The organism is Achromobacter sp. 77 (assembly GCF_020541125.1).
Lineage (GTDB): Bacteria > Pseudomonadota > Gammaproteobacteria > Burkholderiales > Burkholderiaceae_B > Achromobacter > Achromobacter mucicolens.
Map to the genome: position 1 here is coordinate 3051712 of NZ_CP059848.1, position 112379 is coordinate 3164090.

104 protein-coding genes (2 of these 104 only partly in view) are annotated in these 112379 nt (G+C 66.7%); 45 read left to right on the forward strand and 59 right to left on the reverse strand.

The annotated features are described in order from the left end of the window. From H4P35_RS14095 to H4P35_RS14105, 3 genes are all read left to right on the forward strand, one after another. Nucleotides 1-382, forward strand: partial view of a sulfite oxidase gene (locus tag H4P35_RS14095; RefSeq protein WP_226845990.1) — the final stretch only. Its footprint begins 872 nt before the window's first position; only the last 382 of its 1254 coding nucleotides appear in the window; its start codon lies beyond the left edge, outside the window; its stop codon occupies nucleotides 380-382. A gap of 14 nt (nucleotides 383-396) precedes the next feature. Then, a complete protein-coding gene (locus H4P35_RS14100; RefSeq protein ID WP_226845992.1) occupies nucleotides 397-771 on the forward strand; it encodes a cytochrome c in 375 nt (124 codons plus the stop codon). Between the two features lie 90 nt (nucleotides 772-861). Next, nucleotides 862-1518: a hypothetical protein gene (locus H4P35_RS14105; RefSeq protein WP_226845994.1), complete on the forward strand. Its 657-nt coding sequence runs from the start codon at nucleotides 862-864 to the stop codon at nucleotides 1516-1518. Nucleotides 1519-1524: 6 nt separating this feature from the next. Here the strand turns inward: H4P35_RS14105 and H4P35_RS14110 are convergent, their stop codons facing one another. From H4P35_RS14110 to H4P35_RS14120, 3 genes are read right to left on the reverse strand one after another with little or no spacing between them, the layout of a single operon-like run. Then, nucleotides 1525-1854, reverse strand: a complete 330-nt coding sequence (locus H4P35_RS14110; RefSeq protein WP_226845996.1) for a YciI family protein — start codon at nucleotides 1852-1854, stop codon at nucleotides 1525-1527. Between the two features lie 59 nt (nucleotides 1855-1913). After that, nucleotides 1914-2465 (reverse strand): sugar O-acetyltransferase, encoded by a 552-nt coding sequence (locus H4P35_RS14115; protein WP_226845998.1) that lies wholly within the window; start codon nucleotides 2463-2465, stop codon nucleotides 1914-1916. Between the two features lie 49 nt (nucleotides 2466-2514). Next, nucleotides 2515-3657: a citrate synthase family protein gene (locus tag H4P35_RS14120; protein ID WP_226846000.1), complete on the reverse strand. Its 1143-nt coding sequence runs from the start codon at nucleotides 3655-3657 to the stop codon at nucleotides 2515-2517. A 129-nt stretch (nucleotides 3658-3786) separates the two neighbouring features. Here H4P35_RS14120 and H4P35_RS14125 point away from each other — a divergent pair, with 129 nt between their 5' ends. The 5 genes from H4P35_RS14125 to H4P35_RS14145 all read left to right on the forward strand — a co-directional run bounded on the left by H4P35_RS14125 (nucleotide 3787) and on the right by H4P35_RS14145 (nucleotide 8819). Further along, nucleotides 3787-4740 (forward strand): 2-hydroxyacid dehydrogenase, encoded by a 954-nt coding sequence (locus tag H4P35_RS14125; protein ID WP_142055081.1) that lies wholly within the window; start codon nucleotides 3787-3789, stop codon nucleotides 4738-4740. A 27-nt stretch (nucleotides 4741-4767) separates the two neighbouring features. Next, complete coding sequence (locus tag H4P35_RS14130; RefSeq protein ID WP_226846002.1) at nucleotides 4768-5466, forward strand: fumarylacetoacetate hydrolase family protein; 699 nt, start codon at nucleotides 4768-4770, stop codon at nucleotides 5464-5466. Between the two features lie 60 nt (nucleotides 5467-5526). Further along, the gene (locus H4P35_RS14135) at nucleotides 5527-6291 is read left to right on the forward strand and encodes an SDR family oxidoreductase (protein WP_062841421.1); all 765 of its coding nucleotides are present in this window, start codon (nucleotides 5527-5529) and stop codon (nucleotides 6289-6291) included. A 93-nt stretch (nucleotides 6292-6384) separates the two neighbouring features. Further along, nucleotides 6385-7359: a tripartite tricarboxylate transporter substrate binding protein gene (locus H4P35_RS14140; RefSeq protein ID WP_142055075.1), complete on the forward strand. Its 975-nt coding sequence runs from the start codon at nucleotides 6385-6387 to the stop codon at nucleotides 7357-7359. Between the two features lie 536 nt (nucleotides 7360-7895). Further along, nucleotides 7896-8819, forward strand: coding sequence for a hypothetical protein (locus tag H4P35_RS14145; RefSeq protein WP_370638980.1), 924 nt, complete (start codon nucleotides 7896-7898; stop codon nucleotides 8817-8819). An 18-nt stretch (nucleotides 8820-8837) separates the two neighbouring features. On the opposite strand, the gene H4P35_RS14150 is transcribed toward H4P35_RS14145, so the two are convergent. The 4 genes from H4P35_RS14150 to proP all read right to left on the reverse strand — a co-directional run bounded on the left by H4P35_RS14150 (nucleotide 8838) and on the right by proP (nucleotide 13357). Then, nucleotides 8838-10010 carry a diguanylate cyclase gene (locus tag H4P35_RS14150; RefSeq protein ID WP_226846011.1) on the reverse strand — a complete coding sequence of 391 codons (1173 nt, stop codon included), beginning with the start codon at nucleotides 10008-10010 and terminating at the stop codon, nucleotides 8838-8840. 223 nt (nucleotides 10011-10233) lie between these two features. Beyond that, entirely contained in the window at nucleotides 10234-10713 is a 480-nt protein-coding gene (locus H4P35_RS14155; RefSeq protein ID WP_056318482.1) for a VOC family protein, read from the reverse strand. 181 nt (nucleotides 10714-10894) lie between these two features. Then, nucleotides 10895-11773, reverse strand: a complete 879-nt coding sequence (locus tag H4P35_RS14160) for a PhzF family phenazine biosynthesis protein (RefSeq protein WP_226846012.1) — start codon at nucleotides 11771-11773, stop codon at nucleotides 10895-10897. Between the two features lie 51 nt (nucleotides 11774-11824). After that, the gene (proP, locus tag H4P35_RS14165) at nucleotides 11825-13357 is read right to left on the reverse strand and encodes a glycine betaine/L-proline transporter ProP (protein ID WP_226846013.1); all 1533 of its coding nucleotides are present in this window, start codon (nucleotides 13355-13357) and stop codon (nucleotides 11825-11827) included. Between the two features lie 133 nt (nucleotides 13358-13490). Between proP and H4P35_RS14170 the strand changes: the two genes are divergently transcribed. Further along, nucleotides 13491-13949, forward strand: a complete 459-nt coding sequence (locus H4P35_RS14170; RefSeq protein ID WP_226846014.1) for a MaoC family dehydratase — start codon at nucleotides 13491-13493, stop codon at nucleotides 13947-13949. 20 nt (nucleotides 13950-13969) lie between these two features. Here H4P35_RS14170 and H4P35_RS14175 read toward each other — a convergent pair whose 3' ends face one another. After that, the gene (locus H4P35_RS14175; RefSeq protein ID WP_217617654.1) at nucleotides 13970-14374 is read right to left on the reverse strand and encodes a RidA family protein; all 405 of its coding nucleotides are present in this window, start codon (nucleotides 14372-14374) and stop codon (nucleotides 13970-13972) included. A gap of 141 nt (nucleotides 14375-14515) precedes the next feature. Between H4P35_RS14175 and H4P35_RS14180 the strand changes: the two genes are divergently transcribed. Beyond that, complete coding sequence (locus H4P35_RS14180; RefSeq protein ID WP_226846015.1) at nucleotides 14516-15433, forward strand: LysR family transcriptional regulator; 918 nt, start codon at nucleotides 14516-14518, stop codon at nucleotides 15431-15433. Between the two features lie 27 nt (nucleotides 15434-15460). On the opposite strand, the gene H4P35_RS14185 is transcribed toward H4P35_RS14180, so the two are convergent. Continuing rightward, nucleotides 15461-16345: a LysR family transcriptional regulator gene (locus H4P35_RS14185; protein WP_226846016.1), complete on the reverse strand. Its 885-nt coding sequence runs from the start codon at nucleotides 16343-16345 to the stop codon at nucleotides 15461-15463. A gap of 158 nt (nucleotides 16346-16503) precedes the next feature. Here H4P35_RS14185 and H4P35_RS14190 point away from each other — a divergent pair, with 158 nt between their 5' ends. Together H4P35_RS14190 and H4P35_RS14195 are read left to right on the forward strand one after the other, a co-directional pair. Continuing rightward, entirely contained in the window at nucleotides 16504-17490 is a 987-nt protein-coding gene (locus H4P35_RS14190) for a tripartite tricarboxylate transporter substrate binding protein (protein ID WP_175155570.1), read from the forward strand. 69 nt (nucleotides 17491-17559) lie between these two features. Further along, nucleotides 17560-17892: a cupin domain-containing protein gene (locus H4P35_RS14195; protein WP_152384562.1), complete on the forward strand. Its 333-nt coding sequence runs from the start codon at nucleotides 17560-17562 to the stop codon at nucleotides 17890-17892. 51 nt (nucleotides 17893-17943) lie between these two features. Here the strand turns inward: H4P35_RS14195 and H4P35_RS14200 are convergent, their stop codons facing one another. The 4 genes from H4P35_RS14200 to H4P35_RS14215 form a co-directional block, all read right to left on the reverse strand. After that, entirely contained in the window at nucleotides 17944-18510 is a 567-nt protein-coding gene (locus tag H4P35_RS14200; protein ID WP_226846017.1) for a type 1 glutamine amidotransferase domain-containing protein, read from the reverse strand. A gap of 76 nt (nucleotides 18511-18586) precedes the next feature. Beyond that, on the reverse strand, nucleotides 18587-19900 hold the full coding sequence (locus H4P35_RS14205; protein WP_226846018.1) for a sorbosone dehydrogenase family protein: 1314 nt from the start codon (nucleotides 19898-19900) through the stop codon (nucleotides 18587-18589). Then, entirely contained in the window at nucleotides 19897-20325 is a 429-nt protein-coding gene (locus H4P35_RS14210; protein WP_226846019.1) for a DUF2231 domain-containing protein, read from the reverse strand. Before H4P35_RS14210 ends, H4P35_RS14205 begins: the two co-directional genes overlap by 4 nt. A gap of 89 nt (nucleotides 20326-20414) precedes the next feature. Next, nucleotides 20415-21122: an acetoacetate decarboxylase family protein gene (locus tag H4P35_RS14215; RefSeq protein WP_175155574.1), complete on the reverse strand. Its 708-nt coding sequence runs from the start codon at nucleotides 21120-21122 to the stop codon at nucleotides 20415-20417. A gap of 142 nt (nucleotides 21123-21264) precedes the next feature. On the opposite strand from H4P35_RS14215, the gene H4P35_RS14220 reads away from it, so the two are divergent. The 3 genes from H4P35_RS14220 to H4P35_RS14230 all read left to right on the forward strand — a co-directional run bounded on the left by H4P35_RS14220 (nucleotide 21265) and on the right by H4P35_RS14230 (nucleotide 25419). After that, nucleotides 21265-21669, forward strand: coding sequence for a DUF2946 family protein (locus H4P35_RS14220; protein WP_226846020.1), 405 nt, complete (start codon nucleotides 21265-21267; stop codon nucleotides 21667-21669). Between the two features lie 102 nt (nucleotides 21670-21771). Beyond that, nucleotides 21772-23883 (forward strand): TonB-dependent receptor, encoded by a 2112-nt coding sequence (locus H4P35_RS14225; protein ID WP_370638924.1) that lies wholly within the window; start codon nucleotides 21772-21774, stop codon nucleotides 23881-23883. Between the two features lie 12 nt (nucleotides 23884-23895). After that, nucleotides 23896-25419 carry a PepSY domain-containing protein gene (locus H4P35_RS14230; protein WP_226846021.1) on the forward strand — a complete coding sequence of 508 codons (1524 nt, stop codon included), beginning with the start codon at nucleotides 23896-23898 and terminating at the stop codon, nucleotides 25417-25419. A gap of 69 nt (nucleotides 25420-25488) precedes the next feature. On the opposite strand, the gene H4P35_RS14235 is transcribed toward H4P35_RS14230, so the two are convergent. The 4 genes from H4P35_RS14235 to H4P35_RS14250 all read right to left on the reverse strand — a co-directional run bounded on the left by H4P35_RS14235 (nucleotide 25489) and on the right by H4P35_RS14250 (nucleotide 27321). Further along, nucleotides 25489-25686 carry a hypothetical protein gene (locus H4P35_RS14235; protein ID WP_226846022.1) on the reverse strand — a complete coding sequence of 66 codons (198 nt, stop codon included), beginning with the start codon at nucleotides 25684-25686 and terminating at the stop codon, nucleotides 25489-25491. Beyond that, entirely contained in the window at nucleotides 25683-25943 is a 261-nt protein-coding gene (locus H4P35_RS14240) for a hypothetical protein (RefSeq protein WP_226846023.1), read from the reverse strand. Before H4P35_RS14240 ends, H4P35_RS14235 begins: the two co-directional genes overlap by 4 nt. 104 nt (nucleotides 25944-26047) lie before the next feature. Continuing rightward, nucleotides 26048-26896, reverse strand: a complete 849-nt coding sequence (locus tag H4P35_RS14245) for a c-type cytochrome (protein ID WP_226846024.1) — start codon at nucleotides 26894-26896, stop codon at nucleotides 26048-26050. Next, nucleotides 26893-27321, reverse strand: coding sequence for a cytochrome c family protein (locus H4P35_RS14250; RefSeq protein ID WP_226846025.1), 429 nt, complete (start codon nucleotides 27319-27321; stop codon nucleotides 26893-26895). Before H4P35_RS14250 ends, H4P35_RS14245 begins: the two co-directional genes overlap by 4 nt. A gap of 189 nt (nucleotides 27322-27510) precedes the next feature. Here H4P35_RS14250 and H4P35_RS14255 point away from each other — a divergent pair, with 189 nt between their 5' ends. From H4P35_RS14255 to H4P35_RS14265, 3 genes are read left to right on the forward strand one after another with little or no spacing between them, the layout of a single operon-like run. Continuing rightward, nucleotides 27511-28467: a cytochrome c oxidase subunit II gene (locus tag H4P35_RS14255; protein ID WP_226846026.1), complete on the forward strand. Its 957-nt coding sequence runs from the start codon at nucleotides 27511-27513 to the stop codon at nucleotides 28465-28467. Further along, entirely contained in the window at nucleotides 28464-30998 is a 2535-nt protein-coding gene (locus tag H4P35_RS14260) for a cbb3-type cytochrome c oxidase subunit I (RefSeq protein WP_226846027.1), read from the forward strand. Before H4P35_RS14255 ends, H4P35_RS14260 begins: the two co-directional genes overlap by 4 nt. Before the next feature lie 2 nt (nucleotides 30999-31000). Continuing rightward, entirely contained in the window at nucleotides 31001-31342 is a 342-nt protein-coding gene (locus H4P35_RS14265; protein WP_152384575.1) for a hypothetical protein, read from the forward strand. Nucleotides 31343-31373: 31 nt separating this feature from the next. On the opposite strand, the gene H4P35_RS14270 is transcribed toward H4P35_RS14265, so the two are convergent. Next, complete coding sequence (locus H4P35_RS14270) at nucleotides 31374-32327, reverse strand: cation diffusion facilitator family transporter (protein WP_056318405.1); 954 nt, start codon at nucleotides 32325-32327, stop codon at nucleotides 31374-31376. Nucleotides 32328-32497: 170 nt separating this feature from the next. Here H4P35_RS14270 and H4P35_RS14275 point away from each other — a divergent pair, with 170 nt between their 5' ends. Next, the gene (locus tag H4P35_RS14275; RefSeq protein ID WP_226846028.1) at nucleotides 32498-33094 is read left to right on the forward strand and encodes an NAD(P)H-dependent oxidoreductase; all 597 of its coding nucleotides are present in this window, start codon (nucleotides 32498-32500) and stop codon (nucleotides 33092-33094) included. A gap of 23 nt (nucleotides 33095-33117) precedes the next feature. Continuing rightward, entirely contained in the window at nucleotides 33118-33723 is a 606-nt protein-coding gene (locus H4P35_RS14280) for a TetR/AcrR family transcriptional regulator (RefSeq protein WP_226846029.1), read from the forward strand. Nucleotides 33724-33738: 15 nt separating this feature from the next. Here H4P35_RS14280 and H4P35_RS14285 read toward each other — a convergent pair whose 3' ends face one another. From H4P35_RS14285 to araD, 5 genes are all read right to left on the reverse strand, one after another. Continuing rightward, nucleotides 33739-34551 (reverse strand): class I SAM-dependent methyltransferase, encoded by an 813-nt coding sequence (locus H4P35_RS14285; RefSeq protein ID WP_180098645.1) that lies wholly within the window; start codon nucleotides 34549-34551, stop codon nucleotides 33739-33741. 41 nt (nucleotides 34552-34592) lie between these two features. After that, complete coding sequence (locus H4P35_RS14290; RefSeq protein WP_226846030.1) at nucleotides 34593-35285, reverse strand: HAD-IA family hydrolase; 693 nt, start codon at nucleotides 35283-35285, stop codon at nucleotides 34593-34595. Nucleotides 35286-35378: 93 nt separating this feature from the next. After that, nucleotides 35379-36368: a tripartite tricarboxylate transporter substrate binding protein gene (locus H4P35_RS14295; protein WP_226846031.1), complete on the reverse strand. Its 990-nt coding sequence runs from the start codon at nucleotides 36366-36368 to the stop codon at nucleotides 35379-35381. A 65-nt stretch (nucleotides 36369-36433) separates the two neighbouring features. Beyond that, complete coding sequence (locus H4P35_RS14300) at nucleotides 36434-37144, reverse strand: ribonuclease activity regulator RraA (protein WP_062841452.1); 711 nt, start codon at nucleotides 37142-37144, stop codon at nucleotides 36434-36436. Between the two features lie 52 nt (nucleotides 37145-37196). Continuing rightward, the gene (araD, locus tag H4P35_RS14305) at nucleotides 37197-38930 is read right to left on the reverse strand and encodes an L-arabinonate dehydratase (protein ID WP_056318391.1); all 1734 of its coding nucleotides are present in this window, start codon (nucleotides 38928-38930) and stop codon (nucleotides 37197-37199) included. 140 nt (nucleotides 38931-39070) lie between these two features. Here araD and H4P35_RS14310 point away from each other — a divergent pair, with 140 nt between their 5' ends. After that, a complete protein-coding gene (locus H4P35_RS14310; protein WP_142055024.1) occupies nucleotides 39071-39760 on the forward strand; it encodes a GntR family transcriptional regulator in 690 nt (229 codons plus the stop codon). 27 nt (nucleotides 39761-39787) lie between these two features. On the opposite strand, the gene H4P35_RS14315 is transcribed toward H4P35_RS14310, so the two are convergent. Further along, nucleotides 39788-41206 (reverse strand): hypothetical protein, encoded by a 1419-nt coding sequence (locus tag H4P35_RS14315; RefSeq protein ID WP_180098644.1) that lies wholly within the window; start codon nucleotides 41204-41206, stop codon nucleotides 39788-39790. 148 nt (nucleotides 41207-41354) lie between these two features. Here H4P35_RS14315 and H4P35_RS14320 point away from each other — a divergent pair, with 148 nt between their 5' ends. Further along, the gene (locus H4P35_RS14320) at nucleotides 41355-41816 is read left to right on the forward strand and encodes a surface-adhesin E family protein (RefSeq protein WP_226846032.1); all 462 of its coding nucleotides are present in this window, start codon (nucleotides 41355-41357) and stop codon (nucleotides 41814-41816) included. A 29-nt stretch (nucleotides 41817-41845) separates the two neighbouring features. On the opposite strand, the gene H4P35_RS14325 is transcribed toward H4P35_RS14320, so the two are convergent. Together H4P35_RS14325 and H4P35_RS14330 are read right to left on the reverse strand one after the other, a co-directional pair. Continuing rightward, nucleotides 41846-43141, reverse strand: a complete 1296-nt coding sequence (locus tag H4P35_RS14325) for an O-acetylhomoserine aminocarboxypropyltransferase/cysteine synthase family protein (protein ID WP_128828269.1) — start codon at nucleotides 43139-43141, stop codon at nucleotides 41846-41848. A 36-nt stretch (nucleotides 43142-43177) separates the two neighbouring features. After that, complete coding sequence (locus H4P35_RS14330; RefSeq protein WP_226846033.1) at nucleotides 43178-44317, reverse strand: aminotransferase class V-fold PLP-dependent enzyme; 1140 nt, start codon at nucleotides 44315-44317, stop codon at nucleotides 43178-43180. A 168-nt stretch (nucleotides 44318-44485) separates the two neighbouring features. Here H4P35_RS14330 and H4P35_RS14335 point away from each other — a divergent pair, with 168 nt between their 5' ends. Both H4P35_RS14335 and H4P35_RS14340 read left to right on the forward strand, forming a co-directional pair. Next, nucleotides 44486-45508, forward strand: coding sequence for an amino acid ABC transporter substrate-binding protein (locus H4P35_RS14335; RefSeq protein WP_226846034.1), 1023 nt, complete (start codon nucleotides 44486-44488; stop codon nucleotides 45506-45508). A 146-nt stretch (nucleotides 45509-45654) separates the two neighbouring features. Then, nucleotides 45655-47826, forward strand: coding sequence for an ABC transporter permease subunit (locus H4P35_RS14340; RefSeq protein ID WP_226846035.1), 2172 nt, complete (start codon nucleotides 45655-45657; stop codon nucleotides 47824-47826). Nucleotides 47827-47838: 12 nt separating this feature from the next. Here the strand turns inward: H4P35_RS14340 and H4P35_RS14345 are convergent, their stop codons facing one another. The 15 genes from H4P35_RS14345 to H4P35_RS14415 form a co-directional block, all read right to left on the reverse strand. Continuing rightward, nucleotides 47839-48303: an SCP2 domain-containing protein gene (locus H4P35_RS14345; RefSeq protein WP_226846036.1), complete on the reverse strand. Its 465-nt coding sequence runs from the start codon at nucleotides 48301-48303 to the stop codon at nucleotides 47839-47841. Beyond that, nucleotides 48300-49193 carry a U32 family peptidase gene (locus tag H4P35_RS14350; protein ID WP_226849472.1) on the reverse strand — a complete coding sequence of 298 codons (894 nt, stop codon included), beginning with the start codon at nucleotides 49191-49193 and terminating at the stop codon, nucleotides 48300-48302. The genes H4P35_RS14345 and H4P35_RS14350 overlap by 4 nt, the downstream gene beginning before the upstream one ends. Continuing rightward, the gene (locus H4P35_RS14355; protein ID WP_226846037.1) at nucleotides 49190-50206 is read right to left on the reverse strand and encodes a peptidase U32 family protein; all 1017 of its coding nucleotides are present in this window, start codon (nucleotides 50204-50206) and stop codon (nucleotides 49190-49192) included. The genes H4P35_RS14350 and H4P35_RS14355 overlap by 4 nt, the downstream gene beginning before the upstream one ends. Nucleotides 50207-50289: 83 nt before the next feature. After that, the gene (locus H4P35_RS14360; RefSeq protein ID WP_056318368.1) at nucleotides 50290-50952 is read right to left on the reverse strand and encodes a response regulator transcription factor; all 663 of its coding nucleotides are present in this window, start codon (nucleotides 50950-50952) and stop codon (nucleotides 50290-50292) included. A 14-nt stretch (nucleotides 50953-50966) separates the two neighbouring features. Continuing rightward, a complete protein-coding gene (locus H4P35_RS14365; protein ID WP_226846038.1) occupies nucleotides 50967-52904 on the reverse strand; it encodes a type IV pili methyl-accepting chemotaxis transducer N-terminal domain-containing protein in 1938 nt (645 codons plus the stop codon). Between the two features lie 92 nt (nucleotides 52905-52996). Beyond that, the gene (gene mobB / locus H4P35_RS14370) at nucleotides 52997-53494 is read right to left on the reverse strand and encodes a molybdopterin-guanine dinucleotide biosynthesis protein B (RefSeq protein ID WP_226846039.1); all 498 of its coding nucleotides are present in this window, start codon (nucleotides 53492-53494) and stop codon (nucleotides 52997-52999) included. Continuing rightward, a complete protein-coding gene (locus tag H4P35_RS14375) occupies nucleotides 53491-54156 on the reverse strand; it encodes a carbonic anhydrase (protein WP_056318361.1) in 666 nt (221 codons plus the stop codon). The genes mobB and H4P35_RS14375 overlap by 4 nt, the downstream gene beginning before the upstream one ends. Before the next feature lies 1 nt (nucleotide 54157). After that, entirely contained in the window at nucleotides 54158-55156 is a 999-nt protein-coding gene (moaA, locus tag H4P35_RS14380) for a GTP 3',8-cyclase MoaA (protein ID WP_226846040.1), read from the reverse strand. Next, on the reverse strand, nucleotides 55153-55914 hold the full coding sequence (locus H4P35_RS14385) for a peptidylprolyl isomerase (protein ID WP_226846041.1): 762 nt from the start codon (nucleotides 55912-55914) through the stop codon (nucleotides 55153-55155). The genes moaA and H4P35_RS14385 overlap by 4 nt, the downstream gene beginning before the upstream one ends. 22 nt (nucleotides 55915-55936) lie before the next feature. Beyond that, nucleotides 55937-56620 (reverse strand): respiratory nitrate reductase subunit gamma, encoded by a 684-nt coding sequence (gene narI, locus H4P35_RS14390; RefSeq protein WP_226846042.1) that lies wholly within the window; start codon nucleotides 56618-56620, stop codon nucleotides 55937-55939. An 18-nt stretch (nucleotides 56621-56638) separates the two neighbouring features. After that, the gene (narJ, locus tag H4P35_RS14395; protein ID WP_056318347.1) at nucleotides 56639-57286 is read right to left on the reverse strand and encodes a nitrate reductase molybdenum cofactor assembly chaperone; all 648 of its coding nucleotides are present in this window, start codon (nucleotides 57284-57286) and stop codon (nucleotides 56639-56641) included. Nucleotides 57287-57301: 15 nt separating this feature from the next. Then, nucleotides 57302-58867, reverse strand: coding sequence for a nitrate reductase subunit beta (gene narH / locus H4P35_RS14400; protein ID WP_226846043.1), 1566 nt, complete (start codon nucleotides 58865-58867; stop codon nucleotides 57302-57304). Beyond that, nucleotides 58864-62607: a nitrate reductase subunit alpha gene (locus H4P35_RS14405; RefSeq protein ID WP_226846044.1), complete on the reverse strand. Its 3744-nt coding sequence runs from the start codon at nucleotides 62605-62607 to the stop codon at nucleotides 58864-58866. Before H4P35_RS14405 ends, narH begins: the two co-directional genes overlap by 4 nt. Nucleotides 62608-62824: 217 nt before the next feature. Beyond that, nucleotides 62825-64210, reverse strand: a complete 1386-nt coding sequence (locus tag H4P35_RS14410) for a NarK family nitrate/nitrite MFS transporter (protein ID WP_056318339.1) — start codon at nucleotides 64208-64210, stop codon at nucleotides 62825-62827. Between the two features lie 26 nt (nucleotides 64211-64236). Next, the gene (locus H4P35_RS14415; RefSeq protein ID WP_056318336.1) at nucleotides 64237-65496 is read right to left on the reverse strand and encodes a nitrate/nitrite transporter; all 1260 of its coding nucleotides are present in this window, start codon (nucleotides 65494-65496) and stop codon (nucleotides 64237-64239) included. Nucleotides 65497-65738: 242 nt separating this feature from the next. Here H4P35_RS14415 and H4P35_RS14420 point away from each other — a divergent pair, with 242 nt between their 5' ends. Further along, complete coding sequence (locus H4P35_RS14420; protein ID WP_226846045.1) at nucleotides 65739-66989, forward strand: NnrS family protein; 1251 nt, start codon at nucleotides 65739-65741, stop codon at nucleotides 66987-66989. A 42-nt stretch (nucleotides 66990-67031) separates the two neighbouring features. Here the strand turns inward: H4P35_RS14420 and H4P35_RS14425 are convergent, their stop codons facing one another. Continuing rightward, nucleotides 67032-67988, reverse strand: a complete 957-nt coding sequence (locus H4P35_RS14425; protein WP_180098635.1) for a molecular chaperone DnaJ — start codon at nucleotides 67986-67988, stop codon at nucleotides 67032-67034. Nucleotides 67989-68141: 153 nt separating this feature from the next. Between H4P35_RS14425 and H4P35_RS14430 the strand changes: the two genes are divergently transcribed. The 7 genes from H4P35_RS14430 to H4P35_RS14460 all read left to right on the forward strand — a co-directional run bounded on the left by H4P35_RS14430 (nucleotide 68142) and on the right by H4P35_RS14460 (nucleotide 80003). Further along, on the forward strand, nucleotides 68142-69329 hold the full coding sequence (locus H4P35_RS14430) for an efflux RND transporter periplasmic adaptor subunit (protein ID WP_226846046.1): 1188 nt from the start codon (nucleotides 68142-68144) through the stop codon (nucleotides 69327-69329). After that, a complete protein-coding gene (locus H4P35_RS14435; RefSeq protein WP_226846047.1) occupies nucleotides 69326-72406 on the forward strand; it encodes a multidrug efflux RND transporter permease subunit in 3081 nt (1026 codons plus the stop codon). The genes H4P35_RS14430 and H4P35_RS14435 overlap by 4 nt, the downstream gene beginning before the upstream one ends. After that, nucleotides 72403-75468 carry an efflux RND transporter permease subunit gene (locus tag H4P35_RS14440; protein ID WP_226846048.1) on the forward strand — a complete coding sequence of 1022 codons (3066 nt, stop codon included), beginning with the start codon at nucleotides 72403-72405 and terminating at the stop codon, nucleotides 75466-75468. Before H4P35_RS14435 ends, H4P35_RS14440 begins: the two co-directional genes overlap by 4 nt. A 259-nt stretch (nucleotides 75469-75727) precedes the next feature. After that, a complete protein-coding gene (locus H4P35_RS14445; protein ID WP_226846049.1) occupies nucleotides 75728-77287 on the forward strand; it encodes an efflux transporter outer membrane subunit in 1560 nt (519 codons plus the stop codon). Continuing rightward, the gene (locus H4P35_RS14450; RefSeq protein ID WP_226846050.1) at nucleotides 77280-78443 is read left to right on the forward strand and encodes an HlyD family secretion protein; all 1164 of its coding nucleotides are present in this window, start codon (nucleotides 77280-77282) and stop codon (nucleotides 78441-78443) included. Before H4P35_RS14445 ends, H4P35_RS14450 begins: the two co-directional genes overlap by 8 nt. Then, nucleotides 78433-79509, forward strand: coding sequence for a DUF2955 domain-containing protein (locus H4P35_RS14455; RefSeq protein WP_226846051.1), 1077 nt, complete (start codon nucleotides 78433-78435; stop codon nucleotides 79507-79509). The genes H4P35_RS14450 and H4P35_RS14455 overlap by 11 nt, the downstream gene beginning before the upstream one ends. A gap of 11 nt (nucleotides 79510-79520) precedes the next feature. Beyond that, entirely contained in the window at nucleotides 79521-80003 is a 483-nt protein-coding gene (locus tag H4P35_RS14460; protein WP_226846052.1) for a transporter suffix domain-containing protein, read from the forward strand. 1 nt (nucleotide 80004) lies between these two features. Here the strand turns inward: H4P35_RS14460 and H4P35_RS14465 are convergent, their stop codons facing one another. Further along, nucleotides 80005-80931: a LysR family transcriptional regulator gene (locus H4P35_RS14465; protein WP_152384600.1), complete on the reverse strand. Its 927-nt coding sequence runs from the start codon at nucleotides 80929-80931 to the stop codon at nucleotides 80005-80007. 114 nt (nucleotides 80932-81045) lie between these two features. Here H4P35_RS14465 and H4P35_RS14470 point away from each other — a divergent pair, with 114 nt between their 5' ends. Together H4P35_RS14470 and H4P35_RS14475 are read left to right on the forward strand one after the other, a co-directional pair. Further along, the gene (locus H4P35_RS14470; protein WP_226846053.1) at nucleotides 81046-82467 is read left to right on the forward strand and encodes a M20 family metallopeptidase; all 1422 of its coding nucleotides are present in this window, start codon (nucleotides 81046-81048) and stop codon (nucleotides 82465-82467) included. A 17-nt stretch (nucleotides 82468-82484) separates the two neighbouring features. Further along, complete coding sequence (locus H4P35_RS14475) at nucleotides 82485-83468, forward strand: tripartite tricarboxylate transporter substrate binding protein (protein WP_056318309.1); 984 nt, start codon at nucleotides 82485-82487, stop codon at nucleotides 83466-83468. 51 nt (nucleotides 83469-83519) lie between these two features. Here the strand turns inward: H4P35_RS14475 and H4P35_RS14480 are convergent, their stop codons facing one another. From H4P35_RS14480 to H4P35_RS14490, 3 genes are all read right to left on the reverse strand, one after another. Then, entirely contained in the window at nucleotides 83520-84041 is a 522-nt protein-coding gene (locus tag H4P35_RS14480; RefSeq protein WP_226846054.1) for a YSC84-related protein, read from the reverse strand. Between the two features lie 176 nt (nucleotides 84042-84217). Beyond that, nucleotides 84218-86593 (reverse strand): catalase, encoded by a 2376-nt coding sequence (locus H4P35_RS14485; RefSeq protein WP_226846055.1) that lies wholly within the window; start codon nucleotides 86591-86593, stop codon nucleotides 84218-84220. Between the two features lie 12 nt (nucleotides 86594-86605). Further along, nucleotides 86606-87220: a hypothetical protein gene (locus tag H4P35_RS14490; RefSeq protein ID WP_152384605.1), complete on the reverse strand. Its 615-nt coding sequence runs from the start codon at nucleotides 87218-87220 to the stop codon at nucleotides 86606-86608. Nucleotides 87221-87526: 306 nt separating this feature from the next. Between H4P35_RS14490 and H4P35_RS14495 the strand changes: the two genes are divergently transcribed. The 4 genes from H4P35_RS14495 to H4P35_RS14510 all read left to right on the forward strand — a co-directional run bounded on the left by H4P35_RS14495 (nucleotide 87527) and on the right by H4P35_RS14510 (nucleotide 91102). Next, nucleotides 87527-87877: a DUF3325 domain-containing protein gene (locus H4P35_RS14495; RefSeq protein ID WP_056318298.1), complete on the forward strand. Its 351-nt coding sequence runs from the start codon at nucleotides 87527-87529 to the stop codon at nucleotides 87875-87877. Nucleotides 87878-88038: 161 nt separating this feature from the next. Next, entirely contained in the window at nucleotides 88039-90033 is a 1995-nt protein-coding gene (locus tag H4P35_RS14500) for a ribonucleoside triphosphate reductase (protein WP_056318295.1), read from the forward strand. Between the two features lie 93 nt (nucleotides 90034-90126). Continuing rightward, nucleotides 90127-90309 (forward strand): anaerobic ribonucleoside-triphosphate reductase, encoded by a 183-nt coding sequence (gene nrdD, locus H4P35_RS14505; RefSeq protein WP_152384607.1) that lies wholly within the window; start codon nucleotides 90127-90129, stop codon nucleotides 90307-90309. Beyond that, entirely contained in the window at nucleotides 90275-91102 is an 828-nt protein-coding gene (locus H4P35_RS14510) for an anaerobic ribonucleoside-triphosphate reductase activating protein (protein ID WP_062840971.1), read from the forward strand. Before nrdD ends, H4P35_RS14510 begins: the two co-directional genes overlap by 35 nt. On the opposite strand, the gene H4P35_RS14515 is transcribed toward H4P35_RS14510, so the two are convergent. After that, complete coding sequence (locus H4P35_RS14515) at nucleotides 91093-92511, reverse strand: PLP-dependent aminotransferase family protein (RefSeq protein WP_180098623.1); 1419 nt, start codon at nucleotides 92509-92511, stop codon at nucleotides 91093-91095. The genes H4P35_RS14510 and H4P35_RS14515 overlap by 10 nt on opposite strands. 131 nt (nucleotides 92512-92642) lie before the next feature. Between H4P35_RS14515 and H4P35_RS14520 the strand changes: the two genes are divergently transcribed. The 4 genes from H4P35_RS14520 to H4P35_RS14535 all read left to right on the forward strand — a co-directional run bounded on the left by H4P35_RS14520 (nucleotide 92643) and on the right by H4P35_RS14535 (nucleotide 97192). Then, nucleotides 92643-93932 (forward strand): hydroxymethylglutaryl-CoA reductase, degradative, encoded by a 1290-nt coding sequence (locus H4P35_RS14520; protein ID WP_226849473.1) that lies wholly within the window; start codon nucleotides 92643-92645, stop codon nucleotides 93930-93932. Between the two features lie 71 nt (nucleotides 93933-94003). Continuing rightward, nucleotides 94004-94528: a hypothetical protein gene (locus H4P35_RS14525; RefSeq protein WP_226846056.1), complete on the forward strand. Its 525-nt coding sequence runs from the start codon at nucleotides 94004-94006 to the stop codon at nucleotides 94526-94528. Further along, nucleotides 94525-95913 (forward strand): tripartite tricarboxylate transporter permease, encoded by a 1389-nt coding sequence (locus H4P35_RS14530; protein ID WP_226846057.1) that lies wholly within the window; start codon nucleotides 94525-94527, stop codon nucleotides 95911-95913. The genes H4P35_RS14525 and H4P35_RS14530 overlap by 4 nt, the downstream gene beginning before the upstream one ends. Before the next feature lie 121 nt (nucleotides 95914-96034). Further along, entirely contained in the window at nucleotides 96035-97192 is a 1158-nt protein-coding gene (locus tag H4P35_RS14535) for a nitronate monooxygenase family protein (protein WP_056318276.1), read from the forward strand. 14 nt (nucleotides 97193-97206) lie between these two features. Here H4P35_RS14535 and H4P35_RS14540 read toward each other — a convergent pair whose 3' ends face one another. Further along, nucleotides 97207-97875 carry an HAD family phosphatase gene (locus H4P35_RS14540; RefSeq protein WP_179689259.1) on the reverse strand — a complete coding sequence of 223 codons (669 nt, stop codon included), beginning with the start codon at nucleotides 97873-97875 and terminating at the stop codon, nucleotides 97207-97209. 126 nt (nucleotides 97876-98001) lie between these two features. After that, a complete protein-coding gene (locus H4P35_RS14545) occupies nucleotides 98002-99198 on the reverse strand; it encodes a CynX/NimT family MFS transporter (protein WP_226846058.1) in 1197 nt (398 codons plus the stop codon). Nucleotides 99199-99311: 113 nt separating this feature from the next. Here H4P35_RS14545 and H4P35_RS14550 point away from each other — a divergent pair, with 113 nt between their 5' ends. Next, entirely contained in the window at nucleotides 99312-100223 is a 912-nt protein-coding gene (locus H4P35_RS14550; protein WP_226846059.1) for a LysR family transcriptional regulator, read from the forward strand. Here H4P35_RS14550 and H4P35_RS14555 read toward each other — a convergent pair. Continuing rightward, nucleotides 100214-101014, reverse strand: coding sequence for a DUF169 domain-containing protein (locus H4P35_RS14555; protein WP_175155613.1), 801 nt, complete (start codon nucleotides 101012-101014; stop codon nucleotides 100214-100216). The two genes, H4P35_RS14550 and H4P35_RS14555, sit on opposite strands and share 10 nt — an antisense overlap. Nucleotides 101015-101092: 78 nt before the next feature. After that, nucleotides 101093-102010: a LysR substrate-binding domain-containing protein gene (locus H4P35_RS14560; protein ID WP_180098618.1), complete on the reverse strand. Its 918-nt coding sequence runs from the start codon at nucleotides 102008-102010 to the stop codon at nucleotides 101093-101095. A 102-nt stretch (nucleotides 102011-102112) separates the two neighbouring features. Here H4P35_RS14560 and H4P35_RS14565 point away from each other — a divergent pair, with 102 nt between their 5' ends. Continuing rightward, nucleotides 102113-102862 carry an SDR family oxidoreductase gene (locus H4P35_RS14565; protein WP_226846060.1) on the forward strand — a complete coding sequence of 250 codons (750 nt, stop codon included), beginning with the start codon at nucleotides 102113-102115 and terminating at the stop codon, nucleotides 102860-102862. 59 nt (nucleotides 102863-102921) lie between these two features. Here H4P35_RS14565 and H4P35_RS14570 read toward each other — a convergent pair whose 3' ends face one another. Beyond that, nucleotides 102922-103755 carry a DNA alkylation repair protein gene (locus H4P35_RS14570; RefSeq protein ID WP_218948882.1) on the reverse strand — a complete coding sequence of 278 codons (834 nt, stop codon included), beginning with the start codon at nucleotides 103753-103755 and terminating at the stop codon, nucleotides 102922-102924. After that, entirely contained in the window at nucleotides 103752-104264 is a 513-nt protein-coding gene (locus H4P35_RS14575) for a MarR family winged helix-turn-helix transcriptional regulator (RefSeq protein WP_226846061.1), read from the reverse strand. Before H4P35_RS14575 ends, H4P35_RS14570 begins: the two co-directional genes overlap by 4 nt. Before the next feature lie 220 nt (nucleotides 104265-104484). On the opposite strand from H4P35_RS14575, the gene H4P35_RS14580 reads away from it, so the two are divergent. Then, on the forward strand, nucleotides 104485-104973 hold the full coding sequence (locus tag H4P35_RS14580) for a DUF6882 domain-containing protein (RefSeq protein ID WP_226846062.1): 489 nt from the start codon (nucleotides 104485-104487) through the stop codon (nucleotides 104971-104973). A gap of 31 nt (nucleotides 104974-105004) precedes the next feature. On the opposite strand, the gene H4P35_RS14585 is transcribed toward H4P35_RS14580, so the two are convergent. The 6 genes from H4P35_RS14585 to H4P35_RS14610 all read right to left on the reverse strand — a co-directional run. Continuing rightward, a complete protein-coding gene (locus tag H4P35_RS14585; protein WP_180098614.1) occupies nucleotides 105005-106993 on the reverse strand; it encodes a TRAP transporter large permease subunit in 1989 nt (662 codons plus the stop codon). Further along, the gene (locus tag H4P35_RS14590; protein ID WP_175155616.1) at nucleotides 106990-107613 is read right to left on the reverse strand and encodes a TRAP transporter small permease subunit; all 624 of its coding nucleotides are present in this window, start codon (nucleotides 107611-107613) and stop codon (nucleotides 106990-106992) included. Before H4P35_RS14590 ends, H4P35_RS14585 begins: the two co-directional genes overlap by 4 nt. Nucleotides 107614-107740: 127 nt before the next feature. Next, nucleotides 107741-108868: a TRAP transporter substrate-binding protein gene (locus H4P35_RS14595; RefSeq protein WP_226846063.1), complete on the reverse strand. Its 1128-nt coding sequence runs from the start codon at nucleotides 108866-108868 to the stop codon at nucleotides 107741-107743. Nucleotides 108869-109168: 300 nt separating this feature from the next. Next, entirely contained in the window at nucleotides 109169-110692 is a 1524-nt protein-coding gene (locus H4P35_RS14600) for an amidase (RefSeq protein WP_226846064.1), read from the reverse strand. Nucleotides 110693-110704: 12 nt separating this feature from the next. Further along, on the reverse strand, nucleotides 110705-111685 hold the full coding sequence (locus H4P35_RS14605) for a tripartite tricarboxylate transporter substrate binding protein (RefSeq protein ID WP_175155617.1): 981 nt from the start codon (nucleotides 111683-111685) through the stop codon (nucleotides 110705-110707). Between the two features lie 48 nt (nucleotides 111686-111733). Beyond that, nucleotides 111734-112379, reverse strand: the final stretch of a protein-coding gene (locus tag H4P35_RS14610) for a D-serine ammonia-lyase (RefSeq protein ID WP_226846065.1). Its footprint extends 701 nt past the window's final position; the window shows 646 of its 1347 coding nt (coding positions 702-1347); its start codon lies off the right edge, out of view; it ends in the stop codon at nucleotides 111734-111736.

The following is a 112379-nucleotide window of genomic DNA, read 5'->3' on the forward strand; positions in this document are numbered from 1 at the left end:
CAGTCCCGATCAACCGTCGGTCTGGGCCATGGAACCCAAATCCTGGATCAACGCGCCGGGCGCAAACGGCCAGCCGGTGAAAGCCGGGCGGGTGGTGGTGCGCGGCGTGGCCTTTGGCGGCATGCATGCGGTCAAGCGCGTGGACGTGTCGATCGACGGCGGCAAGACCTGGCAACAGGCCGCGTTGATCGGACCGGATCTTGGCAAGTACGCCTGGCGCCAGTTCGCGCTGCCGGTGGAACTGTCCGCCGGCCAGCACATGCTGGTCAGCCGCGTCGAAGACACGGAAGGCAATGTGCAGGTCGAAAACCGGTTCGAAAACGCGCCGGGCTATATCAACAGCAGTTGGCGCGACCACGGTCTGGCCATCAACGTGTCCTGATCGAGGCAGCATCGATGCACAACAGTCAAGTCATGCAGCATGCAGCAACCCGCTGCCCGATCGGGTGGCGGGCTTCCTTTGCGCTCGCGGCAGGTGTCTGGTTGCTGACGGGCGCGCAGGCGTGGGCGGCCGAACCGCCCAATGCCGAAGCGGGCCGGGCTTTGTTCCTGAAGGCGACCACCCCGGCCTGTGCCGTCTGTCACACGCTGGCCGACGCCGGCGCGGCAGGCACCATCGGTCCCAACCTGGACGAGCTCAAGCCCGATGCCAACCGCGTCACGCAGGCCGTGCGCAACGGCATCGGCGTGATGCCGGCCTTCGATGCCTTGAGCGATGAGCAGGTGCAGGCGTTGGCGAAGTACGTGTCGGGCGTGACCGGGGCACAGTAACCGGCCCGTGCATCGCGGACAGCGTCATCGTGGTAGGCTTTCCGCCAGCCGGATTGCCTACCCATCCTCATGTTCACGACGACACGCACCATGACGCTCAGATCGCTCGCCCTGCTGCTTTCCGCGGCGGCCCTGACCCCGGCGCTTCATGCGCAACCGGCTGGCCACGGCGCCGCCTGGACGCCGACAGTCCCGACGGCATGCCGCTTTTCGGGCTGGACCACCAACGACAAGCCCGCGATCCCGGTGCGCGCGGCAGCCTCCTACGGCGCCAGGCAGTTGGGCGCGCTGCCGACCACGCGCGGCGACAGTCCCGACCCCGATGTGGATCTTTACAGCGTTACCTTCGACGTGACCGAGGCGCGCGACGGCTGGCTCAGGATTCGCAACGCCAGCGACGCCATGAGCGGCAGCGACCGCCACCCGCCTCGCCCCGTCTATCAAGGCGAAGGCTGGATAGCCGCCGCGGACGCGCAGGTCGGCATCCAATCGGCGCGCGGATACGCGCGCCCCGACGCCGCCAGCGAACGGCTGCTCGACTTGGGCGGCGACTGGCTGACCGAACGCGCCACCTTGCGCGGCATCGTGGCGTGTGAGGGCGAATGGCTGCTGCTGGATTTCGAGATGCGCAACAGCGCCACGTTCGAACGGCTGGCCGACAAGGACCGCACGCGCGGTCGCGCGTGGTTTCGCGGCGTGTGCGCATCGTCCGAGACCACCTGCGACATGCGCTCGGTCGACGGGTAATCCGCGCTACCGGCGCTCAAGCGGCCAGACTTCCACCACGCCGTGCGCCACGGCGCAGGGCGTGCGGGTCACCTTTTCGATGGCCTCGGCCATATCGGCCGCTTCGATGACGGCAAAACCGGCAATCGGCAGCGGCGCATTCATGAACGGCCCCTTCGCCGTCACCACACCGGACGCGTCCGGATTGCGCACCTGAACCGGCGTGCCCGCGATCCCCATCAGCACCCCCGCATGCTGCAATGCTGCGTCGTGCGCATGCGCAGCCTCGCGCACGGACACAGGGGTGCTGTCGTAGCCCGCCTGATCGCCGTAGCCGATTGTGATGAACATGGGCATGGTCTTCTCCTTGAGATTGGCGCCGCGCCTTGTGGCGAGACGCGTGGCGTGCTCATGCGCTATCCCCGCAGCCGCGCCGGATTGCCAACCACCTTTGCACCCGCGGGCACATCCCGCGTCACCACGCTGCCCGCGCCGATGATCGCATCGTCCCCCACCGTCACACCGGGCAGGATGATCGCCCCGCCGCCGATCCACACCTGCCTGCCGATGTGCACGGGCCGCCCGAACTCCAGCATCGCGCGCCGCTGCTCGGGGTCGTGCGGGTGGTCTGCCGTGTAGATCTGCACGGCCGGGCCGATTTGCGTGCCTTCGCCGATGGTGACCTGCACGACGTCCAGGATCACGCAATTGAAGTTCATGAAGACGTTCGCGCCCAGCGAAATGTTGTAGCCGTAGTCGCAATGAAACGGCGGGCGGATCAGCGCGCCCTCGCCGACACTGGCCAGGCGCTCGCAAAGCAGCGCATGCCATTGTTCGGGCGGCTCGCCCAGCAGCGCGTTATACCGCTGCATCCAGGCGCTGGCGGCCAGCTGGTCCGCCTGGATCTCGGCGTCGGCGGCCGTGTACAGCTCTCCGGCCAACATCCTCTCTTTCTGCGTGCGTGTCATGGCAGTCTCCTGTCCGGTACGTTGCAGCATACCGAACATTGCCGTGCCGCTACGCCGTTTGCGGCAAAACCCCGACGTAACGGCCGCGCGGCCGGATGACCTGCGCAACGCTGAGTTGTTCCAGACCGTGCGCCAGAAGGCCAATGCTGCGCGCCGTGGCGAACAGCCCGAATGCCGCATCGTCCGGCAGGCCGCAATGCGCCGCCAGCGCGGCCAGGGCGACGTCGATGTTGGGATGCAGACCCGTCAGTTGCGTGGCCTTGCCAATGAAGCGCGTGATGACCTCGGCCGGTTCGAAGCGCGCCAGCAACGCGGCTGCGCGCGGGTCTCCGTCGGGATACAGGTGATGGCCAAACCCCGCCAGCGGCAGGCCCGTGGACAGGTAATGCGCGATCACGTGGTCCTCGCCCTGGCGCGCCACGTCATCGAACAGCGCCTTGACGCGGCCGGACGCGTCGCCGTGCAGCGGCCCGGACAAGGTGGTGAGGCCGGACAGCAGGCACGCCGGCAGCGACGCGCCCGTGGACGCCGCGATGCGCGTGGCGAATGCCGAACTGGTCAGTTCGTGGTCCACCAGCAGGACCATGGCGGTGCGCAAAAGCTCAGCGGATTGCGGCGATAGCTTCCACGCCTGCGCAAAACGCAGGTGCAGCGGGCGCTTGCCGTGCTGCGCGCCAAATGCATTGGCCAGTTGGCCGACGAGGCTCTGGCACTCGGTGTGCAGCACGCGTGTCATGCGACCGCGGGTGGAATGCCCGGTGGCGGCTAGCGCGGCCAGCGACGTGAAGGCCGCGACCCGGCCGGGCGAGGACACGCGCACCGCGCACGAAAAGTCTGCCAGCTGATCGGAATTCCACAGCAATTGGGCCACCTCCTCCAGGCTGGCCGACGCGGCCAGCGCGACGGCATCCTGCCCGCGGTAGTACAGGCGTTGCCGGTGAAAGGTGGAAATGGCCGTGGGAATGCTGGGCTCGGCGCCGAAAAGCGTGTTGGTCGCCAGGGTTTCGTGCTTGCGGCCCGCCTGCTTGCGCTTGGCCAGCCCGGCAACGTCTTCGGCGCGGTACAGGCTGCGGCGCGTATCTGCCGGATCGGGCATGACTTCCAGCTTGCCGCGGCTGACGTAGGCGTAGATGGTTTGCGGCCGCACGCCAAGCTGGCTGCACGCTTCGGCCATCGATATCCAGGTGCCCATGATCTTCTGTAGCAAAGTTTATATGTTGATTTTATAGATCAATATTGCTTTACAAATCAATCATTAAATACCATGGGATCCATGTTCAACGCGGACCCGCAGCCGGTCCCCCAACAGAGCCGAACCGACATGAAGCCCCAGGTCCTGCAACTCAATCCCATCCTGATCCCGGCGGTCAACGACGAGCTGGCCTCGCGGTATCAGGTGCACAAGTTCTTCGAGATTCCGGATCAGGCGGCCTGGCTGCGCGAGCACGGCGCCGGCATCGAGGCCGTCATCACCGGCGGCCACACCGGCATCTCGCGGGCCATGCTGGAACAGCTGCCGGGCGTGAAGGTAGTGGCGGTCAATGGCGTGGGCACCGACGCAGTGGACCTGGCCTATTGCCGCGGCCGCGGCCTGCCGGTCACCGCCACGCTGGGCGCGCTGACCGAGGACGTGGCCGACCTGGCGATCGGCCTCTTGATCGCCGCCTGCCGCAACCTGTGCGCGGGTGACCGTTTTGTGCGGGAAGGCCTGTGGGAACAATTCCCCTCGCCCAGCGCCATCCCGCTCGCGCGCCGCTTCAGCGGCATGCGCGTCGGCATTGTCGGCATGGGCCGTGTGGGCCGCGCCGTCGCCACGCGCGCCGCGGCCTTCGGATGCCAGATCCGCTACACCGACTTGCGCGCCATGGACGACCTGCCGCATGAATTCGTGCCCGACCTGATCGAACTGGCGCGCAGCTCCGATGCGCTGGTGCTGAGCGCCGCGGCCGACAAGGCCGAGGGCATCGTCAACGCCAAGGTGCTGGATGCGCTGGGCCCGCGCGGCTTCCTGGTCAACGTAGCGCGCGGGCGTCTGGTCAACGAGGCGGACCTGACCGAGGCGCTGGTGGCCGGGCGCATTGCGGGTGCGGGGCTGGACGTCTTTGTCGATGAACCCCGCGTGCCGGCGGCCCTGCGCCAGTCGGATCGCACCACGCTGCAGGCGCATCGCGCCAGCGCCACCTGGGAGACGCGCGCCGCGATGGGCCAGATGGTGCTGGACAGCATCGCGCAGGCCTTGGCCGGCGAACGTCCGTCGATGAGCCTGACGACCTGAGCCGCAAGGCACGCATTGAGAACTGTCATGACGGACCTGGTCTTTCCCGCGCTTGCACCCACCCTGCTTCCGATCGCCGGCAGCGCGGCCCGCTTTCCGGTCGCGCGCGTCTTCTGCATCGGACGCAACTATCGCTGGCTGCCCGACGAGCCGCGTCCCACCGACATGCCGGCGTGGTTCATGAAGCCTGCCAGCGCGGTGTTTCCGGCCAGCGGCGCGTTGCCTTATCCCGCGGACACGGCGGACTTCTGCCACGAGATCGAACTGGTCGTGGCGATTGGCCGCGGCGGAAAGGACATCGAACCCAAGGACGTCGAAGCGCGGCACATCTGGGGCTATGCGGCAGGGCTGGACATGACCCGGCGAGACGCGCAGCAGCAGGCCAAGCGCGCGGGCGGCCCGTGGGAACCGGCCAAGGCCTTCGATCATTCCGCGCCCTGCACGCCGATCGTGCCGGCCACCGTGTGCGGCCATCCTCGCCAAGGCGCGGTGTGGCTGACGGTCAATGGGCAAGACCGCCAGCGCGCCGACTTGTCCGGCCTGCTGTGGTCCGTGCCCGAGCTGGTGGCGATGCTGTCGCGGTCGGTAACGCTGGCGCCCGGCGATCTCGTCTACACCGGCACGCCTGCGGGCGTTGGCCCGTTAACGCCTGGCGACGTCGTCAGCGCGGGTGTGGCCGATATCGGGGCTTTGACCATGACCGTTGCCCGCCCTCGCGCCGCCTGACGGCTCACGCCGATTCCTTCCATCACCCATCGCTATTCCATCCGCCCCAGGAGTCACGCTTTGAACGAAAGCACCACCCAAAAGATTGCGCTGGTCACCGGCGCCGGCAGCGGCGTCGGCCGCGTCACCGCCGTCGCGCTGCTGGACGACGGCTGGACCGTCGTGCTGGCCGGCCGGCGCGCAGACCCTTTGCAGAGCCTGCAGGCCGAGGCCACCGCACGCGGCCAGACTGCGCTGGCCGTGCCCACCGACGTTACCCGCCCTGAAAGCGTCGAAGCCCTGTTCAACACCATTGAAAGCCGCTTCGGCCGGCTGGACCTGCTGTTCAACAACGCCGGCGTCAACGCCCCCGCCGTGCCCATGGACGAACTGCCGCTGGAAAAGTGGTTCAACGCCATCAACACCAATGTGACGGGCGTCTACCTTTGCGCGCGCGCGGCTTTCGGGTTGATGCGACGCCAGTCGCCGCAGGGCGGCCGCATCATCAACAACGGGTCGATCTCCGCGCATACTCCCCGCCCCTTCACCGCGCCCTACACCGCCAGCAAGCATGCGGTGACGGGCCTGACCAAGTCGCTGGCACTGGATGGCCGCGCCTTCAACATCGTGGCCGGGCAGATCGACATCGGCAACGCGATGACGGAACTGTCCGAACGCATGACGCGCGGCGTGCTGCAAGCCAATGGCACGGTCGCGCCCGAGCCCATGATGGACGCCGTGCACGTTGCAAAGGCGGTACGCCACATGGCGTCGCTGCCGCTGGACGCCAACGTCCTGACCATGACCGTCATGGCCAGCGCCATGCCCTTTACCGGGCGCGGCTAAGGCCCTGACTGCGCCCCCAACCCGCGCCCCGGATGCAGCACGCCAGGGCGCTTCACAGAGTTGACAGAAGTTGACCACCCCGAGGAGACAAGCATGACCTTCACCACGCTGGCCAAGACCCTGGCCTTTTCGGCAGTCCTTGCCGCCGTGCCCGGCCTGGCCGCGGCGCAGAGCTATCCCGCCCGTCCCATCAGCATCATCGTGCCCGCGCCGCCGGGCGGCGGCATCGACATGATTGCGCGCGTCGTCGGCGAAAAGCTGTCGCAGTCGCTGGGCCAGCCCGTCATCGTCGACAACCGGCCGGGCGCCTCCAACAACCTGGGCACCGCGCTGCTCGCCAACGCCAAGCCCGATGGCTACACCATCGGCATCGTGGGCGGCAGCCACAACATCAACAAGTACCTCTTCAAGAACCTGGGCTGGGATCCGCAAAAGAGCTTCGAGCCGATCGTCTACACCCACGAAATTCCGCTGGTGTTCGCGGTCTATCCGAAAATCCCGCCCAAGACGCTGCCCGAACTCGTGGACTGGATGAAGGCGCATCCCGATGACGCCAAGGTCGCCACGTCTGGCCGCGGCAGCGCGCAGGAAATGGCGGCCGAAATGTTCCGCATGGTCAGCGGCGCGCCCATGCTGCTGATCCCGTACAAGGGATCGTCCGCCGCGCACCCCGATCTGCTCGCGGGCCGCACTGTCCTGTACATCGACACGCTGAGCGCGATGCAGGAGCAGGTCAAGGCCGGCAACGTGCGCGCGGTTGCCGTGTCCACCGCGAATCGTACCAAGGCGCTGCCGGACGTGCCGACCGCGCAGGAACAGGGGTTGAAGGGCTACGACGCCAACACCAACGGCGGCTTCCTTGCGCCAGCGGGCACGCCCAAGGAGATCGTCGCCAAGCTCAACGCCGAGATCAACGCGGTGCTCAAGCAGCCGGCCGTGCGCGCCAAGCTGGAAGCCGCGGGCATCGAAGTCCAGGGCGGCACGCCGCAGGAATACGCGGCGGTGATCCAGTCGGACCTGGACAAGTGGGGCAAGGTCGTTAAAGAGGCGAAGATCGAGGCCGAGTGACCTTTGACCGGCATGCAAGAGACTGCGGCGCCGCCGCAGCCTCTTGCACGCGCGTGGCGCGATCCGATGGAGCCCGGATCGCGCTACGTCGCCTTTCCGGTAACCCTGAGTATTGCCAAGGTAACAGGGCGTTAAGGGCCTTTTACCCCTGCCCGCCGCGTCCCTTCCGTCGCGAATCCCCCGAAATTGCTGGGCATCCGCACGCCCGCGCCCGCCGTGGCCGCGGGCGCCGGCGGCATGCGCCGCCCTCTATGCCGCGCAAGAGTTGCCTTGACACCCTTCTCGCCCCCCTTCTATGGTCGAGCCCGCCGGTCGATTTGGCACTATTAATTCCCCATGCAGCCCGTCTTGCGGCGCCCACCGGCACCGCGACCCGATGGCGCGCCGGCGGCGACCGGCGATGGCTGCATATCGCGATAGAGAGAGAGAAGAAGGACATGGCGTCTACACGCAAGTCGGAAGGAAAGGGTTTGCGGACGGGCAACGCGGCAGCGGCCGCCCTCCTGGTGGCGGCGATCACTGCCGCATTCGCGGCGATGAGCCCGACGCCTGGGAACGCAGCGCAAGAGAAGGCCGCAGCACCGGCTGCCGGAGCGCCGGCCGCCGGAGCGCCGGCCGCCGCACTATCCGCTGCCTCGGCATCGGCTGCCGCGGAACCGGCTAACCCCGCCTCGGCCACGTCCGCGCCTTCCGCTGCCGCCAGCGCGCAGGCCGCCCTGCCTGACGCCGCATCGGTCCTCTACGCGATCCACCAGGTCGACAGCAAGGGCGCCGACTCCGCAGACGTGGCTAACGGCAGCGTGGCCACCTATTGGTTCGGCCACGCCTTCGAAATGGATGGCACGCCGTACTACTCCGGCTTCGTGTGGGAAACCGCCGAACGCTATGGCAAGCCGGGAGAGGACGATGTGGGTCCGATGACGACGGTGAACCTTGCCGAGGCGACCTTCACCCGCGATCCCGCATCGCCTTCAAGCCCCTGGAAGTTCCGTGGCATGGAACCGACCATCGGCGAGTTCGGTGCGTACGAGCGGCCGCCGGAAGTCGACACGCGGCGCAAGCCGCGGGAATACCGCACGGCAGCCGGCAAGCTGCTGCTGGCGGTGCCCACCGAGACGTTCGACAACGGCATCACGATCAGCGGCTACACGCTGCTCGTCTTCACGCCGCCGGAAAAGCGCCAGGATGAGGCCAAGGACAAGGTGTGGGCGTATGCGGGCGAGGTGATTGCAGGCGAGGACAACGGTCCGGCCTGTGCGGACGGCGACGTCATGCCGTGTACGCGCAGCGAGGGTGAACTGGTCTTTAGCGCCACCGGCACCGCTGACCTGCCGCGCTTGACCGTGCAGTTCTCCGGCAACACCATCTCCGGCCCGGGCAAGACCCGCAAGCTGGGTCCGGCCGACGCCGTCATCTACACCTACGACGCAACGCGCAAGGCCTACGTGGCGCAGCAATGACCCCAGGGGCCCTGCCGGTCAAGCCGTGACCGGCGCGGGCTCGCCCGCCAGTTCCAGCCGGTTGCCGCCCATTTTCTTGGCCCGGTAGAGCGCCTGGTCCGCGATGGCCAGCGCGTCCATGATGGTGGGCGTGTCGCCCTCGAAGCGGGCCAACCCGATGCTTACTGTCGCGGCAATGCCGATGCCGTCCATCCGGTTCGAGACGGTGACCGCGAAACGCTCGGCCATGGCCTTGCCCAACGTGTGGGCGCCCTTCGCGTCATCCCCCCAGAGCAGCGCGGCAAATTCCTCGCCGCCGATGCGCGCAAGAATGGTGTCGTCACCGAGGACCTCGCGCGCGGTTTCGGCAAATGATTTCAGCACCTGATCGCCCGCCTGATGTCCATAGCGGTCATTGACGGACTTGAAGTGATCCAGGTCGAATGCCAGCACCGCCACCGTGCCCCGCCCTTCCTTGCCGTTCAGGATGCGCGCGCCTTGTTCGACGAACCAGCGCCGGTTTCCCAGCCGCGTCAGGTAATCGGTCTGCGATTCCATCAGCAGCTGGCTGTGAGTTTCGTCGCGGATGAGCTTGAGCAGCATCATCGGCAGCACCACGGAATACAGCACGCCTTCATAGATGGTGAGCTTGCCGGCCAGCGCCAGAACCTGGCCGCCAGACTCGGTCGCGAACCACGGCAGGACAAGCGCACGTGCTGCATATACGGCGGTATGCACCCCGGCAACCGCAACCACGATGTACCGCGAGCGCCGTGGCTTGAGCGCCTGGCAGCGCAACAGCTCCCAGGCCGTCAGTCCGCTGACGAGCGCAATCGGCACCGAGCTTACGTGCGTCCACATGACGTCCAGCCAGCGCACGCCGCCGATCACCCAGGTCAGCCCCATCCCGACCAGCACAAAGACCGAGATGCGCACATATCGCCGTCCGCTCAGCGCGGCAACGCCATTGAGCACCAGCAGGTAGCCACCCAGGATGACCAGATTACTGATCGCCGCGCCGCTGACACCAGGCAGGTCGCGGCGATACAGCGCTGCCGCGCAGCCGACAGCCAGCGTGGCGAATCCAGTTGCCAGGATGCGCAGTTCCTTGCTGCGTTTGGGATTGGCCCGCTGCTCCCAGAACATCAGGCCGGCGCTGACAAGCAGTGTTCCGACTGCCAACAGGTAAAGAGTGAGAAGATCGACGTACATCTCGAAAGTCAGGAGATTTCGCCGAAATATCGCGGCGGCTGCGGGATTTTACGGGGCTTTCCCACGCGTGCAACATCCTTACCGGGGCCTGTCATCCGACCCCGGATTTTTGTTCTATCGACAGGTCATTCTTGCTGATACGGCCCCCAAAACCGGAGATTCCAATCCACGGAACTGGCCCGGCGTTTCACCGCGCGCGCTGCCCGCTCTGCAAACCGCGGCATCATCCCCGGCGCGCGGCTTCGATGGTCGCAATGTCGATCTTCTTCATCGTCATCATCGCCTCGAATGCACGCTTGGCAGCTGCCTGGTCAAGATCCGTGACTGCCGCGAGCAGCGCCCGGGGCGTGATCTGCCAGGACACGCCCCATTTGTCCTTGCACCAGCCGCAATCGCTCTCCTGGCCGCCATTCGAGACGATCGCGTCCCACAGGCGGTCGGTTTCGGCCTGATCGTCGGTCGCGACCTGAAAGGAAAACGATTCGTTGTGCTGAAATGCGTCGCCGCCATTGAGCCCCACACAGGGAATGCCCATGACGGTGAAGTTGACCATCAGGATGTCGTCCTGCTGACCCGACGGGTAGTCGCCGGGCGCGCGATGGACGGCGCCCACCTCGCTGTCCGGAAACGTCCGGGCGTAAAAATTCGCCGCGTCGAGCGCGTCGCCGTCGTACCACAGGCAAATCGTGTTTTTGCTGGCCATCTTGCTCCTCCTTGGCAGGAAAGTGATGCGCTCAACCCTTGCTGCAATGCGCGACGTTCAAGCATAGTGCACGCCGCGCCAGCCGAAAACCGGGCACGGATCGCGCCTGAGCCGTCCGCGCCTGCGCCGGCCGCCTGAGCCGGCCGCCCCCACGCCGGCCGCCCCGCATGCCGGCGCACGTTCACACTGCAATGCGGCCGTCGATGCACGTCACGGATTGCCCGCCTACGCGAATGGCCCCGTCCGCACCAAACGCGATGTTCAGCCTGCCCGACCGCCCCACCGCCGCGCCCTGCGTGCTGAGGTATTCCGTCCCGAACTGCTGCACTTGCCCCGCATCGCGGATGAACGCCGCCACCGATCCGTTGCCGCTCCCGCACACCGGGTCTTCGTTTGCGCCCAGGCTGGGCGCAAAGGCGCGCACTTCGATGGCGCTTTCCGCGCCTTCGCCGTACGCCCCATACACCACGATGCCGGCGGCCTGGTTGCGGCGGTCGAACTCGGCCATGCGGGAGAAGTCCGGGCGCAGCGTCAGTACGGCCTGCGCGCTGGGCAACTGTGCGATCGTCCACACCGGGCCCACATTGACAAGCTTGGGCGCGGGATCGTGCAGCACCGCCGAACCCAATATCCCTTCCATCTCATCGACAAGGTCTGCGCCGAGCTCGGTCAACTGGGCCACGGGAAGCGTGAAGGCAATACGCGGACTGCCGCCGGTGATCTCGGTGACCGACAGGTCGATCAGGCCCGCGGCGCATTCCTGCACCAGCCTGCCGCCGCGCGCCTGGACGATGCCAGCTTCCAGCAGCGCGTGCGCCGTTCCCAGCGTGGGATGCCCCGCAAAGGGCAGCTCGGCCTGCGGGGTGAAGATCCGGACTAGATAGTCAGCGCCGGACTGCGTTGGCGGCAGCACAAAGGTGGTTTCCGACAGATTCGTCCAGTTGGCGATACGCCGCATCTGCTCGTCGGTCATGCCCTGCGCCAGCAGCACCACCGCGACGGGATTACCGCGATAGGGTTCGCTGGTAAATACATCCACCTGCTTGAATGGCACGCTCATGACTTGCTCCTTAACATGAAGCGCCGCCCGGACAAGGCCGGGCGGCAGCTCTCATTCAATACCCGGATGCCTGTCCGCCAGCCGTTGGCGGCGCACACGCAGCGCATCCAGCTTTTCTTCCAGTGCCGCGATCTCGGCATCCACGTCCTGCACACTTTGTTCAATGTGCTCGTACGCCTGCTGCAACAGCACCTTGGCTTCCTTGCGGCTGGAAGCGGTCGGTGTCTCGCCGCGCAGCGGCCGGTTGGCGGTCTCGGGCAGGAAGAACGAGGTGATCAGCCCGATGAGCGACGCCGCCATCAGGTAGTACGCCGGCATCATCAGGTTGTCGGTCTCTTCGACCAGCCACGCGGCCACGGTGGGCGTAAGCCCGGCGAAGATGATGGCCACATTGAACGAACTGGCCAATGCGCTATAGCGGATGCGCGTGGGGAACAGCGCCGGCAGCGTGGAGGCCATGATTCCGATCAGGCAGTTCAGGAAAATGGCGATCAGCAGCAGTCCCAGGAAGATCAGCGCGGTGTTGTCGCTGCCGATCAGGAAGAACGACGGGATCGCGGTGACCAGGAGCCCCAGGCTGCCGACCAGCAGAAACGGCTTGCGCCCGACCTTGTCGCTGACGAAACCCACCACCGGCTGCACGAACAGCATGCCCACCATCACCACGACGATGATGAGCACCCCGTGGCCTTCGGTGTAGCCCAGGCTGCCCGACAGGTACGTCGGCATATAGGTCAGCAGCATGTAATAGGTGATGTTGGTCACCAGCACCATGCCGATGCTGACCAGCAAGGCGCGGCGGTATTTGGCGAAGATCTCGCGGAACGACACCGACGGCTTTTCCTGCACGGCGTCGCGATCTTCCTTTTCCATCCGTTCGAGCTGCTGCGTGAAGGCCGGGGTTTCTTCGGCCGCATGCCGCAGATACAAGCCCAACAGGCCCAGCGGCCCCGCCACGAAGAACGGAATGCGCCAGCCCCAGTCCAGAAACGTCTGCTCGCCCAGCATGGTCTGCAACAGCACGACCATGCCCGCACCCACGACAAAACCGGCTATCGAGCCGAAGTCCAGCCAGCTGCCCAGGAAACCCCGCTGCCTGTCCGGCGCGTACTCCGCCACGAAAACCGCCGCGCCGGTATATTCGCCCCCGACGGAGAAGCCCTGCGCCAGCTTGCACAGCAGCAGCAGGATCGGCGCCCACAGGCCGATCGTGGCGTATGCGGGGATGAGGCCAATGCAGAACGTGCTGATGGCCATGATGATGATGGTGAGCGACAGCACCTTCTGGCGCCCGAAGCGATCGCCCATGATGCCGAAGAACACGCCTCCCAAGGGTCGCACCAGAAACGGCACGGAAAACGTGCCGAGCGCGGCGATCGTTTGTACGGCGGGCGAAGCGTCCGGGAAGAACACCTTGCCCAGTGCGAACGCCACGAAGCCGTAGACGCCAAAGTCAAACCATTCCATTGCATTGCCAAGCGCCGCCGCCGTGACGGCTTTCTTGAGCTTGGTGTTGTCAATGACGGTGATGTCGCCGATCTCCAGCGGACGGACCTCTTGCGACAACGAGGGGGTTTCTGCCATGGTGCGGCATCCATAAAACGAGACATGCCGATTATGGACCCGATTTCGGCGCCGGTCATCGCCCGCTGCATTGCGCAAGGCGCGAACGCGCGCCCATAATGCCCCACCCACCAGATACTCGCCGGAGCCATCGATGCCACAGACCCCCAAGCCGCCGCTGATCTACCTGGAAGACCTGTCCGTCGGTGACGTCTTCGTCAGCAAGACCCATGCCTTGGACGCCGAGCAGATCGTCAGCTTTGCCTCGCAGTTCGACCCGCAACCCTTTCATCTGGATCCGGAGGCGGCGCAAGACACGCTGTTCCAGGGCCTGGCGGCCAGTGGCTGGCATACGGCGGCGCTGACCATGAAGCTGCTGGTCGAGAGTTTTCCCGTGGCGCGCGGGGTCATTGGCGCAGGCGCCGAACTGGCGTGGCCGCTGCCCACCCGGCCGGACGATGTGGTCAAAGTGACGAGCACCGTGATCAGCATCACGCCATCGCGCTCTAAGCCCGATCGCGCCATCGTGGTCGTGGAATCGATCACATCGAATCAGCGCGACGAGGCGCTGCAGAAGCTGACGAGCAAGGTCGTCGTCTTCCGCAAGCCTTGATAAGCCGCAGCGCCGCCCGATCAAGCCGCCGCGGCGTCGGGCACTTTGGCGATGACCTTGATCTCGAACTGGAATCCGTACAGCCAGGTGACGCCCACCGCCGTAATGTTCGGATACGGCGCCTCGCCCCAGAATTCGGGCACCACTTCCCACATGGTTTCGAACTGCGACTGCGGATCGACCATGAAGACCGTCACGTCGACGACGTCGTCAAACGTCGCACCCGCCGCGTGCAGGATGGCGTTCAGATTCCGGAAGGCCATCCGCACCTGCTCGCGCAGGTCGGGCTCCGGCGACCCGTCGTCATGGCTGCCGACCTGGCCGGACACGAACAGAAAGCCGTTGGAGCGAACCGCCGGCGAGTAACGGTTGCGCTCGTAGAGCGCATGGCGATTGGGAGGAAAAACAACGTCGCGTTTGGTCATGGGGTTCTCCTGGTGGTGGGCTGTCCGACAGCCCGCGTTGACATGGGCAAACTGTAAAAGCGCCTGTCCCGCTGATAAACGGTCAACTGCATCCATCACTATTTGTAGAATCCAAACAATCCCAATTCTCTTCGAGCAGCCATGGACAGATTCGACGCAATGACCGCGTTTGCGCGCGTGGTGGAAACCGGCAGCTTCACCAAGGCCGCCGAAACCCTGCACATGAGCAAGACGAGCGTGACGCAGCTGGTCCAGCAGCTTGAGGCGCGCCTGCGGGTGCGCCTGTTGAACCGCACCACGCGCAAGGTCAATGTCACGGCCGATGGCGCCGCGTACTACGAGCGCGTGAGCAAGCTGCTGGCCGACATGGACGATGCCGAGACCAGCCTGTCCAGCGCCGCGGAAGCGCCACGCGGCCGGCTGCGCGTGGACGTGCCCAGTCCGCTGGCGCGCATGGTGCTTGTGCCCGCCTTGCCGGACTTTCACGCGCGCTATCCCGACATCCAGCTCGACATGGGCGTCAGCGGTCGCATCGTCGACCTGATCGGCGAAAACATCGATTGCGTCGTGCGGGGCGGCGAGCTGACAGACCAGTCCCTGATGGCCCGCCGCGTTGGCGACCTGCAACTGGGCGTCTACGCGGCGCCCTCGTACCTGAAGCTGGCCGGCAAGCCCGCGCACCCGCGCGAGCTTGAAGACACGCACCACCGCATCGTGGGTTTTCTGTGGCAACGCACCGGGCGCGCGCTGCCTTACGCCATGCGTCGCGGCAAGGAGGTCGTCAATGTGCACGGCCGCTACGTGCTGGCGGTGGACGACGGCAATGCCTACCTGGCGGCGGGGCTTGCCGGCATGGGCGTGATGTGGCTGCCGGACTACATGTCCGCGCCGCACCTGGCCAAAGGCGAGCTGGTCCCGGTCTTCGAGGACTGGAGGCTGGACCCGATGCCGATGTACGTGGCGTTCCCGCCCAACCGCCACGTCAGCGCCAAGCTGCGCGCCTTCATCGACTGGATCGTCGAGGTGGTGGGCGCGTATTCGCCCGCGGGCCGCGCCTAGCGCGAAGCCACTACCGCGCGGCCGCGCCTATTTCCTGGCAAGCTCCCCCGCCAGTTCCAGCGCCCGCGCCAGAAACGCCGACGCATCGTCCTTGCGGTAGCTGACGATCACGGGCGACACGAAGGCATCGGCCTCGATGCGCACGTGGGCCACATCCTGGCGCTGCAGGCGCTGCACGGAGGCGGGCACCACGGTCACCCCCAAGCCCGCCGCGACCAGCCCGATCGCGGTCTGCAGTTCGTTGGCCTCTTGCACCACCTGGAGCGAGTAGCCGGCCGCGCGAAACAGGCCCAGCACATGATCCGCGTAGTTCGGGCGCGGACGCGCCGGAAACAGTACGAAAGGCTCGCGCGCCAGACGGCTGACGGCGACGCTGCCCTGGCCGGCCAGCGGATGATGCAAGGGCACCGCGGCCATCAGCGGCTCGGTCATCAGCACGCGCCGCTCGATCGCGGGGTCATCCAGCAGGATGCGGCCAATGCCCAGATCGATGCGCCCCGCCTTCAGCGCCTCGAGCTGCGGCAACGTGTTCATTTCCATCAGGCCCACTTCGACCCGCTCATCCGCGCCGCGCAGCAGCCGGATCAATTCCGGCACGAAACCGTAAAGCGTCGACGGCACGAAGCCGATGCCGAACCAGCGCCGCTCGGTCTGGCCCAACCGGCGCGTGCCTTCCAGCACTTCGTCCAGACGGGCGGTCAGCAGGCGCGATTGCTCCAGCAGGAAACGGCCCGCCTCGGTCAGGCGCAGCGCCCGCGTGGTCCGTTCGAACAGCTGCACGCCCAGCTCTTCCTCCAGCTGCTTGATCTGGCGGCTGAGCGGCGGCTGCGCAATGTGCAGCCGCGAGGCTGCCAGCGTGAAACTGCCTGCGTCGGCCACCGCCTGGAAGTACCGCAAATGCCTGAGTTCCATGCCGATTAAGACCCTGGAGGTATGAATTGAAACCCATATAGTCTTGGACACTTGAAAAAAAGGCAAGCGATACTGCGCCATCGGGCAGGCACTGTCGATCAGAGTATTAATCGCGCGCGAGCCTCGCCACCAATAAATCAAGCGTCACGGAGACAACCATGCGCATGCGCCATGTATTCAGACCCTTTGCCCGCGCATTGCTGGCCGCCTCACTGCTGGCCGGCGCAACCGCCGCGCAGGCCGATGCCTATCCGGATCACCCGGTGAAGTGGATCGTGCCCTTCCCGCCCGGCGGCGCGATGGACAGCATCGCGCGCACGCTGGGCGAATCGATGGGCAAGCAGCTGAACACGTCCTTCATCGTCGAGAACCGCGCCGGCGCGGGCGGCAACATTGGCGCGGCGGCCGTGGCGCGCGCCAAGCCCGACGGCTACACCATCCTGATCGTCGCCAACGGCATGGCCGTCAACCCGGCGCTATACCAGGACCTGAACTACGACCCCATCAAGGACTTCGCGCCCATCTCGCTGCTGGCGGTCGTGCCCAATGTGCTGGTCACCAATCCGGCGCGTACCGGCGCGACCAGCGTCGCGGACGTGATCGCAAAGGCCAAGGCGCAGCCCAAGCACTACACATACGCCTCCGCGGGCGTTGGCACCTCCATTCACCTGGCCGGTGAGATGTTCGTGTCGATGACCGGGGTGGACATGCTGCACGTTCCTTACAAGGGCAGCGGCCCCGCCGTTGCCGACCTGCTGGGCGGCCAGGTCGATTACATGTTCGACAGCATCACGTCCGCCAAGCCCCACATCGCGAGCGGCAAGCTGCGCGCGCTGGGCGTCACCACCACCAAGCGGTCGGCCGCCCTGCCCGACGTGCCGACGATGCAGGAAGCCGGCGTGCCGGGCTATGAGCTGATGCCCTGGTTTGCCGCGTTTGCGCCCGCCGGCACGCCGCCGGAAGCGGTAGCCAAGCTGAATGACGCCATGCGCGCCGCGCTGGCCGATCCCAAGGTGAAGGCGACGCTGGATTCGATCGGCGCCGAGCCGATCGGCAGCACGCCGGACGCGCTGCGCGACCATCTGGCCAAGGAAACGGCGCAGTGGAAGGATCTGGTCAAGGAACGCGGCATCAAGATCAATTGACTGCAGGCCGCGGCGCCGCCGTGGGGATGGGGTATCGTTGACAGCTCCCCTCCCTGCGAAGGATGCATCATGGCCCTCAAACATGCGGATCCCGGGCAAGTCATCGATCTCAAGCCCTACGGGGCCGCGCTAGCGCAAAAGCAGTCGATCGCGCTTTTCAAGTCCGAAGACCTAGAGGTCATGCGCCTGGTGCTGCTCGCCGGCAAGACCATGGCCTCGCATGACGTCGCCGGCGAGATCACCCTGCAGTGCCTGGAGGGCAGCATCGAGGTCACCGCCGAAGGCGCCACGCAAGTCCTCTACCCCGGCCACCTGATGTACCTGCCGGGCCGCGCGCCGCACGCGCTGTTCGCGCTGGAAAACGCGTCGGTGCTGGTGACCGTGGCGCTCAAGCGCGCGTAGCGCATGCGGCCGGGGTGCCGAGCTCCCCGGCTTGGCTCGATGCGCCCGGCCCTACTTCGCCGCGCGCCCCTTGACCGCCTTGCCCAGCACCTGAACGAAGGCGTCATTGAACGCGGGAATATCGTCCGGCTTGCGGCTGGACACCAGCACGCCGTCCACGACAACTTCCTCATCCACCCACTGGACGCCCGCATTGCGCAGGTCATCCTGCAGCGACGGCCAACTGGTCATCCTGCGCCCCTTGACCACCCCGGCCGAAATCAGCAGCCATGCGCCGTGGCAAATGACGGCCACCGGCTTGCCCGCATCCATGCAGGCGCGCACCAGTTCCTGGGCCTTGGGCTGCATCCGGATCTCGTCGGCATTGACCACACCGCCGGGCAGCATCAGGGCATCAAAGACGTCCGGCTCGGACGCAGCCTGCAGAAACGTGAGATCCACGGGGAACTTGTCGCCGGGCTTGTCGTGGTGCATGCCCTGGATCGGGTCAGTGCGCGCCGATACCACCACGGTGCGGGCGCCTTCTTCGTGCAGACGGTCGCGCGGCCCCGTGAGTTCGACCTGCTCGAATCCGTCGACGGCCAGAATCGCGATGTTGATGTCTTGAAGTGTTGCCATGTTTGCTCCTGTGCGGGGCATGCGAATACTGCGGCGCAGCGCAACGCGCACGCTCGGCAGGCCCAATAAATAAGATTTAAGGCCGCGCCGCTGCGACCGGCTTGGGCGCCTCTGCGGGCGTGATGCGCCAGATCGTGTTCGACAGGTCGTCGGCCACGATGAGCGCGCCCTTCGGATCGACCGTCACGCCCACCGGACGGCCGCGCGTCGTGCCGTCGTCGTCGCGAAAGCCGGCGACGAAATCCACGGGAGGACCGGACGGGCGCCCATCCGTGAACGGCACGAAGACCACCTTGTAGCCCACCGGATCGGCGCGATTCCAGCTGCCGTGCTCGCCGACGAATACGCCATTGGCAAACCGGTCGCCCATCGTCGCGGTCGAGAAGTCCACGCCCAGCGCCGCCACGTGCGAACCCAGGCTGTAATCCGGCGCGATGGCCGATGCGACCTTCGCGGGGTCCTGCGGCCGCACACGTTCGTCCACGTTCTTGCCCCAATAGCTGTAGGGCCAGCCGTAGAACGCGCCTTCCTTGACGGTCGTGAGGTAGTCGGGCACCAGGTCCGGGCCCAGCTCGTCGCGCTCGTTGACCACGGCCCACAACTGACCCGTATCCGGCTGAATCGTGAGCGCGGTCGGATTGCGCAGGCCCGTGGCATAGGTCTTGTATTCGCCCGTGCTGGCGTTGATGCGCCAGACGCGCGCCCGATCCACTTCCGCCGTCATGCCGCGTTCGGTGATATTGCTGTTCGAGCCGATGCCCACGTACAAATACTGCCCGTCGGCGCTTGCCGTCAGCGCCTTGGTCCAGTGGTGGTTGATCTCGGCGGGCAGCGGCGTGACCGTTTCCGGCGGTCCGCTCGCCTTGGTCTGCCCCGGTTCATAGGCGAACCGCACCAGCGCGTCCTGGTTGGCCACGTACAGCTGATTGCCGACGAGGGCCAGACCGTACGGCGCGTTAAGGTTTTCCGCAAAGACGGAGGCCTCGTAAGTGCCATCGCCCTTGGTGTCGCGCAGCAGCGTCAGCCGGTTGCCGCCCTTCACCGGACTGGTGCCCCGGGCCTTGATGATGCCCGCGATCACGTCCTTGGGTTTGAGGTCGGGGGCACTGCCGCCCCGGCCCTCGGCGACCAGAATGTCGCCATTGGGCAGCACAAGCGTCTGACGCGGAATCTTCAGGTCCGTGGCGATGGCCGAGATCTTGTAGCCCTCGGGCACCGTCGGCACCTTGTCGCCCCATTTGGCGGGCTTGGCGATCACCATGTCCGGCAACAGCCCCCGTTCGGGTTTGGGCAGGTCGGGCGACGGTCCATACTGGCCTGCGGTCTGCGCGCCGCACACGCCTGCAATCACCAGCATCGAAACGCCGGCAAGCAATCTCGTCTTCTTCATAGCGGCCCCCGGATGTGCGGCGTGCGAAAGCCCAGCCAGAGGGCAACGAGGGCCAGCACCGCGCCCACGACAGACAGGATCAAGCCGTTGGGCATGCTGGCCCACGCGTCGCGCGCATGAATAAACGCATTGAACAGCCCCACCAGCCAGGCTGCCAGCAGCACCACGGCATAGGGAACTACACCGCGCGCCCGCTGCGTGACCCTGAACAGGTCGACGATGGCAAACAGCAGCGCCACCGCCCCAAATATCAGCCCGCCAACGAGCAGCCAGGACGCGAAATTATTCCATTGGATGTGAAAAGTCTGCGCATACGCCGCGTCTGCGAGCGCCGCGCCAAGAAACAACGGGAACATCCCGGCAAGGAACACCGCAGGGAAGCGGCGCACGGTAAGGGCATACCGGTTTTCGATGAGTGTGGTCACGGGAATCGCCTCGTGGGTTGCGGGCACAACCTGCTGCCCGTGGTGGGCGGCGCAGCAAGTGGCATGCCTATAACGCCTTCCGGAGGGTGCTACACGCCGAACTGGACGGATAGATCCCCCAGCCACGCGCTGGCCATCGGTTGGCGCCCTGCCAGAAAGCGCAGCGGCCCATCAGGCGCGATGCGCCAACTTGCGGACCCGAAGCGCGCCATGCCCCGCAGAGCGCAACGTGTGCGGATCAGTCCCGCTTTGCCACCTTGAACCGTCCACACGGCAAGGCGCAACGGCACCGCGAGGCGCAGGCCTGGCCGAAATTCAACGCTTGCGACGGCCGTCCCGCCGGTCGCCATGGACGCCTGCTCTTCGGCGACTAAAGACGCGTACGTTCCATCTGCCGGCAATGGCACGAAGTGGCCCATCTGTTTCGGAATGCCCCACAACTGCCTACCGCCCGCCGCAGCCGCCTCGTCGTCGACCCAGATCGGACCCACGGTGCACGCCGGCGCCAGCAGCCCCGCGTGCCGCACTGCCGTAGCGAAGAGCAACTCGTTGTAGGCCAGCGTGCCGCCCGATTCGTAGGCCGTCCAGACCGTGGCGCAAATGGCGTGGCGTCCCAGAGTGACCAGGCGCGCATCGCCGGGAGGAAGCATGGGCAGGTCGGCAAGCGGCACACGCCACATGCTGAGGAGTGCATGGCCGCTCAGTTTCCACGGCGCCTGCGGATACGAAGATGGCGAATCCGTGGGCATTGCGTCGTCCGCCAAGCCCTGCGTCATGCCGCTCGAAGGAGGCATCATGCTGGCAATCTCCTGTTCGGAAGCGATGGTGCAAAGACAACACCGCGCACGTTGCACTCGATCTTAAACGTCCCTGCGACAGAACGCCGCACACGATTCCATTCCGTCAGAATGCGTGAAGTTCTGTAATAGAATCCCGCCCATGCCTACTCACCGGGACTCTGCGCAAAAGCCCCGCGGCCTGCCTTGGCGGTTTCTCGTCTGCCTGGCAATGGCCGCTTTCGTGCTGCGCGCCCTGATCCCGAGCGGCTTCATGGCGGCGCCGTCCACGACGTCGCTGATGCTCTCGTTGTGCGAAGCCGGTGGCGCGATCAGCGTGACCTTCGACCTGCCGGCAGAGCCGAAGTCCAAGCATGCGGCAAGCGATGCCTGCGCCTTCGGCGCGCTGGCGGCGCATGCGATTCTGCCGGAGACGGGTCTTGCGCCCGTGCTGACGGCGCAAGCGGCGTACGCCGCCCCAGAAACTCCCGTCCACAGCGCGGCGCCGCCCCTGCCCGCGCTGGGGCCGCCCCTCGGTTCACGCGCCCCGCCTTCCCTGTCTTCCTGATCCGCCGCGCCCGCGCCTAGCGCCGGGCCCGGCCGCGCCTTGCCGACCGGCTTTTCCGCGGTCGGCAGATTTTGTCGAAGACATCGAAGAAGAGGGATCCTCTTGACCATCGCTCGTTCGCACGCGTGCCTCGGCACGTCCCTGCTCCTGGCCGCTTTCAACGCCGCCGCCCAAACCTCCCCCGCCACCCTCGCCCCTATCACCGTGATGGGCGGCGCCGAAACCGCCCTGACGACCGAAGCCTCCACGGGCTCCAATCTGGGCCTGACGCCCATGCAGACGCCGGCCAGCGTCGACATCATTTCGCGGGAACAGATCGAGTCCCGCGGCGATGCCAGCGTGATCGAGGCCATCACCCGCGCGCCGGGCTTTTCGGCCGCGCCCCATCCGGGCAACGGCAACAGCGCCTTGTCGGTGCGCGGCTTTACCGACAGCACGTCGGTCATGCGCCTGTACGACGGGCTGCGCCAGTACGGCGGCGTCGGCCTGACGTTTCCGTTCGATACGTGGTCGGTCGAGCGCATCGAGGTGCTGCGCGGGCCCGCGTCCGTAATCTATGGCGACGGCGCGATCGGCGGCGTCGTCAACGTGATCCCCAAGCGTCCGACGCGCGGGCCCATCCAGAACGAGGTGCAGGCCACCATCGGCACGCAGGACACGGCGCGGCTGGGCCTGGGCAGCGGCGGCGCGCTCAGCGATACGTTGTCGTATCGCCTGGACGTCAGCGGCAACTACACGGACGGCTACGTGGACCGGGGCCAGGCGGGCGATGCCACGTTCTCCGGCGCGCTGCGCTGGGACGCGACGCCGGACCTGAACATGACGCTCAGCTACGCCTACGGCTACCAGCGCCCGATGCGGTATTTCGGCACGCCGCTCATCAACGGCGAGCAGGACGACGCCGTGCGCAAGCAGAACTACAACGTGTCCGACAGCTTCATGCGCTTTCGCGATCAGTGGACGCAACTGGACACGGTCTGGACGCCCAACGACGCGACCACGGTGCGAGCTCGCCTGTACCACGTGCAAAGCGACCGCGACTGGCGCAATGCCGAGCGGTACGTGTACAACCCGGCAACCCGCCTGATCGACCGCTCGGACAACACGCAGATCACGCACGACCAGACCCAGACCGGCCTGACGACCAGCGCGGTGTTCAAGGGCCAACTGGCCGGCCTGGACAACACGGTGTCCGTGGGCTTTGACGTCAACCACGCCACCTTCAAGCACATCAACAACACGTACACCGGCAGTTCGGGCCCCGTGGATCCCTATGATCCGGCACATGGCCACTACCAGAGCAACGTGCCGTTCATCCCGCGCTATCGCAACGAGGCCGACCAGTTTGCGCTCTTCGTGGAAGACCGCCTCGCGCTGACGAGCAAGTGGTCCCTCATCGGCGGCCTGCGCTACGACCATGCGAAAGTGACGCGCGACGATCTGGTCACCGGCCAACGCGCCCTGTCCAGTACGTATGCCGACGTGGGTTGGCGCGTGGGCACCGTGTACGACCTGACGCCGGATCTGGCCATCTACGCACAGTATGCGGAAGCGGCCGATCCGGTCAGCGGCCTGTTGATGCTCAGCCCGGCCAACGCGGGGTTCGACATGTCGCGCGGCAAGCAGATCGAAATCGGCTTGAAGCAGAATTTCCTGGACGGCCGCGGCGAGTGGACGCTGGCGGCCTACGAGATCCGCAAGACAAACCTGTTGTCGCGCGACGCCGATGATCCCAGCCTTCGGGTGCAGGTGGGCGAGCAATCGTCTCGGGGGCTGGAGGCATCGCTGTCGCTGGCGCTGGCGCCCGGCTGGACGATCGACGCCAACGCCACCGTGCTGCGGGCCAAATACGACGACTTCTCCGAGTCCGTCGGCGGCGCGGCCGTGTCGCGCGCGGGCAATGTGCCGCCCAACGTGCCGCAACGCCTGGCAAACCTGTGGCTGAGCTGGAACTTCCAACCGGGCTGGACGGCAATGGGCGGGCTGCGGTATGTGGGCAAGCGCTATGCGGACAGCGCCAACACCGTCGAGTTGCCGTCCTATACGACCACCGACCTCGCGCTGCGCTGGGACGTCAACAAGGACACCGCCATCACGGCCCGGGGTTTCAACGTCTTTGACCGCGCGTACTTCACCACCGCGTACTACACCAATACGCAGTGGTTCTACGGGCCTAGCCGCCGGTTCGAGCTGACGTTGAACCACCGGTTCTAAGGGGCGCCGACCATGGATGCCAAGGCGCGCCTGCGCAGGCTGACCTACCTGGCTCACCGCTGGCTGGGCGTGGCCGGCTGCCTGCTGATGTTTGGGTGGTTTCTCAGCGGGATTGTCATGCTGTATGTCGGCTACCCGAAGCTGACGCCTCACGAGCGTTTCGCCAGCCTGCCCGTGCTGACAGTGGACGCTTACCGTATGCCCGACGCGGCGCAGGCCGCGCCCGGCCCCGCCGTGCTGACGTCGGTGCGCGGCGAGGCGACGTTCATCCTGCCGACCCCGGATGGTCCGCGCGCATGGTCCGCGTCGACAGGCAATCCTGGCGGGACGGTGACGGCGGACATGGCGGTGGCCGCCGCCCGCGCGTTCTGGCCGGCGGGCACCGCGCGCCATGCGGGCCTGGTGGAGGAGGACCGCTGGACGCATTCGCACGGGCTGGACCGCCATCGCCCGCTGCATAAAGTGAGCATGTCGGGGGACGCGGACGGCACGCTGTATGTCTCATCGGCGACAGGCGAAGTCGTCCTGGATGCGCCCCTTGCGCAGCAACGCTGGAACTACGTGGGCGCGTGGCTGCATTGGCTGTACATGGCACGCGACCGGTCCGTGGATCCGGTCTGGAGCTGGACAGTGATCGTGCTGTCTGCCCTATGCACCGTGCTGGCGATCAGCGGCGCGGTGGTCGGCGTGTGGCGCTGGCGCTTTCGCGGGCGCTACAAATCCGGCGCACGCACGCCGTACCGCGAGGCCTGGATGCGCTGGCACCACATCGCGGGCCTCGTCTTCAGCGCGTTCGTGTGCACGTGGATCTTCAGCGGCCTCATGTCGATGAATCCCGGCGGGATTTTCTCCGCGCCCCACGCAGGGCCCGACAGGCGAGCCATGACGGGCGTGCAGGCAGGCACGGCGGTAGGCACGGCGGTAGGCACGGCGGTAAGCACGGCAAGCATGGCGCCGTTGCCGGTGCTGCAAGCGCTGCATGACGCGGGCTTTCAAGCTGTCCAGCTCGAATGGCGGTGGATGGCCGGGCACCCCTACGTGCTGGCGCGCGACGCATCGGCCGACAGCCGGATCATCCGCCGGCAGGACAACGCGCTCATCGTGCAGGCGGACTGGCAGCCGCAAGCCGTCATCGATGCCGCCCGCGCGCTGTTTCCCGACGCGGCAATGCAGGCACAGGTGCTTGACCACTACGATGCGTACTACTACGCCCGCCACGCCGAAGCCATGAACGGCGGCGCGCCGCGTGGCCTGCCCGTGCTGCAATTGGACTTCGATAACGCAGCGGGGGATCGCGTCTACGTGGACCTGCGCACCGGCGAACCGGAGCTCAGCCTGTCGCGCGCGCAGCGCGCCGGACGCTGGCTCTTTTACTTCCTGCACAGCTGGGACACGCCCGCCTTGTTGAATGCCGGCGTGGGCCGCGACGTGGCAATCATTCTATTGAGCCTGGGCGGCCTGGCCATCTGCGCCACCGGCACCTTGCTGGGCGCGCGGCGGCTGAGAAACACGCTCCGTGGGAGCGGCGCGCGCTGACCTCACGGCCCGACCCGGCGGCCATGTGCAAGCGAAGCGGCCAGACGGGCGATTTTGACGCGCCGTGCGTCAATCCGAATGCGGCTGCGGCGGGGTGTCCATCGTCGCGTCGACCTCGGAGATCGTCTGGCCGGGATATGCGGCACGCGCCGCGGCCGCGGCGGCATCGCGCGTCGGATAAGCGCCCGCATCCTCCTGGACGCCCAGCAACGCAATACCCCGGAAGCCCCAATGACCATCCGCGCGTTGAAAGACTTCGACGATCATTGCGGTTCCTCTTCGCCGCTGGGCGCGGGACGATTGCCGCTCCCGCCGGTCGGCGCCCCGCTGCGCGCCTCGGCTTCCTCCTGGGCAACGGCCTGATCGAAGCCCGGCTGGTCATGGCTGCGCGCGCTCGGCGGATGGTCGATATCGGGCACGCGTTCCGGGGTGGTGGCGGGACCGGACGGGCGCAGCGCGCCCGCGTTGACATCGGGCTGGCCCGGAATGGATTCACGAGCGCTGCCGGATTTGGATTGAGTCATGGACGGCTCCTGTGCATCAAGGGTGGTGAAAGGGCGAGCAAGTGCCGTTCCTGACCGGCATGCGGCGACGGTCTGCGCGAGCAGCCCGCCCCCGGGCCGGCCGCTCAAGGCCCGCCGGGCAACGTGCGTAGAAACGCGGCAATGTCTCGGGCATCCTGTTCGCTGACCCCGAGGTCGGGCATCGCCGTGCCGGGCTTGACGGCGGCGGGGTCGCGCAACCAGCGCTCCATGTTTTCGGGTGTGTTGGGCAGGACACCCGCGATATACGCCCGCTCGCCCATCTGATCCAGCGCCGGTCCCACGTAGTTCCATGCCCCCGGCACGCCCGGAATCGCGTGACACGTGACGCAAAGGTACTGCTGAAGCGCGATGCGGCCCGCCATGGCGTCTGCCTCCCGGACCGGGGGCTGGGCCGATGCACGCGGCGCGGCGACCGCTTGTGCCGCGCCGTCCCGCTGGTAGTCCTGGGCAGACATCGCGGGCAAGACGCGCAAGAATGCCACCACGTCCCAGATCTCGTCGTCGGTCAGCCGGTACTGCCACGCCGGCATGCCGGTCATCTTGATGCCTTGGCGGGTCAGCCAGAAGATCTCTGCCGCGGTACGGGTGCGTGCAGACGCCACCAGCGCGGCGGGCGCCGGATTCAAGCCCAGCGCGTACGGTTGCGGCGCCACGCCGGGCCCGCCGTGGCACTGGGCGCAATTGGCGCGATAAAGGCGCGAACCATTCTGGATGCGCACGGGCACGTCGAGATCGGGCGCCGTGATGTCCGCTGATCGCATCTTCACGGCCCGCGTCAGCGCGACGTCCAGCAGATGATGCACCGGCGTGGTGTGCGGCGACGTTGCGGTCACGTCGTACCCGCCGAAATACACCACCGCGCCGCCCAGCACACCCGCGGTGGCGGCAGCGCCCGCTATCGTCAGGGCGGCGGTTCGCTTCCAACGCTTCATGGCGCCCTCGCGTCGCCGCGGTCGGCATCCCGCAGCAGATAGGCTGCGATCGCTTCAGCGTCCGCCTGGCGCAAGCCCGTGTCGGGCATGGCCGTCCTGGGATTGACGGCGGGCGGGTCCATCAACCAGCGCACCATGTTCTGTGGGGTGTTGGGCAACAGCCCGGCAATGTAAGCCTGCCGCGCCATGTCGCCCAGCGGCGGGCCAACGCGAGACGCCGGGCCGCTGACGCCCGGCACGGTATGACACGCCGTGCAGCCGCGTTCGGCGATCAGCCGCCGCCCCCTGTCGGCATCGGCCCCGCCCAGCCGCCCGTCCGCCGCACCCGGGGAAAAGAGCGGCGCCTGCCCATCCTGACAGGCAACCAGCGCAAGACTTGCCAGCAACGTGGGCAAGAGGCGGTTGGGTCGGGCAATCCGGCGCAAGGCGGTCTCCTGATTCGCGCGGAACCACGCTGAACGCGCACCCGCCAGCAACCCGCGTGCCCACTGCGCACGTACACGGGAATGGAACGTGCTGATGGCGCCCATCGCGGGGCCGACGGCATCCCACCCGCTGGGCCACCGCCGCGCCGGATCGCCGGCTCGCGGCGGGGGATCATCCACCACCAGAACATGGCGAAACTCCTTCTCATCCTGATCGCCGGATTGCCGACCACCGCATGGGCGCAGCCCAGCGGTGAGGACGCCGCGCGGATCGCCGACATCGGCCGGGTGCTTTACGTGGGCGCGACGGCGATCTTCGTGGGGGTGGCCGCACTGATCGCGCTGTCGATGTTTGGCCCGGCGCCCCTGCGCCACAGGCTTTCGCGGCCCGCCCTTATCGTGGGCGCGGGCATCGTGTTTCCGGTCGTGGCGCTGACCGCGTTGCTGGTCTACGTGTTGACGCCATCACCGACCGCGGCACGCGAGGCCGCGTACGCCGCGCGCATCGAGGTGACGGGTGAGCTGTGGTGGTGGCGCGTGCGCTACCTGGACGCGCAAGGCGGGCTGCTCTTCGAGACGGCTAACGAGATACGCATTCCGGCCGGCAAGCCGGTGCAATTCCTGCTCAAGTCGGGCAACGTGATCCACAGCTTCTGGATCCCCGAACTGGGCGGCAAGCTCGACATGATCCCGGGCCGCGTGAATAAGATGCGCGCGCTGGCGCGCACGCCCGGCACGTTTCGCGGCCATTGCGCCGAGTATTGCGGCGCACAACACGCCCAGATGCGGTTCGACGTGCAGGCGGTGGACGCCGCGGCGTTCGACGCGTGGGTGCAGGCGCAACGCCAGCCTGCCCGTGCCGCCGAACCAGCGCTGCGGCAAGGCGAGCGGCTATTCATCCAGGCCTGCGCGCAATGCCACACCGTGCGCGGCACGGCGGCTGGCGGAATGCTGGGACCGGACCTCACCCATGTAGGCAGCCGGCCTGCCCTGGCGGCCGGAATCCTGCCCAACAACGTGGGCGCGATGGGCGGCTGGATCGCCGGCAGTCAGCAGATCAAGCCCGGCAATGCCATGCCGTCCTTTGACCGATGGCCGGGCGAGGATCTGCGCGCCGTGGCCCGCTACCTGGAAAGCCTGAAGTGACGCCCCCAACCACCCCGCCCCCGCTTCCCAACGCGCTGCCGCGGCCCGCGGACGAATTCGCGCAGCTCGAGCGCGCCTGGAAGCGGCCAACGGGATGGCGGTCGCTGACGGTCGTCAACAACACGTCCATTGGCCTGCTATACATCGGCACCGCGTTGCTTTTCTTCATCCTGGCTGGTGTGCTGGGGCTGATGATGCGCACGCAGCTGGCCGCGCCCGACAGCAACCTGATCGGACACACGCTATACAACCAGCTTTTCACCATGCACGGCACGGTGATGATGTTTCTCTTCGCCGTGCCCGCGGTGGAAGCCGTGGCTGTGCTGCTGCTGCCCAACATGCTGGGCGCGCGCGACCTGCCATTTCCCAGGTTGTCGGCCTACGCCTACTGGGCCTATGCCATTGGCGGACTGGTGTTCTTTTGCAGCATCTTCGTGGGGCTGGCGCCCGATGGCGGCTGGTTCATGTACCCGCCGCTGACCAGCGCGCAATACTCGCCCGCCGTGAACGCCGACCTGTGGCTGCTGGGCATTGGCTTCATCGAGATCTCCGCCATCGCCGGCGCGATCGAGCTTGCCGTGGGCATCCTGCGCACGCGCGCCCCAGGCATGACGCTGGACAAGATCCCCGTGTTCGCCTGGGTCATGCTGGTGTTCTGCGGCATGGTGATCGTCGCCTTTCCGGCCGTGATCGTCGCCACCACGCTGCTCGAACTGGAACGCGCCTTTGACATGCCGTTCTTCATCACCGGACGCGGCGGTGATCCGCTGCTCTGGCAGCATCTGTTCTGGTTTTTTGGCCACCCCGAGGTCTACATCATCTTCCTGCCCGCCGCCGGCATGGTGTCGATGATGATTCCGGCAATGACGGGCACGCCGCTGGTGGGCTACCGGCTGGTGGTGCTGGCGGTGATCTCGACAGGGTTCCTGAGCTTTGGCCTGTGGGTGCACCATATGTTCGCCACCGGGATCCCGCAGTTGTCGCTCAGCTTCGCGTCGGCCGCGAGCATGGCGGTGTCGGTGCCGACCGCGATACAGATATTCGCCTGGATCGCGACCCTTGCCGCGGCGGTGCGGTTAAGGCCGATCAAGACACCGATGCTGTACATCCTGGGGTTCTTCTTCGTGTTCGTCATCGGCGGCCTGACCGGCGTCATGGTCGCCGTGATCCCGTTCGACCTGCAGGCGCACGACACCTACTTCGTCGTGGCGCATCTGCATTACGTGCTATTCGGCGGCATGGTGTTTCCGCTGTTCGCGGCCTTCTATTACTGGACACCGTTCATCAGCAAGCGGCCCCTGTCCGAGCGGCTGGGCCGCTGGGGTTTCTGGCTGATGTTCGTGGGCTTTAACGTGGCCTTCTTCCCGATGCACTTCACCGGCCTGGCCGGCATGCCGCGCCGGGTGTACACCTATGCCGAAAGCCAGGGGCTTGGTCCGCTCAACCTGCTCTCGACCGTGGGCGCATACCTGATCGCCGCGGGCGTGCTGGTGTTCCTGATCGACCTGGCGCGCAATTTCCGGCCGACCATCGACAACAACGCGGGCAACGTCTGGCGCGCGGGCACCTTGGAATGGCTGCCCAGCGGCAGCTACGGGCTGCGCAGCGTGCCTGCGGTAAGCAGCCGCGAGCCGCTGTGGGACCAACCGGGCCTGGCGCAGCAGGTGGACGACGGCCAGCATTATCTGCCGAACGCACCGGCCGGCCTGCGAACCACCCTCGTGACCAGCGCCCTGGAGGCCCGGCCCGACTACGTGCTGCCGCTGCCCGGCCCCGCGTGGTCGCCCCTGCTGGCGGCCGTGGGCACCGCCGGCTTCTTCCTGCTGCTGACGTTCAAGCTGCTGCCGCTGGCGGCGGCGTTTGGCGTGCTGGCCGTTGTCGCGCTATGGCGCTGGCTGTGGGACGCAGACACCGGTCCCGATTACCCGCCCGTGGACATCGGCGGCGGCCTGCGGCTGCCCATGATGTGCTCGGGCAGCGCGTCGCATGCGTCGTGGGCGATGGTGCTGCTGCTGATTGTCTGCACCAGCATCTTTGGATCGCTGATGTTCAGCTACCTGTTCCTGTGGACCACGAACCCGCAGGCCTGGCCCGATTCCGGCGACTTGCCTTCGCCGGTCCGGCCAATGCTGTCGGCCATGATGTTGCTTGCGGCCGCCGCCCTTGCCCTGGCCGCCGGGCGGATGATGACGCAGAACCGCCAAAGGGCGCTGCGCGGCTGCGTGGCCGGGGCGGCGCTGTTACTGGCCGCCGCGCCGGCGCTGGATCTGGTCACGCATTGGCAGGCCGGCCTTCGGCCGCAGGCCAGCGCCTACACCGCAGCCACGTACGCGGTTGCGGGCCTGCAGGCGTTTTTTGGCGGCCTGGCTGTGGTGATGGCCGCCTTTACCGTGGCGCGGTCGATCGCAGGGCGGCTGCGCCCCACGCGCCGCGCCGCGCTCGACGCCACGCGGGCGATGTTGCTGTACGCCGTGGCGCAAGGGCTCATCGCATTGGCGCTGCTGCACGCCTTTACGCGGCTGACGGGATGACCATGAAAACGCGCTTTTCGGTCGAACTGCTGTACCTCATCGCCGGCCCGCTGATATGGCTGGCGCACTTCCTCTCCATCTACATCGTGAACGCGCTGGCCTGCGCCCGGTCGGTGCTGGCCGGGTTGTGGCTGGGCCTGCCCATCTCGTCATGGATCATCGTTGCGGGCAGCGCCGCGGCGTTGGCGGCGATGGCGGTGGCGGCCTGGCGCCAGCGGGCGCGGGTGCGGGCCCGGAACGCGCCGCCGTTTCACGCCTGGCTTGCCGCCACGCTATGCGGCCTGTCCGCGGTGGCGGTCGTGTGGGAAACGCTGCCGGTTTTCCTGCTGCCGGCATGCCAGTAGCAAGGCGCGCCGGTCGCCCCCTGCGGCAACGCTATTCCGCCCATTCCGGGTCGCCGGTAAACACCACCGTCAACCAGCGATCCGGGCTGTCGGCGCCCAGCGCGTTGCCGATCTCGTCGCGCAGGCTGTCCCATGCCGCGACGGTGCGCGCGGGCATATCGGGAGGCACAATGAAATACAGTTCGATTTCCTGCGAACGCCCCACCTTGGCGACATACGCGCGATAGGACGCGAAGCGATAGCGTTCCACGAACGCCTGCGCCACCGAGTCCACATGCTGCTTCAGGTCGGCGGGCGTGACCAGCAGCATCTCGGACAACGCCTGGCGGATGACCGACAGCGGCAAGGGGATGATCACCGCGCACACGACCGCCAGCACGGCCGGGTCGATATAGGGCGAAATCCACTCGTACCGGGTGCCCTGCACGCCGTATCCAATGCAAAAGGCCACCAGCAGCGCGGCGGTGATGCTGGCCGACATGATCCAGCCCTTCAGGTCCATGTGCAGGAATGCCGAGCGGATCCGGCGATTGGCGCGCGCCTCGGCCAGCGCAATCGCCACACAGGCGGTCAGGGTCAGCACGGCATAGATTAGCGCCAGGCCGAACTCCAGCTCGCGGCCTCCCTTGAGCAGACTGCTCACCGCGTTGATGAGGGCGTAGACGGCCACCCCGCTAAGCAGTATCCCGTTCAGCGCCAGCACCATGGGCTCCAGATGCCAGAAGCCCATCGTGAAGCGTTCGCGAAGCTTGCGCGGCAGCCCGCGGGCCGTGGCGTAAGACGTGATCAGCCGCACCACCACCAGCGACAGCGCGCTCATGCTGGCGTCCACCAGCGAATACACGCCGTCGAACACGATGGAGAACGATCCGGAAGCCACCCCGAAGCCGATACCGATGACGGCGATGCAAAGCGTGACCGCAATCGAGATCCGCAACACGCCCTGCTCCGTGCGCAGGTCAAACAATGCCGTGCCTGAGGTCATGGTTCCTCCGAGGGGACTGCCGTGGCGCTCACGATAACCGTATTGCCCCCGATTAGGGGGACAACGACACCATGACGGGATACCCCCTCGGTGGCGAAGGTCTTTTGCCACAACCTACTTAACGTAGGTTACGATTGGTAGGTTACTCCCTTGCGAACAGGACTTTCACCATGCACGCCCTCATCGTCGTTGCCCATCCGGACCCCGCGTCCCTCACGCACGCCATTGCCGATCATGTCGCCCAAGGCGTTGCGGACGCAGGGCCCCAACATTCCTTCGAGCTTGCGGATCTGGCCGCGGAAGGCTTCGATCCCCGGTTCTCCCAAGCCGACGCCGCCCTGCACCTGAGCCCATTCAACCCGCCCGCCGACGTGGCCGCCGAACACGCGCGCATCGATCGGGCCGACGCGCTGGTGCTGGTGTATCCCGTGCATTGGTGGTCGTTTCCCGCGCTGCTGAAGGGATGGATCGACCGCGTGTTTACCAACGGCTGGGCGTACGATGCCAATCCCGACGGCAAGGTCATCAAGCGGCTGCAACGCCTGCAGGTGCACCTGATCGCCAGCGGCGGCGCGGATATGCGCACCTATGCCCGCCACGGCTACTTCGGCGCGATGAAAACCCAGATCGATCACGGAATCTTCGGCTATTGCGGCGCGCGCGTGGCAACATCCGACTTGCTGGTGGCGTCCGACGCCGGCTATCCCGAAGCGCACCTGGCCACCGCCCGGGACATCGGCCAACGCATCTTTGCCCCGCAACCCTGAAACCGACCTCGATAGCCGCCCTGATGACGTCCCACCCTGCCCGTCCCCCCCGCCGCCGGCTGTCCAAGGACGCGCGGCAACGCCAGCTCATCGAGGTGTCCTGGGCGCTGATCCGCGATGAAGGCACGGACGCCCTGACGCTGGGCCGGCTTGCCGAGAAAGCGGGCATCTCAAAGCCCGTCGTCTACGACCACTTCGGCACTCGCAACGGGTTGCTGGCGGCGCTTTACCAGGATTTCGACCTGCGCCAGACCGCGATCATCGACAGCGCCATCGCCGCGAGCAAGCCGACCCTCGCCGGCAAGGCGGACGCCATCGCCACGCAGTATGTGGAATGCGTGTCGGTGCAGGGGCGCGAGATTCCCGGGGTGCTCGCGGCGCTGAACGGCTCGCCGGAACTGGCCGCCGTCAAAAGGCAGTATCAGCACGCCTTCATCACCAAATGCCAGGCCATCCTCGCCCCGTTCGCCGGCCGGCAAGGCGTGTCCCTGGCCGGCATGTGGGGCATGCTCGGCGCGGCCGACGCGCTCTCGCAAGCTGCCGTTGCGGGCGAAATCACCCAGGAAGCCGCGCGAGCCGAGCTGTTCCGGATCATCGTGGACCTGGTCAAACGCGCTCCCGCCAGCTAGCGTCCCGATCCGGCCTTACTTTGTCGCGACGATCACGTGCGCCTGGATCCGGCCCGTAATCGGGCCCGCGCCGTAGCGGTCGGCCAACGCCTCAGCCGCCCGTTCCGTGGCCAGCTGCATGAGGCCCGCGTCGCGCGCTTCGATCTCGTTGCGCAGCGGCGTGCCCTGGCAGTAGGCGGTGGCCGCCTCCAATGGCCCCGCCGCGCGGCTGACGTCCGCACGGGTGTCCATCCGAATATCGTCAAAGCCTGCGCGGCGAAGGTCGTCGCGGATCTTTTCCACGTCGTGGTAGCCGTGCGGCGTGCGCGCCAGAAAGCGTGGCGGGTCCTGCGGAAACACAGCCGCCATCGCGCGCGTCACGTCGTCGGCGAACTCATTTTCCTCGATGCGGTCCCACACGCTGAAGACGAAGCGCCCCCCGGACTTCAGCACCCGGCGCGCCTCGGCAAAGCCCGCGGTCCGGTCCGAGAAGAACATGACGCCGAATTGGCAGCACACCACGTCAAACGACGCGCAGTCGAACGGCAGATCCAGCGCATCCGCCCAGCGCCATTGCACCGCGCAGCCGGCACTCTGCCGGGCGGCCGCGTAATTGAGCATCGGTTGATTCAGGTCGGTCGCCACATAACGTGCCCCGGGGTCCAGCAGAGGCGCCAGCGCCCGCGTCACCGCCCCGCTGCCTGCCGCGGTCTCCAGCACGGCCCGGGGCGCAAACCCCGCGACCAGCGCCGCCATGTGGTCGGCGTAACCCTGGAAGATCAGCGGCACCATAAGCGTGTCGTAAAGCGCCGGAATCGATCCCGCAAACACCTTGTCGAAGTCGGCCATGATGCGGCTCCTTTAACACGTTGCCGACGCCCGGCATCCGCTCAACGAGCGTCGAGCAAGGATGCACAGACGCCCACCAAGTCGTCGAAGCGATGCAGGAGAACGTCCGGCGCGAGTTCGGCTGCGGGAATTTCGGAGTATCCGAAGTCGACCAGCACCAGCGGCGTTCCTGCCCCTCGAGCTGCGCCCGCGTCGGTATCGGCATCCCCGACCATGACCGTGCGCGCCAAATCGCCCGACACCGCCTGCACGGCCTCGATCAAATGCGCTGGATCGGGTTTGGCGGCTGACACCGCGTCAATGCCCACGACCCCGTCGAACAGCCCGGCCATTCCCAACTTGGTCAGCAAGTTGCGTGACAGCCCTGTGGGTTTGTTGGTGCAGACGACCAGGATCGCACCCGCCGTGCGAAGCCGTTTCAAGGCATCTATGGCGCCTGGAAATGCTTGGGTTTCATCGGCGATATGGTCGCTGTAATAGGCGATAAAGCCGCCAAACAGCGCGGCCGCGCGCGCGGCTGGTTCCGGTTCGCCCGCGGTCTCTAGGCCAAATTGCAACAGCCACCGCGCGCCGCGGCTGACGTGGGGACGCCCGCTTTCATAGGGTAAGGGCGGATAGCCATGCGCGATCAGCACGGCGTTCACCGCCCCGATCAGGTCTGGCGCCGACTCGACCAAGGTTCCGTCAAGGTCGAAGGCAATAGTGGCCCCTGCCAGGGCGCTGAGGTCGGTCATGGTGAAACCCTCTGATTGAGGTCTGGCGGCACACCAGACCCCACAGACGCTAGCTTAACGCCGACCCGCCTCGCCTACACTAGCCGCGCCGCCTCACTCCACCGACGCGCCCGACTTCTTCACGACTTCCGCCCAGCGCGGAATCTCGGTCGCCATCAGGTCGCGCAGCTGATCGGGCGTGCTGCCCACCAGCTCCATGCCCATGGTCTTGCCCAGCTTTTCCTGCACGTCGGGCTCTTTCAGGATCAGGGCGATCTCGGCGGCCAGCTTGTCCAGGATGGGCTTGGGCGTGCCCTTGGGCGCGTAAACCGCCTGCCAGGACGCCATCTGGAAGCCGGGCACGCCCGCTTCCTGCATGGTCTGCACCTCGGGCGCGAGTGCAATGCGGTCTTTGGTCGTGACGGCCAGCAGCTTGAGCTTGCCGGTCTGCAGGAGCGGCAGCGCCGCCGTCATCTGGTCGAACATGAAGGTCACCGCGCCGGACGATACGTCCACCATCGCCGGCGGCGTGCCCTTGTACGGCACGTGCGTGAGCGGCACGCCGATCATGCCGGCAAAGAGCTCGCCGGCCAGGTGGGTCGAGGTGCCCGCCCCCGAAGACGCAAAGGTGCGCTTGGTGGCATCGCGCTTGAGGAGCGCAATCAGGTCGGCCACCGAATTGACGCCCAGGTTCGGAGCCACCAGCAGCACGTTGGGCAAGAAGGCGATCAGCGACACCGGCTCGAAGTCCTTGACCGGGTCGTACTTCAGGTTCTTGTACAGGCTGGCGTTGATCGCGTGGGTGCTGATCGTGCCGCCGAACAGGGTGTAGCCGTCGGGCGGCGCCTTGGCCACGTAGGTGGCGCCGATGCCGCCCGCGGCGCCCGGCTTGTTCTCGACGACCACGTTCTGATGCAGGCGGTCGCCCAGTTTCTGCGCCAGCACCCGGCCGACCACGTCGGTCGAGCCGCCCACGGTAAACGGGACGACGTAGGAAATGGGCTTCTGCGTGGGCCAATCGGCGGCGCTGGCGGGCAAGGCCAGCGTGCCAAGGACGGCGCCGGCCAGTAGCGCGGCAAGCGCGCCGCGTCGTTGCGTGTTCATCATGTGTCTCCTGCCTTGTTTTATAGGTATGCGTATGGGGGTGCCGGCAGCGCCGGCGGCGAGGCTCAGCGGCCTTGTTCTTTGCGCCAGGCGGCGAACTTGTCCTTGGTGCCCGGGTCGGTCGGCGGATACAGGCCAAGAATGGAAGCGCCGCCTTGCACCTGACTGGTGACGAAGTCCTCGAAGGCCGTCATTTCCACGGCCTCAATGGCGATCTCGTCGGCCAGGTGCGCAGGGATGACCACCACGCCCTCTCGATCGCCCACGACGATATCGCCCGGCCACACCGCCACGTCGCCGCAGCCGATGGGCGCGTTGATGTCCAGCGCCTGGTGCAAGGTCAGATTGGTGGGTGCGGACGGACGCTGGTGATAGGCGGGAAAGCCCATCTCGGCGATTTCGGGCGAGTCGCGAAAGCCGCCGTCCGTCACCACGCCCGCCACGCCGCGCTTCATCAGCCGGGTGACCAGGATGGAGCCCGCGGACGCGGCGCGCGCGTCCTTGCGGCTGTCGATGACGAAGACGGCGCCTTCCGGGCAGGTCTCGACCGCGGCGCGCTGCGGATGCGCGCGATCCTCGAAGACCTTGATGGTGTTCAGGTCTTCGCGGGCCGGGATGTAGCGCAGCGTGAAGGCCGGGCCCACCATGTTGGGCAGGTTGGCGTTCAGCGGCCGCACGTCCTGGATGAACTGGTTGCGCAGGCCGCGCTTGAACAGCGCCGTGCACAGCGTGGCGGTGCTGACGCCGGCCAGCCTGGCGCGGGTTTCGGGATTCATTTGGGACACGATGGCTCCGGGAGTTTGGGGCGGATGTGGGTAGATGAGGGAATCAGAAGATCGCGGGCTCGGGCACGGGCGCGCCGAATTCCGTTTCCAGAAAATCGAAGTCGCAGCCGTCGTTGGCCTGCAGGATGTGCCGGGAGTACATCCAGCCGTAGCCGCGCTCGTAGCGCTTGGGCGGCGGCGTCCAGGCAGCGCGGCGCGCGGCCAGTTCCTCGTCGCTGATGTTCAGGTTGATGCTGCGGGCGGGCACATCCACGGTGATCGTGTCGCCCGTCTTCACCAGCGCCAACGGGCCGCCGATGTAGCTTTCGGGCGCGACGTGCAGGATGCAGGCGCCGTAGCTGGTGCCGCTCATGCGCGCATCGGACAGGCGCAGCATGTCGCGCACGCCCTGCTTGACCAGCTTGGTCGGGATAGGCAGCATGCCCCATTCCGGCATGCCCGGACCGCCTTGCGGGCCGGCATTGCGCAGGATCATGATGTGGTCCGCGGTCACGTCCAGGTTTTCGTCCTCGACGGCGGCCTTCATGCTGGGATAGTCGTCAAACACCAGCGCCGGGCCCGTGTGGCGCAGGTATTGCGGCGCGCACGCGCTGGGCTTGATGACGCAGCCGTCCGGCGCGATGTTCCCGCGCAGCACGGCCAGCGCGCCCTCGTCGTAGATCGCCTCGTCCAGCTTGCGGATCACGTCGTCGTTGTAGACCTCGGCGCCCGCGATGTTCTCGCCCAGCGTCTTGCCCGTGACCGTCATGGCCGACAGGTCCAGGTGGTCATCCTGCAGCCGGGTCATCAGCGCGGGCAGCCCGCCCGCGTAGTAGAAATCTTCCATCAGATAGGTGTCGCCGCTGGGCCGGATGTTGGCGATGACCGGCACCTTGCGGCTGGCCGCATCGAAGTCGTCCAGTCCCACCGCGCAGCCCGCGCGGCGCGACATGGCGACCAGGTGAACGATGGCATTGGTGGAACAGCCCATCGCCATGGCGACATTGATGGCGTTCTTGAACGAGGCCACGCTCAGGATGCGCTGCGGCGTCAGGTCATCCCAGACCATCTCGACCACGCGCCGGCCGCATTCGGCCGACATCCGCATGTGGTTCACGTCCGCCGCCGGGATCGACGAGGCGCCAGGCAGCGTCATGCCGATGGCTTCGGCGATGGCGGTCATGGTGCTGGCCGTGCCCATCGTCATGCAGGTGCCGTAGCTGCGCGCAATGCCGCCTTCCACTTCCGTCCATTGTTCCTGCGTGATCTTGCCGGCGCGGCGTTCGTCCCAGAGCTTCCAGGCATCCGATCCGGACCCCAGGATCTTGCCCTTCCAATTGCCGCGCAGCATGGGGCCCGCAGGCACGTAGACGCATGGCAGGCCGGCGCTGATGGCGCCCATGATGAGGCCCGGCGTCGTCTTGTCGCAGCCGCCCATCAGCACCGCGCCGTCCACGGGGTGGCTGCGCAGCAGCTCCTCGGTCTCCATCGCCAGGAAGTTGCGGTACAGCATGGTGGTGGGCTTGACGAAGGATTCGGACACCGAAATGGCGGGCAACTCCACCGGAAAGCCCCCGGCCTGGAACACGCCGCGTTTGACGTCTTCGACGCGCTGCTTGAAATGGCTGTGACAGGGATTCAGGTCGGACCAGGTGTTGATGATGGCGATGACCGGGCGTCCGGCCCAGTCGTCCGGGCCGTAGCCCATCTGCATCATGCGGGAGCGGTGGCCGAATGAACGCAGGTCGTCCTTGGCCATCCAGGCGGCGCTGCGCAAGCTTTCGTAGGTGCGTTTCATGGGAGATACGAGGGATGCGGGGAGTCGGAGTGAAGGCATTTAAACACTAATACATTAGTGCGTCAGCTAGGTAAATACCCGCTACACTGCGACATTCGTTATCAGCCTTTCCCCACGCGGGACCCGGACACGCTTACCTGATGCAAAGCCAAAAGCTCAGACTGGATCGCTCCCGCCATGCGGCCCCCCAGGTTTTCGACCATCTGCGGCGCCAGATCATCTCGCTGGAGCTCGCGCCCGGCGCGCCGCTGTCGCGCGTCACGCTGGCGGACTGCTACGGACTGAGCCAGACGCCCATCCGCGACGCGCTCATGCGCCTGGCCGAGGAAGCGCTGGTCGAAATCTATCCGCAGCACACCACGGTGGTCAGCCGGATCGACATCGCCGCCGCGCGCCAGGCGCATTTCCTGCGCCGGTCGCTGGAGCTGGAAATCGTCCACTTGCTTGCCCAGCGGGCCGACCCGCTGCTGCTCCAGCGCCTGCAGTCCTCCATCGACCTGCAGCGCGCCGCCCATGCCAGCGGGCAATACCAGCAGTTCATCAACGCGGACCAGGCATTTCACCGCGACATGCACGAGGCCGCGGGTGTGGCCAGCCTGTGGGAGATGGCGCAGCGCTACAGCGGCCATCTGGACCGGTTGCGCCGGCTGCATCTGCCCGAAACCGGCAAGGCCGAACGCATCCTGGACGATCATCAGCGCCTGCTGGATGCCATCGCCGCGCAGGACCCGGCGCGGGCGCAGCAGGTGCTGCGCGAGCACCTGTCCGGCACGCTCAGCCAGGTCGCGGAAATCTGCAAGCGCTATCCCGAGTACGTGGTGGCCGACTAACCGCCGGCGCGGGATCCGCGCTTCGACTCAGTCCAGCGGATAGCGCTGGATGACGGTCTTGCCGCCGCGCTCGGCAAGCGTCAACAGCGCGTCGCCCGTCTGGTCCAGGCCCAGCAACCCGCGCTCCTGCGCATGCGACAACTGGAACGGCCGCCAGGATCGGCCCTTGTCGCGGCTGTAGAAATAGGTCTTGGTGTAGTCGGCGCCCGAGAACAGATGCTCGGCATAGGTCTTGATGACCCACGCATTGCGGCCGAACCACGCCTGCCCGATCCAGGTCGAGGCGCCGCGCACATCGGGCGACCGCGACCGCTTCACCCAGGCCATCCCCGGCTTGTCCAGCTGGTAGATGCTGTCGCCCGCGGTCTCGAACACGGGCTGATCACGCGTCAAAAGCGCATGGGCATCCTGCGACGGAACCCGGGGCACCTCCGGGGTAATGCGGAACGCAGGCGAGGCGCCTTCCTGGAATTGCACCTCGAAGCGCCGCGTTTCGATCAATTGGGGCGCCTCCTGGCCTTCGGGACGCACCCGCGTGCGCCAGCTCCAGCCCACCGCCCGCGTCTCGTCCAGCGGGTACAACGACCAGCCATACCCAAGCTGCTCGACGCCGTAAGCCTTGCGGTCCCGCTCCGCCGTCTCGGCAAACTTGCGTTCGAACGCGGCCGAATCCGGCCAGACCTGTTCCTTGAGCCGGGTCGCCGCCCAACGCTTGGCGCCGTCGCAGCTATAGAGCAGGCGCACGCCGGTCTCATGGTGCTCCAGCGCAATCGCCAGCCGGTCGGTCAGAAAAGCGGTGTGCTGCTGCGGCACGCCCAGCGTCACGTCGGGATCATAGGTCCAGGTGGCGCCCAGGTCGTCCGAACGCAGCGTGTCCCAGGCGGGCGGCTGATCGCCTTCGCCCGAACTGCGCAGCGTGCTGGTGATGAGGTACAGCGGCTGGCCGCCCGGCGCGCCGATCAGGGTCACGCCGGTATCGCCGCTGATGGAGCCCAGCAGCTCGAACACACCCGTGCCGTGGCCCCCATAAATGAGGTTGCGGGCATCGGTGGTGGTGCGGCCGGTCTGCAGCATGGTCAGGGCCAGATCGCCCTGGCCGTGGGCCAGCGTGGTGATCGCGCCGGCCTGCGCCAGCCGGATCCGCTGCTTCTGCAGACGTTCCTTCAGGGCCGGAACCTGCGTATCCAGCACGGGCGCCTGCGCCAGGCCCTCGATGTCCTTGGCGGTGACCAGAAGTTGGCCGGTCAGCAATTGGCGCTCGCCGAAACGCTGGATGGCAACCCGCGAGTATGAAGCCAGCGCGGGCCCGTTCAGCTCTCCCACGAACTCGCTGCGCGGCAGCGGATCGCCCATTGGGATGATCTGATAGATGCCCCGGGCCAGCACGGCGGCGGAGATGACCGCAAGGCCGGCGGCCACGAGTCTGATGGTCTTGGGTCCAGGCATGCTGGGCATAATGCCAGCCCCCCGCGCCGCCAGCCATTTATCGAACGGACGAAACTATAGCGCGTTGCGCCCGGTTCTCTATACTGGCGTAACGCATGCTCACGTCTTGCCGGACGCGCGCCCCTGCCCCGACACCACGGAACCGCCCATGACCGCAAGGCCTCCCTCTGCCCTATTCGCCCTGGCCCTGTTTGTCGCGGCTAGCGGCAGCCCGATCGCGCACGGCGCCGCCGCCAACGATCCGGCCTGGGTGCCGGTCGACCCGCAGGCGATGCCGGGCGTGTTCTACGACAGCCATTCGATCCGCGCCATGTCGGAGAATCCGGCTGTCAGGGCAGTGACCGTGGCCTGGTTCTACGCCCAGCCCCGGATTTCCGAGGCCAACGGGCAGCCCTACGGCTCGGTCACCCAGCCGGTGACAATGAACTGCAGCGCCAACACGTATACGGTCACCCAGGTCTTGCACCACGCAGGCAACGACGCCACCGGGGCGATCGTCGAATCGATTCCGGTGGCGGGTATCCGCAACGCCCCCGTCACGCGCGACCCGGTGCAGCGCCGGCTGCGCGACCTGGTCTGCGCGGCCAACGGAAAAAGCGCGCGAAAATAGCGCGCTTTTCCCGTCGACGCCGCCCGGGGTCAGACCTGCGCCAGCGCCTGGTCCAGGTCGGCGATCAGGTCGTCGATGTGCTCGATCCCGATGGACAGGCGCACGGTTTCCTCGCGCACGCCGGCCTTTTTCAGTTCCTCGGCATTGAGCTGGCGGTGCGTGGTGGACGCCGGATGCGTCGCCAGCGACTTGGAATCGCCAATGTTGACTAGGCGCGTGAACAGCTGCAACGCATCCTGGAAGCGCGCGCCGGCCTCGCGGCCGCCCTTCACGCCAAACGTGAATAGCCCCGGCACCTTGCCGCCCAGGTACTTCTTGGCGAGCGCATGGTCGGGATGGTCCGGCAGACCCGCGTAGTTCACCCATTCCACCTTTGAATGCTCGCGCAGGTAGCTGGCGACCTTGACCGCGTTCTCCACGATGCGGTCCACGCGCAGGGCCAGGGTCTCGATCCCCTGCAGGATCTGGAACGAGTTGAACGGCGAGATCGCGGCGCCGGTGTTGCGCAGCGGCACCACCCGGGCGCGGCCGATGTACGCGGCCGGTCCGAAGGCCTCCGTGTACACCACGCCGTGGTAGCTCACATCCGGCTCGTTCAGACGCTTGAAGCGCGCCTTGTGCTCGGCCCACGGAAACTTGCCCGAGTCGATGATGGCGCCGCCCAGGCTGGTGCCGTGTCCGCCCAGATACTTGGTCAACGACTGCACAACGATGTCGGCGCCATGCTCGATGGGACGCAGCAGGTACGGCGACGGCACGGTGTTGTCGACAATCAGCGGCAGGCCGTGGCGATGCGCCAGCTCGGCCAGCGCGGCGATGTCGGTGATGTTGCCCAAGGGGTTGCCAACCGATTCCGCGAAGATGGCCTTGGTGCGGTCGTCGATCTGCGCCTCGAAGGCGGCCAGGTCGGACGGATCGGCAAAGCGCGTGGTGATGCCGTACTGCGGCAGCGTGTGCGCAAACAGGTTGTAGGTGCCGCCATACAGCGTGCTGGACGACACGATGTTGTCGCCGGCTTCGGCAATGGTCAGGATCGCGTAGGTGACGGCGGCCTGGCCCGAGGCCAGCGCCAGCGCGGCGATGCCGCCTTCCAGGGCCGCCACGCGCTGCTCCAGCACGTCAGTGGTCGGATTCATGATGCGGGTGTAGATGTTGCCCGCGACCTTCAGGTCGAAGAGGTCCGCGCCGTGCTGCGTGTCGTCGAACGCGTAGGCCACCGTCTGGTAGATGGGCACGGCCACCGCGCGCGTGGTCGGATCGGGCCGGTAGCCGCCGTGGACAGCCACGGTTTCCAGGCGCCAGTTGGGCTTCTTCGCTTCAGTCATCAGTCTCTCCGGTAAATGCGTGATTGAAAATTCAGATCAGGCGGCAAACGCGCGTGCGGCGCGCAGAATGCGTTCGATGTCTTCATGGTTGTTGTAAGCGCCGACAGACAGGCGCACGTAACCATACTCCACGATGCTCGCCACGACACCTGCCTGCGCCAGGTGCGCAAGCGCCGCGGCGGGGTTGGCGACGCGCAGCGCCGTGGTGGTGCTGCGCACCTCGTCGCCCGGCGGCGACACCACCTGCGCGCCCAGACTCCGCAGTCCATCGCTCAGGGCCTGCGACAGCGCCAGCACCCAGGGTTCGATGCGTTCGGGCCGCGCCTGTTCGATAAGGTCCAGCGCGCCTGCCCAGCCCGCAAGGCCGGGATAGTTCAGGTTGCCCGTTTCCAGCCGGCGGGCATCCGTCGCGTCAGACACCGCCACCTGCCATTGCAGGCCGGACTTGTCCAGCGTGGTCACGCCGGACGGGCCGACGTAGCGCGGATCCAGCGCCGCCAGCAGCCGCGGCGACACGTGCAGCAGCCCCACCCCCAGCGGTCCCAACATGCCCTTGTGCGCGCCGCACGCAAACGCATCGACGTGCCAGTCGTCCACCTGGGCGCGCAGCAGGCCCGCACCCTGGATGCCGTCGACCACCAGCCAGATGCCGCGCTCGGCGCAGCGGCGTCCCAGCTCCCGGATGTCGGTCCGCAGTCCGGTGCCGTACTGCACCCAGGACACCGCGATCAAACGCGTGCGGGCGTCGACGTGCTGCCACAGGTCATCCACCGTAAAACGATGCGCGCGCGCCTGCGCCACACGCACCTGCACGCCGCGCCGCCGCAGATTCAGCCATGGCAAGGCGTTCGACGGATGCTCCTGGTCGTCGACGACGAGGTTGTCGCCTTCCTGCCAGGCCAGTCCTTGCGCGACCGTGTTCAACCCCTCGGTGGTGTTTTTGGTGAACGCCAGACGACGCGCGTCGCCGCCGATCAGCCGCGCCAGCCGCACCCGCAACGCGTCGGCATCGCGCAGCCATTGCGGCTTGTCGCTGCGCGCATGCGTGATGCTGTCAAAGAAGCCAGCCACCGCGTCCGACACCCGCGGCGACAACGGGCTGGTGTATGCAATGTTGGCGTATGCCTTGTCGCGCGTGATGGGAAACCACTGTCTGAATTCGTCCTGCCAAGCCATGCGCAACCTTCGTCGCCGGACCACCCGGCATGCGGGCATTCTAGGTATATGACGCGCATCTGGATAAGGCTTAGTTTTCATATTGATATGCGTATTAAGTCGCTCGGCAAGCCGCGCCCCGCCCATAGAATTCGTGCCTCTCTTGCACACAACAACCTTGGGAACAGCATGCGTTTGATTCATCTATTCAAGGCCGCGGGCGTGGCCGCCGCGATGACGCTTGCGGGCACATCGCAAGCCGGCACGGTGGACACCATCAAGAAGCGCGGTGAATTGGTCTGCGGCGTCAGCCAGGGCTCGGCAGGCTTGTCGATCGCGGACAAGCAAGGCCGCTGGACCGGCCTTGACGCGGACCTGTGCCGCGCGCTGGCGGCTGCCGTGCTGGGCGATCCGGAAAAGACCCGCTTCGTGCCGCTGAGTTCGCAGCAGCGCTTTCCCGCCCTGCAGTCCGGCGAGATCGACGTGCTGAACCGCAACACCACGATCACCTCGGGCCGCGACGCCGGGCTGGGCATCGTGTCCGCCGGCATCGTGTTCTACGACGGACAGGGCTTTTTGGTGCCGCGTAAATTGGGCGTCAAGAGCGCCACCGAACTGGAAGGCGCGCAGGTTTGCGTGCAGCCCGGCACGGTGAACGAACAAAACCTGGTCGACTACTTCAAGAAGAACAAACTCACCTATCGGCCCGTCGTTATCGAAAATCTGGTCGAACTTGAACAGGCCTTCTATGCCGGACGCTGCGACGTCTACCTGTCGGATGCGTCCACGCTGGCCGCCAGCCGTGCGGCGCGCGCCAGCCAGCCGGACGACTTCGTCATCCTGCCCGAGCGCATCAACAAATCACCGCTCGGCCCCTTCGTACGCCAGGACGACCCGAACTGGGCCGCCATCGTGCGCTGGACGGTCAACGCGCTGGTCGCCGCCGAGGAGTTGGGCATCACCGCCCAGAACGCCGACAGCCAGGCACAAAGCAGCGACGCGCAGGTGCGGCGGCTGCTGGGCGTGGATCCCGGCATTGGCAAGAGCTTTGGCTTGGACGAAACCTGGGCACGAAACGCCATCAAAGCCGTGGGCAATTATGGCCAGGTGTGGGACCGCAACCTGGGCGCCGCCACGCCGCTCAAGCTTGAGCGTGGCCTGAATGCGCAGTGGAACAAGGGCGGCCTGCTGTATTCGCCGCCGTTCCAGTGACGCGTGTCGCTTGATGCGTGTCGCGCGATGCACATTGCGTGATGCATATCGCGTGATGCACATCGCTTGATGCGCACTTCATGATGATTCGCGGGCGGGCCGCCGGGTCCGCCCTTCTTGTTCTTTCCTTTGCCGCATGACCTGCCATGACCGCCACCACGCTCCCCTATCCGTTGACTGCGCCCTGGCGCCGCTGGTTGCCTGCATTGGCGTGGGGTTTGGGACTGGGCGCAATGGCCGCCATTCTGGTGCTGCACATCGAATCGGTGCAGGCCGCACGCGGTATCCAGGGCGGGTTCGGCTTCCTGCTTCAGCCAGCGGGCTTCCGCATCTCGGAAAGCCTGCTCAATGTCACGCCCGAAGATCCTTACTGGATGTCCCTTGCGGCGGGACTGGCCAATACGCTGACCGTCGCCTTCGTGGCAACACCCCTGGCGACCGTCCTGGGCGCGGGCCTGGGATTCATGGGGTTGTCGTCCAACCCGCTGGCGGCGCGCGTCGCCGCCCTTGTCATTGCCCCCTTGCGAAATACACCCGTGCTGTTGCAGCTCTTCGTCTGGTACGGGTTGCTGCTGCGCCTGCCTGACTTGCGGCAGGCATGGTCGCCGCTGCCTTCCGTGCTGCTATCCAATCGCGGGTTGGCCTTGCCCGCGCTGCATGGCTGGCTGCCTTATGCGGGCGTGGCATTGGCCGCGCTGGCGCTGGGATGGCAAGCCCGCCGCCGGTGGACCCATGCTGCGTTCACCGCCGCGTTGACCGCAATACTGACCGCCGCCGCAATCGCGTGGGCACTATTGCCGCCCATGCAGATCGACCTGCCCGTCAAGCGTGGGCTCGGCTTGCAGGGCGGCTGGCAACCCAGCATCGAGTTCGCCGCCCTGACCATCGGCCTCGTGGTCTTTCACGCCGCCTACATCGCCGACATCGTGCGCGGGGCGGTGCGCGCGGTTCCCGTTGGCCTGGTCGAAGCCGGTCAGGCCATGGGCCTCACGCCCTACAAGGTGCTGCGGCTGGTGATCGCGCCGTACGCCACGCGCGTCGCGCTGCCGCCCTATGCCAACCAATGCCTGGCGCTTGTCAAGAACAGCACGCTCGCCATCGCAATCGGGTACCAGGAACTGATGGCCGTCATCAACACGGCCATCACGCAGACGGGGCTGGCGCTGGAAGGCATTGCGCTTGCCATGGCCATTTACCTGACGTTGGCGGTCTGCCTGGGCGGCGGGCTCTCCGCCTGGAATGCGCGCAATACCCGACACGGCCCGGGCGACACGCACGGGGCGCGCCTGGGTGACCGGGCGTGCTGGGATGGCGCTGGGGGCAAGGCCAGGACGCTTCGACGCAACGCGATGTCGGCCGTTCTGACATTGCTGCTGGCCACCGTGGCCTGGTCGCTGCTCGACTGGGCAGTGCTGCGCGCTGTGTGGTCGGGCAATCCGGCGACCTGCGCGAATGCGGCGGGCGCCTGCTGGGCCGCCGTGGGCGAAAACCTGCCGCTGTTGCTCTATGGCACCATGTCCGACGCGCACCGGGGGCCGGCGCTGATCGCGTGCCTGGCGCTTTTGGCTGCCATTACCGTCTTCCTGGGCGCACGTCACGTACCGGCGCGCCTACGCATTGCCCTATTGACGGCGCTGTCAGGCATTACCGTTGCAGCCCTGACGGGCTGGCCATGGGGCGGCGACCTCATCGGCCCGCAACGCTGGGGCGGACTGCTCGTCACGTTGATTCTGGCGATCGCGGCGCTGGTTACGGCCGTGCCGCTCGCCTTCGCGCTCGCCCTGCTTCGCCGCTCAGGCAGCCCGGCCGGTTCACTGGCCGCCGCCGGTCTGATCGAAGCGGTACGCGGTGTGCCGCTGGTGACCCAGCTGCTGTTCGCGTCCTTTGTGTTGCCCATGCTGCTGGGTGGTGGCGTGTCGAAGTTCAGCACGGCGCTGGCGGCGCTGACGCTGCATACCGCTTGTGTGCTGGCCGAAGTGCTGCGCGGTGCGCTGCAGGCGATTCCGCCCGGTCAGATGATGGCTGCACGCGCCTTGGGCATGCGGCCCGCGCTGGCCTATGCGTGCGTGATCTGGCCACAGGCCCGCCGCATCGCCTCGCCCGCCGCGTTGGGTGTGTTTGTGGGCGCGGTCAAGGACACGTCGCTGGTCAGCATTATTGGTGTGTTTGACGTGTTGGGCGCGGCCAAGGCGGTGGTGGCGGGCACCGACTGGCGCCCGTATCACGTCGAGGTTTATCTGGCCGTGGCGCTGCTGTATCTGGCCGCCAGCCTGGCGCTATCGCGCGTGGCACGCCGCATGGAAGGCCGCCGCGCTTGAATAGCGGAGAGATCAGCCGCCTGCCCCACCCGCCATGCCGCTGTTTGCCGCAGTCATGCGTTGCAGCCACGCCGGCCGAGGCGCCGCGTCCAGCCAGTTTTTGACGATCAACCCCAGTTCGGTGTCGCCGGCGATACGCAGGCGGCGCTGGAAGAACAAGGTGTCGGCATCGGTTTCTTCACGCATGAGCGCCAGGAAGTCCGCCAGCTTCGCGCCCAGTTCAAGCTCCGCGGCGCCGTTGGACCCGCGGTTCCACAGGGGCCGGAACGCGCCATCGCGCACGACAAAGCTGCTGCGCAGACCCAGGTCTTCGACGGTGATGGCAAAGCTGCGGCCGTTCAGTTCCGCTGGCGGCTCCAGCCACTTGAGCCGGCGCGCCAGCTCAAGCCCCGCCACGAAATGCAGCGACACAAACGGGCCTGGCACGCGGCGGCCCAGCTTGGCGAACATAGGCGGCAAATTCAGGGCGGCGCTCATGCGACGGCCTCCTCGAGGCCAATGCCGGCCTTGCCATAGTAGTAACCGTTGCAGCGGCCGATGCCCGCGGGCGGCGACACCGGCTCGGGCTTGGTGCCTTGCCGCATCGCATCCAGCGCGGCGATGGCCTCAAGCGTGCCCGCCGATTGCGGGCTGACGCGCAGCACATCGACGCCCATTCCCGCCAGTTCCGGCGCTTCGGCCAACAGGTCCAGGCAGGCGGCCGATTGAACCTGGATGCCGTTGATGCCCAGGAACTCGCGCGATTCGCGCGTGCGCATGTCCAGGCCATCGGGATGCTCGATGCAGCGAAAGCCGCAATCGTCCTTTTTCAGGCGGAAGTGGCGGGCCGTGAAGCAGCGGGCGGAAAACGCCAGCGCCATCCTGCCCCACACCATGACCTCGGCCTGCATGCCGGAAGGACGCTCTTGCAGCAGACGTTCCAGCGTGATTCCGTCCATTTCCAGCGGCGCGACAAAACGCACCGCGCCGCGATTGGCAAGCCAGCTGAGCGTGCCGCCATGGTACGCATTGATGTGCGGACCGGCAACAAAGCCGCGGCCGCTCAGGTGGCGCACCGCGCCCAACTCGCCCGCCTCGACCATGAAATCCTGCTGGTCGCAAAGTTTCTTCAGGGCGCTGGCTTCGGCGCCAGTCTCGATCAAGGTGCGGCCCGACAGCACGACCGTCTTGCCCACCGCGCGCAGGTCGCGCGCCAGTTCAAGCCAATCGTCGGCGCGCAGTTCGTGACGCCGGCTACAGACGGTCTCGCCCACGTAGATGATGTCCGCAGGACTTTCGGCCAGGGCGGCGTAGAAATCCATGGTGCGTTGGCGCGGCCAGTAGTACAGCAAGGGGCCGACAGAAATCTGGAATGGGATGGGGGTCATTTCCATGGACGTTCGAAAGCGCCTTGTGTGACTTGTGAACCCTCGGCATGGCGCGCCAGCATGGCGTTCCATTCGGGGCGCGGAGAAAAGCGCGATGCGTCCGCATGCACGCTGTCCAGCGCGGCGCGCAGCGTGGACACCACCTGCGTGACATAGGCCGGGCTGCGTTGGCGCCCTTCGATCTTGATGGCCGACACGCCCATTTCCGCCAGCTTGGGCAACAGGCCGATGGCGTTCAGGCTGGTGGGTTCTTCGAGGGCGTGATCGGCTTGCCCGTCCACTTCGAAGCGCCCCTTACACAACGTGGGATACGCGGCGGGCTCGCCCGGTTCGTATCGGTCGATGAGGATGCCCGACAGGCGCGCATCCATGCGGCCGTCTTCTTCGACCCAGCGCACCGCGTGTGCGGGTGAACAGACGCCCTTGTTGTTGGGGGAATCGCCGGTGGCGTACGACGACAAGAGGCAGCGGCCCTCGGCCATAACGCACAGGCTGCCGAAGCCAAAGACCTCGACCTCGACGCTGACGTTGGCGCAGATGCGGGCAATCTCCGTCAGCGTCAGGACGCGCGGCAGGACCACGCGGCGGATGCCGAACTGCTCTTTCATGAGTTCAATGGCGTCCGCGTGGGTGGCCGAGCCCTGCACCGACAAATGCAGCCGCAGGTCGGGATAGCGGTCGCTTGCGTAGGCCAGCAGTCCCGGGTCGGCCATGATGACGGCGTCGGCGCCCAGGTCGTGGGCGGCGTCGACGGCGGCCTGCCATTCGGCCATGCGGCCCGCCTGCACGAAGGTGTTGACGGCAAAGAGCACATGCCGCTGGTGGCGATGCGCCAGTTCGACGCCGGCGCGGATGTCGGCTTCGGTGAAATTGAGCCCGGCGAAATTGCGGGCGTTCGTGGCGTTCTTGAGCCCGAGATAGACGGTGTCGGCGCCCGCTTCAATCGCCGCTTTCAAGGCGGCCAGACTGCCTGCCGGGGCCACGAGCTCTATGGGAGAGGTTCGAGTTTGCATGACGGCCAGTCTATGGGCCGCCCGCCCCCCGGGCCTTGTCGAAAATCAAACGGCGTGGCGCGCGCGGCGCCTTTTTGTGCGGCCTATTCCTCGGTGTACAGGCCGCGCTCCACGGCATAGACAGCGACCTGCACGCGGCTCGTCAGATTGAGCTTCTTCAGCACATTCTGCACATGGATCTTCACGGTGCTTTCGCTCACGTCCAGTTCGCGCGCGATGACCTTGTTGCTGGCCCCGCGCGCCAGCCATTGCACGATCTGGGTTTCACGCGCGGTAAGACGATGGCGCTCGGCCGAGCCGGGCGGCGGCGGCGTCTGGCTGGCCTGGCCGCGGAACTGTTCGACCAGCTTGGCCGTCATGCTATCGGCAATGACGGCTTCGCCGTTGGCGGCGCGCCGGATGGCGGACACCAGCGCGTCCGCGTCGATGTTCTTGACGAGATAGCCGCGAGCGCCGTCGCGAAGCGCCTGGCCCAGCTCGTCGGCCTCTTCCGAGACGGTCAGGATGATGACCGCGCAATTGGGCAGGTCCTGCGTCAGCAGCTGCAGCGTTTCCAGCCCCGACAGGCCGGGCAGGTTCAGGTCAAGCAGCACGACGTCGGGCTTGAGCTCCTTGGCGCGCTTTATTCCTTCGACGCCGTCGCCCGCCTCGGCCACGACCTCGAAGTCGGGCTGGCGCTGCAACAGCAGGCGGACACCGGAGCGGAACAGGGTGTGGTCGTCGATGAGCAGGATGCGGATGGTCATGATGGGCAAGGATGTCAGGCTGCCTGGCGTTCGGCGCCAGGCAAGGTGAGCGCCACGCGCGTGCCGGCGCCGGGCTGCGATTCGAGTTTTATCACGGCGCGCATGCGGGCGGCTCGCTCGCGCATGATGTGCAGGCCGACATGGGATTCGCCCCGTTCGGCGACATCGGCCGGATCGTAGCCCTGGCCATCGTCCGAAATCAGCAAGGTGAAATCCCGGCCATTCTCAACGGCGATCCGCACGCGGCTGGCTTCCGAGTGCTTGCGCACATTGGACAGCGCTTCCTGCAGGATGAACAGCACCTGCAACTGCTGCTCCGGCTGCAACGGCGCACCCTCGCCCTGGGTAAACGTCAGGTCGGTGTCGATGCCGGTCTGGCGGCGAAAACGCGAAACCGTGTCCTCGATGGCGGCTTGCAGGTCGCCCTGCGACAACTTGCTGCGGAAGTTGGTCAACAGTTCGCGCACGTCCTGGTAGCTTTCGTCCACGCCGGTGCGCAAGAGCGGCAGTATCTCGCTGACTTCTTCCTCATCGCCGCGCTTGATGGCGGCATCGAGCATCTGCAATTGCAGGTTCAGGAAATTCAGCCCTTGGGCAAGGCTGTCGTGCAGGCCCTGCGCCACCAGCCCGCGCTCCTGCACGACGGCCAATTGGCGCGCCTGCGCGCTCAGGCGCCGGTTGTCCAGCGCAACACCCAGATGCTGGCCCAGCGTTTCCAGCAACTGCGACTCGGACGCGGCCAGCCGGCGGTGGGTACGGAAATGCAGCGAATACGAACCCAGCACTTCGTCACGCGTCACGATGCGAAACACCGCCACGCTGGCAAAGCCCTCGCGCTGGCAGTTCAGATCCAGTTCGGGTGGCGACTGGCGGAAGTCCTGGATGACGATCACGCCCGCCTTGCGCGTGGCGACACCGCAATAGCAGTCGTCGACCTTCATGCAGTGTTCGGACTCGACCAATTCTTCGGACAGGCCCACGGACACCACGAGGTTCAGCTTTTCGTTGTTGGGATCCAGCGCCCGGATGCTGCCTGCTTCGGCATCGAACTGCAGCATCACGCGGCGCAGGAAACCATCGCACATGGCCTCGATTTCATTGGGCTGGTTCAGGAATGCCGCCATGTCATACAGCGCCCCGATGTCGCGGTTCTGAGCGGCCAGCTGCGCCGTCTTCTGCTCGACCCGCTGCTCCAGGCTGGTGTACAGGTCCTGCAGCTCGTCCGCCATGCGGTTGTAGCCGCGGGCCAGCACGCCGAACTCGTCCTGGCTTTCGACCGGCAGTCGCGTGCTGAATTCGCGATCGGCCATGCGCTGCAGGCCGTCGCGCAGACGCAGCACCGGTGAAATGATCCACAGATACAGCAGGTAGATCATGGCAAGCGTGCCCGCGCTGGCGATTGCCGCCAACACGCCCTGCGACAGCCGCAGCGACGTGGTCTTGCCGGCGTTGTCCTGTTCGATCATCCGGACCAGCGTATCGGCGCGCGCCACGAACTCGGGCAACGTTTCCAGATAGCTTGATGCGTCCGGCTGGCCAATGGCGCGCAGCGCCGCCGGCTTCATGATGTCGCGCCAGTACGCGGCCACGTCGTGCCATTGCGCGCGGATGGCGTTGTCGTTGGGAATGAAGAGCGGCCGCGCGGGGTTGCCCCGTGCCAGGCGCGCGATGGTGTCGTCCAGAATGGCAACTTGTTCGGTAGTGCGCACTTCGCGCCCGGCCTGCGGCCGCATCAGTTCGACGGCGACGCGATTGGCTCGCATCCGCAGGCTGCCGGTATCGTTGATGGCAGCGCCCGCGCCTTCCAGTTGCCAGGACAGCCACAGCGTCCAGCTCACCATGGACAGCACCACGACCAGCGCCAGCAGCGAGCTTGCCACGATGCGCGTGGACAGGCGGTGCCGAGGCGACGGCAGCACGTCGGAGGGAGTGGCGGTATTCGAGGACTTCATGGGTGTCGGGGCGAAAAGCGCGGATCGGGCATCAGTGTAGTCGCTTCCCGCCCGCCTTCCGGCGCGATTGCGCGCGTTTTAGCCCCACGCGATCAGGTCAACCCAAGGGTGCGGCACAGAAAATCCGCAACCTGGGCAGGGTCGTTCAGCGGCAGGCAGGGCAAGGCGATCTCAAGCGGCGCATCCGTCACGACGGCCAGGAATGAAGAATCTTCGGTATGCAGCGGCGGCTTGCCCAGCGCCGGACGGTAGACCTCGATGCGCGGAATCGCGGCCTGCTTGAAGCCCTCGACCAGCACCAGATCGGCGGGCGACAAGCGCGCCAGTTGCGCCTCAAGCGTGGGTTCCGGCGTGTCGCGCAGTTCATGCACGATGGCATACCGGTATGGCGAGGCAATCATGACTTCCTGCGCGCCCGCAGTCCGAAAGCGCGCGCTGTCCTTGCCGGGGGGCTCCATCTGAAAATCATGATGGCTGTGCTTGATGACGTTCACCCGCAGGCCGCGCGCGCCAAGCAGCGGCAGCATGGCCTCGATCAGGGTGGTCTTGCCGCTGCCGGAGCGGCCGGCGATACCGAATACGGGAGTCATACGAGTGCGGGTTCCGTCAGCAAGGGACATACGATGGGCAAAAACGTGTCCGCCCGCGGGGAGTATGCCAGCAAAGCGCCCGCCACCAGGTCGAAATACCACCCGTGCAGGGACAGGCTGCCCGCGTCAACCGCCCGCCGCACGAAAGGCAGGTCCTCCAGGTTGCGCAGCGAGATCAGAATGGAAGCCTGTTCGCAGGCGCGCCGGCGCTCTTCCTTGGTGGCGTCCGGCATCTGCCGCAGCACCTGCTCGCGCGCGGGTTCGGCGATGTCCATCCAGCGCCCAAGATAGTCGGTCTCGCCGTCGCGGCGGATGCCGCGCTCCATCAGTGCCCGGATCCCGCCGCATTGGGCGTGCCCCAGCACGATGATGCGGCTGACCTGCAACTGCTCCACTGCAAACTGGATTGCTGCCAGGACCCCTTGAAGGCCGCGGTCCTTGCTGCACGGCGGCACCAGATTGGCCACATTGCGCACGGTAAAGATGTCGCCGGGATCACAACCGAGCAGCATGGCCGGGTCCACGCGGGAATCGCAACAGCCGATCAGCAATGTGCTGGGATGCTGGCCGTCGCGCAGGTTGCGATACAGCGACGGCGCGTCTTCGTAATACTGTTGCTGAAAGCGCTGGAAGCCGCCAACCAGTCGTTCAAGATCCTGCATGTCAGCCTCCCGTTTGCGACATGAAGCGCACGATGCGTTCGGGCCGGGCGTTGAATTCGTGGCGTTCCGGCTTGGCGGCGATGCCAGCCCGGATGGCCTGGATGAGATCGGCGTCGCTGGCGCCGGCGCGCAGCAAGCGTCCGAGCGGCACCTGGTCTTCCTGGCCCAGGCACAGATACAAGGTGCCGTCCACGCCCATCCGCACGCGGTTGCAGGTGGCGCAGAAATGACGCGACATGGGGGTGATGACGCCCAGCACGGGCGCGCCCTGCCCGCTGGTCCAGTAGCGCGCCGGGCCGTTGCGTGATTCGGCCAGCGACGGCACCAGCCCGGCGTCGGCGGCCAGGCGCGCGCCCATCGCGTTCAGGTCAGTGTGCGTAAAGCCGCGGCCGCACTCGCCCATCGGCATCGGTTCGATCAGCCGCAGCACGAAGCCCTGCTCCACCGCATAGGACAGCAGGCGGCGCACTTCGGATTCCGGCGTGGCCGCATGCACCACGCTGTTGAGCTTGATGGGGGAAAAGCCAGCCTGCCGCGCGGCCGACAATCCGGCCAGCACGGCGTCCAGGCAATCGCGTCCGGTGATCTGCGAGAACGCTGCCGCGTCCAGCGTGTCCAGGCTGATGTTCAGACGGTCCACCCCCGCTGCCCGCAACGACTGCGCATGGCGCGATAGCTGCGTGGCGTTGGTGGACACGGACAGGTCGCGCAGCCCGGGCATGGCGGCGATGGTGGCCGCCAGCCCGGCCACGCCCTTGCGCAGCAGCGGCTCGCCGCCGGTCAGCCGGACCTTGGCCACGCCCAGGCTCACGAACAGTCCGACCAGCCGGGCCATTTCGTCGTGGGTCATCCAGTTGGCCGGCGTTTCGAAACCCTTGAAATCCTTGGGCAGGCAGTAGCTGCACCGCAGGTCGCAGCGATCGGTGACCGAAACGCGCAGATAGTCGATGCGGCGGCCGAAGCCGTCCGCCAGGGCGGCGGGGGCTGGCTCATCCATCATGCGGCGCTCCCGGCGAAGACCCGTTCGGGTTCGCCGTCGTCCAGATCGATGCCCGAAATCTTGGCGCGCCCGACCAGCAGCTTGGTGTATTGCCGCCAGGCGGTATCGCGGCTCATGGACGTAAGCGCCGTGGCAATCTGCTTGGCCACGTGTTCGTAGGGCAAGAGCCGCCCTTCGACACGCCGAACCACGCGCACGATGTGCAGGCCGTGCCGCGTCTGCAGCAACTGCGGCAGCAACCCGCCCGAAGGCAGCGCGAACACCGCGCGTTCGAATTCCGGCACGGTGTCGCCGCGCCCCAGTTGGCCCAGATTGCCGCCGACGGCCGCGGATGGGCAATTGGATTGTTCGCGGGCCACCTCGGCGAACCGCGACGGATCGGCCAGCAGCTCGGCCAGCACCACGTTGGCATGCGCCTTCAGCATGTCCAGGTTCACGTCGGGCGTGACCTGGAACAGGATGTGGTCGGCCTCGACCAGTTCGCCCACCATGAAGCGTTCGGGGTGCATCTGGTAAAAGCGCCGGCACGTCTGGTCGTCGGCTTCGGGCGCCGGGGCCTGGCTGGCGAGCAAGGCCCCGATGGCGCTTTCCTCGTCGGACACGTCCAGGCCCTGCCGGCCGGCCTCGTCCAGCAGGACGCGCCGCAGCACCAGGGCCGTCACGGCCTCGCGCATGGGATTGCCGGCTTCTGCGTGCAAGGGCAGTTCACGTTCCAGATCCGCGTCGTTCAGTTCGACGCCATTGACGATGACAGGCATGTTCGGCTCCTAAGACGGGGTATCAGCGCGGACGGACCAGTTGCCAGGCGCGGCCCAGGTAGCCCACCGACGCGAAACCGCTCCAGACGTGCACCAGACGGGTGAACGGGAAGATCACGAAGAGCGTGAGGCCCATGAAAAGGTGCGCCTTGAACAGTAGCGGCACGCCGGCGATGTAGCTGGCGGCGTCGCCCTGGAACGTGACGATGTGCTGCGCCCAGGTCATCAGGTGCACCATCATTTCGCCGTCCATGTGGCCAGCCGACAGCGCGATCGTGGACAGCCCGAGCAGCAGCGTCACCAGAATCCACAGCAGCAGGATCTTGTCGCCGGGCCGCGTGGTGTGGGCGATGCGGGGGTCGGTCAGGCGGCGGTGGATCAGGATCAAGAGGCCGATCAGGCACAGCCCGCCCATCACGCCGCCCGCCACCATCGCAACCATCTGCTTGAGCGAGTGCGAGACACCCAGCGTGTCCCACACGATGACGGGGGTGAGCAGGCCGACCAGATGCCCGAAGAACAGGCCCAGGATGCCGATGTGGAACAGGATGTTCCCCAGCCGCAACTGGCCGCGATGCAGCAGTTGCGAGCTGTCGGATTTCCAGGTGTATTGCTCGCGCTCAAAACGCGCCAGGCTGCCGAGCAGAAAGATCGTCAGTGCGATGTACGGATAGATGCCGAAAAGAAACTGGTTCAGGGAGTTCATGATGCGTCGTCCTGGGCATTAATGAGTCGCGGCGGAACGGGGATGGAAGTGCACGGTCTGCACCCCGCCTCCCGCAAACGGCCGCAGCAGCGGTTCCACGCCGTCGGGGCCGGCCCCGAAGGCCTCCATCGCCTCGTCCATGTCGCGCACCGGCGCCTCGGTCTGCACGCGCGGAATCACGCGGGACTGGGCGCGCAGCACGGCAAAGACGCAGGCGTAGGAGCTTTCGCTTTTGGCCAGGCGCGCGCCGATGGCCGCCAGCACGTGGATGGCTTCGTCCAGCAGCTCCTGGGCTGTGTCGGGATCGATGACTCCCAGGAATTCCAGGAACAGCGGCACGTGGTCCGGCAGTTCCGACACCATCGGCTCGAAGCCGTGCGCGCGGTAGGTTTCCAGCAGGTCCACCATCGCCTGGCCGCGGTCGCGGCTTTCGCCGTGGACGTGCTCGAACAGGTGCAGCGAATGCGAGCGGTTGCGGTCAAAGGTGGCGACGTAGTTCTCTTGCAGGGGAATCAGGTCGTTCGAGGCCAGGTAGCTGACCAGCGGTTGCAGGGTTTCCTCGGCGTCCGGATAGGCCGCCAGGGCCTCTTCCAGTTCGCCCAGGTAATCCAGCAGCTCCGGCTCGGGATAGCACAGCATGGCGGAAAGCAGTCGGTACAGGCTCATGGTGTTCTCCTTTCCTCAGGCCGAAACGGCCTTCTTGCGCGACTTGGGCATTTCGATGAAGATCTCGCTGCCCTGCGGCTTGCGGCCGAACAGGGTGCCTTCCGACACGCCGCCCGAGCAGCCGTTGCCAAAGGTGAAGCCGCAGCTTCCCTTCTCGTTGAAGCTGTCTTCAACCACTTCCTTGTGGCTGCTGGGCACGACGAAGCGGTCTTCGTAGTTGGCGATGGCCATGATGCGGTACATGTCCTGCACCGTTTCCTCGGTCAGGCCGACCTGCTCCAGCAGGGCCGTGTCGCGTTCGCCATGGACGGTCTCGGACCGCTTGAAGGCGCGCATGGCCAGCATGCGTTCCAGCGCTTGCAGCACCGGCGCTTCCTTGCCGGCGGTCAGCAGGTTGGCCAGGTAGCGCACGGGGATGCGCAGCGTCGACACGTCGGGGATCATGCCGCTCTTGCCCACGGTGCGCTGGGGCATCTTGCCGGACTCGGCGGCCGTCTGGATGGGAGACAGCGGCGGGATGTACCAGACCATCGGCAGCGTGCGGTATTCGGGGTGCAGCGGGAAGGCCACCTTCCATTCGACGGCCATCTTGTAGACGGGCGAATTGCGCGCAGCTTCCAGCCACGAGTCCGGGATGCCCTGCTCGCGCGCCGCGGCAATCACCTCGGGCGAATGCGGGTCCAGGAACAGGTCGAGCTGCGACTGATACAGATCCTGCTCGTTCGCGGTGGCGGCGGCATTTTCGATCTGGTCGGCGTCATACAGCAGCACGCCCAGGTAGCGGATGCGGCCCACGCAGGTTTCCGAGCACACGGTCGGCTGGCCGGCCTCGATGCGCGGATAGCAGAACGTGCACTTCTCGGCCTTGCCGCTGTTCCAGTTGTAGTAGATCTTCTTGTACGGGCAGCCCGAGATGCACATGCGCCATCCGCGGCACTTGTCCTGATCGACCAGGACGATGCCGTCGTCTTCGCGCTTGTAGATGGAACCGGACGGGCAGCTGGCGACACAGGCCGGGTTCAGGCAGTGTTCGCACAGGCGCGGCAGGTACATCATGAAGGTGTTCTCGAACGTCGAGTACATCTCTTTCTGCACGCCTTCGAAGAGCGCATCGCGGCTGCGCGAGCTGAATTCGCCGCCCAGGTCGTCTTCCCAGTTCGGGCCCCAATGGATCTTGTCCATCTTCTTGCCCGTCAGCACCGACACCGGGCGCGCGGTGGGCGGCGTCTGCGACAGCGGCGCGTTCTTCAGGTGCTCGTAGTCGTAGGTGAACGGCTCGTAGTAGTCGTCGATGGCGGGCAGGTTCGGGTTGGCGAACAGGTTGGCCAGGATGCGCAGCTTGCCGCCTTGGCGCGGTTCCAGCTTGCCGGCGGCCGTGCGGCTCCAGCCGCCCTTCCACTTTTCCTGGTTTTCCCATTCCTTCGGATAGCCGATGCCGGGCTTGGTTTCAACGTTGTTGAACCATGCGTACTCGACACCGTCGCGGCTGGTCCAGACGTTCTTGCAGGTGACCGAGCAAGTGTGGCAGCCAATGCACTTGTCCAGGTTCAGCACCATGCCGATTTGGGCGCGTATCCTCATGATTGCTTCTCTTCTTGTTGCAGTTCTTCGACGAGCGGGCCTTCCAGCCAGTCCACCTTCTTCATCTTGCGCACGACCACGAACTCGTCGCGGTTGGCGCCCACGGTGCCGTAGTAGTTGAAACCATAGGCCTGCTGCGCGTATCCGCCGATCATGTGCGTGGGCTTGAGCACCGTGCGCGTGACCGAGTTATGGATGCCGCCGCGCTTGCCGCTGGTTTCAGCGCCCGGCACGTTCACGATCTTTTCCTGTGCGTGGTACATCAGGCACATGCCGACCGGCACGCGCTGGCTCACGACCACCCGGGCGGTCAGCGTGCCGTTCACGTTGAACACTTCCACCCAGTCGTTGTCGACCAGTCCGGCCTGCTTGGCCTCGGCTTCGGACACCCACACGTGGGGGCCGCCGCGGCTGAGGGTCAGCATGCGCAGGTTGTCCGAGTACGTGCTGTGGATGCCCCACTTCTGGTGCGGCGTGATCCAGTTCAGGACCAGTTCCTTTTCGCCGTTCGGGTATTTGCCCAGCATGGGTGCAACCGTCTTGGTGTCGATGGCGGGTTTGTACACGCAGGAGCCTTCGCCAAAGTCCAGCATCCAGCGGTGATCCTGGTAGAACTGCTGGCGGCCGGTCAGGGTGCGCCATGGGATCAGTTCATGGACGTTGGTATAGCCGGCGTTGTAGCTGACCTCTTCGCTTTCCAGACCGGACCAGGTGGGCGCCGAAATGATCTTGCGCGGCTGCGCCTGAATGTCGCGGAAGCGGATCTTGTCGTGCTCGCGTCCGACCGCCAGGTGCGTGTGGTCGCGTCCGGTGATCTTGCCCAGCGCTTCCCAGGCCTTGACCGACACATGGCCGTTGGTCTCGGGTGCGAAGGTCAGGATCATCTCGGCCGCGTCGATCGCCGTGTCCAGACGCGGACGGCCCTGGCTGACGCCGGTTTCGGTGACGCTGTCGTTGATGCCAGCCAGCTCGTGGACCTCGTGCTGGGTGTTCCAGTTGATGCCCTTGCCGCCGTTGCCCAGCTTGTCCAGCAGCGGACCCACCGACGTGAACTTGCGGTAGATGTCGTTGTAGTCGCGTTCGACCACCGTCATGGACGGGGCCGTCTTGCCCGGAATCAGGTCGCATTCGCCGAGCTTCCAGTCCTTGGGTTCGAAGGCCTGGCCCAGTTCTCCCGGGGTGTCGTGCATCAGCGGGGTCAGCACCAGGTCGCGGCGCTTGCCCAGGTACGGACCGCCGATTTCGCTGAATTTCTTGGCCAGCAGCTTGTAGATTTCCCAGTCGGTCTTGCTTTCCCAGAGCGGCTGCACGGCTTCGCTCAGCGGGTGGATGAAGGGGTGCATGTCGGACGTGTTGAGGTCGTCCTTTTCGTACCAGGTGGCGGTGGGCAGCACGATGTCGCCGTACAGGCACGTGGTGCTCATGCGGAAGTCCAGCACCGTCAGGAGGTCCAGCTTGCCTTCGGCGGCGTCGTCCTCAAAGGTGACTTCGGACGGCTTGATGGCGTCGGCTTCATCGCCGAACACGGCGTTCTGGGTGCCCAGGAGGTACTTCAGGAAGTACTCGTGGCCCTTGCCGCTGGAGCCCAGGATGTTGGAGCGCCACACGAACATGTTGCGCGGGAAGTTGGCGGGATCGTCCGGGTTTTCGCAGGACATGCGCAGCTCGCCCGACTTCATCTGTTCGACGGCGTGCGCGACCGGATCCTTGCCCAGGCTGTCGGCCTGTGCCACGACGTCCAGCGGATTGGTGCGAAGCTGCGGCGCCGACGGCAGCCAGCCCATGCGCTCGGCGCGGGCGTTCAGGTCGATCATGCTGAGTTCGCTGTACTTGGCGCGGTCGGCGGTGGGGCCGAGCACTTCCTGCACGTTCAGCTTTTCGTGACGCCATTGGCTGGTATGGGCGTAGAAGAACGAGGTGCCGTTCATCTGGCGCGGCGGGCGCACCCAGTCGGCGGCAAACGCCAGCGGGGCCCAGCCGAACTGCGGGCGCAGCTTTTCCTGGCCCACATAGTGCGCCCAGCCGCCGCCGCTCTTGCCGACGCAACCGCACATCATCAGCATGTTGATGATGCCGCGGTAGATCATGTCCATGTGGTACCAGTGGTTCAGGCCGGCGCCGACGATGACCATAGACTTGCCTTCGGTGTCGTGCGCGTTCTGGGCGAACTCGCGCGCCACCTGGATGACCTGCGCGCGCGGCACGCTGGTGTGCTTTTCCTGCCAGGCGGGCGTATAGGGAACGTCGTCGTCGTACGAGGACGCGACGTTGCCGCCGCCCAGGCCGCGGTCCAGGCCGTAGTTGGCCATCTGCAGGTCATACACCGTGGCGACCAGCGCCTCGGTGCCGTCCGCCAGGCGGATGCGGCGGGCGGGCACGTTGCGCACCAGCAGCTCGTCGTGTTCGCTGCCGAAGTACGGGAAGCCCACGCCGACCACGTCGTCGGACTTGCCCAGAAGGCTGAGCGTGGGGAGGATTTCGCGGCCCGAGCCGCCATCCTTGGATTCCAGGTTCCAGCGGCCGACCTTCTCGCCGCCGTTGACGGCGCCCTCGCCCCAGCGAAAGCCGATGGTGCCGTTGGGCGCCACCAGATCGCCGGTGGACTCGTCCAGCACCAGCGTCTTCCAGTCGGGGTTGTTCTGTTCGCCAAGCGCGTTGTCCAGCTGCGAGGCGCGCAGGAAGTGGTCAGGAGCGTAGAAGCCGTCGCGTTCCTTGAGCTGCACCAGCATCGGCATGTCGGTGTAGCGGCGCACGTAGTCCGTGAAGTAGGCCGACTTGCCCGACAGGTGGAATTCCTTGAGGATGACGTGGCCCATGGCCATGGCGAGCGCGGCGTCGGTGCCCTGCTTGGGCGCCAGCCAGATGTCGCCGAACTTGACCATTTCGCCGAAGTCGCTGGACACGGCCACGGTCTTGGTGCCCTTGTAGCGGACTTCGGTGTAGAAGTGCGCGTCCGGGGTGCGGGTCTGCGGCACGTTCGAGCCCCAGACCATCAGGTAGGTGGAGTTGTACCAATCGGCCGACTCGGGCACGTCGGTCTGTTCGCCCCAGATCTGCGGGCTGGCGGGGGGAAGATCGCAGTACCAGTCGTAGAAGCTGAGGCAGGCGCCGCCCAAAAGGCTAAGGTAGCGGGCGCCGGCGGCGTAGCTGACCATCGACATGGCGGGAATCGGCGAGAACCCGATCACGCGGTCCGGGCCGTACTTCTTGATGGTGAGCGCGTTGGCGGCGGCAATGATTTCCGTGGCGGTGTCCCAATCGGCGCGGACAAAGCCGCCCAGGCCGCGCACCGACTTGTAGCGCTTGGCGCGCTTGGGGTCCTGGCTGATCCATTCCCAGGCCGCGATCGGGTCCATCGTCTTGCGGGCTTCGCGCCACATTTCGATCAGGCGGCCGCGGATCATGGGGTACTTCACGCGCTGCGCCGAATACACATACCAGCTGTACGACGCGCCACGAGGACAGCCGCGGGGCTCGTGGTTGGGCAGGTCGGGACGGGTGCGGGGGTAGTCGGTCTGCTGGGTTTCCCAGGTGATCAGGCCGTTCTTGACATACACCTTCCAGGAGCAGGAGCCGGTGCAGTTCACGCCGTGGGTGGAACGCACCACCTTGTCGTGCTGCCAGCGCGCGCGGTAGGCGTTCTCCCACTTGCGGTCCTCGTTGACGGTTTCGCCGTGACCGTTCGCGAAGGTGGACTTCACCCGCGACATGAACTTCAACCGGTCCAGAAAATGACTCATTGTGTTTCTCCAAGAACGCCGGCCTGGCCGGCGCGTACTGCGATCAATGCTGATGAAACAACTTTAGGGCTGGGCTGTCTGGCCGACCATTCGCCGGTGGCACAACCCGGGTTCGGCAGAGTGACTAGTTACCCGGGTAGGCCGAACTAGTCGGGCCGCAAGGCCGCCGGGGCCCGGCCACGCAACGTGTGCGCGGCCGTGCCCCGGCGAACGCTCCTTAGCAGGGAATGGGCGCGTTGCGGCGTGCGTAGTACCACCACGTGATCAGCATGCAGGTGGCATAGAAGCCGATGAAGCAGAACAGCGCGGTCTGGACGCTGCCCGTCATTTCGAGCGACGTGCCGAAGCTGCGCGGGATGAAAAAGCCGCCGTAGGCCCCGATGGCGCCGGAAAAGCCCAGCACCGCGGCCGATTCCTTGGCCGCCTCCGACATGGCCTGCTTCTGCGCGGCCGGACCCTTGCCCTGCGCCGCCTGCGTGCGTTCGCGCAGGAAGATCACCGGAATCATGCGGAACGTGGAACCGTTGCCCAGGCCGGTCAGCGCAAAGAGCACGATGAACATGGCCAAAAAGCCGTTGAAGTCGCCCAGGCGGCCCTCACCCGGCAGGAACGTCACGACGCCAGCCACCGCGGCAATCATGGCCGCGAAGGTGAAGAGCGTGACCCGGGCGCCGCCCAGCTTGTCGGAGATCCAGCCGCCCACGGGACGCGTCAGCGATCCGACCAGCGGTCCCAGGAAGGCGTATGCCATGGGATTGACGGTGGGAAACAGCGTCTTGGTCAGCATGGCGAAGCCCGCCGAGAAGCCGATGAACGACCCGAACGTGCCCACGTACAGCCAGCACATCAACCAGTTGTGCTTGCGCTTGAAGATGACCGCCTGGTCGGCGAACGAGGCGCGCGCATCGGCGATGTCGTTCATGCCGAACCATGCGGCGATGGACGCCAGCGCGATGGGGATCACCCAGATGAAGCCCGCGTTCTGCAGCCACAGATTTTGCTGCGCGCCATTGGCGTTGATGACCTGCGGTTCGCCGCCGGCAACGCCGAAGACGCCCATGGTGATGACGACCGGCACGACGAACTGCACCAGCGACACACCCAGGTTGCCGATGCCGGCGTTCAGGCCCGTTGCCAGCCCCTTCTTTTCCTTGGGAAAGAAAAAGCTGATATTGGCCATGCTGGAGCTGAAGTTGCCGCCGCCAAGGCCGCACAGCAGCGCCAGCACCAGAAGGGTCGGAAACGAGGTGGTGGGATCGCGCAGCGCGAAACCCATGCCCAGCGCCGGAATCAGCAGCGAGGCGGTGGAGATGGCCGTCCATTTGCGCCCGCCGAAGACGGGCACGAGGAACGAATAGAAGATGCGCAGCGTCGCGCCCGACAGCGCGGGCAGCGCTGTCAGCCAGAAGAGCTGGTTCTTGGACAGCATGAAGCCGGCGCGGTCAAGGTTGACGACGACCACGCTCCAGAGCATCCAGATGCTGAACGCCAGCATCAGCGCCGGGATCGAGATCCACAGATTGCGGTTGGCGACGCGCGCGCCCGTCTGTTTCCAGAAACCGGGATTATCCGGCTCCCAGCGCGCAAGGACTTGAGTGGACATGAGGTTCTCTCAGGATGGTGGGTGGGTCAGGCGGCTTGCTGCCGGGCGATGGCCGCGCTTTCGGGCCGGAAACTGAAGTGCATGAAGATCAGCGAGACGCAGACGGTGCCGTACAGCAGCATGAAGGCGCTGGAGCGGATGCCGGTCAGGTCGAGCAGGACGCCGAACATGATGGGAAGCACGAAGCCGCCCAGGCCGCCAGCCAGTCCGACGATGCCGGACACGGCGCCGATGTTGTCGCTGAATTCATCGGAGATGAACTTGAAGACCGAGGCCTTGCCGATCGCCATGGCGATGCCGACGACGAACAGCAGGATGGTGAAGGTGACCGGGCCAAGCGCGATGCCGAAGGAACGCGGGCCGCCGGCGGTCATGACGGTGAATTCGGTTTGCGGATAGCTCAGGAGGAAGAAGGCAACCCAGCACACCCACATCACCCACCACGTGGTCTTGTAGGCGCCGTAGCGGTCGGAGATCCAGCCGCCGACGGCGCGCAGCACGCCGCCGGGCAACGAGAAGCACGCGGCCAGCAGCGCGGCCAGCTTCATGTCGAAGCCGTATTCGCCGATGTAGTACTTGGTCATCCACAGGGCCAGCGCCACATAGCCGCCGAACACAACCGAGTAATACTGGCAGTAGCGCCACACACGCGGATCCTTCAGCATGGCGAACTGGGCCGACAACGAGGCGCCGCCCGCGACGCGGTGCGAGGGATCGGACGACGAGAACATCCAGAACAGGATGGCGGTGACCAGCAGCGCCACGGCGTAGACCTGCGGCACGATGACCCAGGCGCCGCCGGCAGCCGCGATGAGCGCGGGGGCCACGAACTTGGTGATGGCCGAGCCCGAGTTGCCGGCGCCGAAGACGCCCATGGCCAGACCTTGCTTGTTGCGCGGGAACCAGCGGGCCACATAGGGCGTGCCCACGGAGAACGAGCCGCCGGTCAGGCCGACGAACAGCGCCAGCACCAGGAACTGCCAATATTCCGTGGCGTAGGACAGCAGCCAGATCGGCACCACCGCCAGCAGCATCAGCACGAAGAACACGGGACGGCCGCCGTAGCGATCGGTCCAGATGCCGAGCGGCACGCGCACGAGGGAGCCGGTCAGGACCGGCATGGCGGCCAGCAGGCCGAATTGCGTTTCGGACAAGCCGAGCTGCGCCTTTATTGGGATCCCCAGCACGGCAAAGATCATCCACACCGCAAAACAGATGGTGAAGGCAAACGTGCTGGATATCAGGACCCGCATCGGCGCACCGGCCGAGGATTGATGTGCTGCCATGGTTAGTCTCGCTTTTTGCTGACAAATACGTATGTCGGTAGCCTAAGCAGCCCTCCCAGTTGCAACCATTCCCCAGCCGACCAAAGGGCTATTTCCGAAGTGCCTAGTCATGCGGGTGTTCCGGACAGCCTTGCGCTGGATCAAGTGCCCGGATCGCGTCCCGATGCGGCCAGATGTAATATGTATTTCAAATACACGTTCAAAACCGCAACGGCGCGCGCCCCGCGCGCACGGGCCACACCATGACCACCCTGCTTTCCATCGACGAACCCGCAAAGAAGCCGCGCCCCGCCCCGCCCGAGTGGGGCGCGTTCACTGAAATGGGTTTCCGCCCGCTGTATCTGGCGGGCTGCTTCTGGGCGCTTTTCTCGGTGTTGCTATGGGTGCACGCACCCGCGCGGCTGACTGGCGTGCTGAACGGCATGTTCTGGCATGCGCATGAAATGCTGTGGGGCTTCGTGGCCACGATCGCCGTGGGCTTCCTGCTGACGGCGGGCGCCAACTGGACGGGGAAGAATCCCCTGAAGGGCAATCCGCTTGCCGCGCTGTGCGGGCTGTGGATCGTGGCGCGCGTGGGGTATCTGCTTCCTGGGCGCACTGCCTTCGTCGTCGCGGCGGCGGCGGACCTGCTGTTTTTCCTGTGGGCGGCCGGGGCACTGGGACGCGCCGTCGTGGTCACGCGGAACCAGCGCAACTATGGCGTGCCGTTCCTTCTGCTGGCGCTTGGCGCGACCAACGGGCTGTACCTGTGGGCGACGGTCCAGGGCGACTACGTGACGCTGATGCGCTATTTCAATGCCGGGCTGCTGTCGATGGCCGTGCTGACCTTGCTGATCGCCCGGCGGGTCATGCCCTTCTTCGCCAAGCGCGCCGTTGCGGGCCTGGACATTCCTCCCCATACCAAGAGCGGTCACTGGCAGCTTGGCTTTGGCGTCGTCGCCATCGCCTGCCTGCTGGCCGGCGTGCAGCAGGCCGCCGCGCTGGCGCTTGCGGCAAGCGGCGCGATTGCGCTGGTGCAGTGGGTGTCCTGGAAACCGTGGGCCGTGCGGCGCGTGCCGCTCCTGTGGATTCTCTATGCGGGGTATCTGGGTCTGGGGATCGGCCTTCTGGTGGGTGCCGCGCAACTGTCGGGCATTGTGGTCCGGCAGGCTTGGCCCGCGCACGTCATCGGCGTGGCCGGGTTCTCGGTGTTGATCCTGGGCATGGTGACCCGCACCGCACTCGGCCATCTGGGCCGGCCGCTGCATACGGACCGCAGCATGGTCCTGAGCTACGCGCTGATGATCCTGGCGGCGTTGCTGCGGTTGGCGGCCCTGCTGCCGACCGCGGCAACGCTGGGCCTGCTGCATGCGTCGGCCACCGCTTGGGCGCTGGCGTTGGGACTGTACCTGTGGCGGTTCTTCCCCATGATGATCCGCCCGCGCGCGGACGCGGCGGCCAAGCAGGCGGCGCCCGTCATGCGGGTGATGCCGGTGTCGCGGCCCAAGAGCTGAGGGCGCCGCGTCAAAGACACCGCCTGCCCCCGCCCTATCGCTTCACGACCGGCCTTCGCGGCGCTCCATCGCGGCAACTTCACGCCGCATGGCCTTGAGCCAAGCCTTGAGCAGCGATTCGTCCGAGAACTGCATGACCTCGTGTTCAAGTTCCTGGATGTACTCCTGGATGTCCTTGATGTCGTCATCCAGCTCTTGCATCACCGTTTCCGGATCGAAGGTGGCGAACGGGTCCAGCTCATAGCGCAGCGTGAAGCCTTCCTCGGCAAACTGAACCTGGGTAAGGATCTCGTCGAGCTGCGCGGCCAGCACCGCATTGGCCGCTTGCAGCTGATCGTTGGGGATGTCGGCGGCGGCCTGCACGGTGGCGCGCAGGTTGGGATCCTGGGCGGCCTGGGCCAGCCGCTCCCGCTCTGCCGCTTGCAGTGCGTCCCAGGCGACGGCGTTCGTCACGGTCGGCATGCGGACCACGCGAGCGTATTCCAGCAGCTCTTCCGCGTCTTCGTCGTCGTACTGATCCTGGATGACCTGCAGCAACTGCATGGGCGACATCGAGTCCAGGTCGGCAACGTCCAGGTCCAGCGCATCGGCCAGTTCTTGCCGCGCGCTTTCGGTCAGTTCGGCAAGATTGGCGTCGTAATCGGCCCCGCGATGTTTCTTGTAGAGCGTCTTGAGGCGCGCGGTGTCGCAACCGGCCGGTAGCGCCGACTTGGCCGACAGCACCAGCAGTTCTTCCGAGAACTCCGTGACCAGTTCGGACACGAACTCGCGTTCGGCCTTGGACAGGCCCATTTCCTTGTAGGCGTGGTCAAAGCACAGCACCAGTTTGTAGCGCAACTGGTTCAGCTTGTCTTCGAGCGGCCGCAGCGTCTCGGTGTATTTGTGGTGGTAATCCGCCTCGATCGACTGCCATTGCGCCAGCCGGGCCCGTTCGGCCGTCAGTCGTTCCTGCAGGCGTTCGCATAATTCACGCGGACTTTCGAGGGATTTTTCGCTCATGGACCCACTCCTGTTGCAAACCGGGGTATTGAAAACAGCCGCCACTCTAAACGATACGCGCAAACCCTTCTTGAATATCGGCATCAATAACGCTAATCATTATTATTAATATAGAATCTCGGCTGTCCGCTATCCCCTTGCCTGGCAGCCCTGATGTCCCTGCGCTTCCTTGCGGGCCCCACCCCCTCACGCAAACGCCTGATCCTGATCGCGGCCGCCCTGGCGCTGGCCCTGCTGATTGGTGTGGCGCTCTGGCTGGCGGGCAACAAAGGCCCGGCCGCTCCGCCTCCCCCGAACTACGGGAAGCTCCCCGTCGCGGTGAGCGTCGCCGCTGCGCGCGTCGGTCCGCTGCAGCGAGACCTGCACGCGCTCGGCACCATCACGCCGCTGGCGCAGGTGACCGTGCGCAGCCAGGTCGACGGCGAACTGGTCAAGCTGCACTATCGGGAAGGCCAGACCGTCGCGCAGGGCCAGTTGCTGGCCGAGATCGACCCGCGTCCGTACCAGGCCGCGCTGGCGTCTGCCGAAGGCGAGCTGGCGCAGACGCAGGCGCTGCTGGATAACGCCGAAGCGGACCTGCGGCGCTACCGCAAGCTGGCGCGGCAGGAAGCCGTGGCCGGCCAGCAGCTCGATACCGCCGAGGCCCAGGTAAGGGCCTACGCCGCGCAGCGTCAACGGAACCTGGCGCAAGTCGCGGACGCCCAGCGCCTGCTCGGCCACACGCGCATTCTGGCGCCGCACGCCGGCCGCGTGGGATTGCGGCGCGTCGATGCCGGCAACCACGTGCGTGCAACGGACGCGGACGGATTGACCTCCGTGGTCCAGATGGCCCCCATCTCGGCCCTTTTCAGCATCTCGGAAACTCGCCTGGACATTCTGCGGCAGGCGCAGGCAAAGACACCCGTGCTGCGCGTGCAGGCCTGGGATGCCGACGAACGCCGGCTGCTTGCCGAAGGCACGCTCGAGGCGCTGGACAACCGCATCCAGGCGGCCAGCGGCACGGTGCGGCTGCGCGCCCGTTTCGACAATGCCGACGAATCGCTGTTTCCCAATCAGTTCGTGAACATCCGGCTGGCCGTGGTGCAGGAAGATGACGTGGTGACCATTCCGGCCGCGGCGGTGCAATACGGGTCGCAAGGCGCGTTCGTGTTCGTCATCGGCGACGACAACCGCGCCACCCGCCGGGTGCTGACGCTGGGCCCGGCAAACGCCGGCCGCATCGTGGTGCTGACGGGCCTGGCCGCGAACGAGCGCGTGGTTGTCGAAGGCGTGGACCGCCTGCACGACGGACGCGACGTGCAGATCGTCGACCCGCCCGGCCACGACGAGGAGTCCGCATGAGCCTGTCACGCCCATTCATCCTGCGTCCGGTCGCGACGTCGTTCCTGATGATTGCCCTGCTGCTGTCGGGCATCCTGGCCTGGCGCATGCTGCCCGTGGCCGCGTTGCCGCAGGTGGACTACCCGATCATCCAGGTGTCCACGCAGTATCCGGGCGCCAGCCCCAATGTGACGGCGCGCGCGGTCACCGCGCCGCTGGAGCGGCGCTTCGGGCAGATACCGGGACTGAAGCAGATGTCGTCCACCAGCGGCAGCGGCATCTCGGTCATCACGTTGCAGTTCGCCCTGGACGTCCCGCTGGGCGTGGCCGAACAGGAAGTCCAGGCCGCCATCAGCGCCAGCGATTCGCTGCTGCCGGGCGATCTGCCCACTCCGCCCGTGTACCGCAAGGTCAACCCCGCCGACGTGCCGATCCTGACGCTGGCCGTCACGTCGGATTCGCTGCCCCTGCCCAAGGTCTACGATCTGGTGGACACCCGCATGACGCAGCGGCTGTCGCAGTTGTCGGGCGTGGGCATGGTCAGCCTGGCCGGCGGGCAGCGTCCGGCCGTGCGCGTGCAGGTCAATCCGATGGCGCTGGCCGCGCGCGGCCTGAAGTTGTCGGACGTGCAGGAGGCGATCGCCAAGGCCAATTCCAATCAGCCCAAGGGCAGCTTCGACGGCCCCGTGCGGTCCGTCATCATGGACGCCAATGACCAGTTGCAGAGCGCGCAGGAGTACCGCGACCTGATCGTCGCCTGGAAGAACGGCGCGCCAGTGCGGCTGGGCCAGATCGCGACGGTAGAGGACGGCGCCGAGGACCGCTACCTGGCGGCGTGGGTCGACAGGCAGCCCGCCGTGCTGGTGAACATCCAGCGCCAGCCCGGCGCCAACGTCATAGCGGTGGCCGACCAGGTCAAGGCATTGCTGCCGCAATTGACCGCCAGCCTGCCCGCCGCCGTGGAGGTGCGTATCCTGACCGACCGCACCGAAAGCATCCGCGCGTCCGTGCGCGGCGTGCAGTGGGAACTGGGCTTCGCGGTGGGGCTGGTGGTGCTGGTGACGTTCCTGTTCCTGCGCAACCTGCCGGCCACACTGATCCCCAGCCTGGCCGTGCCGCTGTCGCTGATCGGCACCTTCGGATTCATGTATCTGGCCGGCTTTTCCACCAACAACCTCACGCTGATGGCGCTGACGATCGGCGCGGGCTTCGTGGTGGACGACGCCATCGTCATGCTGGAGAACATCGCACGCTACCGGGAGCAGGGGCACAGCCCGATGGCGGCCGCGTTGAAGGGCGCCGGGCAGATCGGCTTCACGCTCGTTTCGCTGACGCTGTCGCTGATCGCGGTGCTGATCCCGCTGCTGTTCATGGAAGACGTGGTGGGCCGGCTGTTCCGCGAATTCGCCATCACGCTGGCCGTTGCCATCCTGATATCGCTGGCTGTATCGCTGACCCTCACGCCCATGATGTGCGCGCGGCTGCTGCCGCCGCACGCGCCGTCCAAGCCCGGACTGCTGGATCGCCTGCAGGCGCGCTATGCAGGCTGGCTGGACACGACGCTGCGTCATCAGCGGCTGACGCTGCTGGTGATGCTGGCGACCGTCGCGCTCACCGCGCTCTTGTATGTCGCGGTGCCGAAGGGCTTCTTCCCGGCGCAGGACGGCGGGGTGCTACAAGGCGTGACGCAGTCGTCGCAAAGCACCTCGTTCGACGCGATGTCGCGCCGCCAGCAGGCGGTGGCGCAAAGCCTGCTCGCGGATCCCGACGTCGCCACGCTGTCTTCCTTCATCGGCATCGACGGCATGAACGCCACGCTGAACACGGGGCGGCTTCTGATCAACCTGAAACCCTGGAACGAGCGCACCGCCCCGCTGGCCGAGATCATGGCGCGGCTGGACGCGCGGGCCCGCGACGTGCACGGCATCTCGCTCTATCTGCAGCCCGTCCAGGAACTGAACATCGAGGATCGCGTCAGCCGAGGCCAGTATCAGTTCAGCCTGACCTCGCCGGATGGCGCGCTGCTGTCGCGCTGGACCCGCGCGCTCATGGAGCGCCTGGCGCAAGCGCCCGAACTGGCCGACGTTTCGTCCGACCTGCAGGGCGACGGCCGCCAGGCCTATCTGGAGGTCTCGCGCGACGCCGCCGCGCGTCTGGGCCTCACGATGGACGATGTGGCGCAAGCCTTGTACAACGCATTCGGGCAGCGTCAGGTCGCCACGCTCTTTACGCAGTCGAACCAATACCGCGTCGTGCTGGAAGTTGACCGCAAGATGGCGGCCAGCCCCGAAGCGCTGGAACGCATCCATCTGCAAACGGACGCCGGCCAGCCCATCCCCTTGTCTGCGCTGGCCACCGTCAGCGAGCGCGCCGTCCCGCTGGCGGTCAATCACCTGTCGCAGTTCCCCGCAGTGAACCTGTCCTTCAACCTGCCGCCCGGCGAGTCCCTGGGCCAGGCCATCGCCGCCATTGAGTCGGCGCGCCAGGAGACCGGCATGCCCGAGAGCGTCGAACTGCGGCTGCAGGGCGCAGCGTCCGCCTTTGAGGCGTCGCTGTCGAACACGTTGTGGCTGATGCTGGCCGCGGTGGTGACCATGTACCTGGTGCTGGGCATGCTGTACGAAAGCGCCATTCATCCCGTCACCATCCTGTCCACCCTGCCCTCGGCAACCGTAGGTGCGCTGCTGGCGCTGCTGCTGACCGGCCGGCCGCTGGACCTGATTGCCGTCATCGGCATCATCCTCTTGATCGGATTGGTCAAGAAGAACGGCATCATGATGGTCGACTTTGCGCTGGAGGCCGAGCGCACGCGCGGCCTGGCGCCGCAGGCCGCCATCCGCGAGGCCGCGCTGCTGCGCCTGCGTCCCATCCTGATGACGACGCTGGCCGCGCTGTTTGGCGCGCTGCCGCTGATGCTGGCGACGGGTTCGGGCGCTGAATTGCGCCAGCCGCTGGGCTGGGTCATGGTTGGCGGACTGCTGGTCAGCCAGGTGCTGACGCTGTTCACCACCCCCGCCGTCTACCTGTTCTTTCACCGCCTGGGCCACCGGCGCGCTCAAGCCGCGCCGGCGCCCAACGCCGAAGGCCCGGTGAAATGATCCGCGCATTGCTGCACCGTCCGGTCGCCTGCATTTTCCTGGCGCTGGCGCTGACGCTGCTGGGCGCCGTGGCATGGCGGCTCTTGCCGGTGGCGCCGCTGCCGCAGGTCGACTTTCCGACCATCGAAGTGCGAGCCGACCTGCCCGGCGCCAGTCCCGAAACCATGGCCAGCACGGTCGCGGCGCCGCTGGAGCGGGCGCTCGGCAGCATCGCCGGTGTCAGTTCCATGAGCTCGTCCAGCAATCAGGGCGCAACGCGCGTGCAATTGCAGTTCGACCTGGACCGCGACATCGACGAGGCCGCGCGCGACGTGCAGGCCGCAATCAACGCCGCGCGGGCCGAACTGCCCTCGGGCATGCCGGGCAATCCCAGCTACCGCAAGGTCAATCCGTCGCAGGCGCCCATCATGGCGCTGGCCCTCAGTTCCGCCACCCGGCCCGCGGGCCAGCTCTACGACCTGGGTTCCACCGTGCTGGCGCAAAAGCTATCGCAGATCAGCGGCGTGGGCGAAGTCACGATGGGTGGCAGCTCGCTGCCCGCCGTGCGGGTCCAGGTGAACCCCAACGCGCTGGCGCACTACGGCGTGGCCCTGGACGACGTGCGCGAGGCCATCTCCAACGCGGCGCCGATGGGTCCGCAAGGCCAGCTGGATTCGGCCGCGCGGCGCTGGGAAGTCGGCGCCCCCGAGCAGCCGCGCCGCGCCCAGGACTACGACAGCCTGATCGTGCGCTACCAGGACGGCGCGGTGATCCGGCTGTCGCAGGTAGCCCGCGTCAGCGATTCGGTCGAGAACCGCTACAGCAGCGGCTTTCACAATCGCAATCCGGCCGTGGTGCTGACCATCAGCCGCCAGCCCGGCTCGAACATCATCGAAACCATCGACGCCATCAACCAGGCGCTGCCGGGCCTGCGCCAGCTGATGCCCGCCGACGTGGACCTGACGGTGGCGCTGGACCGCTCGCCCGGCATCAAGGCGACGCTGCGCGAAGCCCACATCACCCTGGCGCTGGCAGCCGGGCTGGTCATCCTGGTGGTGTGGCTGTTCCTGGGCAACGCGCGCGCCGCCGCGATTCCCAGCGTGGCCATTCCGGTCTGCCTGATCGCCACGTTTGCCGTCATGTACGCGTGGGGTTTTTCACTGAACAACCTGTCGCTGATGGCGCTGATCGTGGCCGCCGGCCTGGTCGTGGACGACGCCATCGTCGTGCTGGAGAACATCTCGCGCCACCTGGAGCGCGGGCTGACGCCGGTCAAGGCCGCCCTGCGTGGGGTGCGGGAAGTGGGATTCACCTTGGTGGCGATGACGGTCGCGCTGAGCGTGGTCTTCGTGTCGATCCTCTTCATGGGCGGGCTGGTGGAACGGCTGTTCCGCGAGTTCTCGATCACGCTGGTGGCCGCCACGGTGATTTCGCTGGTTGTCTCGGTAGCCATCATTCCGGCGCTATGCGCGCGGTGGCTGCGGCCCGTCAGCCCCGCCGCGGCCAAGCCATCGCGCATGCAGGCCGTATTTGCCCGCCTGCACGACGGGTATGGCGTGTCGCTGGCGCGCGTACTTGGCCATGCACGCATTACATTGCTGCTGCTGGCCGGCGTCGTGGGGCTGAACGTCTACCTGTACGTGCAGGCGCCGAAGGGCTTTTTGCCCGTGCAGGACACCGGCCAGCTCATGGGCTTCGTGCGGGGCGACGACGGGTTTTCGTTCCAGGTGATGCAACCGAAGATCGACCAATACCGGCAACTGGTCTTGAAGCACCCCGCTGTCGAGGACGTCATCGGCTACAACGGCGGCGGCCTGGGCATCAGCAATTCGCTGTTCCTGATCCGCTTGAAGCCTGCCGCCGAACGCAACGAGTCCTCGACCGAAGTCATCAACTGGATGCGCACCCACGCCCCTGCGGTGCCGGGCGGCATGTTCTTTCTGAACGTGGACCAGGACCTGCGCATGCCCGGCGGCTTCGGCAATTCCGGCGACCACGAGCTGGCCATCATGGCCAGCGACGTGCCCGCGCTGCGCGAATGGTCGCGCAAGATTTCCAAGGCCATGCAAGAGATCCCCGAGCTGCGCGACGTCGACGCCCAGGGCGACGGCGCCACGCAGCAGGTCGTGATCGACATCGACCGCAGCGCGGCGCAGCGGCTGGGCGTGGACATGGAGACCATCAGCAGCGTGCTGAGCAATTCGTTCAGCCAGCGCCAGGTCGCCACGCTTTACGACGCCATGAACCAGTACCGCGCCGTCCTCGAACTGGACCCCCGCTACACCGAGGATCCCGAGGTTCTGGAACGGGTGCACGTGGTGGCCGCTGACGGCAACCGCGTGCCGCTGACCGCGTTCGCCACCTACGACAATGGCCTGGTCAACGACCGCGTCTTTCACGACGGGCTGTTCGCCGCCGTGTGGGTCGGGTTCTCGCTGGCGCCCGGTGTATCCCTGGAACAAGGCCTGGCCGCCATCGACGCGGCCACGGCAAAGCTGATGGTGCCTTCGCACATCCAGACCCGGCTGGGCGGCGATGCGCGCAACTTCCAGCAGACCCTGCAGGACCAGCCCTGGCTGATCCTGGGCGTCTTGGTCGCCATCTATCTGGTGCTGGGCATCCTGTACGAAAGCCCGCTGCATCCGCTGACGATCCTGTCCACCCTGCCATCGGCGGGCGTCGGCGCCCTGCTGGCGCTGCGGACGGCGGGCATCGAGTTCACCCTCATTGCGCTGCTGGGGCTGTTCCTTCTGGTGGGCATTGTCATGAAGAACGCCATCCTGATGATCGACTTTGCCCTCAGCCTGGAGCGGCGCGAAAACCTGACGCCCGAACAGGCCATCCACCGCGCCGCCATGCTGCGCTTGCGGCCCATCGTCATGACCAATCTGGCGGGCCTGCTGGGTGCCGTGCCCCTGGTGCTGGGCATGGGCGAAGGGTCGGAACTGCGCCGCCCGCTCGGCGTGGCGATCGTCGGCGGACTGATGATCAGCCAGTTCCTGACGCTGTACACCACCCCGATCGTCTACCTGGCGCTGGAACGCCTGCGCGGGCTGGCCTGGGGAAAGCGCCGCATGGCCTGACCGCGCATCCTGCAGGCCCGCCATCTTCCCGCTAGCCGGAAAATAAAAAGCTCAATAGAATCGTTTGGCACGCTGACGAAAGCCGCCTGATCCGGCCCCGGTGCACATTTGCGCCCCTGGAATGCGGCTTTCCGCCGGCGATGCCGGCGCGCACGCCTGACTAAGCGTCGCTGCCGGGCTTTCCGGCGTTCGCGGTGCGGGGCCCTAAAAGCGCCGACACCGGAACTCGCAGTTTGGCCTCTGACAGACATGGTGCCCAATGTGGCCGATGACTTGTTCGAATGGACTGCTGCTGATGGGCATGCTCAGCCTCGGCGGATGCGTGCAGGTGGGGCCCGACTTTGCGCCGCAGCGCGTCGACTGGTCCAGTCAGTGGGACACGCCGGCGCTGCGGCAGGCCACCGAATCCGGCACCCAGCCGGATGCGCGGCAATGGTGGCGCATTTTCAACGACCCCGTTCTTGAATCCCTGATTGCCCAAGCGGACGCGAACAATCCGGGCGTGCAGGTGGCCGGCCTGCAGATCATGGAAGCGCGCGCCCAGCTGGGCATCGCGCGCAGCGGCCTGTTTCCGCAGTCCCAGGTTGTGGGCGCGGACGCGCTGTACCAGCATCGCGCGTCGCGCTCGGCCGAGGGCAATCCCCGCCCAAGCAGTTTCTGGCAATACAGCGCGGGCTTCAACATCGGCTGGGAGCTGGATTTCTGGGGCCGGTTTTCCCGCGCCATCGAGTCCGCCGACGCGGCCTACTTCGCCGCCGAAGCCAATCGCGAAGACGTGCTGGTGCTGCTGCACGCGCAGGTCGCCGAAAGCTATTACGCGCTGCGCACGGCCGAGGCGCGGCTGCGCATTGCCCGCGACAATGCGGCGATCCAGAAGCGCAGCTACGAGATCACCGAACGCCTGTTCAAAAGCGGCGAGACCGACGAACTGGACCTGCAGCAGGCCCGCACGCAATACCTGGGCACGCTCAGCACCATCCCGGAATTCGAAAGCCAGATCGCGCGCACGCGCAATGCGCTGGCGGTGCTGGTCGGCAAGCCTCCTGGTCCGATGCCCGAATTGCCCGACCTGGCATCCAAAGAGGCCGTGATTCCGCTGATCGACAAAGCTGTCCTGCAGGACGTGCCCGCAAACCTGCTGCTGCGGCGCCCGGACATCCGCGCCGCCGAACTGCGTATCGCGGCGCAGTCCGCGCAGGTGGGGGTGGCCAAGGCGGAGCTCTACCCCTCGCTGACGCTGCTGGGGAGCATTGTCTGGACCGCCACGTCGCTGGCCGGCACGTCGGGCGGCGCGGCGCTGCTTGCCGGTCACAGCCTGAACTGGAACGTGTTCGACCACGGCCGGATCACCAACACGGTGCGCCTGCAGGACGCGCGCCTCCAGCAGCTTATCGTCATCTACCAGGACGCCGTGCGTCAGGCGGCGCGCGAAGCCGACGACGCGGCCACGGGGCTCATCAAGGCGCTGGAGCGGGACGGCATTCTTTATGACTCGGCGCTTGCGGCCAAGCGTTCGCTGACGCTGGCCAATGCGCTGTACCGCGAGGGATATTCCGATTTCCAGCGGGTACTGGACGCCCAGCGCGCGCTGGCGACCCAGCAGGACACCTATCTGGTGAACCGGGGAAACGCCGTGAGCGACCTGATCGCGCTGTACAAGGCGGTGGGCGGCGGCTGGTATAGCGGCCAGCCGGTGATCGATCCAGCCACACGGGACCAGATGCAGCAACGCACCAATTGGGGCGACCTGCTGACCGAAGCCGGGCGCCCCGCCCCGGCCTCCGCGATTTCCAAGACCACGAGGCGATCCGATGACTAGTCCCCGGTCCGCGCCGCCATCGGGCAGCCCAGCCAGCCCCGCGCCCGCAGCCAGTCCCCCGCCGCCCGCCGCGCCGCCGCCCGCGCCGGATCCCGCCCGCAAAGGTATCCGGTGGGTCGTCGTGGTGATCGTCCTCAGCCTGGTCTGGTATCTGCTGGCGGACCGCTATACGCCCTACACGCAGCAGGCGCGGGTGGAGGCCTTCGTGGTCCCGGTGGCGTCCGAAGTGGCGGGCCGGGTGACCCAGGTTCGCGTGCGCAACAACCAGGACGTCCCGGCGGGCGCCGTGCTGTTCGACGTCGACGCCGAGCAGTACCGCATCGCCTTGGACCGTGCGCGGGCCGACCTGGACGCCACGCGCCGCCAGATCGGCGCCAGCACCGCCGGCATCGATTCGGCGCAAGCGTCATTGCGCGCGGCGCAAGCCAACGAGGTCCGCGCGCGCCAGGACAGCACCCGCCTCGAGCGCCTGTACAGCGACGACCGGGGCACGGTCTCGCTGCGCCGCCTGGAGATCGCGCGGGCCAACCTGGCGCAGGCGGTCAGCCAGGTTGCGGCCGCGCGCGCCGAGGTGCAGCGGGCGCGCGAGCAGGAAGGCGGCAGCGAAGAAGACAACGCCAAGCTGCGCAGTGCCGCCGCCGCCGTCGCAAAGGCCGAGCTGGACCTTGCCAACACGCAGGTGCGCGCGCCCGCGGCCGGCCTGGTCACAGACCTGCGCACCGATGTGGGCCAGTTCGCGGCGGCGGGCAAGCCCGTCATGACGCTCATCGCCATCCATGACGTGTGGATCAACGCGGAAATGACCGAGAACAATCTGGGACACGTCGACCCCGGCACGCCGGTGGCGATCATCCTGGACGCGCTGCCCGGCCGGATCTTCGAGGGCCGGGTGCGCAGCGTGGGCTATGGCGTAAGCGTTGGCACGCCCACGCAGCCCGGCAGCCTGCCCACGGTGCAGAACAGCCGCGACTGGCTGCGTCCGGCGCAGCGCTTCCCAGTGGCCATCGACCTCGATCCCGGGCAGCTCCCCTCCCTGCGCGGCATTCGCGTGGGCGGACAGGCGGAAGTGATGGCATTTCCCCAGCCGGGCAATCCGCTCAATCCGCTGGGGCGCCTGTATTTGCGGCTGATGAGCTGGCTTTCCTATGCGTACTGACGACCGCCCCGCTCCCCGCGACCCGCGCGGCCAGCGCGCCCTGCGACTGGGCGTCGGGACGGCGCTGTGCCTGGCGATCAGTTTCGGGCTGGACATGCCGATCCCGATGGTCGCGCCCGTGCTGGGCGTCTTCCTGCTGGCGCAGATGAACCGGCCGCTGTCCCTGAAGGCCGGCGTGGGCCTGGCGCTGGTGGCGGCGTTCACCACGGGCACGGGCCTCGTGCTCATCCCGTTGCTGCGCTATTACCCGGCCGCCGGCGTCCTGATCGTCGGCCTGTGCCTGTTCCTCGCGTTCCGTCATGGGCTGCGCGGGGGCAACAACCTGGTGTCGACGTTTCTCATCATCGGCCTGACCATGATTTCGGCGGCGGGCACCTTCGACTTCGGTCTGGCCGTGACGGTGATCGAGGCGCTGGTCAAAGGCCTGCTGCTCGCGGCGCTGATGCTGGGCGTCTGCCACGCGCTGTTCCCGGATCCGCCTGGCCTTCCGGCCCCGCCGCCCCCGCCCGTGCTATCTGCGGGCGAGGCTAACCGCATGGCCCTGCGCGCGGCGCTGGTGGTGCTGCCGGCTTTCCTGTTGGCAATGACCGATCCGCTGGGCTACATGCCCATCATCCTGAAGGCGGTCAGCCTGGGAAGGCAGAGCTGCGTCACGGCTGCGCATGGCGCGGCGCGCGAAATACTCGGTTCCACCCTGCTGGCCGGCGTGCTTGCCGTGGCGTTCTGGATCGGACTCAGGCCGTTTCCCAGCCTGTGGATGTACTTCCTTTGGATGCTGCTGTTCGCGCTGGTGATCGCCCGCAAGCTGTATCGGCTAAGCCCCACGCCGCACGCCCCGAGCTTCTGGTTGAACACCCTGATCACGCTCATCATCCTGCTTGGCCAGTCGGTCCAGGACAGCATTGCGGGCAATGATGTCTACACGGCCTTCGCCATTCGCATGGGTCTGTTCATCGCGGTCACGCTGTATGCGTGCCTGATGCTGCAGTTGCTTGAACCCCGGCCGCGCGGACCGGGCTTTTCCGCACGCCATCCGTTCTCACGCCTTAAAAGGAGTCCGCCATGAGTGTCCAAGACATGCCTACCCCCCCTGCGCCAGCGATGGGCTGGCGCTTCAAGTGCGGAATCGCCCTCTTCATCCTGGCTTTCGCGCTCTGGTTCCTTATCCCGATTGGCGCCGTGATGGACATCCCGGGGTCACGCATCGCGGCGTTGACGGGCGCCATCTTCATCGCCAACAAGGTGCTGCTCATCACTTGCATCGCCGTCATGGGCAAAGAGGGATTCCAGCAGCTCAAGGCCATCATCGGCGGTCACGCGAAGAAACTGGCGCCCGTGCAGAAGGTGGGGCCGGTGCGCCATGCGATCGGCATGGTGATGTTCATCCTGCCGCTGCTGACCTCGATGCTCGAACCTTATGTCGACCAGATCTGGCCGGGCCTGCGCCCCCGGATATGGCAGGCGCAGCTGCTGGGCGACGTCATGCTGGTGGCCAGCTTCTTCGTTCTGGGCGGCGATTTCTGGAACAAGCTGCGGGCGTTGTTCGTACGGTCGGTCTAGCTCACGCGTCGCCCTTGTCCGCATCCGGCGCGCGGGGCGTGGCGGTGAGCCGCTGCGCCATGAAATCCAGGAACTCCTTGGCCAGCGGCGGCAAGGTGCGCCCCTGCAGCGTCACCGCCTGAATGCTGCGCTGGCGCATCTCGGGGTTGCTGAACGGCACCGCGGCCAGCGCAGCCCCCTGCGGGTCGCCCATCAGCGTCAGGTAGCCCGTCAGCGCCACGATGCGGCTGCCCGGCAGCATGGGCAAGAAGGCCGCCGAATTGTTCGATACGTAGGCCGGCTCGATGTGCAGCCCGGCGTTGGCGCAGGCGTTGTCGAATAACTGGCGGACGGTCGTGCCGGTATCGCCCACCGACACCGGCACCTCCGCCAGGTCACGAAGGCTGACCGTGCGGCGGCTGGCAAGCGGATGCCGCCGGCACATCACCGCGTACACCGGGGCCCGGGTCAGCAGCTCGGTCTTGAGCCGATCGTCCTGTGCCACCGTGTAATGCAGCGCGATCTGGGACAGCCCCTCCAGAATCCGGCGAATCACCTCTTCCGGCCGATCCACCTGCAGATGAAAGCGCGCCTCGGGCCGCATCTGCTTGAAGTCGGCCATGCACATCGGCATGAAACGGTGCGCGAAGCCCTCGCTGCAGGCCAGCCGGATGGTGACGTCGCCCAGCGCACTGCGCCGCCGGATCTCGGTGGTGACGCGTTCGGCCTCCAGGGCGGCGGCCCGGGCGTAGGCGGCCAGTTGCAAGCCTGCCTCGCTGAGCTCCATGCCGCGCGCCTGACGCTCGAACAGCACGATGCCCAAGCTGTCCTCCAGCTTGGCGATCTGCCGGCTCACGGCGGACGCCGCCACGTGCAGGGCCGCCGCCGCGCCCGCGATCGATCCGCAGCGCGCGACTTCCAGGAAATATCTGAGGCCTAGGGAAATCATGGCGGGCTCCCGAAGACATGCCATTTAAGCAACGTAAAAGTGCGAAATATCTAATTGTGGCACGTTAAGAAGCGCAATAAATTTGTGCTTCCAACCCCCGCACCGAGAACCGCCATGACCCGCGAACAAGCCATTCTCCACGCCGTACAAGCGTATGACAGCGGCGTCCTTCTGGACACCCTGGCGCGCCGGGTCGCATTTGCGACCGAAAGCGAAGTGCCCACGCAGGCGGCGGCGCAGCATGCATACCTGAAGGACGAACTGGTTCCGCGCCTGTCGGCGCTGGGCTTTTCCTGTGAGGTGCACGCGAATCCGGCCGGGGTGGACCTGCCGATCCTGGTCGCGCGCCGCATCGAAGCGGCCGAATTGCCCACGGTTCTCATGTATGGCCACGGTGACGTGGTGCGGGGCAATGCCGCCAAATGGGAATCCGGCCGCGACCCCTGGCAGCTCAAGGTCGAAGGCGACCGCTGGTACGGGCGCGGCACGGCCGACAACAAGGGTCAGCATTCGATCAACCTTGAAGCGCTGTCCCGCGTCATTGATGCGCGCGGCGGCGCGCTCGGTTTCAATACCATCTGGCTCATCGAAACCGGCGAGGAAGCCGGCTCGCCGGGTCTGTCCGACTTCTGCAAGACGCACCGCAATCTCCTGGCCGCCGACGTCTTCATCGCCAGCGACGGACCGCGCCTGAACGCCGCCCGGCCCACGCTGTTCATGGGCTCGCGCGGCGCGATCAATTTCGAACTCAGGGTGCGGTCACGGGACCGCGGCTACCACTCCGGCAACTGGGGCGGACTGCTCGCCAATCCGGCCATCCGCCTGTCGCACGCCATCAGCTCGCTCGTGGACGCCAACGGCCGCATCGCCGTCCCCGGGCTGCGTCCCCCGCCCATCCCCGCCGCGGTCGCCCAGGCCCTGGCCGACCTTGAAGTCGGCGGCGGGCAAGACGATCCGGCCATCAACACGTGGTGGGGCGAACCCGGCCTGACCTCGCCTGAAAAGGTGTTTGGCTGGAACAGCCTGGACGTGCTGACCTTCGGCGCGGGCGACCCGGCCAAGCCCGTGAACGCCATCCCCCCCGAAGCCGTGGCCTGGTGCCAGTTGCGCTTCGTGGTGGGCACCGACTGGCGCGGCCTGCAGGATCATGTGGCCGATCATCTGCGCCAGCTTGGCCTTGCCGACGTGGAAGTGCGCATCGGCATGCAGGCGGGCGCAACGCGCCTGTCGCCAGACACCCCGTGGGTACGCTGGGCCGCCGCCTCGCTGGAACACACCACCGGCAAGCGCCCGGCGCTCCTGCCCAACCTGGGCGGCTCCCTGCCCAACGACATCTTTGCCGACCAGCTTGGCCTGCCCACCCTGTGGGTCCCACATTCCTACCCCGCCTGCGCGCAGCACGCGCCCAACGAGCATCTGCTGGGCAGCGTCGCCCGGGAAGGCCTGGCCATCATGGCCGGCCTGTTCTGGGACCTGGGAACCCAGGGCGCCGACGTACTCGAACAAGCCTGCGCCCAATCGTCCACTTACGCCTGACAAGACCGAGCCCCGCCATGACCGCCAGATTTCGCACCGCCCTGTTGGCGTTGACCCTTGCCGCCACCGCCGCCCACGCCCAAGACGCCCACGCGGCCTATCCGGACCAGGCCATCAAGATCGTTGTCCCCTTCACACCCGGCGGCGCCACCGATGCGGTGGCGCGCCTGCTTGCCACCAAGCTGTCGGGGAAGTTCGGCCAGCCCGTCATCGTTGAAAACCGCCCCGGCGCCTCGACGCTCATCGGCGCCGAAGCGGTCGCCCGCGCCAAGCCGGACGGCTACACGTTGATGCTGTCGGGCAGCACAACCTACAGCGTCCTGCCGGCACTCAAGCCCGCGTTGCCCTACGATCCCGTGCGCAGCTTCGAGCACGTGGGCATCGTCGCGATGGCCCCCGTCGTGCTGCTGGCGCAGAATTCGCTGCCCGCGGCCACGCCTCACGAGGCGGCCGAACTCGCGCGCCAGCAGACTGCCAAGGGCGGCCTGATGTACGGCACGTTCGGACCGGGATCCGCCCCCCACCTGACGGGCGAAATGTTCGCCCAGGCAGCCGGCGCCAAAATGGTGCCGGTTCCCTACAAGGGAAGCGCGCAGCTCATCACCGCGCTGATCGGCGGCGAGATCGCCCTGGCCGTGGACACGGTGTCGGCGTCGGCGGCCCAGGCGCGCGCCGGCAAGGTCCGCGCGCTGGCCGTCACCGGCGATCAACGCATGCCGCAATTGCCGGACGTGCCGACCTTCGCGGAAGCCGGCATGGCGGATGTGTCGTTCGTGGGCTGGTACGGCCTGGTCGCGCCGGCCCAGACGCCATCCACCGTCATGCACACGCTGAACCGGGCCATGACGGAAATCATGCACGACGAACAAGTGCGCAAGAGCGTATCGGACCTGTCGCTCAACCCCGTCTTCCTGCCTGGCCAGGCCTTCAGGGACCAGATCACGATCGAGATCGCCAGATTCAGCGCCGTCGCCCAGCGTGCAGGCATTACGCTTGAGTGACCGCAACACGGGACGCCCACCGGCGTCCCGCCTGCTTTGCGTGCCGCGTCATCAATCCGGCACCATGCTGCTGATCTTGGATCCTTCCAGCCCCATCCCCGCCATCAGGCCCTGCTCGCCAAACGGCACCGCGTACACGTCCTGCGTCAGGGTCGTGGTCGAGATGCTGGCAGCATAGCCCTGGTCGACCACGACCAGGCTCGGGCCCGCGCCCAGCGCCCAGCCGTCGCTCTGATTCAGATACGCCAGCGCGGGCTCGTTCATGAAGAACAGCGCGTACGAGAACTGTTGCGCGCCCGCCTGCAGTCCGAACGACAGCGCCGAGATCGAATAAAAGCCCTCGACCTGACCGCGCCGGATCAAGGCGCCCGAGCCGCGCTCGCCACCCACCAGGAAACCGCCCTTGATGATGTTGGGAAACACCAGCACCGCAACGGCCTTGTCGCCCAGTTGGCGGATGCGCGGGTCCTGCGTGTAAAGCTGCTCTAGCGCCGCCGTTGCGTCGGCGCTTATCTCCGCCGCCGACGCCGCCCGCGCGGACGGGGAGACGCTGATCAGGGCGGAAAAAGACAAAAGGCTGGCACAAAGCCAGCCAACGAATTTCACAGGCAACACGGACGCTCGGTTCATACGGCCTCCCCGGTTAGACAGGGCGAGCGCCCGATGCGCTCGCCCGACCTGCCGGCTCAGTATTCGAGAGGCGTCCCGCGGGTGTCAATGGTCCTTGCTTACCCGTGCTGCCGCGCCCCTCATACCTTGGGCGGCGTCGTCTCCCGTTCCGGATGGCGATGTTTGCCCAAGGCGGCAATGAACGCTTGCGGATCCTCGCCGCCCAGCAGCAGTCCGCCATCGTTCGGATCGGGGTCGATGCCCGCCGCGGCGTACACCTGAACGCCGTCGCCGACACCCATCAGCGTCTTGCCGTGGCGATAGGCGTCGCGCAGGAACTCCAGCGCCCGTCCGTCGGCCGCCAGGCGTTGCACGGCGTCGGCGCCACCGACAACCACCGCGCCGTCAAACACCACGGACGGATGGTTGTCCAGCGACGCATCCGCATCGAACGCGCCGCCCTCGCCCGTCTGCATCGGACCAATGCGCTGGCCCACCAGCCGCACGACGGCGCCTGCCTGCATGAGCGCGTCTGCCACGGCGGACAGCGCCTTGCCGTCCACGCCTTCCGCCGCCAGGATGGCGACCTTGCGCGTCGCCACGCCGCCGTCGCCAGGGCGGGCGGTCAGCGACAGCGAGGGCGACACCTGCACTTCGGACTTGGGCGGAGTCTTCGTCGCGCGCGGCAAGGGATCCGGCAAGGGCATGCCGATCTCATCGGCCACGCCCTGCGCCAGTTCGTCCGACACATTGCGCAGGGAAGCGACCATGCGCTCGCGGATCTGCGGCACCGTCACCTTGCTGAGCTCGAACGCGAAGGCGTCGATGATGTGCTTGCGTTCCCAGGCGGTCTGGCTGTCGTAGAACAGCGTGGCCTGGTTGTAGTGCTCGGCAAACTTTTCCGGATGTCCGCGCAGTTCGTCGCTCGTCACCGGCTCCGGAAACGACACGAAGCCGTCCATTCCCGCCTGGAACGGACAGCCGCCGGCAAGGGAATTGGGCTCGTAGGACACGCGGCCCCGATGAATAGTCTGGCGATGCATGCCATCGCGCTGGTTGTTGTGCACCGGCGCCAGCGGCGCGTTGATGGGGATCTCGTGGAAGTTCGGGCCGCCCAGGCGCGAGATCTGCGTGTCGACGTAGGAATGGATGCGGCCAGCCAGCAGGGGGTCGTTCGTAAAGTCCACGCCGGGCACCACATGCGCGGCGCAGAAGGCCACCTGCTCGGTCTCGGCAAAGAAGTTGTCTGGGTTGCGATCCAGAACCATGCGGCCGATGGGCACGACCGGCACCAGTTCCTCGGGCACGATCTTGGTGGCGTCCAGCACGTCGAAGCTGAAGCCTTCGGCCTGGTCTTCCGTGAAGACCTGCACGCCCAGCTCCCATTGCGGACCATGACCCGCGTCGATGGCTTCCCAGAGGTCGCGGCGGTGATAGTCAGGGTCTGCGCCCGACACCTTGACCGCCTCGTTCCACACTTGCGAGTGCGTCCCCAGGATGGGATTCCAGTGGAATTTCACCAGGCGCGACTCACCCTGCGCGTTGACGAACCGGAACGTGTGCACGCCAAAGCCCTGCATCATCCGGTAGCTGCGCGGGATCGCGCGGTCCGACATCACCCACATCAGCATGTGGGTGGACTCGGGCATGAGCGACACGAAGTCCCAGAAGGTATCGTGCGCGGACGCGGCCTGCGGCATGCCATGGTGCGGCTCGGGCTTGACCGCGTGGACCAGGTCCGGGAATTTCATCGCATCCTGGATGAAGAACACCGGCATGTTGTTGCCCACCAGGTCCCAGTTGCCCTCGTCGGTATAGAACTTGACGGCAAAGCCACGCACGTCGCGCGCCGTGTCCTTGGATCCGCGCTCGCCCGCCACCGTCGAAAAGCGCACGAACACCGGCGTGCGCTTGCCGGCCTCGGCAAACAGCGACGCGGCGGTCAGGTCGGTCAGCGGCTTGTAGCACTCGAAGTAGCCGTGGGCCGCCGAGCCGCGGGCGTGCACGATGCGCTCGGGAATCCGCTCATGGTCGAAGTGCGTGATCTTCTCGCGAAGGATGAAATCCTTCAGCAGCGCCGGCCCGCGCAGGCCAGCCTTGAGCGAATGCTGGTTGTCGCTGACGCGCACGCCCTGATTGGTGGTCAGTTCCTGGCCGCCGCCGTCCGCGCGCACGCGCGGCAGTTGGCCGTCGACACGGTTCACGCCCGGGGTCGCGGCGTCGCCGGTCTTGTCCGACACTTCCTTTTCGGACAGCGAGCTTGCGCCGACGGCGGGGTCCACGGCGCCCACGTGCGCGCCGGCGTACGGGCAACGCGCGGCCTGCTCGCCGTACTCGGCTTCCTTGTTGGTGTTATGGGGCATGGCGCCCACGGTGGCGCCCACCGCTGCCGCGCGCTTGAGCGCGGGGTGGCTCGGCTTGCCGGCCGGTCCGCTTGCGGGACCGCTGTCGGTGTTCATGTAGGCGGTGTCCAGTGCACCGCCCTGGCCGGCCTTGGCTGGCTTTTTGCTTGCCATGAGTCTTTCTCCTTAATGGGTCAGCATCGAGTCGCGCGCCTGTTCGGCGCGGGATGCGCCAATGGCGGTCTCGACCTTCTTCACTTCTTCGGGCGGCGGCAGCACGGCGGGGAAGCCGAGCGACTCGATCCACAGTTCGCGCGACCAGCCCTGCGTGTGATAGAGGTGGTGGTCCTCGTCGGTCGCCACCGCGTCGTAGGCTTGCTTGAGGATCTTGGCCTGCTCGCCCGACTGCTGCTCGGCAATCAACCCGATCAACGACCAATTGGCGTGATCCTTGGTCTCGGCCAGCACCACGCATTCGGTGGCCACGAGCTGCGCGGCTTCGGGATCGCCGGCCGAAATGGCCATCTTCATGGCCTTCACCAACGATTCGCCCAAGTGCCGCACCACGTCGCGGCCCGGCGACTTGGCCTGCGGGTCGAGCTTCAGTTGCTCGAAGACGGTCAGCAGCACGCGGCGATGCGTGCGCGTTTCTTCCAGATAGCCCAGCCATTCCTTCTTCAGGTCTTCGTTGATGGCACACGACACGGCGGTCTCGTAGATGGCGAGGCCGCCAATTTCGGTTTCCAGGGCCTGGTACAGCAGTTCCTTGATCTGATCGGCGTTTCCGGCTTTGCGCTTCATGGTTGGGCTCCTTGTGGTAGGTCATCAACGATCCGCACGCGGCGATCGTTCCGGATGGAGGCGCGAACCCAGCAATTGCCGTTCCTGCGATGGAAAAGCGCCTGCAAACGCCGCGCAGACGGGCGTTGCGGGGCGTCGCGGGGGCCGGCCGATCCGCACACGTTGCGCATCGCCCGGAAGAAAATACAAAGCCCCGCGCGCCGGACGCGCCGCCGATTCCCGTAGAATCAGGGTCGTTACCCATCAAAGCGCCAGCGCGCCGCGCCCTCACACAGGGTCGGCAACGTGCGCAAGACGTGCAGCCGCATGACCCTGAATGACCTCTGCGCAATCGCGATGGCCTTGCTGCTGACTTACGCCGGCATGGCTTGCCTGGCCCTGGCCACCCCCCGCCACTACCACCAAGTCTGGACGCGCAATCCCCGTGCGGCCCACACGCGCGTGCTGCGCGGCGCTGGCGCACTGCTGATGGGGCTGGCGATCCTGCCTTGCGTCGGACTGTGGGGCGATGCGCTGGGCATGATGGTCTGGCTGGGCTGGCTCTGCGCGGGCGCGCTGCTGTGGTTTGGCAAACTGTCCTGGACGCCACGGCCTGCCGCAGGCGCTGCCGCCCTGGCGGTGGCGATATCCCTGGTGGGCGTGGGCATCGGGTTTTGACGGTGTTTTACTGAGCACCTGGCCGCGACCCATCGCAGCATTGCGCAATTTCGCAGACCATTTTGCCTGTTTGACGTCGGTCAACCTGCGCCCAGATGCCAACCATTCAGCACCATATGTGGTGGTAGAGTTTTCGAATTCCACTACATATGGTGCCAACAATGGAAATCCAACACATCCTCAAGCGCGACGGCCGCGTCGTTGCATTCGATAGCGAGAAGATCGCGCAAGCCATGGCGGCGGCGGGCCAAAGCACCGGGGAGTTGGACCTGCAAGGCGCACGCGCCCTGACCGGCACCGTCATCGCAAAGCTGGACGGCAATGTTTGCCCCGGCGTCGAAACCATCCAGAACCGCGTCGAGGAAGCCCTGGTCCAGGCGGGCCATTGGCGCACGGCGCGCGCCTACATCGTCCATCGCGAGCAGCACGCCCGCCTGCGTTCCCTGCGCCACACGCTGGTCGACGTGGAAAGCGCCATGGAAGAGTATCTGGAACAGCGCGACTGGCGCGTGAATGCCAACGCCAACCAGGGATACAGCCTGGGCGGCCTGATCCTGAACGTGGCCGGCAAGGTCACCGCCAACTACTGGCTGTCCAACGTCTTCACGCCCGAAGCCGGCCACGCCCACCGCGAAGGCGACATCCACATCCACGACCTGGACATGCTCAGCGGTTACTGCGCCGGCTGGTCGCTGCGCCAGTTGCTGACCGAAGGCTTCAACGGCATCCCGGGCAAGGTCGAATCCACGCCCCCGAAGCATATGTCGGCCGCCATCGGCCAGATCGTCAACTTCCTGGGCACGCTGCAGAACGAATGGGCCGGTGCGCAGGCATTCAGTTCGTTCGACACCTACATGGCGCCCTTCATCCGCCGCGACGCGATGACCTACGCGGACGTCAAGCAATCCATCCAGGAACTGATCTTCAACCTGAACGTGCCCAGCCGCTGGGGCACGCAGACGCCCTTCACCAACCTGACCTTCGACTGGACTTGCCCGGCCGACCTGAAGGACCAGATCCCGTACGTGGGCGGCGAGGAAATGCCGTTCTCCTACGGCGACCTGCAAGCCGAAATGGACATGATCAACCGCGCCTACATCGAGGTCATGATGGCCGGCGACGCGAAGGGCCGCGTGTTCACGTTCCCCATCCCCACCTACAACATCACGCCGGATTTCGACTGGGACCACCCGAACACCGAGCGCCTCTTTGAAATGACGGCGCGCTATGGGCTGCCCTACTTCCAGAACTTCCTGAATTCCGACCTGGAACCGCACATGGTGCGCTCGATGTGCTGCCGCCTGCAGCTCGACCTGCGCGAACTCTTGAAGCGCGGCAACGGGCTCTTCGGCTCGGCCGAGCAGACCGGGTCGGTCGGCGTGGTGACCGTGAACTGCGCCCGCCTGGGCCATACGTGCCGCGGCGACGAGGCACGCCTGATGGAACGCCTGGACTATCTGCTGGCGCTGGGCCGCGATGTCCTGGAAACCAAGCGCAAGGTGGTGCAGCGCTACATCGACCAGGGGCTCTACCCCTACACCCGCCGCTACCTGGGCACGTTGCGCAACCACTTCAGCACGCTGGGCGTGAACGGCATCAACGAGATGATCCGCAACTTCACCGACGACGCCGAAGACGTGACCACGCCCGCCGGCCACGCCTTTGCCGTGCGCCTGCTGGATCGCGTGCGCCAGCGCATGACCGAATTCCAGGAAGAAACCGGCCATCTCTACAACCTGGAGGCCACCCCGGCCGAAGGCACCACATACCGGTTTGCCCGCGAAGACCGCAAGCGCTATCCCGGCATCCTGCAAGCGGGCACGGACGCGCAGCCTTACTACACCAACTCCAGCCAGTTGCCGGTGGGCTACACAGACGATCCCTTCCACGCGCTGGAACTGCAGGAGACGCTGCAAAGCAAGTACACGGGCGGCACGGTGCTGCACCTGTACATGAACGAAGCCGTGTCCACCGCCGAGGCCTGCAAACAGCTCGTGCGCCGCGCGCTCACCAACTTCCGCCTGCCCTACATCACCGTCACGCCCACGTTCTCGATCTGCCCGAATCACGGTTATCTGGCGGGGCACCACGAGTTCTGCCCCAAGTGCGACGCGGAGCTGCTGGCCAAGCAATCGGCCTGCTGCACGCCGGCGTAGCGTTTCCGGACCCGGACCGGCGCGTGGCCTCCCGGCGCGCGCTGTCCTTCACCCGCCGGGCATGCGTCCGGCATTCACTCCCGAGGAAATCTCATGCAAACCTTGACCGCCCCCGCCGCCACGTCCGCTTCCGCCGTCCAACTGGACGACAGCCAGCGCGTGCGCTGCGAAGTCTGGACCCGGGTGATGGGCTACCACCGCCCGGTGTCTTCCTTCAACACCGGCAAACAGGGCGAATTCAATGAGCGCCGCTTCTTCGTCGAACGCAGTGCCTGAAGGCGGCTCGCCCGTGGGCGCTTCGCAGGCCGGCGGCGCCGGCCGGCCCGCCAGCCAGGCCGTGCGCCTGCTGACCGACCGGCCAGCCTATGCCTCGCCGCCCCAACCCGTCATCCAGCCCCTGCCCCGGCACTCGCCCGCGGTCGGGGGGCTGGTGCCTTTTTCCACCGTGGACTGGCCGGGCCAGCTGGCGGCGGTCGTCTTCATCTCGGGTTGTCCGTGGCGGTGCCACTATTGCCACAACACCGAGCTGCAGACGCGCGCCGCCCGTTATGACTGGCGCGAAGTCCGTGCCTTCCTTGAAACCCGCAAGGGCCTCCTGGATGCGGTCGTGTTCTCCGGCGGCGAGCCCTTGAGCGAACCGCGCCTGCCCGCCATGATCCGCGACATCAAACGCATGGGCTACCGCGTGGGCCTGCACACCGCAGGCATCTATCCGTTGCGGCTGGCCGACGTGCTGCGCCATCTGGACTGGGTGGGCATGGATATCAAGGCGGACGCCAAGGGCTATGACGACATCACGGGCCGTCGCGACTCGCAGCGCCCGGCGCTCGCGTGCCTGACGCAGTTGCTATCGGCAGGCACGGACTTCGAATGCCGCATCACCTGGCATCCGGACTGGCTGGACGAACCGCGCCTGATGACGCTGGCGCGCGAACTCTCGCGCCGCGGCGTGCGCCAGTTTGCGGTGCAAGCGGCACGCGCCGCGCCCGGCGCCCCGGTCGCGCGCGCGCTCAGCAACCAGGCGCAGGCCGAGCTGCGGCAAACCTTCGAGGAATTTGCCTACCGCTGAGCCAGGTGAGCGGCCAGGGTGGCATGAAACCGCGGCGACACCACGGCGCCTACATTGCAGCGGGACCACGGCGACACCGCCTTGGGGTCCACGCTGAACACGCGGCCCGGCGCCATGATGACCTTTTCGGGCATCAGCGCCTCGGCCAGCGTCAGCGAGTCCGGCACGCCCGGAAACGCCGCCCACAGGTACAGCGAGCTGGTTGGCCGCGTAAACACGTGGGCGCCCAGCGCGTCCAGCACCTGCAAGGCCTGTCCGGTCGCGGCCTCCAGCCGTTGCCGCAGCCGCACCAGATGCCGCTCGTAATGGCCCTCGCGCAGCATCACGTCCACCATGCGTTCGCAGTATTCGGAACTGCTGACATGCACCAGCGCCTTCAGGTCGGCCAGATCGCTGGCCAGTGCCGCATTGCAGGCGATGAATCCCACGCGCAGCGCCGCCGAGAACGACTTGGAGAAGCTGCCGATGTACAGCGTGCGCTCAAGCTGATCCAGCGCCGACAGCCGGACCGAGGACGTGGGCTTGAAGTCCGCCAGCGGATCGTTCTCGACCACCATCAGGTTGTAGCGCTCTGCCAACTGCAGGATCTTGTAGGCCTTGGCCGGCGTCATGTCCGAGCCGGTCGGGTTGTGCGCGATCGATTGCGTGAAGAATAGCCGCGGCTTTTCGCGCTGCAGCAACGCTTCCAACGCCACCACGTCCGGCCCGTCGGGCAGGCGCGGCACGCCCACCATCCGCACCCCGGCCAGCTTCAGCTTGCCAAAGAGCGGGTAGTAGCCTGGGTCGTCCACCAGCGCCGTCGACCCCGGCGGCAGGAAGTACCGGATCACCAGGTCCATGGCCTCGTTGGCGCCATGCGTAAGCACCAGTTGCGACGGCGCGGCGTTGATGCCCACATCGCCCAGCTTGCGCACCAGGCTTTCGCGCAGCGGCGCGTAGCCGAAACGGCTGCCATAGCGGAATAGCGCGCCGAGCCCCGTGCGCACCACCTTCTGGTGGTAGCGGTCCATGCGCATGTCCGCCAGCCACTCCACCGGCGGAAATCCATCGCCCACGGCAACCGCGTCCGGCTGGGTCTTGAGCTGCTCGCGCATGAGCCACACGATATCCATCGCCCGGCTCAGTTGCCCCGGTTCCTCGTCCGACGCGGGGCGCGCGTGGTCCACATCCAACACGTAAAAGCCAGAGCCGCGCCGCGGCTCGACCAGCCCGCGCGCCACGAGCATTTCAAATGCCACGACGACCGTGTTCTTGGCATAACGGTGCAATTGCGCCAGCTCGCGCAAAGATGGCAACTTGTCGCCGGCGCGATAGACGCCGTCTGCGATCTGCTGGCCGATCAGATTGGCCAGGCTTTCGGCGATGGGCGCCGGGCGCTGCGGCCGGCCAGGCGGATTGGCGTCTGCCACGTTCGGATCTCCGTGAATGCGTTGCCTAAAATTGGTGCAGTGCAATGGTACTGTTTGCCCAAACTGTACCTCTGAATAGCGGTACAGTTTACCTAGAATCAGGCCACTCGATTCTTATACGGAGACACGCCATCGTGGCCGATTCACGCCTGCCCAACTTCCGGGCCCTCACGCCCGCCCAACGCCTCGCTGCCATTGCCGACGCCGCCTCGCTTACGGCAGAAGAGCGCAGCCTGCTCGCCGAGCCCGGCGCCCTGGGCCTTGCCCGCGCCGACGGCATGATCGAAAACGTGCTGGGCACTTTCGAGCTGCCGCTGGGCGTGGCGGGCAACTTCCAGGTCAACGGCCGCGACGTGCTGGTGCCGATGGCGGTGGAAGAACCGTCCGTCGTGGCTGCCGCTTCGTTCATGGCCAAGCTGGCGCGCGAGTGCGGCGGCTTCGAGACATCCAGCACCCGGCCCCTCATGCGTGCGCAGGTGCAGGTGCTGGGCCTGACCGACCCGCATGGCGCGCGGCTGGCCCTGCTGCGCGAGCGGGAGCGGATCCTGACGCTGGCCAACAGCCGAGACAAGGTGCTGATCGAACTGGGCGGCGGCTGCCAGGACATCGAAGTGCACGTCTTTCCTGACACGCCGCGCGGTCCGATGATCGTGATGCATCTGATCGTCGACGTGCGCGATGCCATGGGCGCCAACACCGTCAACACCATGGCCGAGGCCGTGGCGCCGCTGGTCGAGGAGATCGTCGGCGGGTCGGTGCGGCTGCGCATCCTGTCCAACCTGGCCGACCTGCGGCTGGCCCGCGCCCGCGTGCGTCTGACCCCGCAGACGCTGGACACCAAGGAGCGCAGCGGGGCCGAGATCATCGAAGGCGTGCTGGATGCCTACACGTTCGCCGCCATCGACCCGTACCGCGCCGCCACGCATAACAAGGGCATCATGAACGGCATCGACCCGGTGATCGTGGCCACGGGCAATGACTGGCGCGCGGTCGAGGCCGGCGCGCACGCCTACGCCAGCCGCTCGGGCCGCTACACGTCGCTGACGCATTGGGAAAAGGACACCTCCGGCGCCCTGGTCGGCACCATCGAAATGCCCATGCCCGTGGGCCTGGTGGGCGGCGCCACCAAGACCCATCCGCTGGCGCACCTTGCACTGAAGATCATGGACGTGCGCTCGGCGCAGGAGCTGGGCGAAGTCGCCGTCGCGGTCGGCCTGGCGCAGAATCTGGGCGCGCTGCGCGCGCTTGCCACCGAAGGCATCCAGCGCGGCCACATGGCGCTGCATGCCCGCAACATTGCCCTGGTGGCGGGCGCCACCGGCGCGGAGATCGACGAAGTTGCCAAGCGCATGGCGGCGGAAAAGGATGTCCGCACCGATCGCGCGCTGGCCTTGCTGGAGGAACTGCGCGCAGCCCGATAACCCGCAAGGCAGGTATCCGAGACGGCGCCGCCCCCCCCACGCGCGCCGTCCGATAAACACAGGAGAGAGACATGAAACAAAGCCTCCCGGCGCCCTCTACGCGCCTGGCTGAAGTCTGGAGCGACACGGTGGATCTCAGGCATCTGGCCTGGGCCATCGGCATCGGCATCACGATCAGCGTCGCGGGCTTCTTTGCCGCCAGCCGCTGGCTGCGCGGCATGGTCGCCTCGCCCGAGCTCGCGCACGCCTACGCCATGCTGGCCGGGCTGGCGGGCTGCGTGCTGGCCGGCGTGATCTGCGCGCGGCTGTTTCCGCCCAAGCGCGAGGTCATCGAGCGCAGCGCCACACATGATCCCGCCTGGCGCGCCGAGGTGCTGGCCGAACTGGCCGAGCAGCCGGGCGGCCTGGGCACACTGGCGGACCTGCCCGAGCCGGTCGTGCGCGAACTGAAGGAACTGGATCTGTACGACCTGTTCGCACAGCCTGCTGCCGCAGCCGGCTCTGGTGCCGGTAATGGCATCACCGGTGGCATCACAGACAGCGGCACCAACGCCGCCGCCGCGCCGCGCGGCGCCGCCAAGGAGGCACTGGCATGAGCGACCCCGCACTGCTTGAACAAATCATGGTGGCCGCCGGCATGGGCCTGTTGGGTGCGGTCGTGTTCGCCGCCATCGGCCTGGTGTCCGGCACCGACGAAACCACCACGCTGGCCCCGCTGACCCTCCTGGTGGTGCTGCTGGGCGTGCCGCCGGCCGGCGTCTTCACCTTTTTCCTGGCGGGCGCGGTGGCCAAGCACATGACGCACGCCGTGCCCACCGCGCTGCTGGGCATCCCGGGCGACACGCTGGCCACGCCATTGCTGCAGGATGCAAACATGCTGCGCAAACTGGGCGTGCCGCACATTGCGCTGCGCAAGATGGTGTCCGGCGCCATCGTGGCGGCCTTTGTCGCGGTGCCGCTGGCGGTGCTGTTTGCCGTACTGCTTGCGCCGTTCGGCGCCGCGATCACCAAGTCGGCCCCCTGGATCTTCCTGGCGGCCGCATTGCTGATCGCATATTTCTCCGCGGGACGCTGGGCCGCCGTGGCGCTGCTGGTGCCGTTCGTCATGGTCATCATTGCGCTGCAAAGCCTGACGGCCAAATACGGCGTCAAGCTGAGCATCAGCTATTTCCTGGGCATTGCGATCGGCCCGCTGATCGCCGACCTGTTCACTGTCCTCTCGCCGCAAGGCCGCGGCAAGATGATGCGCGACAAAGTGCGCACGTTCTCGCTGGCGCCCGATGTGAAGGGCTGGTCGGGCTACTTCCCGAACCCGCTGAAGGTCATGGACCGCGTGCAGACGCGCTGGACGCTTGCCACCGCGGCCGTCTCCAGCGCCACGTTCGTGTTCAGTCCGGTCGCCATGACCGTCGTGCTGGGCGAACTGGTGGGCTCGCGCGTCAAGCACGCCTATCACCGCCTGACCACGGTGCTGAGCGCGCGCAACGGCGTGACCGAAGCCACCTACATTGCCGAGGCCCTGATTCCGCTGATCGCGTTCGGGCTGCCCCTGAGCCCCGTGGCCGCGGGACCGGCGGCGCCGCTCTTTAACGCGCCGCCGCGCTTTACGGTGGATGCGGCAACGGGCCAGACGCACAACCTGCACAACCTGCTGAATCACTGGGAATTCCTGGGATACGGCATGCTGGCGGTGCTGCTGGCGGCGGTGGTGTCCTATCCCTTCGCCATGAACTTCGCGCGCCGAGCCGCGCTGTTCGTCTCGCGCCGGGTCAGCCACGAAGCCATCATCGCCACGTTCGTGGGACTGATCATCGTGATCAGCGTCTGGGAAGGCCAATTCCTGGGCCTGCTCGTCATCCTGACCATGGGCCTCATCGGCGGCCTGCTGTCGCGCCTGTTCGGTTTCAACACCGGCGTGCAGTTCATGGGCTACTACACCGCCATGCTCTCGGTGCCGGCGATCGTCAAGCTGCTGGGATAAAGCGTGACGGATGGGCGGGTATTTAGCCCCGCCCATTGCCGCGCCACTTGATTCTTCGCAAGGCGGCGCTCCCCACCTTGCTCTAGCCTCTGGTCTCTTGACCAGAGGAAAGACTCATATCATGACGTGGTTCAAATCACTCACCCTCGCCGGACGCGAGTTGCTGCCCATCGTGCAGGGCGGCATGGGCGTTGGCGTATCCGCCCATCGCCTGGCCGGCGCGGTTGCCAGCCAGAACGCCGTGGGCACCATTGCCAGCGTCGATTTGCGCCATCACCACGCCGATCTCGTGGAAAAAACCGAAAAATGCAATGACCGCGACACGATCGACACAGCCAACCGCGAAGCCCTGCATCGTGAAGTGCGCGCCGCGCTGGACACGGCGCAAGGCCGCGGCCTGGTGGCGGTGAACGTCATGAAGGCCGTGCGCGACCACCCCGCGCTGGTGCGCCAGGCCTGCGAAAGCGGCGCCGAGGCCATCGTCATGGGCGCCGGCCTGCCGCTGGACCTGCCCGAAATGACCGCCGACTTCCCCAAAGTGGCGCTCGTGCCCATTCTGTCCGAGGCCCGGGGCGTCGCCGCCGTCCTCAAGAAATGGATGAAAAAGGGGCGCCTGGCCGACGCAGTCGTCATCGAACACCCTGGCTATGCGGGTGGCCACCTGGGCGCGGCCCGGCTCGACGACCTGCACAGCGAGCGTTTCGATTTCAAGAAGGTGCTGGCCGAATGTCACGCCCTCTTCAGTGAATTGCAGTTGGGCCGCGATGCGCCCCGCCTGATCGTCGCGGGCGGCGTCGGCAGCCACGAACAGGTCCGGCACTGGCTCAGCAACGGCGCCGACGGCGTGCAGGTCGGCACCGCGTTCGCCGTCACCCACGAAGGCGACGCCCACGAGAACTTCAAGCGCGTGCTGATCGACGCCGATCCCACCCAACTGGCGGAATTCACCAGCGTGGCCGGCCTGCCGGCCCGCGCGGTCGCCACGCCGTGGCTCACGCGCTACCTGCGCCAGGAAGGCACGCTTCAGGCCAACACCCGCGCCGATCCGCGCCGCTGCAGCCAGCGCATGGACTGCCTGACGCAATGCGGCCTGCGCGACGGCATCGCCAAGTTTGGCCAGTTCTGCATCGACCTGAAGCTCGCAGCCGCCATGCGCGGCGAAGTCAGCCGCGGTCTGTTCTTCCGCGGCGCATCCAAGCTGCCGTTCGGCAGCGCAATGCGCTCAGTGCGCGAGCTGATGGATTACCTGCTGCACGGCGAAATGCCCGCCGCGGCCTAAGGCCTCAGCAACCCTCAGATGATCTCCGGCAGGCGCCGCAGATCATCGATCACTTCAAAGGCGCCCTCGTCCAGCAACCGCTGCCGCTGTTGCGGCCCGTTGTGCGAGGCGCCGACGAATCCCACCGCCCGCATGCGCGCCGCCCGGGCGGCGCGTACACCCGGCACACTGTCCTCGACCACGACGCAGTCCAGCACCGCGGCCCGCATCTGCCGCGCTGCATACAGGAATATGTCGGGCGCCGGCTTGCCCTTGGCGACCTGCGCCGTGCTGAACACGTGGGGCGCAAACATCTCCCACAGACCCACCATCTTCAATGCTGCCTCAAGCTTGGCGGGCATGCTGCTGGACGCCACGCACAGGTCCAGGCCGCGTTCGCGCAAGACCCTCAAGGTTTCATGCACATGCGGCAGCGCGCGCAGCTCGGTGCGGAACGTGCGTTCCAGCCGGTCGGCATACTGCCGGGCGAATTCGTCGGGCAGCGAGCAGGCGTTTTCGGCCTGCAACGTGCGCCACATGTCCGCATCGGGAATGCCGGCGAAGCGCTGCGCGGCCTCTTCAGGCGTGATCGCGATGCCGTGTTCGGCCAGCGCGCGGGACTGGGCGCGCGCAGCAATGATTTCGCTGTCGATCAGGACGCCATCGCAATCGAAGATCACCAGGCGTGGAGCGGACGTGTGCATGAAACCTCCATCGTGTCGTGCGCTCCATGATAGGCCAGCCGGGTTACCGCGCCGATCTGGCCGAATGACCTGCGTCTGGCGGCGCAAGCAGGCGAGTCCCCGCGCGCACGACCCGGTCCGCCCGCGTCAAAGACGGACGCCTTTCACGCGCCGCAGACGCCAGGCCACCGCCACACCCGCCAGACCCGCGGCCGCGACGATGAACGAGGCGGACGTCCAGCCAAAGCGGTCGATCGCCCCGCCCACGGCCACCGGTCCAATCACCTGCCCCAGGTTGCTGCCCTGCATGACCAGTCCCACGGATGCGGCGGTCAGCGCCGGACGCGGGGCGACCAGCGGCGCGGTGCCCAGCAGCGTGGCCGGGATCAGTCCGCCCACGGCCGAGAACAGCACGCACAGCAGAAAGGTGGTCATGGCGGGCAGCGCCGATCCGAAGATCAGGAGCGCCACGGCCGCCATCACCGAACTGGCCAGCGCGATCAATGTGGACCGGCGCCATCCGCGCGCCAGCAGCACGCCCGCGCCCAGGTTGCCCACCACATTGGCGGCGCTGGCGATGGCGCTGTACAGGCCGGCTTTGGCAAGCGTCAGCCCCAATTGCTCCATCAGCAGCACGGGCAGGAACGTGAAGAGCGCAAAGAACATCAGGCTGTAAAGCGTGAAGGACAGTGCCAGCAGCACCGGGCCGGCCGCGCCCATGGTGTCGGCGGTGTCCTGGCGCAGCCCCTGCCACGACAGGCTGGCTCCCCGGGGCGTGGGCGGCGCGAGCACGGCGATGCTGACCAGCGCCGCGCAGGCGGCAATGCCCGCGCACCACCAATAGGCATGCCAATCGTCAAACGCCTGCGAGGCAAGCATGGCAATCGCCATCCCGGCCGGCATGTAGCAGCTCCAGAGCGCGAACGCGAAGTCGCGCCTGCCGCCCGCGACGATGCGCTGCAACGCCGCGGGGCCGGCTACCGTGACGAGCAGGAAACCCAGCCCCTCGACGATCCGCGACCCGAGCAGCAGGCCGTACGTCGGCGCCAGGGCACCGGCCGCGGTGCCCGCCGCCGTGGCCGCCAGGCCCAGTATCAGCATGCGCCGCGCGCCAAAGCGTGCAATCACGCCGCCCGCGGCGATGCCGCCCACCATGCCCAGCACCGAGAACACCGCCGTCAATGTGCCGATGGAGGCCAGATCCAGTCCCATGTCCTTGCGCAGGAGCGGTGCGGCAATGATGACCTTGCCCACCTGCAACGCCGCCACGACGCCCGCGCCGACGATGGCCAGCACCGCGCCCCAATGTTGTCCCGCTGCGCGGCTGTCTGCCCCCCCCCCCATCAACCTTGCCCATCCTGCCCTCGTTTTTGCCGGAATTCCGGCATCATGCCGCGCAAAGCCGATCCCGCGAAGTGATAACCTTTTGACGTTTTTGATCGAAGAAACAGATCAACATGATTGATGCCCTGACCCTGGACCAACTGCGCGTATTCGCCGCCGTGGCGGACACGGGCAGCTTTCGTGCGGCCGCGCGCCGCCTGGCGCGGGTGCAATCCGCCGTCAGTCACGCCATCGCCAACATGGAAGCGCAACTGGGCGTGCCGCTGTTCGACCGCACCGGCCATCGTCCCGTCATGACCCCGCAGGGGCAGGCCCTGCTTGCAAACGCCCGCGACATCCTCTTGCGGGTCGATGCGATGCGCGCCCGCGCCCAAGGGCTGGGCGAAGGCGTGGAATTGGAACTGTCGCTGGTCATCGATACGCTCTTTCCCATCGAGCAGGCGGGCGCGGCGCTCAACCGGATGCGCGCCGCGTATCCCTCGGTGTCGCTGCGCGTGTCGGTGCTGCCGCTGGGCGGGCCGGTAGCGGCGCTGCTGGCCGGCACACACACCCTGGGCATTCTGGCCGGCGAGCATTTCAGGCATCCGCGCATCGCCGTGCAGGCATTGGGCGCCGTACAGATGGTGGCCGTCGTCGGCGTCTCGCACCCCTTGGCGCAGAACGCGCGCGCCGGGCAGGCGCTTGCGGCGGCGGACCTGGCGGATCACTTGCAGATCGTGCAATCCGATCCGTCGCCCCTGTCCGAAGGCCGCGACTTTGCCGTCCTGTCGCCGCAGACCTGCCGCGTCAGCGGACAGGACACCAAGCATGCGCTGATCCTGTCCGGACTCGGATGGGGCCGCCTGCCGCTTTGGCAGGTGGCGCGCGATCTGGCCGAAGGCCGCCTGCTGCGCGTGCCCGCCGCCAGCCTGGGCCGCGACAGCCAGATCGCCATGGAAACCTATCTTGCGCACCGCATCGACCGGCCGCTGGGGCCGTCCGCGCGCGCGCTGGCAGCAGCGCTGCAAGCCGGCGCTCAACCCTGAGCCTTGGGCGGTTGGGCGTAGCTCACGCCCATGCCTGCACGCACGTCGTTCTGAATGCCATACGGCGCAATGGGATAGCGCAGGCCGTTGGCCGACAACGCCTTCATGCCTTCAATGGCAATGGGCAGATAGCGCGGCGGCAGGGCCATGAGCATTTCTTCATCGGGCACCCCGCCATATCTGCGCTCGGCAAAACAGGGCAGCGACAGGCTGGGTTCGCCCGTGGCGAGCGCCCTGCCCCAGGAATCCGCACAGGCTGTCTCGCCCACGACGCTCCAGTCAAAGCGCCGGTAGTTTTTCCATTGCAGGCCGTTGATCAGGATGATCATCTGGCCCGGCGTGGCATACACCAGACAGATGTCGGGCGGGTCCAGGCGTCCGGATGCCAGCGGCGACACCACCATCGCCCGGTACTTGCCGGCCGGCACACAGGACAGGGCCTCCTGGCGCGCCCGAGCGTCCGCTTCGGTCGCGTGCCAGACGCCCACGTATTCCTTGCCCTGCTTCCATGCCTCGTCCTGCGGGCCCAGCCCGATAACGGCGCGGCATTGCGCGCCAACCAGATCGTCACCCGTGATGCCCACGGTCCAGCCTAGCCGCGCGGCCATGCCCACGATCTGGTCCGTGGTGTGGGTGGCCTGGGGCCGGCGCAGGCCTTTCACGCCTGCCATGTCCGCCTCGTGCTCGTACAGCTTCATGCCGATGACCGTGGTCTTCAGGCGCAGCAGCCGGTTCAGGTCGTCGACCAGCGACGCCCAATCGAGCGGGGGTTCCTGTCTTGTCTCTTCCATGTTCGTCCTTGGGACTGTTGTACGCGGTCTGGCCGGCCGTCCGCCGGGGCTGCCGCACGCGGCTAAGACTACAACGCGTCAGGCGAACCCGTCGATGCCCCGCATCAGCGCCGCCGCCATCCGGGGTTGGCGTAATTGGTCCAGCCACCAGCGCAGCGCGCGTCCATCGTGATCGCTGCGCCAAGCCAGGTACAGCAGGTTCGGTTCGCGCGGGGTTTCCGTGGCCATTTCCACGAGTTCGCCTCGCGCCAGCAGCGATGCCGCGCGGTGCCGCGGCACCCAGCCAACCCCCAGTCCGGCGCGCTGCGCCAGGATCTTGGCCCGCATGCTGGGCACCGCCAGCGTGGCCTGGCCGCCCACCCCGCCGTAGCCGCGAGCCGCCGCGCCGCGCGCCGTGTCGGCGACGACGACGGCACGATGCTGCTGGATCTGGTCCTGGCGCAGCGGCGCCTTGGCGCGCGCAAGCGGATGGCGCGGCGACACGGCGAACAGCCACTCCATTTCGCCCAGCGCCGCCCACTGCAGGTTCGGCATGGTTTGCGGTTCGTTGGTGGCGCCCACGATCAGGTCCGCGCGGCCCTCGCGCAGCGCCTCCCACGTGCCGCCCAGCACCTCGTGCGTGAACCGCAGCCGCACGCCCGAGTCCAGCTTGTCGAATGCCTGGATGAGCGGCGCCATGAGCTCGAATTCCAGGATTTCGTCGCTGACGATGCGCAGCCGGTCCTCCCAACCGCTGGCGACCTGCCGCACCCGCTGCGTCAGCCGGCTGACGTCCTGGGCCAGCCGCCCGGCTTCGTCGGCCAGCAACTGCCCCGCGGGCGTGAGTTGCATCCGGTAGCCCTGGCGGTCGAACAACAGGGCGTCAAAGCGCTCCTCAAGCTGGCGGGCGGCGTGCGACACCGACGACGGGGCCTTGCCCAGCTTCGCGGCTGCCCGGGACAGGCTGACGCTGTCGCGGATGGCTTCCAGCAGCGCCAGTTCATTCGGGCTCAACATGTGCGATTCCTTCGAACGTGTTCATGCGCCAGATCGTACGACAAAGCGCCGGGCGAGGCGCAACATGGCTACACCTCATCCCCACTCCCCAAGGAACCCATCATGAACCGTTTTGAACAAAAGACCGTCCTGGTCACCGGCGGCACCAGCGGCATCGGCCTTGCCGCGGCCCTAGCCTTTGCCGCCGAAGGCGCCCGCGTCATCGTCACCGGGCGCGACGCCGCCGCCCTGGAAAAGACCCGCGCCGCCTTGGGCGCAAACGCGCTGGCCATCCAGAACACGGCCGGCGCGGCCGGCGCGGCTGCCGCATTGGCCGACGCCCTGGCCTCGGCAGGCGTGCGCCTGGATGCGGTCTTCGTCAACGCAGGCATCGCCAAGTTCGCGACGCTGACCGACGCCACGGAAGATCTCTGGGACCAGACGTTCAATACCAACGTCAAGGGCGTCTACTTCCAGCTCCAGGCGCTGGACCCCTTGCTCAACACGGGCGCCTCCATCGTGCTCAACGGGTCCATCAACGCCCACATCGGCATGCCGGCATCGTCGATCTACGCCGCCAGCAAGGCCGCGCTGATCTCCCTGGCCAAGACGCTGTCGGCCGAATGGCTGCCGCGCGGCATCCGGGTCAACGTCGTCAGCCCCGGTCCGGTCGCCACCCCCATCTACAACAAGCTGGGGCTGGATCCCGCCACGCTGGAGAAGACCGCCGCCAGCATCCAGGCGCAGGTGCCGCTGGGCCGCTTCGGCACGCCGCAGGAGATCGCGGCGACCGTGCTGCACCTGGCCGCGCGCGAGTCGGCCTTCATCGTGGGCACGGAGATCATCGCGGACGGCGGCATGAGCCAGCTGTAAGCCAGGCGGCCGGGGCGATGGCCGCGTTCAGGACTGGCGTATCAGGCATTCATGCCCCCCTATGGGCCGACTGAACGCAGGGCGCGCTTGCAGATCCGCTCGGTGGCGGCTTTGGCGCCGGCGGTAGCGGCGCCAGCTGACCATCGCGCGCAGAGCTCACGCACCCAATCTGGCTGATCCTTACTGGCATCGTTGAGCCAGTTGGCCACAGAGTCCTGCACATAAGTGGCCGGATCCGCCCGCAGCGGTTCGAGCAGCGGCAACGCGATGGCCGGATTGGCCTTCAGCGCCGGAACGTGGGCGCACCAGACGCCACGTGGCCGCAGCGACTCGCTGGCAAAACGCCGCACGCGCTCGGACGAGTGGATTGTCCAGGGCGCCAGACAGGCCACCGACGTCTCGAGTTCGGCCGTCAACGGCGGCCGGACGGCCAGCCAGGCCCATTCCCGCACACCAAAATGCGCATCGTCGGCGAAAGGACGGATCATATCCAGCCGCGCTCGCACCGGCAGCCCAGGCAACGCGCCCACCATGAAGCAGGCCCAGCCACGGACGGTGTCCGAGGCATGTGCTTGCAGCCGGTCGATCGCTTGCGGCCCCAGCGTGTCCAGCAAGATCAACGCCGCCCGCTGCATCCGCTTGGATATTCCCGCCATCGCGTCCGCACGCATCACGGCCAGCGCCTGCGCACCCACTTCGGGTACGGCTGCCTGCATCAAACGCGCATAGTCCACCGCCAGGCACTCTGTCAGCGTCGTGGCCGGCGCGCCCGCATTCAATTGGGCCAGCCTTGCCGGCGCGAGGTCCTTCACGCCTCGCCCGGCCGGCTTGTTCCGTGCCGGCGCAACGCCATTGGCCGCGCCTTCCTCCGCCTTGTCTGTTCTCTTGTTCATAGCCCGGCATCCTGCCGTGCGACCCTGCCGGCATCCGTGCCGCGCCACACTTTCGTCAGCAACCCGCCCAACTGACCCTGCTCGGCAGCACTCAACCCGCCAAAGAGCGAGCCGATCCACGTCGCATGCTCCTTGAACAGCCTGCCCGCGATCCGCCTGCCTTTGGCAGTCAGCGTCACTGCAATTGTGCGACGGTCGGCCTGCCCACCTTCGCGCGTGACGAATCCGTCCCGCTCCAGCCCGTCCACCAGGCCGGTAATCGTCGCGCGCGTCACGCCGGCGCGCGTTGCCAGTTCGTGCGGCGACAGCCCGCCCGGCTGGCCTTGGAGCAAGAACAGCAACACGAATTTGGCTTCGGACAATTGCTTGGGGGCCAGCCTCATGGCGCAGTCCCGGTCGATGGCGCTGGCCAACGCCAGTACCTGGAAACACAGGCGCACGCCGTCTGCGGACGGCAGCCCTCGTCGGGACACCTCGTCCAGCAAGGCGTGATGTTTGGGTTCGAGCATGTTCGGATGAAAGCCAGAGGGAATTGATTTTGTGCCATATAGTATGGCGGCTAATTAATTGAGGCAAATGCAACGTGAAGCGCCGCATGATCAACGGTTTGCGTGCCTGCGGACCTCGAGACGCACTACCCACGCGACACCGAGGTACTCAGGCTCGCGACTCCTGGGAACCAGACTGGCTTATCATGCTGACCCTTCACCCATCAAGGAATCCCGCAGCATGTCCGACATCCCCACGCCCTTCGACGTCCAGGCCTTCATCGCCCAAAGCATGGAAGGCATGCAGGCCGCCACGGCGGCGCATTGCGCGACCTGGCATCTGGATGAGGCGGAGCAGTGGTCAGTGGACATGGACAGCGAGCGCATCGTGTTCCAGCTTCCCGGCGGCGTTGTCGCCAGCGCGCCGGTGCAGATCATCGGCACGTCCAACAGCGACGACGGCAGTTTCCTATGGGGCTGGGATCACCCGTCCGTCCCGGCCGAGCTGGCTGAACACGCCCAACTGGCGCTGGCCTTCGGGCGCGCGCACGGCCTGACCGCCTACACCACGCGCAAGATCATCTGCGACGACTCCCAGGCCTGGGAGTTCGCCGCCGTCGCAATGCGTCTGGGCGAAGCCACCGGCACGTATCGCGCGCAGGCATCGGATACCGCGCAGGTGTGGATGACGTTCGGCCAGGTGTCGCTGTCGGCGGCGTCCGAGCAGTAAAAATTCAAGGTGTCAGACACCGTATCGCGTCCTACCGGTACAGCACCGTCGGCAGCCACATGCCGATCCCCGGGAACATGTACAACAGGAAGATGGCGACGACCTGGATTCCCATGAACGGCATCATGCCCAGGAAGATCTGGTTCAGCGTCACGTGCGGCGGTGACACCCCCTTCAGGTAGAAGGCCGACATGGCCACCGGTGGCGACAGGAATGCGGTCTGCAGGTTCAACGCCACGAGCAGGCCGAAGAACAGCGGGTCGATGCCGAACGTATTGAGCAGCGGCACGAAGATCGGCATGAAGATCACAATGATCTCGGTCCATTCCAGCGGCCAGCCAAGCAGGAAGATGATGATCTGCGCCAGCAGCAGGAACTGGATCGGCGTCAATCCCAGGGACAACACCCATTCCTCGATGATGCGCTGTCCGCCCAAAAGGGCGAACGCCGCCGAGAAGATGGACGATCCCACGAACAGCCAGCAGACCATGGCGCTGGTCTTGGCCGTCAGGAACACCGATTCGCGCAGCACCGGCAGGTTCAACCGGCGATAGGCCAACGCCAGCAAGGCCCCGCCCATCGCGCCCATGGCGGCAGCCTCGCTGGGGGTGGCCAGGCCGAAGCCGATCGACCCCAGCACGGCCGCGATCATGACCGCCAGCGGGAAGAACGAGCCCATCAGCATCTTGAAGATTTCCAGCCGCGCCCACGTCAGCGCGGCGTAGAACACCGCCAGAATCACTGCGCATATGCCGGCAAAGATCCAGAAGCCCGTGGGCGCCGCGATTCGGGGTTCGGCCTCGGCAGCCGCGCCGGATTGCGCGGGTGCTGCGGCGCCGGCTGGCGGTTGGGAGGCGGGCGTGCCGGGTGGCTCGCTCAGCCCGGACGCCGCGGGCGCGCTGCCTGGGGGTTCGGCCAGCTCGTTGGAAGGCGGTTCGGGCAGGTCGTTCGAGGGCGGCTCGGCCAGCCCATCGACGGGCGGCTCGCTCAACCCCGAGCCGGAATCGAAGTCGCTGGAGCCCAGGCGCAATTCAGCGGGAATCTCGTAGACCTCGGGCGGCTTGGTCAGTGCGTGGTGCACCACCGCCAGCATCAGCACGGTGACGACCAGCGGCGTCAACGCCATGGCCATGTTGCGCGTCAGGTACCCGAACGACACCGCGCTGTTGCGCCGGCCCTTGAACATCGCGGCCAGCATGCCGGACACGGCGCGCGTGTAAGGCCCGGCCGCCAGCGCCGCCGTCCCGGGCGGCAGCGGCACGCCGCGTTCGTTCTCAGGCAGCGGCGGCGCCATGTCGGGCCGCAGCTTGGCCACGATGATGACGTAGACCATGTACAGGATGGCCAGCATGATGCCGGGAAACAGCGCGCCCGCGTACAGCTGCACCACCGACACGCCGGTGGTCGCGCCATACACGATCAGCATCACCGACGGCGGCAGCAGGATGCCCAGGCACCCGCCCGCCGTGATGGAACCGGCCGTCAGGCGCACGCTGTAGCCGGCCTTGAGCATCGCCGGCATCGCCAGCAGCCCCATCAGCGTGACCACCGCCCCGACAATCCCCGTGGCCGTCGCGAAGATGGCGCAGGTGGCCAGCGTTGCGACCGCCAGCGCGCCCGGCAGCCGCGCCAGCGCCAGGTGCATCGACCGGAACAGCTTTTCAATGAGGTTGGCGCGCTCGACCAGATAGCCCATGAACACGAAGAGCGGGATCGAGATCAGCGAGTCGTTGGTCATGGTGGCGTATGTGCGCTGCACCATCAGATCCAGCGTCTGCCCCAGGGACCGCCCCGGGTCCGAACTCTGCATGTAATACGCCAGGAACGTGAACAGCACGCCCATGCCCATCAACGTGAACGCGGTCGGAAATCCCAGCATGATCGCCACCACGATCAGGGCCAGCATCAGCAGCCCGATATGACCGGTGGTGAGGTTGTCCCACGGCGTGAGGAACGCGATCATCAGGAGCACCAGCGCGATGCACGACAGGCCGAACCACAAAGCCTTGTGAATTTTCATCGCTGGGACTCCCCGGATTTGACGTAACGATCGAGCTTGGCGATGTCTTCGTCCTTCACGTGCACCATCTCCTTGAGCTTGTCGACGTCCACTTCCTCGACGTCTTCTTCACGCGACGGCCAGGCGCCCTGCTTCAGGCACAGGATGCAGCGCATGACCTCGGCCACGCCCTGCAGCAGCAGCACCGCGCCGGCGGCGGGAATGAAGGCCTTGAAGGGATAGATGGGCGGCCCGTTGGCCATCAGTGACGAGTGTTCGCGGATGGCGATGGAATAGCCGGCGTAATACCAGCCGGCCCACACCAGGGCGATCACGCCGGGAAAGAAGAAGACGATGAACAGCAGCAGGTCCAGGCCGGCCTGCACGCGCGGCGGCAGAAAGCCATACAGGATGTCGCCGCGCACATGCCCGTTCTTGGCCAGCGTGTAGGCGCCCGCCATCATGAACAGGATGCCGTAATACATCATCTGCAGGTCGAAGGCCCAGGCGCTGGGCTGGTTCAGGATGTACCGTGCAGCGACTTCCCAGCACACGTGCAGCGTCAGCACCACGATCAGCCAGGCAAAGGTCTTGCCCACCAGGGTGGAAATGCTGTCTATGAAACGTACGATTCGGATCATCGATGGTCCTGGAGTCGGGTCCGCTCACGCAGCGGCTGTCCTGCCGCAGGCGCGCACGGACCCTGGACACGCATGGCGAGGCTCCGCGCGCCGGCTTAGCGGCGCACGGGGTCGGCGTGAAACCGCGTCAGGCTGGCTTGGTGCTTCGCGAGAAGTAGTGGTTGTAGGCCATGCGGTAATTGACCGTGGTGTCGCCGTGCCAGCGCCCCACCCGCTCGGCAAACGCGCGCTGCGAATCCAGGACCTTCTTGAAGAGCGGATTTTCGGCGGACCGCTTGGCGATCATCTCGTCCCAGATCTTGAGCTGCTGCTGCAGGATCGCGTCCGGCGTTTTGTAGAACTTGACGTTGTGATCCTTCTGCAGCTTGATGTAGTCCTGCGAATAGCGGTTCGCCGCCTTCCAGGACATGTCCGCGCTGGAGGCCTGCGCGGCATAGCTCAGGATGTGCTTCAGGTGTTCCGGCAAGGCGTCGTACTTTGCCTTGTTGAACAGCACCTCGAACTGTTCGGCGCTTTGGTGAAAGCTCTGCAGCATGCAGATCTTGGACACGTCCTGAAAGCCCAGCGCCAGGTCCGACGAGGCATTGTTGAATTCCGCGCCGTCCAACAACCCGCGGTCCAGCGCCGGCACGATTTCACCGCCGGGCAGCGCGTTCACGGCCGCGCCCATCGCCGTATACATGTCGATGGCCAGGCCCACGGTGCGGAACTTCACGCCCTTGACGTCCTCGACCTTCGTGACGGGCCGCTTGAACCACCCGAACGGCTGGGTCGGCATCGGTCCGTACATCAGCGACTGCACGTTCACGCCCATCGCCTTCTGGATCTCGACCAGCAGCTCCTTGCCGCCGCCGTATTCGTGCCAGGCCAGCAGCATGTTGGCGTCCATCCCGAACGACGGACCCGACCCCCACAGCGCCACGGCCGTGTTCTTGCCGTACCAGTACGCCACCACGCCGTGACCGCCGTCCAGCGTGCCCGCCGAAACCGCGTCCAGCAGATCGAACGCCTTGACCACGGCGCCCGCGGGCAGCACTTCGATCTTCAACTGGCCGCCGGCCATTTCGTTGACCTTGTTGGCGTAGTCGCGGGCGAATTCGTGAAAGATGTCGTTCGCGGGCCAGGTGCTCTGGAACCGGAAGGAGATGGGCGCGTTCTGCGCCTGGGTGATGGCGGGAAATCCTAGCGCCACGGCGCCGGCGGCGGCGGCGCCGGAGATGAACTTGCGGCGGCGGGGCTTTGTAACGTGTTGCATGGCTTGTTGTCTCCTGGGGTGGACTACATGGACCAGCGTGTAGTTACTACGGCTGCAAGGGTGCGGCGCGAACGGCCTGCGGTGGGCTTTCGTCTGCCGTCTGATGCGTCTGATGCGCAACTTTGGAGTGATTAAACCTGCCTGACAAACGGCTGACAATCAGCTTTTAGTCAGGAATAACCCTAGAAGACGGACTAGGCCGTAATAGCGAAAGGCCAGCAAACCGCGTGTTGCGGCGTGCTGGCCTTGTTGCTGACCAGGCGCGGCCCCGTGCGAGGCCCGCAGCGTGACGACGGTGCGCTACACCGCCGACACCGACCCCGCCTCACCGCCGCCATCGCGCAGCGGCGGGGCCGTCACGATCGACGTCAGCGCCGGTTCGGCCGGGCGCAGCGCGGCCAGGTCGGGGCGTGGACGACTCAGCGCGTCCGTGCCCGCGAAGGCCTGCTCCATCGCCTGCGCCGCGGCCAGCACCTGAAGGTCGCCACGGAAGCGGCCCACGATCTGCAGGCCGAACGGCATGCCGTTCGCATCGCGCCCGCAAGGCAAGGTAAGCGCCGGGTGCGTGGTCAGCGTGACGACATAGGTCAGCGCCAGCCAGCGGTAATAGTTCTCCTGGGCGACGCCGTTGATCTTGTCCGCATACAACTGCGTCCACGGGAAGGGCGACACGGGCGTCGTGGGCGAAAGGATGAGGTCGTAATCGTCGTAAGCGCGTTGAAAACGCTTGATCAGGCGTGTCTGCTCGGCCTGCGCCCATGCGCAGTCCTTCAGGCTCATCGCCGCGCCCATCTCGAAGTTGGCGCGGGTGTTGGGGCCCAGGCTGGACGGATCCTTCTCGTACGCATCGCGCATGCCGGCGACGAAGGCCTCGGCGCGCAGCACGTCAAAGCATCGATGGGCCTCACCGACATCCAGGTCGATCGGATCGCAGGCCGCGAACAGATGACGCATGGCCGCGATCTTTTCGCGGAAGGTGGCGCGGATGCCGTCGTCCACGTCACACGCGCCGAAATCTTCCGTGTAGGCCACACGCAGCGAGCCGAGGTCGGCGATGCCGGGGTTCAAAAATTGCAGCGGGTCCAGCGGATAGCTGAGCGGATCGCCAGCGTGGGGGCCGGCGGAGGCCGCCATCTGCAGGCAGGCGTCAGCCACGGTGCGGCCCATCGGTCCCACCACCGAGATCGGCGTCCAGCCCAGCGGTTTGCGCACGCTGGGCACGATGCCCGGGGATGGCCGGAATCCGACCACGCCGCACTTGGACGCGGGAATGCGCAGCGAGCCGCCCGTGTCCGAGCCCGTGCAGACCGGCAGCATGTCGCTGGCCAGGGCGGCGGCCGAACCGCCCGACGAACCGCCCGCATTCAGGTTGGGATTGAAAGGGTTGCCGGTGGCGCCCCACACCGTGTTGCGCGAGTTGGCGCCCGCGCCCATCTCGGGCACGTTGGTCTTGGCGGCGACGATGGCCCCGGCGCGGCGCAGGCGCGCCACCAGCTCGATGTCCTCGTCCGGCACGTGGCCGCGATACAGAGGCGAACCGTAGGTGGTCAGCACGCCGGCCGTGGGCTCCAGATCCTTCACCCCCATCGGCAAACCGTGCAGGAGGCCCAACGGCTCGCCGGCCATCACCGCACGCTCGGCCGCGCGGGCCTCCGCCCTCGCCCGCTCAAAGGCGGTGGCGGTGACGGCGTTGATGTACGGGTTCACGGCCTGGATGCGCGCGATGCACGCTTCCAGCAGTTCCACCGGCGAAAGCTGGCGGGCGCCGATCATGCGCCGCAATTCCACGGCGGTCAGCGATACCAGGGAGTCGTCCAATGCCATCGTCGTCTTCCTTCAGTCGATCTTGATGTTGGCCCGTTGCGCGACCTCGCGCATGATGGGCAGTTCCTTCTGGATCAGCGCCTCGCCTTCCGCGGCGCTGGCGAAGGCCGCCTCAAAGCCTTGCGCCTCCAGGCTCTTGACCACTTCGGGCGATTCCACCGTGGCCTTGAGCGCCTGCTCCAGACGCGTCTTCACGTCGGCGGGCAATCCGCGCGGCGCGGCGACCATCAGCCACGTGTCCATCGCGACCGAGGGATAGCCCTGTTCGGCGAACGTGGGCACGTCGGGCAGGAAGGCCGAACGCTTTGGGCTGGACACCGCCAGCACGCGGACCTTGCCCTGCTTGCTTTGCGGCAACGCTGCGGCCACGGTGTCGACCGAGAACGGAATCTGCCCGCCGATCAGGTCGGTCATCGCGGGCGAACTGCCCTTGTACGGCACGTGCGTCATTTTCAGCTTGGCGGCGGAGATGAACGCCTCGCCCACGAAATGCGCGGTCGTACCCGTGCCGAACGAGCCGTACGGCGGCTGGTCATGCGCCGGATCCTTCACGTACGCGACGAACTCCTTCAAGTCCTTGACCGGCACCTTGGGGTTGGCCAGCAGGGCCAGGCCGGTGCGGCCGACAATGCCGATGGGCTCGAAACTCTTGACCGGGTCATACGGCAGGTTGGCCTGAATGGCCGGGTTGACCGTGAAGGTCGTGCCCGAGCTCACCAGCAACGTGTAGCCGTCGGGCGCGGCCTTGGCCACGTAGCTGGCGCCGATCACCGTGCCCGCGCCCGCGCGGTTTTCCACCACGACCGTGCGCCCCAGTTCCTGCCCCAGCTTCTGGGCCACCACGCGGCCCAGCACGTCCGTGGCGCCCCCTGGCGGAAAGGGAACGATCATCGTGAGCGGACGCGAGGGATAGGCGTCCTGGGCGACGGCCGGCGCGGCCGCGCCGAGGGTGCTGGCAAAAGCGAGACTGACTGCAAGAAACGAGGTTTTCATGGCGGTGCTCGATGGTAGGTGGTGGAGATGCGGCGCGTCTGTCGGCGCCTAGTTGCCGGCCGTGAGCGAACGCCCACGGCTCAGGAATCGGTCATATTCTTCGTCGGGCACGAACAGCCCGCCCGTCGTCCAGGCCAGATGCGTGGCCTGCGGCAGGTGCGCCTGCAGGCCCTGCGCCCGCAGCCACGCCCGGCCGGCATCGGTGCCGCACAGATGGCGGGGGCCGCTGAAGCCCGCAGCGGCGGACGGTTCGATGCGCAGGCCTTCGCTGTCCTTTACGCGCGCCAGGTCTGCGTACAAGGTGTCGTCTTCCACGGTATAGACCCCGCGCAGTTGCGCGCCCACGGCCGCGTAGGCCAGTTCGGAGGCCGTCGGCACCGCCAGGCCGTCGGCCTCGGTCACGTTGGTCAGCCCCACGTCGTACACCGATGCGGACGCCGGCGCGCCGGGCAGCTCGCCGCGGCCCGCCATCATTCGCACCAGGAAGCACGGCGACTGCACCGGCTCGGCAAAGAAGCAATGCACGTGGGGGCCGAAAAGCTGCGTCAGGCCGAACGCGATGCCGCCCGGCGCCCCGCCCACGCCGCAAGGCAGGTAGACAAAGAGCGGATGCTCGGCATCCACACGCACGCCGGCTTCGCCTAATTGCACGCGCAGGTGCAGCGCGGCGGCGGCGTAGCCCATGAACAGGGAC

What these genes read in the sequence shown, in the direction of transcription:
- H4P35_RS14100 (WP_226845992.1), top strand. Translation starts at nt 397, where the DNA reads ATGCACAACAGTCAAGTCATGCAGCATGCAGCAACCCGCTGCCCGATC.
- H4P35_RS14105 (WP_226845994.1), top strand. Translation starts at nt 862, where the DNA reads ATGACGCTCAGATCGCTCGCCCTGCTGCTTTCCGCGGCGGCCCTGACC.
- H4P35_RS14110 (WP_226845996.1), bottom strand. Translation starts at nt 1,854, where the DNA reads ATGCCCATGTTCATCACAATCGGCTACGGCGATCAGGCGGGCTACGAC.
- H4P35_RS14115 (WP_226845998.1), bottom strand. Translation starts at nt 2,465, where the DNA reads ATGACACGCACGCAGAAAGAGAGGATGTTGGCCGGAGAGCTGTACACG.
- H4P35_RS14120 (WP_226846000.1), bottom strand. Translation starts at nt 3,657, where the DNA reads ATGGGCACCTGGATATCGATGGCCGAAGCGTGCAGCCAGCTTGGCGTG.
- H4P35_RS14125 (WP_142055081.1), top strand. Translation starts at nt 3,787, where the DNA reads ATGAAGCCCCAGGTCCTGCAACTCAATCCCATCCTGATCCCGGCGGTC.
- H4P35_RS14130 (WP_226846002.1), top strand. Translation starts at nt 4,768, where the DNA reads ATGACGGACCTGGTCTTTCCCGCGCTTGCACCCACCCTGCTTCCGATC.
- H4P35_RS14140 (WP_142055075.1), top strand. Translation starts at nt 6,385, where the DNA reads ATGACCTTCACCACGCTGGCCAAGACCCTGGCCTTTTCGGCAGTCCTT.
- H4P35_RS14145 (WP_370638980.1), top strand. Translation starts at nt 7,896, where the DNA reads ATGAGCCCGACGCCTGGGAACGCAGCGCAAGAGAAGGCCGCAGCACCG.
- H4P35_RS14150 (WP_226846011.1), bottom strand. Translation starts at nt 10,010, where the DNA reads ATGTACGTCGATCTTCTCACTCTTTACCTGTTGGCAGTCGGAACACTG.
- H4P35_RS14155 (WP_056318482.1), bottom strand. Translation starts at nt 10,713, where the DNA reads ATGGCCAGCAAAAACACGATTTGCCTGTGGTACGACGGCGACGCGCTC.
- H4P35_RS14160 (WP_226846012.1), bottom strand. Translation starts at nt 11,773, where the DNA reads ATGAGCGTGCCATTCAAGCAGGTGGATGTATTTACCAGCGAACCCTAT.
- proP (WP_226846013.1), bottom strand. Translation starts at nt 13,357, where the DNA reads ATGGCAGAAACCCCCTCGTTGTCGCAAGAGGTCCGTCCGCTGGAGATC.
- H4P35_RS14170 (WP_226846014.1), top strand. Translation starts at nt 13,491, where the DNA reads ATGCCACAGACCCCCAAGCCGCCGCTGATCTACCTGGAAGACCTGTCC.
- H4P35_RS14175 (WP_217617654.1), bottom strand. Translation starts at nt 14,374, where the DNA reads ATGACCAAACGCGACGTTGTTTTTCCTCCCAATCGCCATGCGCTCTAC.
- H4P35_RS14180 (WP_226846015.1), top strand. Translation starts at nt 14,516, where the DNA reads ATGGACAGATTCGACGCAATGACCGCGTTTGCGCGCGTGGTGGAAACC.
- H4P35_RS14185 (WP_226846016.1), bottom strand. Translation starts at nt 16,345, where the DNA reads ATGGAACTCAGGCATTTGCGGTACTTCCAGGCGGTGGCCGACGCAGGC.
- H4P35_RS14190 (WP_175155570.1), top strand. Translation starts at nt 16,504, where the DNA reads ATGCGCATGCGCCATGTATTCAGACCCTTTGCCCGCGCATTGCTGGCC.
- H4P35_RS14195 (WP_152384562.1), top strand. Translation starts at nt 17,560, where the DNA reads ATGGCCCTCAAACATGCGGATCCCGGGCAAGTCATCGATCTCAAGCCC.
- H4P35_RS14200 (WP_226846017.1), bottom strand. Translation starts at nt 18,510, where the DNA reads ATGGCAACACTTCAAGACATCAACATCGCGATTCTGGCCGTCGACGGA.
- H4P35_RS14205 (WP_226846018.1), bottom strand. Translation starts at nt 19,900, where the DNA reads ATGAAGAAGACGAGATTGCTTGCCGGCGTTTCGATGCTGGTGATTGCA.
- H4P35_RS14215 (WP_175155574.1), bottom strand. Translation starts at nt 21,122, where the DNA reads ATGATGCCTCCTTCGAGCGGCATGACGCAGGGCTTGGCGGACGACGCA.
- H4P35_RS14220 (WP_226846020.1), top strand. Translation starts at nt 21,265, where the DNA reads ATGCCTACTCACCGGGACTCTGCGCAAAAGCCCCGCGGCCTGCCTTGG.
- H4P35_RS14230 (WP_226846021.1), top strand. Translation starts at nt 23,896, where the DNA reads ATGGATGCCAAGGCGCGCCTGCGCAGGCTGACCTACCTGGCTCACCGC.
- H4P35_RS14235 (WP_226846022.1), bottom strand. Translation starts at nt 25,686, where the DNA reads ATGATCGTCGAAGTCTTTCAACGCGCGGATGGTCATTGGGGCTTCCGG.
- H4P35_RS14240 (WP_226846023.1), bottom strand. Translation starts at nt 25,943, where the DNA reads ATGACTCAATCCAAATCCGGCAGCGCTCGTGAATCCATTCCGGGCCAG.
- H4P35_RS14245 (WP_226846024.1), bottom strand. Translation starts at nt 26,896, where the DNA reads ATGAAGCGTTGGAAGCGAACCGCCGCCCTGACGATAGCGGGCGCTGCC.
- H4P35_RS14255 (WP_226846026.1), top strand. Translation starts at nt 27,511, where the DNA reads ATGGCGAAACTCCTTCTCATCCTGATCGCCGGATTGCCGACCACCGCA.
- H4P35_RS14265 (WP_152384575.1), top strand. Translation starts at nt 31,001, where the DNA reads ATGAAAACGCGCTTTTCGGTCGAACTGCTGTACCTCATCGCCGGCCCG.
- H4P35_RS14270 (WP_056318405.1), bottom strand. Translation starts at nt 32,327, where the DNA reads ATGACCTCAGGCACGGCATTGTTTGACCTGCGCACGGAGCAGGGCGTG.
- H4P35_RS14275 (WP_226846028.1), top strand. Translation starts at nt 32,498, where the DNA reads ATGCACGCCCTCATCGTCGTTGCCCATCCGGACCCCGCGTCCCTCACG.
- H4P35_RS14280 (WP_226846029.1), top strand. Translation starts at nt 33,118, where the DNA reads ATGACGTCCCACCCTGCCCGTCCCCCCCGCCGCCGGCTGTCCAAGGAC.
- H4P35_RS14285 (WP_180098645.1), bottom strand. Translation starts at nt 34,551, where the DNA reads ATGGCCGACTTCGACAAGGTGTTTGCGGGATCGATTCCGGCGCTTTAC.
- H4P35_RS14290 (WP_226846030.1), bottom strand. Translation starts at nt 35,285, where the DNA reads ATGACCGACCTCAGCGCCCTGGCAGGGGCCACTATTGCCTTCGACCTT.
- H4P35_RS14295 (WP_226846031.1), bottom strand. Translation starts at nt 36,368, where the DNA reads ATGAACACGCAACGACGCGGCGCGCTTGCCGCGCTACTGGCCGGCGCC.
- H4P35_RS14300 (WP_062841452.1), bottom strand. Translation starts at nt 37,144, where the DNA reads ATGAATCCCGAAACCCGCGCCAGGCTGGCCGGCGTCAGCACCGCCACG.
- araD (WP_056318391.1), bottom strand. Translation starts at nt 38,930, where the DNA reads ATGAAACGCACCTACGAAAGCTTGCGCAGCGCCGCCTGGATGGCCAAG.
- H4P35_RS14310 (WP_142055024.1), top strand. Translation starts at nt 39,071, where the DNA reads ATGCAAAGCCAAAAGCTCAGACTGGATCGCTCCCGCCATGCGGCCCCC.
- H4P35_RS14315 (WP_180098644.1), bottom strand. Translation starts at nt 41,206, where the DNA reads ATGCCTGGACCCAAGACCATCAGACTCGTGGCCGCCGGCCTTGCGGTC.
- H4P35_RS14320 (WP_226846032.1), top strand. Translation starts at nt 41,355, where the DNA reads ATGACCGCAAGGCCTCCCTCTGCCCTATTCGCCCTGGCCCTGTTTGTC.
- H4P35_RS14325 (WP_128828269.1), bottom strand. Translation starts at nt 43,141, where the DNA reads ATGACTGAAGCGAAGAAGCCCAACTGGCGCCTGGAAACCGTGGCTGTC.
- H4P35_RS14330 (WP_226846033.1), bottom strand. Translation starts at nt 44,317, where the DNA reads ATGGCTTGGCAGGACGAATTCAGACAGTGGTTTCCCATCACGCGCGAC.
- H4P35_RS14335 (WP_226846034.1), top strand. Translation starts at nt 44,486, where the DNA reads ATGCGTTTGATTCATCTATTCAAGGCCGCGGGCGTGGCCGCCGCGATG.
- H4P35_RS14340 (WP_226846035.1), top strand. Translation starts at nt 45,655, where the DNA reads ATGACCGCCACCACGCTCCCCTATCCGTTGACTGCGCCCTGGCGCCGC.
- H4P35_RS14345 (WP_226846036.1), bottom strand. Translation starts at nt 48,303, where the DNA reads ATGAGCGCCGCCCTGAATTTGCCGCCTATGTTCGCCAAGCTGGGCCGC.
- H4P35_RS14350 (WP_226849472.1), bottom strand. Translation starts at nt 49,193, where the DNA reads ATGACCCCCATCCCATTCCAGATTTCTGTCGGCCCCTTGCTGTACTAC.
- H4P35_RS14355 (WP_226846037.1), bottom strand. Translation starts at nt 50,206, where the DNA reads ATGCAAACTCGAACCTCTCCCATAGAGCTCGTGGCCCCGGCAGGCAGT.
- H4P35_RS14360 (WP_056318368.1), bottom strand. Translation starts at nt 50,952, where the DNA reads ATGACCATCCGCATCCTGCTCATCGACGACCACACCCTGTTCCGCTCC.
- H4P35_RS14365 (WP_226846038.1), bottom strand. Translation starts at nt 52,904, where the DNA reads ATGAAGTCCTCGAATACCGCCACTCCCTCCGACGTGCTGCCGTCGCCT.
- mobB (WP_226846039.1), bottom strand. Translation starts at nt 53,494, where the DNA reads ATGACTCCCGTATTCGGTATCGCCGGCCGCTCCGGCAGCGGCAAGACC.
- H4P35_RS14375 (WP_056318361.1), bottom strand. Translation starts at nt 54,156, where the DNA reads ATGCAGGATCTTGAACGACTGGTTGGCGGCTTCCAGCGCTTTCAGCAA.
- moaA (WP_226846040.1), bottom strand. Translation starts at nt 55,156, where the DNA reads ATGATGGATGAGCCAGCCCCCGCCGCCCTGGCGGACGGCTTCGGCCGC.
- H4P35_RS14385 (WP_226846041.1), bottom strand. Translation starts at nt 55,914, where the DNA reads ATGCCTGTCATCGTCAATGGCGTCGAACTGAACGACGCGGATCTGGAA.
- narI (WP_226846042.1), bottom strand. Translation starts at nt 56,620, where the DNA reads ATGAACTCCCTGAACCAGTTTCTTTTCGGCATCTATCCGTACATCGCA.
- narJ (WP_056318347.1), bottom strand. Translation starts at nt 57,286, where the DNA reads ATGAGCCTGTACCGACTGCTTTCCGCCATGCTGTGCTATCCCGAGCCG.
- narH (WP_226846043.1), bottom strand. Translation starts at nt 58,867, where the DNA reads ATGAGGATACGCGCCCAAATCGGCATGGTGCTGAACCTGGACAAGTGC.
- H4P35_RS14405 (WP_226846044.1), bottom strand. Translation starts at nt 62,607, where the DNA reads ATGAGTCATTTTCTGGACCGGTTGAAGTTCATGTCGCGGGTGAAGTCC.
- H4P35_RS14410 (WP_056318339.1), bottom strand. Translation starts at nt 64,210, where the DNA reads ATGTCCACTCAAGTCCTTGCGCGCTGGGAGCCGGATAATCCCGGTTTC.
- H4P35_RS14415 (WP_056318336.1), bottom strand. Translation starts at nt 65,496, where the DNA reads ATGGCAGCACATCAATCCTCGGCCGGTGCGCCGATGCGGGTCCTGATA.
- H4P35_RS14420 (WP_226846045.1), top strand. Translation starts at nt 65,739, where the DNA reads ATGACCACCCTGCTTTCCATCGACGAACCCGCAAAGAAGCCGCGCCCC.
- H4P35_RS14425 (WP_180098635.1), bottom strand. Translation starts at nt 67,988, where the DNA reads ATGAGCGAAAAATCCCTCGAAAGTCCGCGTGAATTATGCGAACGCCTG.
- H4P35_RS14430 (WP_226846046.1), top strand. Translation starts at nt 68,142, where the DNA reads ATGTCCCTGCGCTTCCTTGCGGGCCCCACCCCCTCACGCAAACGCCTG.
- H4P35_RS14435 (WP_226846047.1), top strand. Translation starts at nt 69,326, where the DNA reads ATGAGCCTGTCACGCCCATTCATCCTGCGTCCGGTCGCGACGTCGTTC.
- H4P35_RS14440 (WP_226846048.1), top strand. Translation starts at nt 72,403, where the DNA reads ATGATCCGCGCATTGCTGCACCGTCCGGTCGCCTGCATTTTCCTGGCG.
- H4P35_RS14445 (WP_226846049.1), top strand. Translation starts at nt 75,728, where the DNA reads ATGTGGCCGATGACTTGTTCGAATGGACTGCTGCTGATGGGCATGCTC.
- H4P35_RS14450 (WP_226846050.1), top strand. Translation starts at nt 77,280, where the DNA reads ATGACTAGTCCCCGGTCCGCGCCGCCATCGGGCAGCCCAGCCAGCCCC.
- H4P35_RS14455 (WP_226846051.1), top strand. Translation starts at nt 78,433, where the DNA reads ATGCGTACTGACGACCGCCCCGCTCCCCGCGACCCGCGCGGCCAGCGC.
- H4P35_RS14460 (WP_226846052.1), top strand. Translation starts at nt 79,521, where the DNA reads ATGCCTACCCCCCCTGCGCCAGCGATGGGCTGGCGCTTCAAGTGCGGA.
- H4P35_RS14465 (WP_152384600.1), bottom strand. Translation starts at nt 80,931, where the DNA reads ATGATTTCCCTAGGCCTCAGATATTTCCTGGAAGTCGCGCGCTGCGGA.
- H4P35_RS14470 (WP_226846053.1), top strand. Translation starts at nt 81,046, where the DNA reads ATGACCCGCGAACAAGCCATTCTCCACGCCGTACAAGCGTATGACAGC.
- H4P35_RS14475 (WP_056318309.1), top strand. Translation starts at nt 82,485, where the DNA reads ATGACCGCCAGATTTCGCACCGCCCTGTTGGCGTTGACCCTTGCCGCC.
- H4P35_RS14485 (WP_226846055.1), bottom strand. Translation starts at nt 86,593, where the DNA reads ATGGCAAGCAAAAAGCCAGCCAAGGCCGGCCAGGGCGGTGCACTGGAC.
- H4P35_RS14490 (WP_152384605.1), bottom strand. Translation starts at nt 87,220, where the DNA reads ATGAAGCGCAAAGCCGGAAACGCCGATCAGATCAAGGAACTGCTGTAC.
- H4P35_RS14495 (WP_056318298.1), top strand. Translation starts at nt 87,527, where the DNA reads ATGACCCTGAATGACCTCTGCGCAATCGCGATGGCCTTGCTGCTGACT.
- H4P35_RS14500 (WP_056318295.1), top strand. Translation starts at nt 88,039, where the DNA reads ATGGAAATCCAACACATCCTCAAGCGCGACGGCCGCGTCGTTGCATTC.
- nrdD (WP_152384607.1), top strand. Translation starts at nt 90,127, where the DNA reads ATGCAAACCTTGACCGCCCCCGCCGCCACGTCCGCTTCCGCCGTCCAA.
- H4P35_RS14510 (WP_062840971.1), top strand. Translation starts at nt 90,275, where the DNA reads ATGAGCGCCGCTTCTTCGTCGAACGCAGTGCCTGAAGGCGGCTCGCCC.
- H4P35_RS14525 (WP_226846056.1), top strand. Translation starts at nt 94,004, where the DNA reads ATGAAACAAAGCCTCCCGGCGCCCTCTACGCGCCTGGCTGAAGTCTGG.
- H4P35_RS14530 (WP_226846057.1), top strand. Translation starts at nt 94,525, where the DNA reads ATGAGCGACCCCGCACTGCTTGAACAAATCATGGTGGCCGCCGGCATG.
- H4P35_RS14535 (WP_056318276.1), top strand. Translation starts at nt 96,035, where the DNA reads ATGACGTGGTTCAAATCACTCACCCTCGCCGGACGCGAGTTGCTGCCC.
- H4P35_RS14540 (WP_179689259.1), bottom strand. Translation starts at nt 97,875, where the DNA reads ATGCACACGTCCGCTCCACGCCTGGTGATCTTCGATTGCGATGGCGTC.
- H4P35_RS14545 (WP_226846058.1), bottom strand. Translation starts at nt 99,198, where the DNA reads ATGGGGGGGGGGGCAGACAGCCGCGCAGCGGGACAACATTGGGGCGCG.
- H4P35_RS14550 (WP_226846059.1), top strand. Translation starts at nt 99,312, where the DNA reads ATGATTGATGCCCTGACCCTGGACCAACTGCGCGTATTCGCCGCCGTG.
- H4P35_RS14555 (WP_175155613.1), bottom strand. Translation starts at nt 101,014, where the DNA reads ATGGAAGAGACAAGACAGGAACCCCCGCTCGATTGGGCGTCGCTGGTC.
- H4P35_RS14560 (WP_180098618.1), bottom strand. Translation starts at nt 102,010, where the DNA reads ATGTTGAGCCCGAATGAACTGGCGCTGCTGGAAGCCATCCGCGACAGC.
- H4P35_RS14565 (WP_226846060.1), top strand. Translation starts at nt 102,113, where the DNA reads ATGAACCGTTTTGAACAAAAGACCGTCCTGGTCACCGGCGGCACCAGC.
- H4P35_RS14570 (WP_218948882.1), bottom strand. Translation starts at nt 103,755, where the DNA reads ATGAACAAGAGAACAGACAAGGCGGAGGAAGGCGCGGCCAATGGCGTT.
- H4P35_RS14575 (WP_226846061.1), bottom strand. Translation starts at nt 104,264, where the DNA reads ATGCTCGAACCCAAACATCACGCCTTGCTGGACGAGGTGTCCCGACGA.
- H4P35_RS14580 (WP_226846062.1), top strand. Translation starts at nt 104,485, where the DNA reads ATGTCCGACATCCCCACGCCCTTCGACGTCCAGGCCTTCATCGCCCAA.
- H4P35_RS14585 (WP_180098614.1), bottom strand. Translation starts at nt 106,993, where the DNA reads ATGAAAATTCACAAGGCTTTGTGGTTCGGCCTGTCGTGCATCGCGCTG.
- H4P35_RS14590 (WP_175155616.1), bottom strand. Translation starts at nt 107,613, where the DNA reads ATGATCCGAATCGTACGTTTCATAGACAGCATTTCCACCCTGGTGGGC.
- H4P35_RS14595 (WP_226846063.1), bottom strand. Translation starts at nt 108,868, where the DNA reads ATGCAACACGTTACAAAGCCCCGCCGCCGCAAGTTCATCTCCGGCGCC.
- H4P35_RS14600 (WP_226846064.1), bottom strand. Translation starts at nt 110,692, where the DNA reads ATGGCATTGGACGACTCCCTGGTATCGCTGACCGCCGTGGAATTGCGG.
- H4P35_RS14605 (WP_175155617.1), bottom strand. Translation starts at nt 111,685, where the DNA reads ATGAAAACCTCGTTTCTTGCAGTCAGTCTCGCTTTTGCCAGCACCCTC.